Here is a 114084-nt window from a genome sequence, read left to right as displayed (position 1 = left end):
GTGCTGGTGGTGCTCTGCGCGGCGGTGTACGACGCTCTGCTGCTTCGCCTGAACACCCTCGGCAAAGTCCTCACGGGGCTGCGGGTCGTGGGCCCCGCGTCCGGCCTGAACCTCCGGCGGGCACTGACGCGCACGCTCATCACGACCGCGCTGCCCGGCGCGGGCGCGGTGCTCGTGCTCACCGGCCTGGGCTGGCGGGAGCCGGCGCTGATGGCGGGCCTCGGCTGGCAGCAGCCGTGGGTCGTCATCGGCGAGCACGTCGCCGTGGGGTCGCCGGGCTGGCTCGCGTCGTTGCTGCTGGTCGGCGGGTTCGTGCTGCTCGTGCTGTCCGCCGTGGAGTCGCTTGATCTCCGCGGCACCCGGACCTGGCACGACCGCAAGGCGGGCACGGCCGTGGTGCGTCTGAAGGTGGCACAATCCCAGCGGTGATCAACGAGGTCGGGCAGAACCACGGGAACGTGGTGCAGGCGCACACCGTGGGTTCCGTTCACCTCACCTCCCCCGAACCGGCGCCCACCGCGCTCGACGGTCTTCGACACGCCGGCGAGTCGTTCGTCGGCCGCGAGCGGGAACTCGCCGAACTGGACGTGGCCGGCCTGACCGTGGTGTCGGGCCTCGCGGGTGTCGGCAAGACCGAACTCGTGCTGCGGCACGCCGAGAGGTTCCCCGGCAGCAAGCTCTTCGTCGACCTCCAGGACTACGACGACGAACGCCGCGTGACGCCCGCACAGGCGTTGGAGGAGTTCCTGACCGCACTGGGTGTACGGGAGATCCCCCGCTCCGAGGACGCCCGCGCCACGTTGTTCCGCACCCTCGTCGCCGACCGCGAACCGATGCTGATCGTGATCGACAACGCGAGGTCCGCGCAGCACGTGCGGCCGTTGCTGCCCAACCGGCACCGCACGATCGTCACCAGCAGGCACCGGCTCGTCGGTCTCGACGACGCCCACCACCTCGAACTGGGCCTGCTGTCCGAGCAAGAGGCGACCGCGCTCGTGGGGGACGCCGAGCTCGCCGAACTGTGCGGACGGCTGCCGCTCGCGTTGCGGATCATGGCCGCGCTGCGCCGCACCGACCCAGATCACGACTGGGTCGCCGAGCTGCGCGAGGTGAAGCTGGACCTGCTCGACGACGGTGACGAACGGTCCGTGCGCGCGGCGTTCGAACTGTCCTACCGAGCACTCACCGAGGAGCAACGCCGGGTGTTCCGGCTGTCCGCTCTGCACCCCTCGCACGAGGTGACGACCGAGGGCGCCGCGCAGCTGGCCGGGTGCACGGAGGTCAAAGCGCGCAAGGTGTTGAGGGAGCTGCGGACCGCGCACCTGATCGAACCCGGCGACCGCTTCCACGACCTGGTGCGGCAGTTCGCGGCCGACTGCGTCAGCGCGGACGAGGAGAAGGAGACCCGCGAACAGGCGATGTCGCGGTTCCTCACCTACTTCGCCGAACGGGCCGCACAGATGAACGGAGCACTCCGCACCCCGAAACAGTCCGAGGCGCTGCACTGGTTCGACCGCCACCGGCCGACGCTCGTCGCGTCCGTGCTGTCCGCGCTGCTGTTGCGGCACATCCCCCACGGCGGCGCGATCGCCCAGGCGCTGCACGACTACCTCGGTCTGCGCGGCCACCTGGACGACCTGCTGATGACCGACCAGCTGGCCGTGGACGCGGCGATCAACCTGGACAACACCTGGTTCGTCGCGGTTCTGCGGGTGCGGCTCGGGCACTCCTGCCTGCGGGCGGGGGAAGACGCGCGCGCGTTGAACAACCTCTACGAGGCCTGGAAGGTCGTGCGCCACTGCAACGACGTGCCGCTGATGCACGACGCGCTGGAAGGCCTGGTGCTCGCCTTCGAGCGCAACGGCAGGCACGAGGACGCACGGTTGGCGGCGGTGGACCGGGACGCGCTGGCCCGCATGCTCACAGCCGATCCCCGATGAACCGCAACGCCTCCGGCAGCACGCGGCGCCAGTAGTCGGCGTCGTGTTCGCCGTGCTCGAACGATCCCTGCGCGCCGACCACTTCCGCCAGCTCCGCGGCGGGGTCGTGGAACGGATCTTCCCGCCCGCACCACACACCTACCGGTGACTTGATCCTCTCCCTGCGCCGCAACGGTTCGTGCGCCTCCCACACCTCGCGCGACGCGAACCCGTCGATCCGCTGGGCGTCCTCCCACGACGGGAAGAGTGCCGGGCTGATGGCCGCCACGGCCTTCAGCGGCTGACGGGACGCGATGTCCAGCACGCCGAACCCGCCCATCGAGATCCCCAGCGCCGCGTCGAACGGCACGGGCGGCGTGAGGTTCACCCAGTAGTCCTCGCCGCCGTTGACCACCGCGCACCGGAACGGGCACCCGTTGAGGAACTGTGGCAGCCCCAGGTCCTGCCACCACCCGACGCTGCCGCCGCGGCCGTGCAGCACGAGCACCGCTGGCCCGTCCGTCCCCGTCCAGGCACCCCACGGCGTGGGCTGAACGGGTACAGGTGCGACGTCGGGGATCACGCCGGGCGGGCCCGTCCAGCCGAGCAGACGGCGGCCTCGCGGGGACAGCGCCGCGTACGTTCCGACCGCTCCCACCAGGCCCGCACCACCGAGAAGGACAGCTCGCCGGGACATCCCCATGCGGTCCAGTGGAACACAATGTGCGCCGATCATGACAAGCGTGGACACTCTGACACTGCCACACCTGCGGCGGCGGACCCAGGATTCCGGGGTGGAATCCGACCGGATTGAGGTTGTTTCAGCAGCGTAACAGGGGGTTGAACGATGGCAGTCGAGTCCTCACCGCCCCAGGTCACACCTGACGGCCGAGTCGAACTGAGCGACGCAGGTCCCATCAAGGACAGCAGGTTCTTCAACCCCGAACTCGCCCCCGTGCCCGTCGAGCAGCGGACATGGACGACGTACAACTTCTTCGCGCTGTGGATGGGCATGGCGCACAACATCCCCAGTTACACGCTCGCGGCGTCGTTGATCGCGATCGGCATGGACTGGGTGCAGGCGTTCCTCACGATCACGCTGGGCAACCTGATCGTGCTCGTTCCCATGCTGCTCAACAGCCACGCCGGCACGAAGTACGGCATCCCGTTCCCCGTGTTCGCCCGCGCCTTCTACGGCATCCGCGGCGCGAACCTGGTGGCGTTGCTGCGCGCGTTCATCGCCTGCGCCTGGTTCGGCATCCAGACGTGGGTCGGCGGCAAGGCGCTGCACGTGATCATCGGGCGGCTGACCGGCGACGGGTGGACCAAGGCGTCGTCGATCGGCGGCCAGCCGTGGACGTTGTGGCTGTGCTTCTTCGGGTTCTGGGTCGTGCAGATGCTGGTGATCTGGCGCGGCATGGACGCGATCCGGCGGTTCGAGAACTGGACGGCGCCGCTGGTCAGCATCGGGTTCCTGATCCTGCTGGGCTACGTGCTGGTGAAGGCGGGCGGCTTCGGGCCGATCCTCGACACGCCCAGCAAGCTCGGCTGGGGACCGGACTTCTGGAAGCTCTTCTTCCCCGCGCTGATGGGCATGATCGCGTTCTGGTCGACGCTGTCGCTGAACATGCCGGACTTCACGCGGTTCGGCGGCAGTCAGAAGAAGCAGGCGATCGGGCAGCTCCTCGGCCTGCCGACCACGATGTCGTTCATCGCGATCGTGGCGATCCTGACGACGTCCGGCGCGCAGGCGTTGTACGGCGAGGCGATCTGGGACCCGGCGGATCTCGCGTCCCGCTTCGACAACACGCTCCTGGTGGTCATCGCGCTGGTCTCGCTGGTGCTGGCCACGATCTCGGCGAACCTCGCGGCGAACGTCGTCAGCCCGTCCTACGACTTCTCGAACGCCTTCCCGCGGAAGATCACGTTCGCGATCGGCGGCCTGATCACCGGTGTCATCGGCATCGTGATCCAGCCGTGGCGGCTGATCTCCGACCCGAACATCTACATCTTCGCGTGGCTCGGGTTCTACGGCGGCCTGCTGGCGTCCGTGGCGGGCGTGTTCGTCGCCGGGTACTGGGTGATCAAGAAGACGCACCTGGAGCTCACCGACCTCTACCTCGACGGCAGGGGCGCGTACTGGTTCAACGGCGGCTGGAACTGGCGGGCCGTGCTGGCGACGCTCGTGGGCTCGGTGCTCGCGGTCGGCGGCGCCCACGGCGGGCCGTTCCCGGTGGACGGGCTGATCCCGTTCCTCAAGCCGCTCTACGACTACAACTGGGTCGTCGGCTTCGCGGCCGGCTTCCTGGTCTTCCTCGCTCTGAAGGACAACACGGCAAAGGAGACGACCAGGTGAGCAACATCATCCGGGCGGCGCTCGTCCAGCAGAAGTGGACGGGCGACAAGGAGTCGATGATCGCGAACGCGGTCGAGCACATCCGCGCTGCCGCATCCCAAGGCGCACAGGTGTTGTGTCTCCAGGAGCTCTTCTACGGCCCGTACTTCTGCCAGGTGCAGGACGCGGACTTCTACTCCTACACCGAGTCCATTCCGGACGGACCGACGACCCGGCTGATGCAGGAGGTCGCCGCGCAGAACAACATCGTGCTGATCGTGCCGATGTACGAGGTCGAGCAGCCGGGCGTCTACTACAACACCGCCGCCGTGATCGACGCCGACGGCACGTACCTCGGCAAGTACCGCAAGAACCACATCCCGCAGGTGAAGGGCTTCTGGGAGAAGTTCTACTTCAAGCCGGGCAACCTCGGTTACCCGGTGTTCGACACCGCGGTCGGCCGGATCGGCGTCTACATCTGCTACGAGCGCCACTTCCCCGAAGGCTGGCGTGCCCTGGGGCTCGCGGGCGCGAAGATCGTGTTCAACCCGTCGGCGACCTCGCGTTCGTTGTCGGAGTACCTGTGGAAGCTGGAGCAGCCCGCCGCGGCCGTGGCGAACGAGTACTACGTCGGCGCGATCAACCGAGTCGGTGTGGAACCGCTGGGTGACAACGAGTTCTACGGCCAGACGTACTTCGTGTCGCCGCGCGGACAGTTCGTCGACGAGGTGGCTTCGGACACCGAGGAAGAGCTCGTGGTGCGCGACCTCGACCTCGACCTGATCACCGAGGTCCGCGACACGTGGGCGTTCTACCGCGACCGCCGCCCGGACACCTACGAGGGCCTGGTGAACCCGTGAGCACTCTCATCCGCAACGGCCTGGTCATCAACGCGACCGGTTCGCACGCCGCCGACGTGCTGATCAGCGGCGAGCACATCGCCGCCCTGGTCACGCCGGGGTTCGAGGTGCAGGCCGACGAGGTGATCGACGCGGCCGGGAAGTACGTCATCCCCGGCGGCATCGACGCGCACACGCACATGGAGATGCCGTTCGGCGGCACCCAGTCCGCGGACACCTTCGAGACCGGCACCACCGCGGCGGCGTGGGGCGGCACGACCACGATCGTCGACTTCGCCGTGCAGCCCAAGGGAAGCAGTCTGCTGTCCACGTTGGACAAGTGGCACAGCAAGGCGGACGGCAACTGCGCCGTCGACTACGGCTTCCACATGATCATCTCCGACGTGAACGACGAGTCGCTCAAGGAGATGGACTCGTGCATCGCGGCCGGCGTGAACAGCTTCAAGATGTTCATGGCGTATCCCGGCGTCTTCTACGCCACGGACGGCGAGATCCTGCGGGCCATGCAGAAGGCGCGCGAGACCGGCGCCACGATCATGATGCACGCGGAGAACGGCATCGCGATCGACCAGCTCGTCGCGCAGGCACTGGCTTCGGGCCTGGGCGACCCCGTGCAGCACGGCCTGACCCGGCCGCCGGAGCTGGAGGGCGAGGCCACGTCGCGCGCGATCCAGCTCGCGAAGGTGACCGGTTCCCCGCTGTACATCGTGCACCTGTCGGCGTCGCAAGCGCTTGACGCCGTCACGGCTGCCCGTGACACGGGTCAGAACGTGTTCGCCGAGACGTGCCCGCAGTACCTGTACCTGTCGCTGGAGGACCTGGCGCGGCCGGGCTTCGAGGGCGCGAAGTTCGTGGCCTCGCCGCCGTTGCGACCCAAGGAACACCAGTCGTCGTTGTGGCGCGGCCTGCGCACCAACGACCTCTCGGTGGTGAGCACCGACCACTGCCCGTTCTGCTTCAAGGACCAGAAGCAGCTGGGCGTCGGCGACTTCTCCAAGATCCCCAACGGCATGCCCGGCGTCGAACACCGCGTCGACCTGCTGCACCAGGGCGTCGTGAAGGGCGAGATCACCCGCGAACGCTGGGTCGAGATCGTCTCCACAACGCCCGCGCGCATGTTCGGCATGTACCCGCGCAAGGGCGTGATCGCACCGGGAGCCGACGCGGACGTCGTGATCTACGACCCGACGGCTTCGCAGACGATCTCCGCCGACACGCACCACATGGCCGTGGACTACTCGGCCTACGAGGGCTTCGAGGTCACCGGCCGGGTGGACACGGTGTTCTCCCGCGGCCGCAAGGTGATCGCGGACGGCGCGTACCACGGCTCGACGGGCCACGGCCGTTTCGTGTCCCGCGACCTCAACCAGTACCTCGTCTGAGAAAGGCGGTCACCCGTGGACTTCGGTGTAGTGCTGCAGACCGACCCGCCGGCGCGGGACGTGGTGGAAGGCCTCCGCGCGGCCGAGGACTGCGGCTTCCGCTACGGCTGGACGTTCGACTCCTGCGTGCTGTGGCAGGAACCGTTCGTCATCTACTCGCAGGTCCTCTCGGCCACCCGCGATCTGATCATCGGCCCGATGGTCACCAATCCGTCCACAAGGGACTGGTCGGTGACGGCATCGCTGTTCGCGACGCTGAACGACATGTTCGGCAACCGCACGGTCTGCGGCATCGGCCGGGGCGACTCGGCCCGCCGCGTGATCGGCCAGAAGCCCGCGTCCCTGGCCACCCTGGGCGACGCGATGCACGTGATCAAGGAACTGGCGGAGGGGCGAGAGGTCGAGCACCACGGCACACCGGTCCAGATCCCGTGGGTGCGCAACGGAAAGCTCGAGATGTGGATGGCCGCGTACGGTCCCAAGGCGTTGAAGATGGTCGGCGAGCAGGCCGACGGCTTCATCCTGCAGACCGCCGATCCGGACATCGCCCGCTGGACCATCGGCTCCGTCCGGGAGGCAGCGGTGGCCGCCGGACGTGACCCGTCGGCCATCACGATGTGCGTGGCAGCACCCGCGTACGTCGGCACGGATCTGGCTCATCAGCGCGACCAGCTGCGGTGGTTCGGCGGGATGGTCGGCAACCACGTCGCGGACCTCGTCGCGCGGTACGGGGACTCGGGCGTCGTGCCCAAGGCCCTGACCGACTACATCAAGGACCGCGAGGGCTACGACTACGCCCACCACGGCAAGGCGGGCAACCGGTCCACCGATTTCGTGCCGGACGCGATCGTGGACCGCTTCTGCCTCGTCGGCCCGGAATCCGCGCACATCGAGCGGCTGCAGGAACTGAAGGAGATCGGCGTCGACAACTTCGCGCTGTACCTGATGCACGACGAGAAGGACAAGACGCGCGACGCCTACGGGTCGGCGATCATCTCCGCTGTTTAGCGGCATACTGAAACGCGTGTCTGATGATCTGGACAAGGGGTCCGTGCACAACTCCGTGACCGGAGACGTGTACGGACCTCTTGTGCAGGTCGGATATGTCACCGGCGACATCAACCTGCACACCCACACGACTCTCCGCCGTCCCGCGGAACTGCCGCTGCGAATCGGTGTCGTGCCGCAGCGGGCGGCGGCGTTCCAGCAAAGAGCGCTGTCCTGGAACGCGGTCACCGTGCTGTCCGGAATGGGCGGCGTGGGCAAGACACAACTCGCCGCCGACCACGCCGCGACGGAATGGTCCGCGGGCAGGATCAGTCTGCTGATGTGGGTCACGGCAGGTTCGCGGGAAGCGGTCGTGTCCGCCTACGCCGAGGCCGCGGCGGAACTCACCGGACGCGATGAGCCCGACCTGGAACGAGGTGCGCGCAGGCTGCTCGAGTGGCTGGCGAGCACCGGTGAGTCCTGGCTCGTGGTGCTCGACGACCTCCAGGACCCGGACGACCTCGTGGACCTCTGGCCGCCGGACAACGGCCGGACCCTGGTCACGACGCGGCGGCGGGACGCGGCGCTGCGCGGTGATCGGCGTGCCGTGGTCGAGGTCGAGACCTTCAGCGAGGCCGAGGGACTGGGCTACCTGTGCGAGGTGCTGGCCGGTCAGCCGGCTCTGCTCGACGGCGCGGCCGAAGTGGTGCGCGAACTCGGATGTCTGCCGCTCGCGCTGGCCCAGGCGGGCGCGTACGTGCTCGACCTCCAGGTGTCGTGCACCGAGTACCTGGGACGGCTGACCAGGCAGCCCCTCAAGAGCGTGGCCGCCACCTGGTCGTTGTCGATCCAGCAGGCCAACAGCCTGCGGCCCAGGAAGGTCGCCGGTCACCTGCTCGACGTCCTGAGCGTGCTCGACCCCAACGGCGTCCCGCTCGGCGTGCTCCTGGGGCCGTCGACGCAGGACCACGTGCTGGGGCGCACGGGTGACGTCCTGGACGAGTCCGGCCTGCGCGACGTGCTCGCCCACCTCCACCGGCTGGGCCTGATCACCCTCGATCCGGCGTCGCCGTCGCGCGAGATCCGGGTGCACGCGCTGGTGCAACGCGCCAACCGCGACACCTGGAACACCCGGCAGGCGAAGAGGGTCACCCGTGCCGCCGCGGACGCGCTGAAGGAGGCGTGGCCGCACAACCCGCACGACGAGTCGGTGAAAGTCCTGCGCGCCAACGCGGCCACGCTCTTCGCGAACGGCGGCGAACACCTGTGGGGACGGAAGTGCCACGCCCTCCCGATCACCCTGGGGAACAGCATCGGTCTGGGCGGCCGTGCCGACGAGGCCAGGGACCACTTCGACCGCCTCTGCACGACCGCCGCGCAAGCCCTCGGTCCCCACGACCTCTACACGATCATCGCGCGCAGCAGCCGGGCCTACTGGCGGGGCCGGGCAGGCGACGCGGCCGGTGCGCTGGCCGAGTACGAGCAGGTCGCCGCCGACGCGGCACGGGTACGCCGCGCCGACCGCCAGGTCGCGCTCGAACTCGTGCGGAACGATCTGCAGGAGCGCGCCAATCTGCGCGCTCACACCGGCGACGTGGCCGGTGCCGTCGCCGAGTTCGAGCAGCTCCTCGATGACCGGCTCCGGACGCACGGGCCTGACGACCTCGACGTGCTGACCATCCGGAACGATCTGGCGAGGCTGCGCAGGAAGACCGGCTCCGGCGACCCGTTGGCCGAGATCGAGCGGCTCATCCCCGACCTGGGCCGGGTGTACGGACCCGAGCACCCGCAGACGTTGTCCGCCAGGCACAACCTCGCCGTGGCGCGGGCCGACTCCGGCGACCTGGCCGGTGCCATCGCCGACCAGGAGCGGCTCGTTCCGGACGTGCTGCGCGTGTTCGGCCCCGGCCACCCGAAGACGATCGATGTTCGCGTCAGCCTCGTCAACTGGCTGGCCGCGGCGGGAGACGAGGAAGGCGCGAAGGCGGCGGGCATGGAACTCGTCGCCGACCACTACCGGCGACTCGGTCCCGACCACCCGGACACGCTCGAATGGCGGCGCAGGACCGAGGGCTAGCGGACCGTGCGGGTCTCGCCGTCCCACTCCGCCGAAAGCGTCGGGATGAGTTCGGCCAGCTGCACCGGATACACGGTGTCCTCGGCGGCTTCCAGCTCCTGCGCGCTCCACCACCGGTACGCGGTGATGGAGGTTTCCTCGACGTCGTTGAAGCCCGAGGTGTCGACGTCCACCCCGTCGACGGAGGCGTAGAAGAACCACTCCTCCGCGTCGAAGGTCTCGCCGTCGAAGCTGAAAACCGTGCGGCGGCGCCAGATCGGGCCGACGAGTTGTTCCGGCGCGAGCTTGAGGCCCGTCTCCTCGAAGGCCTCGCGGACGGCTGTGTCGCGCAGTTCCTCGCCGTCCTCCACGCCGCCGCCGACCGTGAACCAGAACGACTCCTGGGGGCGGGCGGGGTCGAAGCCCTGGAACAGCAACACGCGGCCAGCGGAGTCCGTCAGCACCACTCGGGCGGACGGGCGGGGCTTGAGCATCACGGCTTCGGACGGGGTGGTGGGTTCGGCGATCTCGAAGTACGACGGTTGCGGGGCGGTGCCTGCCAGGCGCAGCCAGCGGACCACTCGGCGGCGGCGCAGCAGCAGGGTGTCGCGGACGGCGTCGTTGTGGACGCGGCGGGCCAGCATGACGCGTTCCTCGGCGTCGGCGAGTTCGAAGGCCAGTGCCGGGGCCAGGGTCGAGCGGTCCAGGGCGGCCAGGAGGCCGGAGAGTTCGTTCTCGGCCTGTTCGCGGTCGGCACGTGACGCGGACTCGGCGCGGGAGGCCGCGGCGGAGAGTTCCGGCACCAGCAGCGTGCGCACCAGGACGGCGCGGCGGGCGAGGGCCTTGTCGACGGCGGCCCAGGCGGCGTCGGTGCGGACGTGCAGGCGGTCCAGGCGGTTCGCGATCTTCAGGATCCAGGCGGCGAGCAGCAGAGCGACGAGCACTACGACAAGAGCTGTGGTCATGCCTCGCTCACCCTGCGCGGGTCGGCGGCGATGGCGGTCTCGTAGACGCGCAGCACCTGTGACGCGACCACGGACCAGTCGAAGGCCTGCACCCGCGCCGACGCCAGGTCGACGTACTCGGCGCGCAGCGCGGAATCCCGCAGCACCGAGCGCAACGCGTCGGCCAGCGCGTGGGCGTCGCCGACCGGGAACAGCGCGCCCGCCTTGCCGTCGTCCAGCACGCGGCGGAACGCGTCCAGGTCCGAAGCCACCACGGCGGTGCCGGCGGACATGGCCTCGGTGAGGATGATGCCGAACGACTCACCGCCGGTGTTCGGGGCGACGTAGACGTCCACGGACCGCAGCATCCTGGCCTTGTCCTCGTCGCTGACCTGGCCCAGCAGGTCCACGCGAGAAGCGAACGGGCCCTCGAACGGGTCCTCGCCGCGGCCCACGACGAGCAGGCGCAGGTCCGGGAACTCGTCGGCGATCAGGCCGAACGCCTCCCACAGCAGCGGCATGCCCTTGCGCGGCTCGTCGTAGCGGCCGACGAAGCCGATCGTGCCGCCCGCGCGCGGGTAGCCGTCCAAAGTGGACGCCGAGGAGAAGAAGTCGACGTCGACGCCGTTCGGGATCTCCACCGCGTCGCCGCCGAGGTGCTCGACCTGCACGCGCCGGGCCAGTGCGGAGACGGCGATGCGGGCGGTCACCTTCTCCAGGAACGGCTGCAGCACGGGCTGGAACGCGGACAGCATCTTGGAGCGCGGCGTCGAGGTGTGGAAGGTGGCGACGATCGGGCCGTCCGCGACCACCAGTGCCAGGAACGACAGCGAGGGCGCGGTGGGCTCGTGCAGGTGCAGGACGTCGAACTGGTGCTCGTCGATCCAGCGCCGGACCCGCGCGTACGAGACAGGGCCGAACGACAGCCGCGCCACCGAACCGTTGTACGGGATGGCGACCGCGCGGCCGGCCGACGTGACGAACGAGGGCAGCGCCTGCTCGTCGTCGGCGGGCGCGAAGACGTTCACGTCGTGCCCGAGGCCGATCAGGGCGCGGGCGAGGTCGACGACGTGGGCCTGCACTCCCCCTGGCACGTCCAAGGAGTACGGGCAGACGATCCCGACCTTCACCGCGCGAGCCTCCTGGCCAGCGCGGCGCGGCGCTTCTCCGGCAGATCGGCGAGCCAGAGCTTCTGCAGCATGTGCCAGTCGGCCGGGTGCGCGGCGATGTCGGCGGCGAACACGTCCGCGACGGCCTGCGTGGCGGCCTGGACCGTGCTGACCTTGATCGGCGGGTGGATGCGGAAGTGCCAGCCGTCCGCGGTGAACCAGCAGCCGACCGGCAGCAGCGCGGCGCCCGTCGTCGAGGCCAGGTGCGCGGGACCCGCCGGCATCAGGGTCTGCTCGCCGAAGAACGTCACGGGCACGCCGGACGACGTCAGGTCGCGGTCGCTGAGCAGGCAGACGACCTTGTTGTCGCGCAGGCGTTCGGCGAGCACCGTCGCGGGTGGACGGTCGCCGCCGTTGAGCGGCAGCACCTCGAAGCCGAGGGTCTCGCGGAACTCCACGAACTTGCGGTACAGCGACTCGGGCTTGAGCCGCTCGGCGACCGTCGTGAACGTGCCGGAGTGGCCGACGAGCCAGACGCCCGCCATGTCCCAGTTGCCGCTGTGCGGCAGGGCGACGACGGCACCGGTGCCGGCCTTGAGCGCGGCGTCGAGGTTCTCCACGCCCGACACCTGCGAGTCGCACTTCTCGTAGGCGGCACGCAGGTCCATCGACGGCAACCGGAACGCCTCGCACCAGTACCGCGCGTACGACCGCAGCGAGTCCTGAACGAGTTCGTCGAGCTCTTCCTCACCGGCCCGCGGCACGACCCGGCGCAGGTTCGTGCGCAACTGGTCGACGCTCTCGCCGCCACGCTTGGCCGCGTAGTCGGCACCGGCCTGGAACAGCCCGCGCGCCCACGACTCCGGCAACAGACGGATCAGCCGCCACCCGGCGCTGTACCCGAGGGTCGCGAGGTTCACGCGGCCTCCCGCGCCGACTTCGCGACGGCGAAGATCCGCTGCAGCACCGTCACGACCGTCATGGCCGCGAGCAGCCACAGCGAGATGGCCATCAGGTACGGCACGCCCAGCCCCTGCACCCCGGCACCGATCAGCGCGACGATGAACCGCTCGGCCCGTTCGGCTATGCCGCCGTCGGCCGAGAGCCCGGACGCGTCTGCGCGCGCCTTGACGTACGAGATGACCTGCGAGGCGACCAGGCAGATGAACCCGGCCGCGGCCGTCCACCGGTCGCCGGTGTCGAACGCGTACCAGGTGAGCGCCGCGAACAGCGCTCCGTCCGCGATGCGGTCGCAGGTGGCGTCGAGCACGGCGCCGAACCGCGTGGGGCCCTGCGCGCGGGCCATGGCGCCGTCGATCAGATCGAGCAACACGAAGAAGGTCACCAGCGCGCAGCCCAGGAACAGCTGCCCGCGGGGGATGAACCACAGCGCGCTCGCCACGGCACCGATCGTGCCGCCCACTGTCACGGCGTTGGGCGTGAGGCCACGCGCCAGCAGCCACGCCCCGATCGGATCGGTGACGCGCGAGACGGACGCGCGAGCGAAGATGTTCAGCATGGCAGGTCGCAGCCTAGCTGGACTGCTGAAACACCTGGCTCGCGGGTGACATGCCACCCGCGAGTCCCCCTCTGCGAAACCGTCTCTAACCGAGCCGGCGGTGGTCTTCGGCGATGCGCTTCAGCAGCGCCTGCAACTCCTCCCCTCGCACCGCCAGCCGCTCCAGCCGGCCGAACAGCGCGAGGTACTCGCGCACGTCCAGCGGGTCGGTGATGGTGGCGTTGCCGGTCAGCACGCTGACCGTGACGACGCGCTCGTCGTAGATGTGGAAACCGTGCAGAGCGACCACGTTCGCGTCCGCCGACCACGGCACCACGCCGAGACGGACGTTCGGGCGGCGCTGGATCGCGGCCAGGTGCTCGACCTGTTCCGCCATCAGCTCGGCCGAGCCCATCCGCCAGCGCAGCGCGCTTTCGGAGAGCACGAACACGAACTGCTTCGCCAGGTCGTCCATCCGGGCACGGCGGGTGCGCAGGGCGGCCACCGCGGCCTCCTGCTCCGAATGCGGCATCGTCCCCAGCACGATCCGCAGGTAGGACTCGGACTGCAGCAACGAGGGCACCAGGTTGACCTGGAAGAACCTCGATGTCGCGGCCCGCGCCTCCACGCGGCTGATCGTCTGCTGGTGGCGGTGCGCTCCTCGGTGCAGCACGACGCGACGGGTTTCCGCCTCCGCGTGCAGCGACCTGGCGAGTTCGACCAGTTCGATGCGCGTCTCTCTCGCGGCGGCCAGTTCCGCCACGAGACGCTCCACGTCCGTGACGGACGGAAGCAGCATGCCGTTCTCGATCTTCGACAGCTTTGACTGGCTCATCCCGGTGGCACGGGCGGTGGCCGTGCCGGTCATCTTCGCCTCGGTGCGCAACCGGCGTAGTTCACGCGAAAGCCGCTCTCTCGCTAATCGCGAACGCTCAGGTGCGGTCATGTTCGCACCGTAACCATTCGCACACGGTGAGACGATCGGCCATAGGCGGGGACTTGACTCGCAGTTGACACCTCCAGGTGGGTGATCTCACCTACCTGGAATCGCTTTGTGCTGGTGTTACGTCTCGATCGACTGGAGAAATGCACCCGAAAGATGTAACCGAAAGCCATTCCGCGTCGCGTGGAAACGACATCGATTGTCCAGTGCGGACAACGTGAGTGGTTTTTGTCACTCTTTTGTCCAACAATTGGTACGGCTTTCAATCACAGACACGCCGACTAAACGCTCCGTTTAGCCCGCAATACCGCCCGAACACCGAACACGATGGCACGCGGAATCAGCACGACGCCGATGAGACTCGGCGGGCGCGGTGGGACGAAGCGGACAAGCGCCGCAAAACGATCAGTCGACGGCCTTCCAGCCGTCGGCCAGCAGCTGCCGGGTCTCCCCCAGCAGCTGCGGCAGGACCTTGGTGTGCCCGATGACCGGCATGAAGTTCGCGTCCCCGCCCCACCGCGGCACCACGTGCTGGTGCAGGTGGGCCGCGATCCCGGCGCCGGCGACGACACCCTGGTTCATGCCGATGTTGAACCCGTGCGGCGCCGCCACGTGCCGCGCGACCTTCATGGCCTTCTGCGTGAACGCGGCGAGCTCCGCGGTCTCGGAGACGGTGAGCTCGGTGTAGTCGGCCACGTGCCGGTACGGCAGCACCATCAGGTGGCCAGGGTTGTACGGGTACAGGTTCAGCAGCGCGAAGACCTCGGCGCCGCGCGCGATGATCAGTCCCGCCTCGTCCTCCAGGGACACGACCCGGCAGAACGGGCAGCCCTCCGGCTCGTCGCCGTGGGCCTTGCCCGTGCCCTGGACGTACGACAAGCGGTGCGGGGTCCACAGACGCTGCAACGCGTCGTGGACCCCCACACCGTCCTGCTCGGAGAACTCAGGCGTCACGAGAGCAGTTCCGCCGTGGGCGAGGCGTTCTCGCGACGGCCGACCCAGTCGACGATCTGCTCGACGGCCCGCTCCACCGGCACGCCGTTGATCTGCGTGCCGTCGCGGAACCGGAACGACACCGCGTTCGCCTCCACGTCCTTGGCACCGGCCAGGAGCATGAACGGCACCTTCTGCATGGTGTGGTTGCGGATCTTCTTCTGCATGCGGTCGTCCGAGGCGTCGACGTCGACCCGGATGCCGGCCTTCTTCAGCACCTCGCGCACCGCGAACAGGTGGTCGGCGTTCTCGGACGTCACCGGAATGCCCATGACCTGCACCGGCGCGAGCCACGCCGGGAACGCGCCCGCGTAGTGCTCGGTCAGCACGCCGAAGAAGCGCTCGACCGTGCCGAACAGGGCGCGGTGGATCATGACGGGGCGCTGGCGGGAGCCGTCCGGGCCGGTGTACTCCAGTTCGAACTTCTCCGGCAGCATGAAGTCGAGCTGGATCGTCGACATCTGCCAGGTGCGCCCCAGGGCGTCGCGGGCCTGCACGGAGATCTTCGGGCCGTAGAACGCGGCGCCACCGGGATCGGGCACGAGCTCCAGGCCGGACTCCTCGGCCACGGAGGCGAGCGTCGCCGTCGCCTCCTCCCAGATGTCGTCCGGGCCGACGAACTTCTCCGGGTTCTTGGTCGACAGCTCCAGGTAGAAGTCGTCGAGGCCGTAGTCGCGCAGCAGGTCCAGCACGAACGTCAGCAGCGACTTCAGCTCGTCGCGGACCTGGTCGCGAGCGCAGAAGATGTGCGCGTCGTCCTGCGTCATGCCGCGCACCCTGGTCAGGCCGTGCACCACGCCGGACTTCTCGTAGCGGTACACCGAGCCGAACTCGAACATGCGCAGCGGAAGCTCGCGGTACGAACGGCCGCGCGACTTGAAGATCAGGTCGTGGAACGGGCAGTTCATCGGCTTGAGGTAGTAGTCCTGGCCGGGCTTGCGGACCGTGCCGTCCTCGTTGAACTCGGCGTCGAGGTGCATCGCCGGGTACATGCCGTCCTTGTACCAGTCCAGGTGACCGGAGACCTCGAACAGCTTGCCCTTGGTGATGTGCGGCGAGTAGACGAACTCGTAGCCCGCCTCGGTGTGGCGCTGGCGGGAGTAGTCCTCCATCGCCTTGCGGATGATGCCGCCCTTGGGGTGGAACACCGCGAGGCCGGAGCCGATCTCGTCCGGGAACGAGAACAGGTCGAGCTCCACGCCGAGCTTGCGGTGGTCGCGGCGCTCGGCCTCGGCCAGGCGCTCCAGGTAGAGGTCCTGCGCCTCCTGCGACTCCCACGCGGTGCCGTAGATGCGCTGCAGCTGCGGGTTGTTCTCGTTGCCACGCCAGTACGCGGCGGCCACGCGGGTCAGCTTGAACGCCGGGATGTGCTTGGTGGTCGGCACGTGCGGGCCGCGGCACAGGTCGCCCCAGACCTGCTCACCGGAGCGCGGGTCGAGGTTGTCGTAGATCGTCAGCTCGCCGCCGCCGACCTCCATGATCTCGCTGGTGTCGACGTCGCTCTTGATGTCGACGAGCTCCAGCTTGAACGGCTCGGAGGCGAGCTCGGCCTTCGCGGAGTCGATCGACTCGACGACCCGGCGCGAGAACCGCTGCGAGGACTTGATGATCTGCTTCATGCGCTTCTCGAGCGCCTGCAGGTCCTCGGGCGTGAAGGGCTTCTCGACCTGGAAGTCGTAGTAGAAGCCGTCCTTCACGGGCGGGCCGATGCCGAGCTTGGCCTCGGGGAACTGCTGCTGCACGGCCTGCGCCAGCACGTGCGCGGCGGAGTGGCGCAGGACGCTGCGGCCGTCCTCGGTGTCGGCCGCGACGGCCTCGACCTCGACGTCGACCTGCGGGGTCCACGACAGGTCGCGCAGGTGGCCCTCGGCGTCCTTCACGACGACGATCGCGTCGGAACCCTTGCCCGGCAGACCGGCTTCGCGCACGGCCGTGCCCGCCGTCGTCCCAGCCGGAACCACCACGCGCGGCGGGTTCTGGGCGACTGCTGGGCGCGACTCGGACACGATGACTCCTACGTTCGAAGATGGGGATTGCGGATCAGATGTTATCGGTGCTCAAGATGGACATGACGATCGCGTCGTGGAAGACGCCGTCCCAGAGCAGGGCGTCCCTCAGCCGGCCCTCCTCGCGGAAGCCGAGCTTCTTGTAGACGTGGATGGCCCGGTCGTTGAAGTCGTACACCTCCAGGTCCACCCGGTGGAGGTCGCGCTCGTTGAACGCGTGGTCCAGCACGTGCCTGATCGCGATCGATCCGTAGCCCTTGCCGAAACCGCCCCACAACGCGATCCGCATGCCCGCCGACCTGTTGTGCGGATTGATGGTGAGCACGACCTCGCCGAGGAACTTCCCGTCCTCGGTTATCGCACGGGTGTAGCGGTTCGGGTCGTTCAGGGTCCGCTCGATGTACGCCTCGTAATCCTCCAGCGTGAACGTCCCGTGAGTACCGGTGAGCCGGTTGACCTCGTCGTCGTTCGCTCCGGCGGCGGCCATCTCGGCGGCGAACTCAGGGCGCAGAGGTACGAGTTCCATGCTCCGATTGAAGCCGGTGGGCGCAAGCGGATTCCGTCCGCGACACCTACGTACACGCTTCTGAGTGGTTTTTCGGATGCGTCCAAGCGCCTCGGGCGAGCACCCTGTTGTCACCCGGCCCGCCGAATGGAGCATCGATCATGTCCGACCTGGTCGTCGAATGCCCGGTCCGCCTCACCGAGTCCAACCGGGACGAACTGCGCCTGCTCTACGCCGACCTGCGCGACCACTACGCACGGCGAGACGCCCGCGACGGCACGCGCACGACGTTGCACTTCCTGTGGACGGGCGTCCTGCACGACGAGCTCTTCGGCGCCACCTATGCCGACCAGCGGCACGTTTTCGCTGGTTCCAGGCCTGTCATGAACTCGCTGAGGCAACCTGAAGGACTTCAGGAAACGAACAGGTGGCTGTCAGCCACAGCTCAGCCGGACGGCGCATCGTTGAGGACATGAGCGAGCAGGGACAGACGCCTCCACCGCAGGAGCCGTCCAAGAACGATCCGCGGGCGGCGCAGCCCGCACCGGACCAGGCCACCACCCCGCTGCCGGCCGAAGCACCGGCCACGCCTGGCCAGCAGCAGACCGCCGAGCTCCCGGCCACCCCGGCGGCGCGGCAGCAGGCAGCGGACCAGCAGGCGACGACCGCGGCGGAATCCCCCGCGGCACCAGCGGCCCCGCAGCAGGCGGCGACGGCCGCAGAGGCTCCGGCGGGCCCACCGCCCCCTCCGGCAGCGACCCCTTCGGCCGCGGTACCGGCACCCCGTGGCCGGGCGAGGCGTTTCGCGGGCCACCGCGCCACCCAGCTGGTGGCCGTGGGCCTGCTGGGCTTCGTCCTCGGCGGCGGCATCGTGGGAGCCGTCGCGGCCAACCGCTTCGACGACCGAGGCGGCCCCGGCCACGTGCGGATGTACGAGCGCGGCGAGCGCGGACCCGATCGCGGCCCTGCACGCGGTGGCGACCGCGGCGACCAGCGCGGCCCGTTCGGTGAAGGCCGTCCCGGCGACCGCTTCGAGCGGTGACCCGACCGAGCGCGTGACTCACGACCCGATCCCCGACGCCGTGAGTCACGCGCTCCCCAAAACCCGGAACGCGCGCCCCGCCGGAATTAGTCCCCCTCGTTCTGCGGCGGCGTGCGTTCCGCCCATGCCTCAGTGGGGCTGCGGTCCCAGCCGGATCGCCAGCAGCTGACGCCGCATCACCTTCCCGGTCGCGTTGCGCGGCAGCTGCGGCACGACCACGACCTCGCGCGGAACCTTGTGCCGTGCCAGCCTGGTGCGCACGAACTCGCGCAGCTCCCGCACGTCGATCCGCGCGCCCGCGACCGGCACGACGAACGCGCGCAACCGTTGCCCGTACTCGGGATCCGGTACGCCGAGCACCGCCGCGTCGCGCACGCGGTAGTGCGTCATCAGCAGGTTCTCGACCTCGACCGGGTACACGTTCTCGCCGCCGGACACGATCATGTCGTCCTCGCGGCCGTCGAAGTACAGCCTGCCGCTGGGGTCGAAGTGGCCGAGGTCGCCGGTCGCGACGAGTCCGTCGATGGACTCCTTCTGCGTGCCGTCCGTGTAGAGGTCGACGGTCAGCGAGCCGCGCACGTAGATCTTGCCCGTCACGAACGAGCGCGTGATGCGGTTGCCGTCGGCGTCGTAGATGCGCACGACGCAGTTGTGCGGTGGCAGGCCGACGCTGGACGGCGCGGCCGCGAGGTCTTCCGGCGTGGCGACGGTGGCGACGGCCACTTCCGTTGAGCCGTAGAGGTTGTAGAGCACCGGGCCGAGGACGGCCTGGGTGCGTTCGACCAGGTCCGGCGAGATCGGCGCGCCCGAGGAGAACACGACGGCCAGGTGCGACAGGTCGAACGAGTCGATCACGTGGCGTTCGAGTTCCATGATCCGTTGCAGCATCGTCGGCACCAGGACGAGCGTCGTGCAGCGCTGGCCCTGCACCGACCACAGCGTCTTGCGCGGGTCGAAGCGGCGGTGCAGCACCGCGCGCGAACCCAGCGACATCGCGAGCGTCAGGTGCGAGTAGCCGACGGAGTGGAAGATCGGCGCGGCGATGAACGTCGACTCGCCGGAGTGCATCGGGATGCGGTCGAGGAAGTCCGACGCGGTCAGCACCGACTTGATCTCGCGGGCGGTGCCCTTGGGGGTGCCGGTGGTGCCGGACGTCAGCTGGATCACGACACCCGGTTCGCGCGGCGGTTCCAGCTCTCCGCGCGGCGCCTTGGCCACCAACTGGTCCAGTGTCGGCGTGCGGCGGTCCAGTCCGTCGCGCGACCACGCGAGCCAGCGCGGAATCGACGGCGGCAACTGGTGGAACAGCGGCGTGAACTCCTCATCGTGAATGACGAGCGACGCGCGTTCACGTTGCAGGAGATCCATGACGACGGGTGCGCCGAATCCCGTGTTCACCAGGAGTACGCGCACACCGAGTTTCGCGCACGCCAGCAGCGACTCGACCGTGCCGCGGTGGTTGCGGCACATCAGCGCGACGACGTGCGTGTGCTGCACCCCCAGCGCGCGCAATCCCTGTGCGATGGCATTGGAACGCCGGTCGAGTTGTCTGTACGTCACCGAACCACGTTCGTCGACGATCGCGACGCCGTCCGGATTCAGCCGGACGGAACGGCGCAGCGCCGTCACGTTCGGCCCCCAGACCTGGACCTCTCTCAAAGCCTGCACGGACATCTTGACGTTCGTGAGACTCACCATGCCCGCTTCGGACAAGACACGGAGTGAGTGCACCTTGCCCATGGCGTCGCGAAACACCTTGCGCAACCCTGGCATCAACAGCTCCTTGCGCTGCAAGTCCCCGAGGTTTCGGACGGTAACCGTCCGAAAGCCTTACGCCAAGTGTTGTTCCATGCGGAATGTGCATGACAACAGGACATTTGGACTTGTAAACGTTTTCAGGTGGTCCGGTTCATGTTCGTCAGCTTTCCACACTGCTGCGTTCGCGGGAGTCTGACCGGTCAGACCAAGAAGCCGCGCAACAACGACGCCGTTCCGTCCAGGTGTTCGGCCATGGCCTGCCGTGCCGTCGCGGGATCTCCGTCCAAAATGGAGGCGATGATGCGCTCGTGCTGGGCGTTGGAGTGCGCGAGGTTCGGTTCGAGCAGCGGGATGTGGTCCAGCAGCTCGTTGGCGCGCATCCGCGACTCGGCGACGGCGGCGGTGAGGGCCGCGGACCCGGTGGCCTCGGCGATCGCCAGGTGCAGCCGCGAGTCCTTGCGCCGATATTCCACGAGCGATGAGGTGGAGGCTTCTTCCAGCCGGGCCCGCAGTCCGCGTCGCTCGGCGGGCCCCAGCGACCGTCCCGCCGCCGTCTCCGCGGCACCCGTCTCCAGCACCTTCCGCAACGTCAGCACGTCGTGGAGGTCGCCGAACTCCTTGCCGGGAGCGGACTTCGGCAGCACCTCGTTGACGAACGTGCCGCCGTACCGTCCCCTTCGGGACTCGACGTAATGGTTCTCCTGCAACGACCTGATGGCCTCACGCACGGTCACCCGGCTCACGCCGAGCCGGGTGGCCAGTTCCCGTTCGGACGGCAGCTTCTCCCCCGGCGCGACGACGCCGAGCCGGATGGACTGCATGAGCCGTTCGACGGTCTCCTCAAAGGCGTTGCCCGCCCGCACCGGGCGGAACAACGCCTCCTGCGCGTGCTCCATCATCTAGAGCGGTGTCACGTACGCGCCGGCGATGCCGCCGTCCACGAGGAAGTTCGACGCCGTCATGAACGACGAGTCGTCGGACGCCAGAAACGCGACCGCCGCCGCGATTTCCTCAGGTTCGGCGAACCGACCGAGCGGTACGTGAACCAGGCGCCGCGCGGCCCGCTCCGGGTCCTTCGCGAACAGTTCCCGCAACAGCGGCGTGTTGACCGGGCCGGGAGACAGGGCGTTGACGCGGATGCCCTCACGGGCGAACTGCACACCGAGCTCACGCGACATCGCGAGCACGCCGCCCTTCGACGCCGTGTAGGAGATCTGCGACGTCGCCGCGCCCATCGTCGCGACGAACGACGCGGTGTTGATGATCGAGCCCTTGCCGTTGGCCTGCATGTGCGGAAGCGCGTACTTGCAACACAAATAAACCGACGTGAGGTTCACCTTCTGCACGCGCTCCCACGCCTCGAGGCCCGTCGTGAGGATCGAGTCGTCGTCGGGCGGCGAGATACCGGCGTTGTTGAACGCGATGTCCAGCTTGCCGTAAGTGTCCACAGTGGTCTGGAACAGCGCTTTGACCTGTTCCTCGTCGGTCACGTCGACCTGGACGAACAGTCCGCCGACCTCGTCCGCGGCGGCTTTGCCCGACGCGGGGTCGAGATCGGCGACGACGACCTTCGCGCCCTCGCTCGCGAACCTGCGCACGGTCGCGAGTCCGATACCGCTGCCGCCACCCGTCACGACGGCCACGCGGCCTTCGAGTCGCTGCACCATCTGTTGTTCTCCTCGGGTTCGCCTGGAATCAGGTAGCGATGAAGACGTTCTTGACTTCGGTGAACGAGTCGAGCGCGTCGGGGCCGAGTTCGCGCCCCAGGCCCGACTGCTTCACGCCACCGAACGGCGTCCAGTAGCGGACGGACGAATGCGAGTTCACCGACAGGTTCCCGGCCTCGACCGCGCGCGAGACGCGGATCGCGCGGCCGACGTCGTTCGTCCAGATCGAGCCGGACAGCCCGTACTCCGAGTCGTTCGCGATCCGGATCGCGTCGGCCTCGTCGGTGAACGGGAGCACGACGACGACCGGTCCGAAGATCTCCTCGGTGACCGTCACGTGGTCGGAGGGAGGCGTCAGAACCGTGGGCGGGAACCAGAAGCCGGGTCCGTCCGGCGACGATCCGCGGAACGCGACGTGGGTGTCGTCTGGGACGTAAGACGCGACCTTGTCCAGGTGCGCCGCGGTGATGAGCGGCCCCATCTCGGTCGCCTCGTCGCCGGGCTCGCCGACCTTGACGCCCTTGACGGCGGGCTCCAGCAGTTCCATGAACCTGTCGTAGACACTGGCCTGCACGAGGATTCGCGACCGGGCGCAGCAGTCCTGCCCGGCGTTGTCGAACACGCCGTACGGCGCCGTGGCGGCGGCCTTCTCCAGGTCGGAGTCCGCGAAGACGATGTTCGCCGACTTGCCGCCCAGCTCCAGGGTCACCCGCTTCACCTGGTCCGCGCAGCCCGCCATGATCTGCTTGCCGACCTCGGTCGAGCCGGTGAAGACGACCTTGCGCACCAACGGATGCGTGACGAACCGGTTGCCGACGACGCTGCCCTTGCCCGGCAGGACCTGGAACACGCCCTCCGGGATGCCCGCCTCCAGCGCCAGCTCGCCGAGCCGGATCGCGGTCAGCGGCGTCACCTCGGCGGGCTTCAGGACCACCGTGTTGCCGGCCGCGAGCGCGGGCGCGAAGCCCCAGCCCGCGATCGGCATCGGGAAGTTCCACGGCACGATCACGCCGACGACGCCGAGCGGTTCGTGGAACGTGACGTCGAGCCCGCCCGCGACCGGGATCTGCTTGCCGAACAGGCGTTCCGGGGCGGCCGAGTAGTACTGGAGCACGTCGCGGACGTTGCCCGCCTCCCAGCGCGCGTTGCCGATGGTGTGCCCGGAGTTCTCGACCTCCAGCCTGGCCAGTTCCTCGACGTGCGCGTCGACGATCTCCGCGAACTTCCGCAGCAGCCGGGCCCGATCGCCGGGAGCGACGTTCCGCCAGCTCTCGAACGCCTTCTGCGCCCGGCCGATCGCCGCGTCCGTGTCGCCGAGAGTGGTGTGCGGCACGGACCGCACGATCTTCTCGGTGGCGGGGTTGATGACGTCAAAGGTCACGACGCTTTGCTCCTTGCAGCGGCTACGAGAGCTTCGAAAAGCCTCAGGTCCTCGATGTCCTGCTCCGGGTGCGACTGCACGCCGACGACGAACCGCGCGCCTTCCAGCTCAACGGCTTCCGCGGTCCCGTCGGGGGCCTTCGCGGTGACGCGCAGCCCGTCAGCCACGCGGTCCAGCGACTGGTGGTGATGGCATTGAACGGTCGTTCGATCGCCCAGGACCGTGTGCAACTGGGAGTCGGCGGCGACCGTGATGTCGGTGCTCCCGAACACGCCCGGCGCCTCGTTGTGGCCCTCGATGTGCTGGTGCAGCGTGCCGCCGAGCGCGACGTTGAGCACCTGCATGCCGCGGCACACGCCGAGCACCGGCAGGTCGAGCTTCAGCGCGGCCTCGACGAGCGCGAACTCGGCGTCGTCGCGGGCGCGGCTCGGTTCGCCGGTCCGTTCGTGCTTCTCGGCACCGTAGGCGGCGGGGTCGATGTCCGCGCCGCCCGCGATCACCAGACCGTCGAGGAACCCGATGGTCTCGGCGTTCCAGGTGCCGACCGGCGGCAGCATGACGGGGTTGCCGCCCGCCTCGACGACGCAGTCGAGGTAGCCGCGGTAGAGCACCGCCGCTTCCACGTCCCAGAGCCCGAAGCGCGTGCGCTCCAGGTACGTGCTGATGCCGATGAGTGGCTTAGAGGCGCTCAAACCCGCGCACCTTCTCCCAGTCCGTGATCGCCGCCTCGAACGCGTCCAGCTCGACCTTGGCCGCGTTGAGGTAGTGGGCGATGACGTCCTCGCCGAACGCCTCGCGCGCGATCGTGCTGCCCGCCAGCAGTTCCGCCGACTCCTTGAGCGTCGTGGGCACCGTCGGCCGGTCGGACGCGTAGGCGTTGCCGACGAACTCGTCCTCCAGCTCCAGCTCCTGCTCGACGCCGTGCAGGCCGGCCGCGATCAGCGCCGCCACCGCGAGGTAGGGGTTCACGTCACCGCCGGGGACCCGGTTCTCGAACCGCAGCCCGTGGCCGTGTCCGACGACCCGCAGCGCGCACGTGCGGTTGTCGCGGCCCCACGCCACCGCGGTCGGCGCGAACGAGCCCTTCACGAAACGCTTGTAGGAGTTGATGTTCGGCGCGAGGAAGTAGGTGAGCTCCCGCAGCCCGGCCAGCTGACCCGCGAGGAAGTGCTTCATCAGCTGCGACATGCCGTGGCCCTCGGCGAAGACCGCCTCGCCTTCCTTGGAGCGCAAGGAGAGGTGAATGTGGCAGGAGTTGCCCTCGCGTTCGTTGTACTTCGCCATGAACGTGAGCGCCTTGCCCTGCTGTGACGCGATCTCCTTGGAACCGTTCTTGTAGATGGCGTGCTGGTCGCACGTGCGCAGCGCCGTCGTGTACTTGAACGCGATCTCGTGCTGGCCGGGGTTGCACTCGCCCTTGGCGGACTCGACGACCATGCCCGCGCCCGTCATCCCGTTGCGGATGGCCCGCAGCAGCGGTTCCACGCGCGCGGTGCCGAGCAACGAGTAGTCGACGTTGTACTGGTTCGACGGCGTGAGGTTGCGGTAGCCGGCGTTCCACGCCTGCTCGTAGGTGTCGTCGAAGAGGATGAACTCGAGCTCGGTGCCGACGTAGCAGTCCAGTCCGAGCGCGGCCAGCCGGTCGAGCTGCTTGCGCAGGACCTGCCGCGGCGAGGCGACGACCGGGTCGCCGTTCTCCCAGACCACGTCGCACATGACGAGCGCGGTGCCCTCCTGCCACGGCACGCGCCGCAGCGTCTCCAGGTCCGGCTTCATCACGAAGTCGCCGTACCCGCGCTCCCAGCTCGACATCTCGAAGCCGCTCACCGGGTTCATCTCGACGTCGACGGCGAGCAGGTAGTTGCAGCCCTCCGCGGAGTGCCCGAGGACCTCGTCGAGGAAGTACTGAGCGGCGCAACGCTTGCCCTGCAGGCGACCCTGCATGTCCACGATCGCGACCAGGACGGTGTCGATCTCACCGGCGTCCACGGCCTCGCGCAACTCCTCGACGGTCAGCATCTCCGCGTTCCTCCAAAGGTATGTCTGCGAGCCATTGGCGGCACCATCTTGACACCGCTGGGTGGCGAGCGCCACCCTCGACCACCGTCTAAAGGACTGGACGGAGTCCAATTGAGGAGGACGCCGATGAGTCACGATGCAGACAGTCCCCCCACCCCCTCACGGTCGGCCGACGAGCAGCGGCTGCACGAGCTCGGCTATGCGCAGGAGCTCTCCCGGACGATGTCCGGCTTCTCCAACTTCGCGGTGTCGTTCACGATCATCTCGATCCTCTCCGGCTGCCTCACCCTGTACGGCTTCGGCATGAACACAGGTGGTCCCGCGCTGATCGTGTGGGGCTGGCCGTTCGTCGGCCTGATGACGCTGATCGTCGGCCTGGCGATGGCGGAGGTCTGCTCGAGCTTCCCGACGGCGGGCGGGCTGTACTACTGGGCGGCGAAGCTCGCGCCCAGCAACGGCGCCGCCTGGTCGTGGTTCACCGGCTGGTTCAACTTCCTCGGCCAGGTCGCGGTGACCGCGGGCATCGACTTCGGCGCGGCGTTCTTCATCAACGCGTTCCTCGACCTGCAGTTCGGCTTCGCGGCCACGCCCCCGCACACGATCCTGATCTTCGGCATCGTCCTCGTGCTGCACGGGCTGCTCAACACGTTCGGCGTCAAGCTCGTCTCGCTGCTGAACGACATCAGCGTGTGGTGGCACATCGTCGGCGTGGTGGTCATCGTCGGCGCTCTGGTGATCCTGCCGTCGGAGCACCAGTCCGCGTCGTGGGTCTTCACGCACTTCGTCAACAACACCGGCTGGTCGTCCGCGTTCTACGTCGGCATGCTCGGGCTTCTGCTGGCGCAGTACACCTTCACCGGCTACGACGCCTCGGCGCACATGACCGAGGAGACGCACGACGCGGCCCGCAGCGGACCGCGCGGCATCGTGATGTCGATCGTGGTGTCGCTCATCGCGGGCTGGGTGCTGCTGGTGGGCATCACGTTCGCGATCCGCGACTACGACGGCGCCATCGCGAGCTCGACGGGCGTGCCCCCGGCGCAGATCTTCATCGACGCTCTCGGCGTGACCGGCGGCAAGCTGTTGCTGCTGATCGCGATCGGCGCGCAGCTGTTCTGCGGCATGTCGTCGGTGACCGCGAACTCGCGGATGATCTACGCGTTCTCCCGTGACGGCGCGCTGCCGGCGTCACGGTTCTGGCACAAGATCAACAAGCGCACCCGGACACCCACCAACGCGATCTGGCTGGCGGCGGGTGGCGCGTTCGTGCTCGGCCTGCCGTACCTGTGGAACGCGACGGCGTACGCGGCGGTCACGTCGATCGCGGTGATCGGCCTCTACATCGCGTACGTCCTGCCGACGCTGCTGCGGCTGCTGCAGGGCGACCGGTTCCAGCGCGGGCCGTGGCACCTCGGCAAGTGGAGCAGGCCCATCGGCGTCGTCGCGGTGGCGTGGGTCCTGTTCATCACCGTGCTGTTCATGCTGCCCCAGGCCAGTCCGGTGACGGCGAAGACGTTCAACTACACGCCGATCGCCGTGCTGGTCGTGCTCGGGTTCGCGGGCGTCTGGTGGCTCGTGTCCGCGCGGAAGTGGTTCACCGGTCCCAAGGTCCAGGGCACGCCGGAGGAACTGGCCGCGATCGAACGGGATCTCGACTCGGTGTGATCGATCCTCGGCGGCACGGGCCTCGTCGGCCGTGCCGCCGTCCGGTGCCCCTAACGTGGCGGAGCATCCCCCTAACGGGTGACCATCAGCCCCTAGGGAGCTCGGCCGCCCGAGATCTGGGGATCACACCCGATGCCGGGGGAAGTCGATCTCAATACGGTTCCTGACGACATCCCCCGAACGCCGTAGGAGCCCCACTCCCATGATCCAGGCCACCCCGCAGCAGCCCGTTCAGCCCGCCGCGCCCGCCCCGGCCACCCCGGCGGCCGTGCCGCAGGAGGCCCAGCCGGCCACGCTGCAGGAGTTCGCCCTGAACCTCCTGAACGACCCGGCGGCCCTGTCTGCGTTCGACCTCGACCCCGAAGGCGTTCTCAGCTCCTGCGGTCTGAGCGACATCACCCCCGGTGACGTCCAGGAGATCCTCCCGCTGGTGCTCGACGCCGCCTCGATCGCGGACGTCGACGGCCTCTCGTCCTACAACGCCCTCAGCGGCCTCGCGAACCTGGACTCCGTCAACGGCCTCGCCGGTGACCTGTCCGGCCACTGCGACGTGTCGAGCACCCTCGACGGCGTCACCGGCGTCGTCCCCGGCATCGGCGACGTGGCCGGTCTGGCCAACGTCACGGACCTCGGCGGCATCACCGACCTCGGCAACGTCACCGACCTGTCCGGTGTCACGGGTCTCGCCGGCACCGGCGACGTGCTCGGCACGGTCACCGGCGTGACCGGCGTGGCGGACGTCCACGGCGTCCTGGGCACCGTCACCGGCGTGACCGACGTCGTCTCCGTCGACGGCGTGCCCGGCGTGGTCGGCGCCCTCACCACCGACGTCTCGACCGTCACCGACGTGGTCCACGAGGTCGTCCCGGACGTCGCGCCGGTCAGCGGCGTGCACGACACCGTCCACGGCGTCGCCGACGGCACCGTCGGCAACGTGCTCGGCGGCGACGTGCTCGGCGGCGTCACCGACCTCGACCTGCTCGACGGCGTCGGCGGCCTGACCGAAGGCCTCGGCCTCGGTCTCTGATCTGATGCTCGAATGAGCAGACGAGCGTTGATCCTCGGCGGCACGGGCCTCATCGGCCGTGCCGCCGCTCGGCGTCTGCGGGAGGCCGGCTGGACCGTCGACGCCCCAGGCCGTGAGGTGGACCGCGGCGATCCTGAGGCGCTGGCCGCGGCGATGGGCGACGGCGCGGACCTCCTGGTCGACACCCTTTGCTACTCGGCCGCCGACGCGCGCACGCTGATGCCGTTGGCGCGCAAGGCGATCTCGACCGTGATGATCTCCGCCAAGGCCGTCTACGTGGACTCTCACGGACGCCACGCGAACTCCTCAGAGCCGCCGCGCTTCGACGCCCCGGTGACCGAGGACCAGCCGACGCTCGCGCCGCTCGACTCGGACCCGTTCACCCGCGAGGGATACGGGCCGAACAAGGTGGCGGCGGAGCGGACGTTGCTCGACAGCGGACTCCCGGTCACCGTGCTGCGACCGTCCAAAGTGCACGGTCCGGGCAACAAACGGCCGCTGGAGCAGTACTTCGTCGAACGGATCCTCGCCGGCAACAAGGTCGTCGTGCTGGCGTCGCGCGGTCAAGGCGTCGACCACCCGACCGCCGCCGCGAACCTCGCCGCGCTGATCGAGACCGCCGCCCTGCACCCCGGCGCGCGCGTGCTGAACGCCGCCGACCCGGACGCCCCGAACGGCCTGGAGATCTCCCGGATCATCGCGGGCTTGCTCGGCCACGAGTGGCACGAGATCCTGCTGGACCACGACCAGGCCGGCCGCCACCCGTGGCACCGCGGCTTCGTCCTGGACACCTCTGCCGCTCTCGCGCTCGGCTACCGGCCGGTCGGCGACTACGCGGCCACGGTCCAGGAGACGCTCCGCGACCTCGTTTCGAGCAGGTCGTGGCAGGATCGGGCAGGTGAGTGACATTCAACGTGTGGGAGTCGTCGGTTCCGGCCTCATGGGCTCCGGAATCGCCGAGGTGAGTGCCCGTGCCGGCCTCGACGTCATCGTCGCCGAGGTCAACGCGGGTGCGGCCGAGGCAGCGCAGGGGCGGATCGCCACCTCGCTCGCCAGGGGCGTCAAGTCGGGCAAGCTCAGCGAGGAGGACCGCGACGCCGCCCTGGGGCGCATCCGGTTCACCACGGACATGGGCGAGTTCGCCGACCGGCAGTTCGTGGTCGAGGCGGTCGCCGAGAACGAGCAGATCAAGACGGACGTCTTCACCACGCTCGACAAGGTCGTGAAGGACGAGGACGCCATCTTCGCGTCCAACACGTCGTCCATCCCGATCATGAAGCTGGGCATGGCCACCGGCCGCCCCGAGCAGGTCATCGGCGTGCACTTCTTCAACCCGGTGCCGGTGCTCAAGCTGGTGGAGATCGTGCCGTCGCTGCTGACCGGCGCCACCACCCAGGTCCGCGCCGAGGCGTTCGTGCGCGCCACCCTGGGCAAGGAGGTCATCCGCTCGCAGGACCGCGCCGGCTTCGTGGTCAACGCGCTGCTGATCCCCTACCTGCTCTCCTCGATCCGCATGCTGGAGTCCGGCTTCGCCTCGGCCGACGACATCGACAACGGCATGGTGCTGGGCTGCGCGCACCCGATGGGTCCGCTGCGCCTCACCGACCTGATCGGCCTCGACACCACGAAGGCCATCGCCGAGTCGATGTACGACGAGTTCAAGGAGCCGCTGTACTCGCCGCCGCCGCTGCTGCTGCGCATGGTGGACGCGGGCCTGCTGGGCAAGAAGTCCGGGCGCGGGTTCCACAACTACGCCAAGTGACGGAAACCTGGACCGTGGACGGCGCCCCTCTCGCATCGGACGAGACGGGCGCCGTTCTTCGCGCGCGGATCAGCACCGGACACCTCGAAACGTGGCTGACCAGCGAGTCCGGCCGGATGCTCGCCTTCGTGACCAACACCGAGCGGGCCATGGTGATGCTGCTCGACGGCGAAGGCGACCCCGGTGAACACGCGGCAGACCCGGAAGCCACTGGCTCCAGTGACGGGTTCGTGCTCTCCAACGGCCAGAACGACACGTACCCCGACGCGGACACCGTGCCGCTGGACCAGGCGTTCAGGATCGTCGAGCACGTCGTCCGCGAGGGTTCCTGGCCCGCGGACGCGCACCACGTGAGCGATCGCTAGACCGCGGCCAGCCGGTTCATCGAGTGCTGGATCAGCCCGACCAGCACGGCCTTCGAGGACTCCCGATCGCGTGCGTCGCACAGCAGCACCGGGATCGCCTCGTCCAGGTCCAGGGCGTGCCGGACCTCGTCCACCGTGTACATCTGCGACCCGTCGAAGCAGTTCACGGCGACGATGAACGGGATCCCGCGGTGCTCGAAGAAGTCGATCGAGGGGAACGACGAGTCGAGCCGGCGCGTGTCCACCAGCACCACGGCGCCGATGGCACCGGTGGCGAGTTCGTCCCACATGAACCAGAACCTGTTCTGGCCCGGCGTGCCGAACAGGTAGAGCACCACCTTGGTGTTGATGGTGATGCGGCCGAAGTCGAGGGCGACGGTGGTGGTGTCCTTGCCCTCGATGCCGGCGAGGTCGTCGACGTGCACACCGGCCTCGGTCAGCAGTTCCTCGGTCCGAAGAGGCGGGATCTCGGACACCGACGCGACCATGGTGGTCTTGCCGGTGCCGAACCCGCCCGCGATGACGATCTTGACCGCGGTAGGCACGATCAGGCCATCAGATCCCACGAACACCATCCAGTACGGCCTGCAGGAGATCCCTGTCGGGAATCTTGGGGGTGGAGTTCTGCACGAGCACGTCACCACGCTCGATGAGGTCCGACAGCAGGACCTTCACCACGACGAGCGGCACGTCGAGGTAAGCGGCGACCTCGGCGACCGAGAGCGGGCGTGCGCACAGTGCCATGATCTCGCGATGTTCGACCATCAGCGACGTCTGGTCGGACGCAAACGAGGACGCTCGGACCTGCGTCACGAGATGAAGGTCAGGCGCGTTCGGCCGGGTGCGGCCGCGCACCATCGCGTAGGGCCGCACCAACGGTCCCGCGGCCTCGTCGTACCACCAGTCGTCGCGCCCGGTCATCAGCGCGACTCGCGCGCCGAGGGCACGGTCGCCGTCTCCTGGCGCGGAGCCGACGACAGGTACGTACCCACCCTCTTGACCAGCATGTTCATCTCGTACGCGATCATGCCCATGTCCGCGTCCTCCTCGCCCAGCACGGCCAGGCAGGCACCGTGACCGGCCGCCGTCACAAAAAGATACGCGTGTTCCATCTCCACGATCGTCTGCCGGACGGCTCCACCTCCGAAGTGCCGGCCGGTGCCGCGGGCGAGCGACTGGAACGCCGACGCCATCGCGGACAGGTGCTCCGAGTCGTCGCGGGACAGCCCGGCCGAGCGGCCGAGCAGGAGTCCGTCCGCCGACAGCACGACCGCGTGGCGGGCGCCGACCACTCGCTGGATCAGGTCTTCCAGCAACCAGTTCAGTTCGCCGTGCTGGCTTGCGTTGTCCTTCATGACGAGGGGGCTCCTTCTGATCTCCAGTCGTCGGTCAGCCGGGCGTCACGGGTGCCGCGCTGGAACGCGGCCAGTCCGTCACGGGACCGCTCGGCCAGCCTTTCGCCGGTCACCGGCTCGGCGGGTGGCGGCTCCTCCGAGGACTGCATGAGCTGCGGCGCGAGGTTCTGCCGCTTCTTCCTGCGGGGAAGGGGTGCCTTCCCGTCCTGGGCCGGAGGTGCCGCGGGGGTCGGTTCCTCCACCGATGCTTCTGCTGCGGACACGGCCGCGGGGGCAACTGCGCTCATATCAGGTTCTACGAGCGCCTTCAGCCCCGCGTTCAGTGCCTCGTGCACTTCGGGATTCACCTTCACGGGAAAGCTCGGGTGGTCCGCGCCGTGGCCGTGGTACGTGTCGTGGAACGACTGCACCGGCATCTGCGTGGTCTCGGTGATGTCGCCGGCGGTGTTGTGCGGGGCGACGATGTTCGGCGGCAGCACGCACAACGCGACCGTGCCGCCGTAGGGCGAGTCGCGCAGCTCCACCTTGATGCCGCGCCGGGCGGCGAGCCGGGCGACGACGAACAGCCCCAGCCGGGACTCCCCGCGGAACGCCATCGTCTCGAAGTCGGGCGGGTTGGAGAGCTTCGCGTTGGCCTGCAGGCGCTCTTCCTGCGTCATGCCGAGGCCGTGATCCTCGATCTCGATCACGATCCCGTGCGGCACGGCGTTGGAGTGGACGATCACCTCGGACCGCGGCGAGGAGAACGCCGTCGCGTTGTCGACGAGTTCCGCGAGCAGGTGGATGGTGTCGGCGACGGCCACGCCGACCAGCGCGCGGTCCGGCACCGGGTTGACCCTGACGCGGACGTACTGCTCGGTCTCGGCGACCGCGGACCGCAGGACGTCGCTCAGGCGCACCGGCTTGCGCCACTGCCTGCCCGGCTGCTCCCCGGCGAGGATGATCAGGTTCTCCGCGTTGCGGCGGGCGCGGGTGGCCAGGTGGTCGAGCTGGAACAGCGAGTCGAGCCGCTCGGGGTGCTCCTCCTCGCGCTCCAGCTTGTCGAGGATCTTGATCTGCCGGTGCACCAGGCCCTGGTTGCGGTGCGCGATGTCGAGGAAGACCCGGTTCACGCCCTCGCGTGCCTGCGTCTCCTTCACCGCCGCCGCGACCGCCGTGTACTGGGCGGCGTTGAACGCGTCCGCGACCTGGCCGATTTCGTCGTTGCCGTAGTCGAGCGGCGGCATGTCGCGGTGGACGTCGACCTGCTCGCCGCCGCGCAGGCGCGCCACGATGTGCGGCAGCCGTTCCTGCGCGAGCCGCAGCGTGTCCTCCCGCAGCGACGCCAGCCGCGTGACCAGGGCCCGCGACACGAGCCGGTTCGAGATGCGCAACGCCAGCACGATGCCGACGACGACCGCGAGCAACGCGATCAGGCTGCCGATGAGCACCGCGGCGACCCGGCTGTTGGCCTTGTCGAGACCGAGGTCGGCGGCGTTGCGGGCCTGCGTGACGGCGAGCCCGACGAGGTTGTCGTGCACCGGCGCGGCCACCCCGCGCCACTGCTCGTCGGTCACCGTCGCGTCGGAGTTGATGATCCGGCCTTCGAGATCGAGCAACGACCGGTACTCGGTGCTGCCGCGCAGCGCGTCGTACAGCGAGCGCGGCTGCTCCAGCGCGAACGGGATCGTGGCGTCGAGACTCGAGTGGTACGCGCCGACCAGCCGGGCGAACTCGACCCGTTCGGCCGGGGTGAACCGGCCGTTGAGCAGCCCGCGCGAGCCGATCGTGGCACCGCGCGAGAGCCAGTCGGCGGCCTGGAAGATCGTGACGGCCTGGACGTTCGCCTGACTCGCCTCCGAGTCGGGCACGAGGCGCGCCTGCCGGGCGAGCAGCGCGACGCCCGAGTCGAGCAGGCTGTTGTAGTAGTCGTAGACGGCCTGCGGGTTCGCCGACCCCGAGTCGATGCGCGTGCGCTGCTGCGGCAGCTCGTTCAGCACCGAGTTGAGGGCGTTGATCCGGTCGAGGGTGTCCTGGGGCGCGCTGTCGGCGAGTTCGGTGAACGCGTCCTTCATCTTGCGCACGGCCTCGTCGGTGACGCCCTGCTGACGTTTCAACCCGGTCTTGTCGACGCCCCCGACGCTGCTGAGGACCTCCAGGGTCAGCTGGCGTTCCTTCTGCAGCCCGGCGAGCGCCTCGACGGACGGGATGGTCGCGCCCTTCACCCCGGCGGCGACCGACCGCATGTAGAAACCGTCAAAAAGGGTGTACGAGGAGAAAACGGCCCACATGACCAGCAGGACCACGCTGGGAACGACCACGACACCGGCCAGCCGGGACCGAATGGTCCGGTAGTTGGTCGGTGTGTAACCGCTCTTCTCGTTCACAGCGCTTCTCACGGTCTCCTGTGTCCCACGGCTAGCGCTGCGGGTAACCCAACTAACTCCTTCGGCTGCATTTAGGTTACGGGGAGAGATCATCGTTACCCAATGACAGCGATCACACGCAGTACGCGGTCGCAGGCTACCCAGTCGAGTGACTCCAGCAACACCCAGTACGGGGGTTCTTGCCTTGTGAGAACCCCCGTACGGGCTAGTTCTGTCGTTCGTTCTACGGGCGCTCCACCGCGACGACGTTGTAAGTCGTCTCGGGCGTCGGAGGCGTGCTGAACCGGGCATTCGGCAGGTAGAGGCGCTTGCCGAACGCGGCGACCGTCGTGGGAACGTCGAACCGCGCGTCCGTGCGTTCCGCCGCGAGCGTCGCGCCATCACGACTGAGCGTGTACCGCGCGACTTTGTTCAGCCGGTTTTGCACCACGTACAACTGCCGTCCCTCACGCAACAGACCGTCGCCATTGGTGAGTGTTTGACCGCTCAAATTGATCTCGGTCGATTTGCCGCTCCGGGGATCGATCCGGAAGAGCTTTCCGGTGTTGCTCTGCACGACGATCAGGCCGCCGTCGAGCCCGGTGACGATGCCGTTGAGGTTCGTCGCGCCGGGGGTGACGACGAGGTCGCCGGTCAGCGCGAGCGTCCGGTGCGGCTTGAGGTTCAGCGGCACCTCGTAGAGCACCGCCTTGCGCGAGTCGGTGAACCACGCCGACCTGTCGGTCAGCACGACGTCGTTGACGAACGTGTCCGTGGTGGCGAACTGGAACTTCGCCAGCAACGCGCCCGTGCGCGTGTCGTAGACCCGTGCGTCGCCGCCCGTGCCACCCGAGACCCACAGCCGTTTGCGGTTGTCGACCTTCAGACCGAGTGACGGCGTGCCGGGCCCCTCGGCCAGCACCTTGCCCTTGCCGGTGCGCAGGTCCGCCGCGTAGATCGACCCGGTGGCCCGCGACCCGAAGTAGGCCGTGGTGCCGCTGATCGCGATGCCTTCCGGTTGCCACCCGTTGGGCAGGGAGAACTCGGATGGGAAGTGCCGGGAACCGTCCGCGGTGGCCGGCGCCGCGGCGGTGAGCGTGACGCCCAGGACCGCCGCGAGCAGGACACCGAATCTGCGGTACATGCCGCCTCCTTGTCGGGTTGGGATGCGTCCTGATCCTTCCCCTGCTGACGGCCGAACAGGAGATTTCTCAGGAATCCGACATCTCTACAGGTCAGCGGCGGCCTCGGCGATGAGTTCCAGCGACTCACCGGTGCCGAGCGCCCTCTCCCGCAGGCTCTCGAACCGCGACGCGCACTGCTCGGTCAGCCCCGGCTCCTCGACGTACTCCCCCTTGATGAACGTCTCCAGGTACGCCACGTCGTTGTGCTGCCGGTGCGGGAACCCGAGCAACGTGAACGGCGACCCCATCGCCGGATACGCCCCCGCGCCCCGCGGCACCACCCGCAGGGTCACCGTCTCGTGCTCGCTGACCTCCATCAGGTGCAGCAGCTGCGCCTTCATCACCCGCGGCCCGCCGACCACCTGCCGCAGCACCGCCTCCGGGAACACCACCTGCACCGCCAGCGGATCCCTGTCGGTCAGCCGCGTCGCCCACGCCTCCCGCACCATCGCGAGCCGCGCCGTCCGCACCGGATCGTCGTCCTGCAGAACCGCGTTCGTGTATCCCGGAAGCTGGAACACCGACGGAACGAGATCCGTCGTGAACGCGCGCAACAACGTCGCCTCGAACACCAGATTCGCGAAGTCCGCCGCCGGATCGAAGTTCAGGCCGTCGCCGCTGGAACGCGCCCGGACCCGTTCCGCGTACTGCGCGCGCAACACCACGGCCTGCCATTCCGGAGTCGGCACTTTGTAGACGTAACCGAGCGCCATGACGTCCACGGGCGCCGACGGCTGCACCGCGTTCTCCATCATGGACAGCTTGGCACTGCTGAAACCCACGCGCTGACCGGCCTCGGTGAGGCTCAGCTCGCGCTCGTCGCGCCACCCGGCCAGCTGCCGCCCGATGGCGCGTTCGAGCGTCGTGGCCCGGAAATCCTTCGGCATGACGCAAAGGATATGACCAATTCGGATTCCCGAAAGGGACGGGTCGCTGTGGACAACCCTTTACTGCCAACGATCTTCGTTAGACGGAATGCTTTGCGTTAAACAGCCGTGCACCCTTTTTACGATTGATAGCGCTTTGCGCGCGCATGAGCACGCACGAGGTCATGGAAGCGGAACGCGTAGTCCCCGACCTCGGTCAGCAACGACTTCTCCACCAGGTCGTCCAGCGCGTCCTCGACGTCGCAGTCGGCCTCGCCCGCGATCGCCGCCGCCACCGGCACCCCGAACGCGTCCGGCTCCCACGCGCACAGCCGGTAGAGCCGAGCCTGCCGTTCCGGAAGCTCCACATAGGACCGATCGAGCAACGGCCCGAGCCGCCCGTCGTCGGCGAGCGGCTCGACGCCGATCTCCTGCGCCTGCGGGAGACCCAGCTTCGAACGGCTCGTGACGAGCACCGTGCCCGAGGCGGGCAGCAGCGGCGTCACCTGCTCGGCGGAGTCCGCGTTGTCCAGCAACAGGGTGAACTGCCGCAACGTGACCAGACTCCGGAAGACCGCCGGCTCGTCACCGGTCTCGACGTCCAACCCGAACGCCCGCAACACCTGACTCAGGTCGTGCGCGGCGAGATCGAGGTAGAGCTGGTCGCCGGATCCCCGCTCCCGCAACCACTTCAGCGCGAGCGCGGTCTTCCCCACCCCGCTCGCGCCGTGCAGCACCGTCACCCCGGCCCTGATGCCCGCCAGCTCCGCGTCCCGCCCCACGAAGTGCCGCGGCGGCGCGGGCGGCCGGAACCGCGGCGGTACGTCGTTCCTGCCCCTGATGACCCCTGTGGCTCTGACAGCCAGTACGTCACTCATCAACCCGTACCTCCCCGACACGTTGAAGCTACGGGCTTTCCTCGTCTTACATCAGACGGCCATCGAGTGATCGCACGTGAGCGCGGCCCCCGTCCTCGACGTCGACGAACGAACCTGCCGCCCGTTGACGATGATCTTGCAGGTGAGCTCGCCGTGCACGCCCTCCAGCCGGATGACGACCCTCCCCTTGCGCTTGCCCATGCGCTCGAACGGCAGGTCGGGGTTGCGCAGCGTCCGTTCCTCCTCACCGGGAAACGTGTAGGTGAGCCGGTCGGTCGTGCCCGTTCCCTCGACCACCACGCGGATGTTGGGCGCTGCCGCACAGCCGGCGCTTCCGGCCAGCAGCAGGCCCACGAGTAAGGCAGCGGTCTTCATGTCCCGAACGGTAGGAAGCGGGGAGGTGCTCCGGCATCAGCCTGAAGGCTCAAGAAGTATCAGCCATCAGAGTGACAACCCGTGGTGTCTGAGGCATTCCTCGACCCGCAACCGCTCGATCTCGCGGTCCATTCCCTCTGGCAACAAATGCAACCGGTGCTCGACGCCCAACGCGGTGCAGGCCTGGACGAGCAGCGCGTCATAGGCCTGACGAGCGCCGATCTTCTTGATCGCGGACGCCCCGGGCTCGAAGGAGGCCCGCACCCGGCGCACACGACGAAGGTCGGCCGCGATTCGTTCTATCGGCCGATGTTCGGGCACCGGTCCAAGCTACCCCGACTGCAACGCCAGGAAGAGGTCCACGCGTGCCTCGAACTCCGCCAGGTCGGCGCCGAGCAGGTCCTCCACGCGCCCCACCCGATACCGCAACGTGTTCACGTGGACGTGCAACTTGCCCGCCGCCGCGGTCCACGAACCAGAACAGTCGAGGAACACCTTCAACGTGCCCACGAGATCCGACCCGTGCTCGGCGTCGTAGTCCAGCACCGGCCCGAGGAGCCTTCGCCGCAACGACGCGCGCAGCTCCTCCGGCACGCCCGCGAGCAGCAGTTGGTGCAGAGCGATCTCCTCGCCCGCCACCACACACGTGCGACCGCCACGGCGCTCTCCCAGCCGGCGCGCGTGCGTGGCTTCCTCTGCGGCGCCGCGCAGTCCCCGGGACGTGACCGGTGAGCTGATGCCGACGAGCACGCGGGACGAGCCGAGGCCCGGTTCCATCACGCGCATCGCCTCGCGGACGTCGTCGGGCACCGAGTCGCCGGCCTTCGCCACCGCGTAGACGGTGTCGCCGACCGGGGTCACGAGGGCCTGGGGCAGTGCTTCCTCCAGCACCGCCGCCGCGAGTTCCGTCCGCTGGTCGGAGGTGACCGCGCTGATCACCCGCAGCTGGGCGCTCTCCAGTCCGGCGGCCGCCAGCCTGGACTCCAGGTCGGCCGATCCGCTCAGCACGGCGGACACGAGTGGTGCGGCGGTGCGGTTCTCGATCTGGCGGCCCTGGGCCTCGCGCAGTCGTTCCAGCCCCACCAGCGACGCGAGTTCGGCGGCTGCCTCCGGTTGCACCGAGCCGCCGACGACGAGGATCCAGCTGGTCAGGCGGTTGCCGCCGCGTTCGGAGACGGGGACCAGGGTCATGCCCCTGACCGTCTTCGGGAGGCGGTCGGCCTGCAGGAACTCCTTCACCAGCGCGACCCGCTCGCGCAGTTCGCCGCCCGCGACGACGCGGCCGGTGGTGGACAGCACCCAGCAGGAGGCGCCGAGTTCGTGGCTGCCCGCCAGGAGCAGCGCGGGCAGGCCGGAGCCCTCCGCGACGACGTTGAGCAGGCGGCGGTGGCGGGAGAGGCCGACGAGTTCCATCGAGACGCGTTCGGTGATGGTCGCGAACGAGAGGTCGACCGGCACCTCCAGCAGCGGCACGTGGTGGCGCAGGCAGGCGTCGACGAGGTCCTCCGGCAGATCGTGATGACCGGTGTCGGACGCGGCCAGGCCGGCGACGCGGGCCGAGGCGAGGGAGCGGACGAACGTCTCGGAGTCCTGCGGGCCGTGGTGCCAGAGCAGGCCGGACAGCACGAGCTCCCCGCCGGACAGGTACCGGCTGGGGTCGGGCAGCTCCGTTCCGTACACGCGGGTGACGGTGCGGTCGAGCTGGTCCTCACCGGTGTGCAGGCTCAGGCGCAGTTCCGGCATCTGCAGCAACGTCCGCAGCAACAACATGAGAGGTCACTTTCGTCCGTTCGTGTTTGTAGGAAAGCACAAATTCGTTACCTGTAGGAGCCTCCTGATTCATGTGTCCCGCCGTAGAGGTGTGTACCTCTAGGTCTGTGTACTGGCTCACAACCAGATGGGAGGGCGAGTGACGATCTCCACGCACGTGCTGGACGCGGCACGCGGCAGGCCGTTCGCGGGCATCACCGTGTCGCTGCAACGCCGCGACGGGACCGAGGTGGCGCACGCCGAGACGAACACCGATGGCCGGATCACCGGATGGGGTGAAGGTCTGGAGGCCGGGGTCTACCGGCTGGTGTTCGACACCTCGGAGGCGGCGCCGTTCTTCCCCGAGGTCGTGCTCACCTTCGACTACTCCGATCCGGCGCAGCACTACCACGTGCCGTTGCTGCTGTCGCCGTTCGCCTACTCCACCTACCGAGGTAGCTGACGATGGACTTCCTTCGACCGGAAACGCTTGCGGAGGCGTTGGAGCTCAAGGCGGAACGCCCTGACGCCGTGCCGATCGCCGGTGGCACGGACGTCATGGTGGAGCTGAACTACGACCACCGCAGGCCCTCCGCCCTCCTGGACCTGACCCGGATTCCCGAACTCCAGCAGTGGTCCGACGGGCTGCGCGTCGGCGCCGGAGTGCCGTACGTGCGGATCATCGACGAACTGGGCGCGCCACTGCCGGGTCTGGCCATGGCCGCGCGAACGGTCGGGTCGCCGCAGATCCGCAACCGCGGCACGGTCGGCGGCAACCTCGGCGCGGCCTCCCCCGCCGGGGACACGCACCCGGTGCTGCTGGCGTCCGACGCGGTCATCGAGGTGGCCTCCGTGCGCGGCACTCGGATGATCCCGGCCGCCGAGTTCTACCTGGGGGTCAAGCGGAACGCGCTGGAGCAGGACGAACTGATCGTCGCGGTTCATCTCCAGCCTGCCAAGGGGCCACAGCAGTTCTCGAAGGTCGGCACGCGCAACGCCATGGTGATCGCGGTGTGCTCGTTCGGGATCTCGTTGTTCCCCGAGGAGAACCGGGTGGGCGCGGCGGTCGGTTCCGCCGCCCCGACACCACGGCACGCGCACGACGCCGAACAGTTCCTCGCCTCGGCGCTGGACTTCCAGAACCCCAAGCCGTTGCTGGACTCGGTGAAGCGGGAGTTCGGGGAGCTGGTCTCGCAGGCGGCGTCGCCGATCGACGACGTGCGCGGCTCGGCGGCCTATCGCAAGCACGCCTTGGCAGTGATGGCCCGCAGGACGCTCGGCTGGGCCTGGCAGGAACTTCTTGATGGGGAGCGAGCATGCGCGTGAACGTGACGGTCAACGGCGAGCAGCGCCAGGCCGACGACGTGTGGGAAGGCGAGTCGCTGCTGTTCATGCTGCGCGAGCGGCTCGGACTGCCCGGCTCGAAGAACGCCTGCGAGCAGGGCGAGTGCGGTTCGTGCACGGTGTACCTGGACAAGGTGCCGGTGTGCGCGTGCCTGGTCGCGGCCGGGCAGGCGCAGGACCGCGAGGTGACGACGGTCGAGGGACTCGCGGACGGGGACGTGCTGGACCCCGTGCAGGAGGCGTTCGTCGAGGCGGGCGCGGTGCAGTGCGGCTTCTGCACGCCGGGTCTCGTGGTGCAGGCGCACGACCTGCTCGACCGCGTGCCGAACCCGTCGGATCCGGAGATCCGCGAGGCGCTGGCCGGAAACCTGTGCCGCTGCACGGGGTACGAGAAGATCCTGGACGCCGTGCGACTGGCGGCGGCGCGCCGATGATCGTCCTCGACCGCTGCGCGGTGTCCACTGTGGACGAGGCCGGGACCGAGCACCCGTCCGGGCACGTCGTCATCGACGGCGGGCGGATCCAGTCCGTCGGTTCGGGTCCGGCGCCTCGGCCCTACGAGTCGCACACTTACGTCGACGCGTCGTCGTGCCTGGTGACGCCGGGGCTGATCAACACGCACCACCACCTCTACCAGTGGGCGACGCGCGGGCTCGCGACCGACGCCACGCTGTTCGAGTGGCTGACCACGCTGTATCCGGTGTGGCGCGGGCTCGACGACACCGTGACGCACGCGGCGGCGTCGGCGGGGCTGGCGCGACTGGCGTTGACGGGCTGCACGCTCGCCGCCGACCACCACTACGTCTTCCCGTCCGGTGGCGGCGACGTCTTCGACGCGCTGGTGTCGGCGGGGCGGCGGATCGGGATCCGCCTGGAGGCGATCCGGGGCTCGATGGACCGGGGCCAGTCGCACGGCGGGTTGCCGCCGGACAACCTGGTCGAGGAGACCGAGGCCGCGCTGATCGCGACCGAGCAGGCGATCGGCGACTACCACTCCACCGCCGACGACGCTCTCGTGCGCGTGGCTGTCGGGCCATGCTCGCCGTTCTCGGTGTCGCGCGAACTCATGACCGGGGCCGCGGCTCTGGCTCGCCGCCACGACGTCCGGCTGCACACGCACCTCGCCGAGACCCTGGACGAGGAAGAGCAGTGCCTGGCGGAGAACGGCTGCACGCCGACCGAGTACGCCGAGCAGCTCGGCTGGCTGGGTCCGGACGTGTGGCTCGCGCACACCGTGCACCTCAACGGCGACGCGGTGAAGCGACTGGGGGCGACCAGGACCGGTTCCGCGCACTGCCCGACGTCCAACGGGCGGCTGGGCACCGGGATCGCGCCGGTCCGCGACCTGCTGGACGCCGGCGCGCCGGTGGGCCTCGGCGTCGACGGCGCCGCGTCCAATGAGGACGGTGGACTGGTCGTCGAACTGCGTTCGGCGCTCTACCAGGCACGTCAGAGGGGCGGTCCGGGAGCGATGGACGCCCGGAAGGCGTTGTGGATGGGCACGATGGGCGGCGCCCAGGTGCTGGGCCGCGCGGACGCGCTGGGCTCGATCGAGCCGGGCAAGGTCGCGGACCTCGCCGTGTGGGACCTGTCCGGAATGGACTACGCGGGGATCGCGGACCCGGTGGCGGCACTGGTGCTCGGCACTCCCCCGCCGTTGAAACTGTTGATCGTCGGCGGTGAGGTCGTGGTGCGGGACGGTGTCCTGCTCACGGCGTCGACCGACGAACTGGCGCGTGACCTCTCCGCGGCCAGCGCCAAGCTCCAGGAGGCAGCGCGATGACCCTCACTCCGGCCGAACTCACCTCCGCGGTCTCGGGTGGCATCGGGACGTCGCCGCAGCGCCCGGACGGCAACCTGAAGGTGCGCGGCGAGTTCGCCTACGCGTCCGACCTGTGGCACGAGGACATGATCTGGGGCGCGACGCTGCGTTCGCCGCACCCGTATGCCCGCATCACGTCGGTGGACATCACTGAAGCGTTGAAGGTGCCGGGCGTGTACGCGGTGCTGACGCACTCGGACGTGCCCGGCCGCAACCTGTACGGGCTGGAGCACAAGGACCAGCCGGTGCTGGCCGTCGACGTCGTGCGCTACCAGGGCGAGCCGATCGCACTGGTCGGCGCCGACCACCCGGAGACCGCGCTGCGGGCGATGAAGAAGATCGTCGTGACCTACGACGTGCTGGAACCCGTGGTGGACATGGAGACCGCGGCCGAGGACACCCCGTTGCACCCCGGCGGGAACCTGGTGCGGCACGTGCCGATCCGGCGCGGCTCGCAGGACGTCGAGGCCGAGGTCGTGGTGAGCGGCCGGTACGAGGTCGGGATGCAGGACCAGGCGTTCCTCGGGCCGGAGTCCGGGCTCGCGGTGCCGGCCACGGACGGTTCGGTGGATCTCTACATCGCGACGCAGTGGCTGCACGTCGACCGCGACCAGATCGCGGCCGCGCTGGGCCTGCCGCAGGAGCAGGTGCGGCTGACGCTGTCCGGCGTCGGCGGTGCGTTCGGTGGCCGTGAGGACCTGTCGATGCAGGTGCACGCGTGTCTGCTGGCCCTGTACACCGGCAAGCCGGTGAAGATGGTCTACAACCGCGAAGAGTCGTTCTACGGTCACGTGCACCGGCACCCGGCCGTGCTGTACTACGAGCACGGCGCCGACCACACCGGCAAGCTCGTCTATGTCCGCACGAAGATGTACCTGGATGGTGGCGCCTATGCCTCCTCCACCCCCGCTGTCGTGGCCAACGCGGCGACGCTGGGCGTCGGTCCGTACGAGGTCGACAACGTCACGATCGACGCCTACGGCCTCTACACGAACAACCCGCCTTGCGGTGCGATGCGCGGATTCGGTGCTGTGCAGGCAGGTTTCGCCTACGAGTCCCAGATGGACAAGCTGGCCGAGGCACTGGGCATGTCCCCGGTCGACGTCCGGATCCGCAACGCGATGACCGAGGGTTCCGTGATGCCGACCGGTCAGGTCGTCGACTCGGCCGCACCCGTCGCCCAGCTGCTGAAGCTGGTGCAGGACAGGCCGTTGCCCGCGGGGACGTCCTCCGACATCCGCGAACTGCCCGGTGGAGTCTCGAACACCACGCACGGCGAGGGCGTCATCCGCGGCGTCGGCTACGCGGTCGGCATCAAGAACATCTGCTTCTCCGAGGGCTACGACGACTACTCGACCGCGCGCGTCCGGGTGTCGATGGTCAACGGGGAACTGGCCGCCGCCGTGCACACCGCCGCCTGCGAGGTCGGCCAGGGCCTGGTGACGATCATGCAGCAGATCGTGCGGACCGAACTCGGCATCGAGCGCGTCACCGTGCTGCCGATGGACACCACGATCGGCAACGGCGGCTCGACCTCGGCCTCGCGCCAGACGTACGTCACCGGCGGCGCCGTGAAGGCCGCCTGCGCGCTCGTGCTGTCGCGTTTGGACGGTCGCACGGACATCGGCGACGAGGTGATCGACGAGACCACCGAGTGGCGTCACCGCGCGACCGAGGCCCTCGATCCTGAGACCGGACAAGGCAATGCGCACGTCCAGTACGGCTTCGCGGCTCACCGTGCCGTGGTCGACGTGGACGTCGATCTCGGCCTGGTGCGCGTCGTGTCGCTGGACTGCGCGCAGGACGTCGGCAAGGCGCTGAACCCGCAGGCCGTGGTCGGCCAGATCCAGGGCGGCTCCGCCCAGGGCCTCGGCCTCGCGGTGATGGAGGAGATCCAGACCTCCGGCGGCAAGGTGCGCAACCCGTCCTTCACCGACTACCTCATCCCCACCGTGCTCGACATGCCGCCGATGAGCATCGACGTGCTCGAGCTCGCCGACCCCCACGCCCCGTACGGGATCCGTGGCGTCGGCGAACCGCCCACCATCTCGTCGACCCCGGCGATCGTGGCGGCGATCCGCGCGGCGACCGGCCTGGCGCTCACCCGCGTCCCGGTCCGCCCGGAACACCTCACCGGTACCTGAGCTTCTGGAGTTTGTTGCTGTGAACGCACATCTGCTCGCCACCATCGACCTGGCCACCCGCAACGTGGCCTCCGGTGGGGGCCCGTTCGGCGCGATGATCGTCCGTGACGGCGAGGTGATCGCCACCGGCGTGAACCAGGTGACGCCGAACCTCGACCCGACCGCCCACGCCGAGGTCGTCGCGATCCGCGCGGCCTGCCAGGTGCTCGGCGACTTCCGCTTGACCGGCTGCACGTTGATCTCCTCGTGCGAGCCGTGCCCCCTTTGCTTGTCCGCCGCGCTCTGGGCGCGCGTGGACAAGGTCGTCTACGCCGCCGACCGCGATGACGCGGCGGCGGCCGGCTTCGACGACCGGGAGTTCTACGAACTCTTCAGCAAGTCCCGCTCTGAATGGGACCTGCCCGTGCACCAGATCTCCACAGGCGAGGACAACGCCCCGTTTACCGCGTGGACGTCGCTCGCAACCCGTATCGATTACTAGGACTGTGTTCATTCACGAGTAACCAGTCCAGAGCGGCGTGCCCCCGGAGGAGCGCTGGCCGCGCAATAGAGGGCCACAAGCCTGATCGCTGACCGGAGCTGTCTCAATCGCGTTCCGGCGTTGGAACGCGCCCACCGGCATGGGAAAGGCCGTCCATCCATGACCCAGTTACGGAGCCGACCGACGACTTCGTCGCTCGACCAGTTCTTCCGCATCACCGAACGCGGCAGCACGTTCGGACGTGAAGTGCGCGGCGGTATCACGACGTTCGTCGCGATGTCGTACATCGTGCTGCTGAACCCGTTGATCCTCGGCGCGTCCGCGGACATCACCGGCGCCAAGCTCACCATCGCCGAGATCACCACCGCGACCGCGCTGGCGGCCGGCGTGATGACCGTCCTCATGGGACTCGTCGGCAACGCGCCGCTGGCGATAGCCGCCGGTCTCGGCGTGAACGGCGTGGTCGCCTTCCAGATGGCGCCGACGATGACCTGGGCGCAGGCCTTCGGTCTCGTGGTGCTGGAAGGCGTCTGCATCGTGATCATGGCCGCCTCCGGAGTCCGCGAGCGGATCATCAACGCGATCCCGGAGCCGTTGAAGATCGCGATCACCGTGGGCATCGGGCTCTACATCGCTTTGGTGGGACTGGTCTCCGCCGGTTTCGTGACCCGCACGCCGGACGCCGCGCACTCGACGGTGCCGGTGCGGATGGGCGTCGACGGCCACCTGAGCGGCTGGCCGATCGCGATCTTCTGCCTGGGTCTGCTGCTGATGATCGTGCTGATGGCGCGCGGTGTGCCCGGTGCCGTGCTGATCAGCATCGTGGTGGCCACGGTCGTCGCGATCGGTGTGAACGCCGCATTCGACGTGCAGGGCTGGGGACTCGTGTCGCCCACGCTGCCGGACTCGGTGGTCAGCTCGCCGGACTTCGGGTTGTTCGGGCGGGTGGACCTGTTCGGCGGCTTCGTGTCCGCGGGTGTGATCGCGGCGACGATCTTCCTGTTCACGCTGGTGCTGTCCGGCTTCTTCGACGCCATGGGCACGATCACCTCGGTCTCCGACGAGGCGGGTCTCACCAAGGACGGTCGCGTCGAGGGCATGGGCAAGATCCTGATGGTCGACGGCGCCGGCGCGATCGCCGGTGGCGTCACGGGGTCCGCCCCGAACACCGTGTTCCTGGAGTCGGCCGCGGGCGTTGGCGAAGGCGCCCGAACCGGCCTGGCCTCGGTGGTGACCGGCGGACTGTTCCTGGTGGCACTGCTCTTCACGCCGCTCGCGACGGTCGTGCCCGCGCAAGCGGCGGCTCCCGCGCTGGTGGTGATCGGCGGCCTGATGATGACCCAGATCCGCCGAATCCCCTGGCAGGAAACGGACTTCACGATCCCGGTCTTCCTGACCATCGCCATCATCCCGTTCACCTACTCCATCACCAACGGCATCGGCGCGGGCCTCGTGTCCTACGTCGTGCTGCGCATCTGCAAGGGCCGCTGGCCCGGCTGGCTGATGACCGGCCTGGCGCTGATGTTCGCCGTGTACTTCGGCGTGGATCTGATCACCGGCAAGTGACCTGAGGGCTCGGCCGGGCGGCCACCCGGCCGAGCCCTTCTCCCGATTTGGAGGCTCGATGCGTGATCTGGCACCGACTTTGCTGTCGTGGGACCGGTTCGCGGTCGCCTCGGTGGTGGCCGTGCGCGGCAGCGCGCCCCGCCCGGTCGGCGCCGCGATGGCCGTCGGCCCCTCCGGCGAGGTGATCGGCAGCGTGTCCGGCGGCTGCGTGGAGGCCGAGGTCTACGACCTGGCGTGCCAGGTGCTGGAGACCTCCGAGCCGGCTTTCGCCACGTTCGGCTACTCCGACGACACGGCGTTCGCGGTCGGCCTCACCTGCGGCGGCTCGCTGGACGTGCTGGTGCAGCGCGACAGCCCGTCGTTGCGCGCGGCACTTCAGGCTTCGGTCGACGGACACCCCGTGTCGGTCCGGTTCGAGGCGGAGGGGCGGACGTTCACTGAGTCGTGGACGCCACCACCGCGCCTGCTGGTGTTCGGCGCCATCGACCACGCCGCCGCCGTGGCCGAAATCGGGCGTTTCCTCGGCTATCACGTGACCGTGTGCGACGCACGACCCGTGTTCGCCACTCCCGCACGTTTCCCCGCTGCGCACTCAGTCGTCGTCGACTGGCCGCACCGCTATCTCGCGTCCACCCACACCGACGACTCCACCGCCGTCGTGGTGCTGACCCACGACCCGAAGTTCGACATCCCGGTGCTCGTGGAGGCGCTGTCCAGGCCGCTGGCGTTCGTCGGCGCGCTGGGCTCCCGCCGCACGCACGCGGAGCGCCTCGAACGACTGCGCGAAGCGGGCGTCGGCGAGGCGTCGCTGGCGCGGCTCCGTTCCCCCATCGGCCTCGACCTCGGCGGCCGCAGCCCGTCCGAGACGGCGGTGTCGATCGCGGCCGAACTCGTGGCCGTGCGCCACGGCGGCACCGGCCTTCCGTTGTCGGCGCTGTCCACCCCCATCCACCGAACCCTGGAGAGTCATGGCACTGATCTTCCTCAACGGCGGCGGCATGCGGGGCGGTCCACTGCACTCGCAACTCCAGGGCACGCCGATGGTGTGCCAGGCGCGCAGTGCGGCCAAGTACCGCTACTTCTCGGTGCGGGGGAAGTTCCCCGCGATGCACGAGTCGGGCTCGGCCTCGGTCGTCGGTGAGCTCTACGACCTGCCGCTGAAGATCCTGCGCGACCACCTCGTCCCTGCCGAGCCGGCCGAACTGGAGATCGGTGTCATCGAACTGGAGGACGGCAGCGCGGCCCTGGCGACCGTGCTGCGCGACGCGATGGTCGATCCGTTGATCCAATCGGGTGACATCCAAGACATCTCGTATCTCGGCGACTGGCGGGAGTTCTTGCACAGCGAGGGGTGAGGGAGTGGCACGGGGGGTGCCACTGGCAAGGGGGAGTTGCCGCACGCGGCGGGACCAACCGAAGTGGTCCCGCCGCGGGACCTTCTCCTCAGCGCCCACTCCCCTTCAGCAACCCGCGTTCGTACGCCACCGCCACGGCCGCCGCCCGGTCCGAAACGCCGAGCTTGGCGTAGACGTGCAGCAGGTGGGTCTTCACCGTCGCCTCGCTGATGAACAGCGCCGCCGCCACCGCACGGTTCGTGGATCCCTTGGCCACCAACGCCAGCACGTCGACCTCTCGGGTGGACAGCGGCTCCAGCGCGGGCTCCCGCACCTGCCCGAGCAGCCTCGTCGCCACAGCGGGTGACAGGACGGCCTCGCCCGCGTGCGCGGCACGGATCGCGCGTTGCAGTTCGTCGCGCGGGGTGTCCTTCAGCAGGTAGCCGGTGGCACCCGCCTTGATGGCCGGCAGGACGTCGCGGTCCGTGTCATAGGTGGTGAGCACCAGGACTCGGCACGGGTGGGTGCGGAGGCGTTCGATCGCGGACAGGCCGTCCGAGCCCGGCATGCGCAGGTCCATCAGCACGACGTCCGGCGACATGGCCGTGACCACGGCCACCGCCTCGTCGCCCGAGGCGGCCTCGCCGACCACCTCGAAGTCCGGTGCGGCGGACAGCATGCCGCGCAGCCCGTCGCGCACGACCGGGTGGTCGTCCACGATGACCAGGCGGATCACGCCGGTACCCGTGCCGAGATCGCCGTTCCCGCGCCCGGTTCGGACTCCACGAACAGCGCACCGGACAGGCGGTGCACGCGGTGGCGCATCGCGGGCAGGCCGAAGCCGTCCGAGGGGCGCGCGAGGTCGAAGCCCACGCCGTCGTCGCGCACGTCCAACGTCACCACGTCCTCCATGTACGACAGGGTCAGGCCCACGCGGGACGCCGAGGCGTGCTTCGCCACGTTCGCCAGGGCCTCCTGGGCGGTGCGCAGCAAGGCGACCTCCACCTCCGGGTGCATTTCGCGCACGGCTCCGGTCAGCGTCACCGAGACCGGAACGCCGTTGTGCTTCGACCAGCCCGACGCCACGTCGTCCAGCGCCTCGTGCAGGGCCGCCGAGTCCAGGGCGGGTGGTTGCAGGGCGTGCACCGAACGGCGGGCCTCGGCCAGGTTCGAGCGCGCGAGTTCGGCCGCCACCGCCACGCGGCGTTCCCAGTCCTCACCGGACGCCGCGGACAGTTGCGTGATGATGCCCGCCAGGCCCTGCGCGAGGGTGTCGTGGATCTCGCCCGCCATGCGATGGCGTTCGTCCTGCACGCCCGCCTCGTGCGCCTGCACCAGCAACTGGGCGTGCAGGCCCTCGTTCTCCTCGATCAGTTCCTTGCGCAGCCGGGACTGCTCGGTCGTGACGTGGCCGATGTACGTGAAGGTGCACGCCAGCACCACGAAGACGAGCAGCAGCAACCAGAAGGCCGCCTCCTCGCCCGCCGGCGGGTAGCCGCCGAACAACGACAGTGTCGCCAGACCGGCTGTCAGCGCCACCACGACGAACATCCAACGACCGCGCAGAATCTCGCTCGCGTAGACGTACACCGCGTACGACACCGCACCGAACCAGTGCTCGCGCATGCCCAGCACGCCGTAGAACAGGACCATGCCGCCGATGAACACGGCCATGAGCTCCGGACGGCTGCGCCACGCGGGATGCAACGTGAACCACCACGCCATCCACACGAACCCGAACGCCACCACGCCGTAGGTGAACCACCGCTCGGAAACCGACTGCGTGGTGAAGATCGAGTACAGCACCGTCGTCACGGTCAGCACGAAGTACGGAATCACGTGAGCGATCCCGAGGAGCCTGCGCTCCCACCGGTCCAACGCGGCCATGTCCACGAGCTACTCCCAGCGGAAAGTTCTGGCCGCGACCGTACCCGCCACGAGGCTCACCAGCCCCATGATCGCGAGATGCCTCCAGTCCGGCGCGGTACCCAGCCACGCCTGCTGCAACGCCTCCACACCGGGAGGCGTGTACGACCCGATCGCCTGAATCACCGAGGGCAGCATGAACCGCGGCAGGTACACGCCGCCGAAGAACATCAGCAGCATGAACACCACCGTCGCCCAGCCACCGGCCGATCGCGCGTTCGGGGCCAAGGCGGCGATCACCAGGCCCAGCGCGAACGTGCCCGCGCCTCCCAGCACCACGGCACACGCCAGGCCGAGTGGGTGGTGAGGCAGGTCGACGCCGAAAACGACGTACCCCACCAGTATGAGGAGCAGCACCGACAAGATCACCGCGACGAAGTTGACCACCATCTGACCGGCCAGCAGCCGCGCCGGGTGCATCGGCGTGGTGGACAGCCGGCGCAGCACGCCCTTCTCGCGATACGTCGCCACGACCGCGGGCAACCGTTGCAAGCCGATGAACACCAACGTGAACACGACGAGCGCCGACACGTAGCTGTCGATGAACCGCTGACCGCCGAAGTTCGCGTCAGGTGTGCGCAACGCCGGAATCGCGCCCAGCACCAGCAACAGCAGGCTGGGGAACAGGATCGCGAACAACGAGTTCAGCCGGTCGCGCAGGAACAACCGCGCCTCGATCTCAATGATCTTCAACATCACGACCCCCGGTGAGTTCGACGTAGGCGTCGTCCAGCGAGACCTGGTCGACGCGGAGCTGGCGCGCCACGATCTGCCGCCGCGCCAGCAGGGACGTCACCGCGTGCAGCAGGTCCTCGGACCCGCTCACCACGAGTTGCTCCCCCACCGACGACACCGCGGTCACTTCCGGCAACGCCTCCAGCAACGACACGTCCAGCGCGGCGGACGGCACGAACCGCACCCGCGTGGCACCGTCCACACGCGACACCAGCGCGGAGGGCGTGTCCAGCGCGACGATCCGCCCGTCGCGGAACACCGCCACCCGGTCGCAGAGCCGTTCCGCCTCCTCCATGAAGTGCGTGACGAGCAGGATCGTCACGCCGGCCGCCCGCACCTCCTCGATCACCGACCACGTGTCCCGCCGCGCCTGCGGATCGAGCCCCGTCGTCAGCTCGTCGAGGATCGCCACCCGAGGCGAGCCGATCAACGCCAGCGCGATCGACAGCCGTTGCTTCAGCCCGCCCGACAGCCGCCCGAACTCCACCCCCAGGTGCTCGGTCAGCCCGAGCCGCTCGGACCAGTCGGCGGGCGCCGGGTAGAACGACGAGAACAGCTCCAGCGCCTCGCTGACCCGCATCCGCTCCGGCAGTTCCGAGTCCTGCAGCTGCACCCCGATCGACGCGCGGACGTCCGCGGGGCGCCGCCCCAGCACCGACACGGTCCCCCGGTCCGCCGTCCGCAACCCGGCCACGCACTCGACCGTCGTCGTCTTGCCCGCCCCGTTCGGGCCCAGCACGCCGAAGATCTCCCCCTCGGCCACCTCGAACGACACGGAGTCCACCGCCACGCGGGGCCCGTACCTCTTCCCGAGGTCGCTCACTTCGATGATTGCCATGCCACCAGCGTCGAAGACCAGCGCCCGAAGATCATCGAACGACGAGCGCGACCTGGATCAACCGATCGGTTGATGCCGTCAGTCAGTCTCGAGAACGGCGGCGCGCAGAGCAGCGGCCAGGCGCGCCACCGGTTCCGGCAACGGGCCGGGCAGCCGGGCGAGCAGGACCCGGCGCTGTTCGGCGGGCCCGCCCCGCACCGGCAGGATCCTCACCCCGGCGGGAACGACCTCGCTCAGCGACGTGGGAATCGTCGTGATGCCGAGCCCGGCCGCGACCAGCTGCACCTTCGCCAGCCAGTCCCGCGCGGTGTGCGCGACGACGGGCCGCTCGTCCAGCCCCGGCCACACCCCCATCACCCACGGATCGCCGGGCCCCGCGATCCAGCGCTGGCCTCGCAGGTCTTCGACGTCGATGAAGTCGTTGCGCGCCAACGGATGCGCGGAAGGAACGGCCACCCGCAGGCTGCGTTCGACGAGGGTGTCGACCTCCAGTGCGGGAATCTCGTCGTCCGGAGCGCGGAACGGCGGCGCCGCCGAGATCAAGGCGATGTCCACCGTGCCCGCACGCAGCGCGCGCACCAACGCCGGTGTGCTCCCCTCACGCGTCACCACCGTGATGGATGGATGCGTGCGCGCCAACGCCGTCAGCGCCTGAGGAAGCAGCCACGCCCCAGCCGTCGCGAACCAGCCGAGCCTCACGGTGCTCACGTCCTCAGGCAACCCCGCGAGCTCTCGCGCACCCGCGTCGACCTGATCGACGACCACGGCCGCACGCCGCAACACGAGCCGTCCAGCCGCAGTGAGCCGCACGCCGTCATGCCGCCGCTCCAGCAACGGGACACCGGCCGACCGTTCCAGAGCGGCGATCTGCCGGGACGCGGCGGACTGCGTGTAGCCCAGGGCAGCGGCCGCCGCGGTCAGCGAGCCGCGCTCGGCCACCTCGCGGAACACCCGCAGCGCCACCAGTGAGGCATCACCCAGAGCCATGACGTTTACGCATACCCCTCTTGACAAATTCTCGCTACCCGCATAGCTCGATCGAGCCTAGCGTCGAAGACGTGATCACAACAGGGTTCGGGTTCAGCAGCACCGCCGCCGAGGTCGCCGAGGGGATCGACCTGACCGGAAAGCGCGTGGTCGTGACCGGGGCGTCCTCCGGCATCGGCGTCGAGACCGCACGTGCGCTGGCCGGCAGAGGCGCCGAGGTCACCCTCGCCGTCCGCAACACGGACGCGGGCGAGAAGACCGCGCGGGACATCGGTGGCGACGTCCGCGTCGCGAAGCTGGACCTGACCGACCTCGCCTCCATCGACACGTTCACGAACAGCTGGGACGGCCCGCTGCACGTCCTGATCGCCAACGCCGGCGTGATGGCCGTCCCCGAGCGGTACACCGACCAGGGCTGGGAGTGGCAGTTCGCCACCAACCACCTGGGCCACTTCGCGCTGGCCACCGGCCTGCACCCGGCGCTCAAGGCGGCGCACGACGCGCGCATCGTCGTCGTCAGCTCCACCGGCCACATGCTCTCGCCGGTCGTCTTCGACGACGTCAACTACGGGTTCCGCACCTACGACGCGTGGACCGCCTACGGCCAGAGCAAGACCGCCAACGTCCTGTTCGCGGTCGAGGCGACCCGGCGCTGGGCAGGGGACGGCATCACCGCGAACGCCCTCATGCCCGGCGCCATCTTCACGAACCTGTCGGCCCACCTCGGCATCAAGGAGAGCGACGTCGACCTCAGCACCATCAAGACGCCGGAACAGGGCGCGGCGACGTCGGTCCTGCTCGCCACCTCACCGCTGCTGGAGGGCATCGGCGGCCGCTACTTCGACGACTGCAACGAGACCCCGGCCGTCGACCGCCGCGACGAGGCTCCGCCGCTGCACGGCGTCGCCCGCTACGCCCTCGACCCGGACAACGCCGCCCGGCTGTGGACGTACTCCGAAACCCTCCTCGCGAAGGCCTGAGACATGACGATCGCACTGGTCACCGGCGCCACCCAGGGCCTCGGCCTGGCACTGGTCGAAGGGCTCGCCCACCGCCTCAACCCCACGGACACCGTCTACCTCACCGGCCGGGACGTCGAGAAGATCACCGCCGCGGTGGAGTCCCTGCCGGGCGGGGGCGCGCAGGTCCGCGGCGAACTCCTGGACGTCGCGGATCCCGGCGCGGCCGCGAAGGTCGCCGCCCAGATCCACGACCGGCACGGCGGAATCGACGTCGTCTTCGGCAACGCCGTCATGCGCGTCGGCCCCGACGACGACCCGCGCGAGTTCATCGACGACTACACCGAGGTCAACAACTTCGGCACCACCAGGCTCCTGAAGGCCTTCGCCCCGCTGCTCAACGACAACGGCAGGCTGATCGTGGTCGCCAGCTCGCTCGGCACCCTCCACCACCTCGCACCGGTGCTGCACGGGCACTTCACCAATCCGTCCTCTTTGGACGAACTGGACGCGCAGGTCGCCCGCTGGCGCGACGCGGTGAGGGACGGCCGCACGAAAGCGGGCGCCTGGCCGGGGTTCGTGAACATCCCGTCGAAGATCGGCCAGGTCGCCGCCGTGCGCGTCCTCGCGAGCGAACGCCGCGAAAGCGACCTCGCCAAAGGCGTCCTGATCGCGTCGGCGTGCCCGGGAATGATCAACACGCCGACGTCCGCGCTGTGGTGGGACGTCAGCACCGCGCCCACCCCGGCCCAGGCCGCGACGGCGTTGCTGGACCTCGCTCTCAGCCCGCTCGAGCCGGAGCAGTACGGCGAACTGGTCCGCCACGGCGAGGTCGTGCCGTTCAGCTGATGGGCTTGTCCAGCCCGTGCACCACCTGGTCGAGCAGCGTCCGGATGACCGCCTCGTTGTGCTCGTTGCGACCCGGCGTGATCATCCGTGACGTCGCCTCGACCATCGCGTGCACGAGCATCGCCCGCAGCGCGGCGCGCTCCACCCCGGCCGTCCGGAAGACACCGACCAGCGGCGCCAGCAACCGTTCGTGCTCGGCCCTGATCTGCTCGCGCGACGAGTCCGGCAACGTGTGCGCGGACAGCGCCACCACCGCCCCGTGGCTGCCGTCGGTGATGATCGCGAGTTCGGTGCGCAGGTACGCCTCGATCTTCTCCGGCACGGACGAGGCGCTGTTGACCGCGTCCTCCAGCTTGTCCGCCCACTCCGGCAGCGCGTCCGACACGATCGCGGCGACCAGTTCCTCACGCGAGCGGAAGTACTCGTAGAGGCTCGGCCGCGACAGCCCGACGCGTCTGGCGAGCGACGCGAGCGTCAGCGCCTCCGCTCCCTCGGTCGCCACGATGTCGCGCCCGGCGTCCAGCAGGGCGCGCAACCGGTTGGCGCGATGCTCCGCGACGGTGTCTGCGCTGATCCTCGGCACATCGGGATCGTATCGCGCTTGATTTCCCGACGGGGAGTTGGAATAGTTCCCGACAGAGCGTCGGGATCAGGGAGGCCAGCATGTTCATCGCGACCAACCGGATGTTCGTGAACCCGGACATGTCCGAGGAGTTCGAGCGGTACTTCCGCGGCAACATGCGCACCCACCTGCCCGGAGTCCCCGGCCTGCTGCGCAGCACGCTGCTCAAGCCGACGCAGGACGACCAGCCGTACGTCTCGGTCAACGAGTTCGAGTCGGAGGACGCCTTCCGCGCGTGGGTCGCCTCCGAGGCGTTCCGCGAGGCGCACAAGGGCCACCGCACGATCGCACGCCTGGTCACGGGCAACGAGCCGGAGCGATTCACGCACGCGGAGGACATGGTTCTGCCGCGGCAGCGCACCGAGTAGGCAATACTCCCCCGCGTGGGGGACGTGCGATTCCGCGTGCTCGGCCCGCTGGCGGTCGAGGTCGACGGACAAGAAGTGGTCCTGCCCGGCGGGCTCTGCCGAACGTTGCTGGCCGCATTGTTGTTGCGCCCCAACGAAGTGGTGCCCGCCGACGAACTGATGGCACGCGTGTGGCGCGACGGCGGCAGCATCGGCTCCCTGCGCACACTGGTGAACAGGCTCAGGTCCGCGCTCGGTGAGGCGAACCGCGTGCGCACGGTGGGCATGGGCTACGTCGCCGAGCCGGAGAACCTGGACCTGCTGACGTTCCGCGACCTGGCCGGGCAGGGCCGGCACGCCGAAGCCCTGGACCTCTGGCGCGGTCCCGCCCTCGCCGACGTCGACTCCGAGTGGGTGCGCGCGGAGGTGTCCGCGCTGGTCGAGGAACGCCGTGCGGTGCAACGGAAACTGACGATCCCGCGGCAGATCCCCGCCCCACCGGCGCAGTTCGTCGGCCGCCGCGACGAACTCGACCTGCTCGACCACGCCGACGGTCCCCTGGTGATCTCCGCCGTCAGCGGCGCCGCCGGCGTCGGCAAGACCGCGCTGGCGATGCGCTGGGCACACCAGGCGGCACACCGGTTCCCCGCCGGGCAGCTGTACGTGAACCTGCGCGGCTTCGACCCCGCCGCCGAACCCGCGAGGCCCGCCGACGTGATCCGCCGTTTCCTGACGGCGCTCGGCGTGCAGCCCGGTCAGGTCCCGAAGGACGAGGCCGCGCAGACAGACCTCTACCGCGAGCTACTCGCGCACAAGAAGGTGTTGCTGCTGCTGGACAACGCCCGCGACGCCCGCCAGGTCAGGCCGCTGCTGCCCGGCGGCGACCGGTGCCAGGTCCTGATCACCAGCCGCGACCGCATGAGCGACCTCGCCGGAGCGCGGCCGCTGGAACTCGGCATGCTCGGCCACGCGGACGCCGTCGCGCTCGTGACCGCACGCATCGGCGCCGAGCGCGCCGCGGCGGAACCAGAAGCGCTGGCACGTCTGGTCGAGCTGTGCGGCGGACTGCCACTGGCCCTGTCGATCGTCGCCGCCCGTGCCGCGGCCGACGCGCAACTCCCGCTCGCCGCACTGGCCGACGAGATCGCCGACGAGCGGAACAGGCTCGACTTCCTCGACACGGGCGACGACCTGACCAGCGTGCGCGCCGCGTTCTCCTGGTCCTACCGGCGGCTGAGCGACCCGGCCGCCCGCCTGTTCCGGTTGCTCAGCGCGCACTGCGGCCCCGACTTCACCGCCGCGGCGGCCACCAGCCTCGGCGGTACCCAGGACGCGCTCGACGAACTGGCCGGCGCGCACCTGCTGAACCGGTCCACGTCCGGCCGCTACCACTTCCACGACCTCGTGCGCCTCTTCGCCCGCGGCCTCACGACCGAGGACGAGCATCTCGACGCGTTGCGCCGCCTGCTCGACCACTACCTGCACACCGCCTACCGCAGCCGCGACGCGCTGGCGGCGTCCCGCAACCCGTTGACGCTCGCCGCCCCGCTGCCGGGTGTGACGCCGGAGGTGCTCCCCGACGAACCCACCAGGTGGGCCTGGTACGACGCCGAGATCGACGTGCTGACCGGCATGGCGACCGCCTCCGCCCAGGCGGGGCTGGACACCCGCACGTGGCAGCTGGCGTGGTTCCTGACCACCGCCCTCGAACGGAGAGGCCGCTGGCACGAGTGGTCGGAGGCGGTCGAGATCGGGCTCGCGGCTGCCGAACGGCTCGGTGACCTCTACGCCAGGTCCCGGATGCGGTACTTCCTCGCCCGCGCCCACCGCAGAGCAGGCCGCCTGGACGACGCCATCGCCGCGGTGACCGCCGCGATCGAGGACTACCGGGAGCTCGGCGAACCGGTCGGCGAGGGAAGCGCTTTCCAGGTCCTCGCCGCCCTGCACGGCGAACAGGGACGACCGGCGGAGGCGCTGCGGGCCGCACGCGAATCCCTGCTGCTGGCCGAGAAGAGCGGCGACACGCTCGGCATCGGCGCGGCGTTGAACCAGATCGGCTGGTTCAACGGAGAACTCGGCGACCACCGGGCCGCGATCGAGCACTGCGAGCGAGCGGTCGCACTCCACCGGACAGCGGGAGACTCGGACCAGGTCGGCGAGGCCGTGGCACTGGACAGCGTCGCGAACTCCCAGCGCCACCTCGGAGACCTGGCGGCCGCGACCGCCACCTCCGAACGCGCGGTGGAGATCTTCCGCGCCGCCGGCTACCGCGTCCTCGAAGCCCAGGCACTGGTCAACCTCGGCGACACCCACCACGCGGCGGGCGAGACCGAACGCGCGCGGCAGACGTGGCAGCACGCGCTGGCGATCTACGAGCACATCGGGGACCGCGCGGTGGACCAGGTCCGCCGGCGCCTCACAGAGCAGGCAGCAGGGCCTTCATCCGGTTGATCTCGTCGGACTGCGTGGCCACCACGTCGTCCGCCATCTCCTCGACCTGGACGTTGGCGCCGGACCCGCGCACGTCCGTCGCCATCTTGATGGCACCCTCGTGGTGCTTGATCATCAGCTCCAGGAACATCCGGTCGAAGTCCTTGCCGCGCGCCGCGCCCAGCGCGTTCAGCTGGTCCTGCGTGGCCATGCCCGGCATCTGCCCGTGGTCACCGTGCGTGCCGATGGCGTTGAACGTGCGCTGCCACTGCTTCATGGCGCCGATCTCGGGCTCCTGGCTGTACCGGATGCGGTCTGCCAGGCCCTTCACCGTCTCGTTCTGCGCGCGCTCGGGGGCGAACCTGGTCATGGCGAGCGCCTGCTCGTGATGGGCGATCATCATCGACACGTACTCACGGTCAGCGTCGTTCGGCGGTGCCTGGATCACGCCGCTCACGTCCGAGGGCGCCACGGTCGGAGCCGAGCCGCCAGGCGTGTCCGGTGCGATGACCGGCGCCGCCTCCGGCTCCGACGTACAGCCTGCCAGCAGGGCGAATGCGGCAACGATGACCAGAACCCCAGAACGCATGGATCGGAGAATACCCTCCGAAAGACGCTGGCCCTTAGCAAGGCGAAAGGGTCATACTCCCCCTCACCAACCCGTACCGAGGGGGTACAGCTGTGAGTTCACGCGAAACGGCCCGGCGGCGTAGAACGCCTTTCGCGATTCTGGGGGCTCTCACGCTGACGCTGTCAACGTTGACCGCGCCCGCGTTCGCCGAGCCCGATCTTCCCGCCGACGGCAAGGGGCTGAGCGAGGCCCAGCTCGAGTCGCGGGCCGACGGGTCCACCGGCCTTCCCGGCGTCGACGAGATCAGCCGCAGCCGCAACATGGTCCTGGTCTCGCACCTGGACAAGCAGGCTCCGCTCGACTCGACCCAGACCGACATCGCGTTCCAGGACAACTACGCGTTCGTCGGCAACTACAACGGCTTCACCATCTACGACGTCCGCAACCCGCGGGCGCCGAAGATCACGAGCTCGGTCCTCTGCCCCGGTTCGCAGAACGACATCTCGGTGTACGGGAACCTGCTGTTCCTGTCGACCGACTCGTCGCGCAGCGACAACTCGTGCAACAGCGTTGCCCAGCCCGCGACGATCAAGGAGTCGTGGGAGGGCGTCAAGGTCTTCGACATCAGCGACAAGAAGGCCCCGAAGTACGTCGCGGCCGTCGAGACCGACTGCGGTTCGCACACCCACACGATGGTGCCGGCCAAGGACAAGAAGAGCGTCTACCTCTACGTCTCTTCCTACTCGCCCAACGCCACGTTCCCGGACTGCCAGCCTCCGCACGACAAGATCTCGATCGTCAAGGTCCCGGTGAAGAGCCCGGCCTCGGCCTCGCTGATCAAGGCGCCGGTCCTGTTCCCGGACGGCGCCAACCCCGGCCGGCCCGGCGACATCGACACCGGCTACACCTCGGCCACCACCGGTTGCCACGACATCACCGTCTACCCGCAGCTCGACCTCGCGGCCGGCGCGTGCATGGGTGACGGCGTCCTCTGGGACATCTCCAACAGGGAGAGCCTGGTGGAGATCAACCGCGTCCAGGACGACCAGCACTTCGCGTTCTGGCACTCGGCGACCTTCAACAACAGCGGTACCAAGGTCGTCTTCACCGACGAGCTCGGTGGCGGCGGCGCGGCGACGTGCAACGAGAAGATCGGCCCGAACCGCGGCGCCAACGGCATCTACGACATCGTGGGCAAGGGCAAGAACCGCAAGCTGGTCTTCAAGTCCTACTACAAGATCCCGCGCATGCAGGGCGACACGGAGAACTGCGTCGCGCACAACGGTTCGCTGATCCCGGTGCCCGGCAAGGACATCATGGTGCAGTCCTGGTACCAGGGCGGCGTCTCGGTGTGGGACTTCACCAACTCGAGCAAGCCGCGTGAGATCGGCTTCTTCGAGCGCGGCCCGATGGCGAACGGCGCGGGCGGCGGCACCTGGTCGACCTACTGGTACAACGGCTACATCTACTCCTCGGAGATGGGCCGCGGCTTCGACGTCATCGACATGCGCGACCCGCGCACGTTCGTGGCGAAGCTGTTCCGCACGGACGAGCTGAACGTGCAGACCCAGGGGAACTTCTACCGCGGGTAGACAGTCTCCCTCTCAGATCAGCGCGGCTGCCGGCGTTCGGCAGCCGCGCTGACTGCTGTCAGGACCAGGGTCACCGCCACACCACCGAACACGGCCCAGACCGGCGAACCGGCGTCCATCGCCCACGCGGCGACGACGGCGGTGAGCCCGTAGCCCGCACCGGTCACCGCGTACATCATCGAGAACCCCGCCGCGTGCGCGCCGACCGGAAGCCGTTCGCGCAACGCGAGACTGCGCGTCACCAGCACACCGGACTGGAACAACCCGGCCGCGAGCAACGCGCCCGTGATGCCCGGCAGGTTCGGGAACAACGCCAGCGCGCCGACGCACGTCGCGGTGAGGACGAGCAGCACCAGCCCCTGTGTGCGGAACGTTCCCGGCCACGGCCGCAACCCGTACAGCACCGCGCCGAGCGCGCTGCACGCCGCGAAACCCATGAGCAGCGGCCCGATCCAGCCGATGCCGATCCCCCGGTGCTCCAGCAACGCGGGCAGCACCAGTTCCGCGACCGCCAGCTGTGCCAACGCCGCCGCGCTCACGAGGTAGATCGGCCAGGCCGACGCCACCACACGAGGTTTCGCCGTGCCGGAACGGGACGTCACGTGCCCGCGCGGCAGGATGAACACCAGCCAGGCGGCCACGACGACCAGCGACACCGACACCACGACGGGCGCGCGGTGGTCGACGCTCAGCGCCAGCACGGTGACCAGCGCGGGCGCCACCGCCCACACCACCTGCGTGATCATGGCGTCGAAGCCCATCGCCTTGGGCACCAACGAGTCCGGCACCAGCCCGAGCAGCATCGCCCGCAGCCCGCCCGGCGTCGTCGACGGCCCGGCGCCCGCGATGAACGCCGCGATCGCCAGCACCGTCACGTTCTGCGTCAACGCCAGCGTCGTGAACGCGCCCGCCCCGACGACCAGTCCGATCGACAGCTGCCCGCGCATCCGCGACGGGTCGAGGAACAGCCCGAGCAGCGCGGCGCCGAGGATCTCGCCCAGCACGTAGACGGCGACCAGCGACGCGGCCAGCACGTACCCGCCGGGCAGTCCCCTGGTCAGGAACACCATCATCAGCGGCGTCATGGACATCGGTAACTTCGCGGCGACCGTCACCACGGCGCACGCCAGCACGTCCCGGTTCGCGAGGTCGCGGTACCCGGCAGCGGAGATCGTCATCTACTCGCCCAGCTCCTGGAACAACGTCAGCTGCAACCCGGCGGGCGCGGCCAGCCGGGCGTTGAGCGAGTTCCACGGCGTGCGCGTAGGTTCCGCGATCACCTCGGCACCGGCGGCCTCCAGCGCACGGGTCGCCGCGGCGGAGTCGTCCACCTCGAAGGCCACCCGGAAGTGCCCGGCGACGCGCCTGCCGACCTCGACCTGGTCGATGTACTCGGCGTGCGGCGGATCGGTGATCTCCAGCGTGGCCCTGCCGGCCTCCAGGATCGTGACCCGCCCGCCGTCGGACGTGAACGCCGCCCGTTGCTCGAGGCCGAGCACGTCGCGGTAGAAACGCAGGGCCTCTTCGTAGTCGTCAGCGGTGACGACCAGGCGGAGTTCACGGACACCGGTCATGGCGACGATCATCGCACCACCGGTGTCAGAAGGACGAGAAGACGCGAAAGTGCCTCACACCGCCACGCGCTGATCGGCCGACTGCACCAACCGCGTCGCGATGCAGAGGACCAGCGCGATCCCCGCCGTCACGTGGATCGGCGCCGGCCCGAACGTCGCCGCCAGCACCGCGAGCGACCCCAGCGGCAGCAGGTACTTGCGCACCCCCGCCTGGCCGGGGCAGTCCTGCACGTACCAGACGCACAGGAAGAACACGGCCAGCGGCACCGTCGTGAACGCGGCGACCGTCGTGCCCGGCGCGTGCGAGAGGTGCAGGTCGTAGTCCACCGAAGCCGCCAGGCCGGCACCGAGCGCGGCGATCGAGCCGAGGATGAACAGGTGCGCGTACCCCCACAGGAACGCCTTCTTCAGGTTGTGCAGGTGCGACGGCGCCTCGAAGTAGATCCACCACACCGAGAACACGATGACCAGTGAGGCCGCGGCGAGCGAGATGAGGTTGACGCCGGTGTCGAAGCCCTTCTGGAACGCGAGCGTGGCCGCCAGGATCGACTCGCCGAGCACGATCAGCGTGAACAGGCCGTGCCGTTCCGCGATGTGGTGCGGGTGCCACGTCGTCGCCTCGTTGCGCTCCGCCCAGACCGGCACCAGCAACTCGCCGATCATGAAGAGGATCCACAGCGGGAGCTGCAGGCTCGTCGGCGCGACGACCACCCACAACACCCACAGCACCTGCATGCCGGCGATGCCCGCGGCGTACCGGCGCGTGCAGCCCTTGTGCGACGGGTTGTCGCGCGACGCCCGCAGCCAGTGCGCGACCATCGCGAGCCGGATGACGACGTAGCCGGCGACGACGATCCGGTAATCCTGGTGCTCGAAGACCGCCGGGATGCCGGCCGCGATGACCAGCACGCCGGCGATCTGGACCATCGTGATGATCCGGTAGAGCGTGTCGTCGTTGTCGAACGCGCTGGCGAACCAGGTGAAGTTCAGCCAGGGCAGCCACAACGCGAAGAACGCCATGCAGAACGCCAGCAGGCCCGCGCCCGCGTGGTTCTCCGACACGGCGTGGTGCAACGAGGCGGCGGCCTGGGCGACCGCCACCACGAAGCTGAGGTCGAACAGCAGCTCCAACGGCGTCGCGACCCGGTGGGTCTCCGCCGTGTCGCGCGCGAGGAGCTTCTTGATCATCCAGGCACCACCATGATCCGCGATTCGCTGAGGTCGAGCGCGACCCGCGTGCCGGGCTGGTAGGCGGAGGCGGTGTTGGAGGGCTGGTCGATGCGCAGCACCTGCTCACCCACCCTGACCGAGATCCGCGTGACCGGCCCGAGGAACGACTGGGTCAGCACGTCGCCCACGATCTTGCCATTGGAGTCGCCGTCGTGCGCGGAGACGCCGATGTCCTCGGGACGCACGATGAGGCGAACGTCGCTTCCGGACGGTTGGTCGTGCGACGCGGCCACCGTGACACCGTTCACCACGACGGTCTGGCCCTCCGCCTTGGCCTCGACGCTGTTCGTGACGCCGACGAACTGCGCCACGAACGCCGTCGCCGGCTCCCGGTAGACGACGGACGGGGTGTCGAGCTGCTCCAGCCTGCCGTGCGACATCACGCCGACGCGGTCGGAGACGGCGAGCGCCTCCTCCTGGTCGTGCGTGACGAACAGCGTCGTCATGCCGAGCTCCGTCTGGATGCGACGGATCTCGTCCCGCAGGTTCACGCGGACCTTGGCGTCCAACGCGGACAGCGGCTCGTCCAGCAGCAGCACGCGCGGCTGGATCGCCAGAGCGCGCGCCAGCGCGATGCGCTGCTGCTGACCACCCGACATCTGGTGCGGGTAACGGCCACCGAGGTGCGCGAGGCCGACGAGCTCCAGCAGTTCGCCGGCCTTCTTGGCGTCGCCCTTGCGCATCTTCAGGCCGAACGCGACGTTCTGCGCCGCGGTCATGTTCGGGAAGAGGCTGTAGGCCTGGAAGACCATGCCCATGTCCCGCTTGTTGGCCGGGACCTTCGTGATGTCCTTGCCGCCCACGGTGACCGTGCCGGAGTCGGACGTCTCGAAGCCCGCGACGATGCGCAGCGCCGTCGTCTTGCCGCAGCCCGACGGGCCGAGCAACGAGACGAGCTCGCCCTCGGCCAGTTCGAGGTCGAGACCGTCCAAAGCCGCGTTCCCACCGAAGGACTTGCGCAGCCCTTTGAGTTCCAAGTGACCCATGTGCTTACTCCTCGACCACGGTCTGACGGCGCCGCTGGCCGACGTAGGAAAGTGCGAACAGGAGGACGAACGCGAAGAGCAGGCACAGCAGCGACACCGCGATGGACACGCCCGCGTTGCGCTTGCCGAGCAGGTTCACCTGCACCTGCAGCGTGTCGAAGTTGAGCAGCGACGCGATGGTGAACTCGCCGAGCACCAGAGCGACGCTCAGCAACGACGCACCGATCAGGGCGACGCGGATGTTCGGCACGACGATCTTCCACAGCACCGTGAACCACGACGCGCCGAGGCTGCGCGCGGCTTCGGCGAGCGTCTTCAGGTCGATCGCGGCGAGACCGGCGTCGACCGCGCGGTAGGCGAACGGCAGCACCAGGATCGTGTACGCGAACGTCAGCGTCAGCGGTGAGTCGCCGAGGAAGAAGTTCACCCACGCGTAGAGCGGTGCCATGCCGACCACCAGCACGATCGCGGGGATCGCCAGCGGCAGCAGGCACAGGAACTCCACGAGCCGTTGCAGCTGGGGAAGCCTGAGCCGGATCCACGCCATCGTCGGCACGAGCAGCACCAGCATCAGCACCGCACTCGTCACCGACAACAGCAGCGAGTTGACGAGAGCCTCCATCAGGCCCTCGTCGTCGACGATCGACGTCCACGACTCCAGGCTGCGGCTGCCGCCCTTGCCGCGCGTGGAGAACTCCGCCATCGCGATCAGCGGCAGGATGAAGTAGACGCCGAGGATCAGCAGGATGATCGTGCGCAGGACGCGCTGCTTCACTAGCGAACCCACTTGGCCACCCTCTTCTGCAGCAGCACGTTCACGCCCATCGCGATGCTGACCACGATCACCATGCCGAGGCCCAGCGCCTTGCCCAGGTTCTCCTGGCCGAGCACGACCTCACCGGTGAGGAACCCGCGGATCTGCAGCGGCACGATCGGGCTGCCCTGCGAGACGAGCGCGGCGGCCGTGGCGTAGGCGCTGAAGGCGTTGGCGAACAACAGGAGCAGCGCGCCGAGGAACGGCGGCGTGAGGATCGGGCCGCCGACGTGCCGCCAGTACGTCCAGCTCGTGCCGCCCAGGCTCGCGTTCGCCTCACGCCACTGCGGGCGCAGGCCGTCCAGCGCGGGCAGGAACACGATGACCATCAACGGGATCTGGAAGAACGTGTAGACGAGCGTCAGACCAGGCAGGTCGAACAGCCACGCGCTGCCGGCGAACAGGTCGATGCCAACGTTGTCACGCAGGAACTTCGTGACGAGACCTTCGAAGCCGACCGTCGCGAGGAACGCGAACGCCAGTGGCACGCCACCGAACTGGGCGAGCACACCGCTACCCGCGACGACGATCCGGCGCAGCATCCCCTCGGGGTTGCCGACCGCGATCGCCCACGTGAGCAGCGCGCCGAAGATCGCGCCGATGACCGCCGTGAGCGCGGAGAGTTCGATGCTGCGCACGAAGGCGTCGAAGACAACGCCCGTGAACAGGGTCGTGAGGTTGTCGAACGTGAACGCGCCGTTGGAGTCCTGGAAGGCACCGAACAGCACGAGCACCGTGGGGTAGACGAGGAAGGTGCCGACGAACGCCAGGAACGGCACCGCGACGAGCCAGGCGGCCACAGATGGCCGACCGGCGGCCCCACCCTTCTTCGGGGCAGGACCGCCGGGCTTTGCCGCCGCTACGGGAGCGACTGAGGTCATCCGATGGCCTGCGCCCAGGTCGCGGTGAGAACGGCCTTGGCCTTGTCGGCCTGCGCCTGCGTCTGGAACACCTGCTTGCCCTCGGTCTTCGGCAGCTTGTCCTTCGCCGCCTTGTCCGCCTTGTCACCCATCTTGTCCAGGCGCACCGGGCGGGACATGCCCTTCAGGTACAGGTTCTGGCCCTCGTCGGAGTAGAGGAACTCCTGCCACAGGCGGGCGGCCGCGGGGTGCGGCGCGTCCTTGCTGATGGCCTGGTTGTAGTAGGCGCCGATCTGCGCGTCGGCCGGGACGACGACCTTCCAGTCGAGCTTGCCCTTGAGCTTCTCGGTCTGGGCGGCGTTGGTGTAGTCCCAGTCGATGACGACAGGCGTCTGACCGGACTCGATGGTCGCGGGCGACGGGTCGACCGGCTGGAAGTTGCCGGCGGCCTTGAGCTGCTTGAAGAACTCGACACCGGGAGCGATGTCGTCGGCGGAACCGCCGTTGCCCAGCGCCGCCATCATGACGCCGGAGAACGCGGCACCGGCCTGCGTCGGGTCGCCGTTGAGCGCGACCTTGCCCTTGTACTCGGGCTTGAGCAGGTCCTTCACGCTCGTCGGCGCCGGCACCTTCGCGGCGTCGTAGCCGATCGACATGAAGCCGCCGTAGTCGCCGTAGTACGCACCGTCCGCGTCCTTGAGCTCAGCGGCGATGTCGTCCCACGTGCTGACCTTGTAGGGGGCGAACAGGTCCTTGTTGGCCAGCGCCACGTTCAGCCCGAGGTCGAACACGTCCGGCGCGCGGTCGTTGCCCTTGAGCTGCTTGGCGGCGTTGATCTCCTCCTGGCTGGACGCGTCCGGCTGGGCGGAGTCGACCTTGACGCCGTACTTGGCCTCGAAGGCCTTGATGATCTCGCCGTAGTTCGCCCAGTCCGGGGGCAGCGCGATGACGTTGAGCTTGCCCTCCTTCTTGGCGGCCTCGACCAGCTTGTCCATGCCGCCGAGCTCACTCGCCGACTTCGCGGTTCCGGCAGCACCAGCCGGCGTCTCCTTGGCGGGCGGGGCGCCACAGGCGGCCACCGCCAGCACCAACGCGCCGACGCCAATCAACTTCGTCGTGACGTTCCCTCGCTTCAGCACGAGCGGAGGATTGGCTCGGGATGCTTTCGTTGTCAAGCCAGCCGCGCCGGTTGAGACCTTCTCGACTCCTACCGTGAATTCTCGGCGTCCCCGGGGTTGCCGCCGAATGCTTTCCGCGCTTCGCTGAGGTGTTGTGCCGAGATCCCGGTACCGGGATCGACGTGGACGAGCGCGGTGGTCAGGTGCCGTCGCTTGTGGACGAACTCCTCCCGGCGCGCCGCGTGCAGCCCGAAGTCGTCGTCGAACCAGACGAGAGGTCTCTCGTAGGCGTACCTGGCGACCGCCGGGTACTTCCAGCCGGTCGCGTCGTGGAACTCGATCACCTTGAGCGGCGGAAGGCCCAGACGCGGTCCGATCTCGGTGTTCGCCCGGTGCAGCCAGGTCGTGGCCCAGGCGAGTTCGGCGCCGGTTTCGTCCGCCAGCTGTCTCAACTGGTCGCCGTGACCGGGGTCGAGCCAGATGCGGAGCCTGCGCCGCCAGCCGACCTTGAGGTCGAACGGCCGGTAGTTGCCCGGCTTGGGGTTAGCGGCCCACGGGTTGAGCGGCCCGTCGACGTCGATCAGGATCAGCGGTCTCACCCCGTCCAGCATGCCCGGACGGCCCGCCCGGTGGTCGAAAACGCCCGCCCCTGTTCGTATAGGGGGCATGTTCACCGATGAGGAGATCGCTTACCTGCGCGAACAGCCCCTGGCCCGCCTGGCCACGATCAACGAGGACGGCTGGCCGGACGTGGTGCCGCTGGCGTTCGAGTACGACGGCACGCACCTCTGGGTCGGCGGCGCGGGTGACCAGGTCAGGAACACCCGCAAGTTCCGCAACATCACCGCCGGCCGCCGCAAGGTGTCGCTCGTGGTCGACGACCTGGTCTCGTTCACCCCGTTCGTCGCGCGGGCGATCCGCGTCTACGGCACCGCCGACGACCCGGAGACCCGCACCGGCATCGTCGGCCCCGGCGTCTACTGCCGGATCACCCCGACCAGGATCTGGGCGTGGAACATGGCGGGCGATCCGGTGGGCGAGACCTGGTACGAGCCCCGCCGGTCATGAGGCCCTGCGCGCGGGGCACACCGCCGCGCTGCCCCACCGGGCGCCGTAGAGCAGGCCGGGCAGCAGGCGCCGGAACCGCAGGTGGATCTCCCCCGCCCGGTCCACGGACTGCGTCGTCCCGACCGGCTCCGCATCGGACCGCAGCACGCCGTCGAACGCCCGCACCAGCCGCTTGCGGTCGTGCTCGAACCGCACGCGCAGGTCGAACACCTCGCACGGCCGTTCGGGCACGTGCAGCACGCACGGACGCATGGCGTCACGGTGGGACAGCCGGTAACGGATCGCGAAGTCGTGGGTCTCGCCCCGCGCCAGTGGTTCGGCCGGGACGAGCCGGAAGCCGGGCCGGTCCAGGTTGCCCCGGTCCTGCAACGTGCCTCCATACAGGAGCTGCGCCTCCACGTCCCGCCGGTGCACGGGGAACGCGGCGACGAAGTCGAACGACGTCACCCCGTCCTGGTTCACGACGATCTGGTAGCGCTCCAGCACCTCCGGCCGTTCCTGGTCCAGCATCACCGCCACGGCCAGTTCCGCGGTGTGCCAGCCGCCCGCGTCCCGGCGCATGGTCGTCGCGGCGAGCTCCGCCAGCTGGTCCACTGCCTCGTCGACGCGGCGGCGCACGGTGCGGGCGTCGCGGTCGATCGTGGCCGCCAGCCAGCCGACGCGCTCCTGGTAGAGCGGGTGCCGGACGTCCGAGATGAGGCCGAACGCCACCCGTGCCGCGAGGTGCAGGTCCTCCGGGAGCTGCTCGACCAGGTCCGTCAGCCGGGTGACCAGCTTCTGCTTGGCCGCGACCGCCCCGTCGGCCTCGGTGATCCCGCACGCCGCGGCCAGCGCCGGACCGATCTTGTCCGTGATCCGTCCCGCGTGCACCCCTCGCCCCTTGCGGAGGGTCTTCAGCTCCTGGACCAGGCTCGCCGTCGTCATCCCCGGTTCTCCTCCCCTTGCGTGCTCACGTGCTGCGGAGGCAGGTTGCGTCGGCCATGTGGACGAGAAGTGGACACGCCGTGGATCGGTCAGACGTGGTCCGGGCGCAGCACCGTCCGCGCCACCGACGAGGCCAGCGCGATGCCCAGCCGCACCCCGTCACCGCCGAGGAAGACCCGCGAGCTGCCGATGCGGTCGAGCGTGGGCTGGTCGACGGCCCCGAACCCGAACGCGATCATCTCCGGGCACGAGGTCGTGGCGCTGAGCCGTTCCAGCGCGGCGGGCCAGGCGGGATCCGTGGCCCTGCCGTCCGAGACGAAGAACAACATCGGTCGCCGCACGCGCAGTCGCTGCGCCTTCAGGCTCTCCACGTCGCGCTCGATGACGGTGCGCACGAGGGTGAACGCGGATCCGAAGGCAGAACCCGATTCCTGGCGCGGTCGAATAACTTCGAGCGGATCGAGCGCGGGCGACAAAGGCCGCACGACCAGCGGCCGTTCCGCGAAAACGACCACGCAGAGCCGAATCTGGGCACCGCTGCGGCGATCCGCGTGGACCACACCGCGGAACTCCCGCATGCCGGCGTTCACCTCGTCGATGTGGCCGGCCATCGAGAAGGACACATCGCACACCACGTAACAAGGCAACACCTCACGGTCCATGCCGTGCACCGTTACCGGATCGCGTTGATCAAACGTGGACAAAAAGCTGATTCGGTGACACGCAGACGGGACCTTGCGCGACATTCCCCCCAGACGAGAGCTTCAGACCGGGAGGCGGCGTGGAATTTCGAATGCTGGGTCCACTGGAGGCGTGGCACGACCACACCGCCGTACCGTTGGGGGACCAGCAACAACGCTTCATCCTCGTCGTACTCCTGTTGCACGCGAACAAACCCGTGTCACCCGAACGGATCACCGAGATCGTGTGGCAGGGCAACCCGGACCGGCGGAGCCTGGTCCGCAGCTACATCAAGCGCCTGCGCACGGCGTTCGAACCCACCGATGCCGAGATCGAGACGACGGCGACCGGGTACGTGCTTCGCGTCGACGAGGACCAGATCGACACGGTCCGCTTCGACCGGCTGCGCGGGGAGGCTGCGCTCGCCCAGCAGGACAACGACCAGCGCCGGGCCATCGACCTGCTGCGCGAGGCGGTGGCGTTGTGGCGCGGCCGGTTCCTCGACGACATCGACATCGACAGGGTCGGCGGCGCCGAGGTGTTCGTGCCGACGGAGAGCTACCACGACGCGCTCGGCGACCTGGCCGAACTGGAACTCGTCACGGGCGACCACCGGTCGGCGAGGGACCGGATGCGCCGCGCCACCCGCACCTCCCCCGACCACCAGAAGTACGCCGAGCTCCTGATGCGGGCGTTGATCGCCGGCGGCGACGGCGCGGGTGCGCTCCGGGTCTTCGACACCGCGTCCGGTGCGCTCGCCGAGTCCGGCATCGAGCCGGGAACCGTGTTGCGCAACCTCGCGGAACGCGCCCGGCGCGGTGAACCGGCCAGTTCGCTGCCGTCCCGCCCCGGCGCGTTCACCGGCCGGTCCGACGAGCTGGACAAGATCGCCGCGGCCGCCGCCGGTTCGGACGAACGGCGCGCCGTGTGGATCAGCGGCCCACCCGGCGTCGGCAAGTCCGACCTGGCCGTCGAAGCCGCGCACCGCCTGCGCGACCGGTTCCCGGACGGCCAGCTCCTGGTGCGCCTCAACGGTTTCACGCCGAACGTGGCGCCGATGTCCGTCTCGGACGCGCTGAGCCAGCTGCTCACCGACCTGGGCGTGCCCGCGGAGCAGATCCCCGACACGGTGGGCCGCAAGGCGACGGTCTACCAGTCGCGGCTCTACGGCACGAAAACGCTGGTGGTGCTGGACAACGCGGCGTCACCCGAGCAGATCCGGCCGTTGCTGCCCGAGACGCGCGAGTGCTTCGCCGTCGTCACGAGCAGGAAGATGGGCGAGCCGGACATCAGCGATCACGTGCGGCTGGCTCCGATGCCGGCCGGCGACGCGTCCGCGCTGTTCCAGAGGCTGACGAACGGCTCGTCGCGCGTGCGCGGCAGGTCCGCGGACGTCGCCGGGCTCGTGAAGCGATGCGGGTACATGCCGGTGTCGATCACCGTCGCGGCGGCGTTGCTGCGCAAGCACGACAGGTGGTCGCTCGACTACCTGATCGGCCAGCTGGACGACACCGGGGCGTGGCGGGAGGACGGCGCCGCGATCCACGCCTCCTACCGGCAGCTCGACGCCCACCAGCAGCAGGTCTTCCGTCTCTTCGGACACCTGCCGGGACCCGACGTGGACATCGTCGGCGCCGCGGCGCTCATCGGCACCGACATCGCCGTCACTCGCAAGCTGCTCCACGACCTGCACGAGGTCTGCCTGCTGGAAGAGGTCGCGCCGGAGCGGTACCAGATGCTGGACTCCATCAAGGAGTTCGCCGCTCTCGAACCTCCCTCCGCGGGCGCGTTGGAGCGCCTGCTCGACTTCTACCTCGTGACGCTCGCGGACGCCGTGAACGTCGCGTACCCGTTCGACCGCGCCGCCCTGCCCTCCGTCGAACGGGAAAGCCCGCGGAGTCTGCGGTTCGCGCTCGAGGACGAGGCGATGGCGTGGATCATCGCCGAACGCGACAACCTGATGGCCGCGATCAAGCAGGCGGACTCGGACCGCGCGTGGCTGCTCGCCTCGTTGATCTGGCGGCACTTCAACACCGCGAACCGGATCGACGACTGGATCGACGCCGTCAGTTCCGTGCGGCCGGACGGCGACTACGGCCGAGCACACGTCCTCTACCGCCTGTCCATCGCCAACGACCGGCGTGGCCGGCACACCGAGGCGCTGGACCTGGCCGGACAGGCGCTGGCGTGCTGGACCCGGCTGGGCGACGTGGCCGGTGAGGCCGCGGCGTTGTGCGCGATCGGCATCTCGGAGATGCAACTCGGTCCGCACGACGAGGCCATGAGGCATGTCGAGGCCGCGCTGGCGAAGTACGAGCAGTGCGGGGACGTGCGCGGCCAGGGGCACGCGTTGAGCTTGCTCGGCTACCTCAACGAGCAGCACGGCAGGTACGAAGTCGCGGTGGCACAACAGGAAGCCGCCGTGCGGTTCCTGCGGGAGAGCGGCCACCGGCAAGGGCTCGCCCACGTGCTGAACAACCTGGGAGCGAACCAGCAGCACCTGGGGATGCTCGAGGAGGCGATCCTCCATCACCTGGAGGCGCACGAGATCGCGGTCGAACTCGACGACCTCTGCGTGGCGGCCTACGCGTTGACCAACATCGCCGACGCCCACCGGCTCGCGGGCAGGTTCCCCGAAGCGGTGCACCACCACGACCTCGCGGCCAGGGCCGCCGCCGGGCTGGCCGACGCGGAACTGCGGGGAAGCCTCCTGCGCGACCGGGCGGCCACGGAGAAGGACCGCGGCCGGCCGGGCGCGGCGCTGCTGCTCTACCAGGAGTTGCTGGACGTGGCCACGGGTACCGGCAACCGCACGCACGAGTCGTACGGCCAGATCGGCGCCGCACGAACGTTGCACGCTCTGGGCCGGCACGCGGAAGCCGTGGCGCACTGGGAAATGGCCGAGGCCGTGTACCGCGAGCTCGACCAGCCGGAGGCCGAGGAGGTGCGGCGGGAACGGGCCGAGCTGACGTGCGCGTGCGGTCAGCGGTGAACGAACAGTCGTTTCAGATCGGGGTAGACCTCGCGCACGGCACCGTGGTTGTGCCACCGGCCCAGGATTCTGGCGAGCTGCCTCAGCTCGGTTCGCACCGTCGCGGAGTCGACGTGCGCCGCGTGGTCCAGGGTGAAGGCGAGCGTGCGGCAGCTCTCGTCGACCTCGCCCGACAACGCGAGCGCGAGCGAACGCCGGGCGCCGAACCTCGCCAGGCTGCGGCGGGACGTGGCCGGCACCAGCGCGAGCTGCCGGTCCAGCACGACCGCGGCCTCGGCGTTGAGCCCGAGATCGGACAACGCCCAGCCCCTGGCCAGTTCCAGCGGGTCGGGAGCGCTCGACCCGAGCACCGGGTACGGGCTGTCCGGCGCGGCGATCTCCATCTGACGCGCGGCACGGTCGAACGCCCGTTCCGCGGCACCCCGGTCGCCCGCGAGCGCGTGGCCCTGCGCCTCGCGCCGGGCGGCCAGGGCGAGGACGCGTGAGCCGGCCCTGCCAATCCACTGCGCCTGCTGTGCGAGGTTGATCGTGGCGGACGCGTCCCTGCGGTAGAGCGCCAGGCCGGCCTCCCGCACGAACGCGTAGCTCGCGATGTCCGGATCTCCCGCCGCACGGGAGAGTTCGGACGCGTGCCTGGTCCACCACAGCTCGCCCTGCTCGTCACCCGCCTCCTGGCACATCCAGCCGGTGTACTCGGCGATGCGCGCGGCGAGCAGGAGCAGCCGGGTGCCCACCGGTCCGGCGTTCTCCCGCGCCATGCCGTGCATCGTGTGCTGCAAGGCGCGCAGCGGTTCGAGCACCACCTGCGGACTGGTCCGCAGTCCCAGGCCGCGCAACTGTTCGAACGAGGAGCGCATCCCGGCGATCACGTGTTCGTCCGGCACCGGCCGCCCTCCGCTGCCGGCGAACGCGCCGACGCCGAGCATCGTTCCGGCCACCAGCACCTGACGCCGATCGAGGCCCCTGGTGTCCCGCGAGGACGGCGTGTGGGCGGCGGCCTCGACCAGCCGGCCACCGACGTCCAGCACCCCGTCGCACAGCCGCGCCACCGTCGGGGTCGGCGGTTTGAGATCGTTCTCGATCTTGCTGAGATAACCCTTGCTGTAATGGATCAGCTTGGCCAGCTGTCCCATCGACAGTCCCGCCGCGATGCGGTGTGCGCGCAGCAAATCACCAAAAGTTTCGGACATGATTGCCTCCCGCTCCGGCGTCTACCGAGTACATCATCCCGACCGTTCCTCCGCAATCGCCCCGGCCGTTTCGAGAAATGGCCGGGGCGCATTTGCGTCAGGTCATCCGTGCCACGGGTTGCCGTGGCCGTCCTGGGTCTCCGTGGTGGTCGTCGTGGGAGGCGGCGGCGGGTTGCCGTCCGCGTTGGCCGCGACGCCACCGGAAAGGGAGGCGGCGACGGCGAGTGCGGTCAGCAGGGTGGCGCCACCCGCGACGAAAGTGGACACGATTTTGGACATGGCGAATCCTCCGAAGGGAGTCGGAATTGATTTCCGGATTTCGCCCGCTCTCTGCGGGCTCCCTTCGAGCATTCGTCCTGGAAAAGCCTGAAAACAGGTGTTTCCCGTTGCCCACCGAGGTGGTCAACACGTCCACTCCTCATCCACTTCTGGTCAACACCGGCCGTGGATGCTGCACGCGCCCGGCCGCCGGCCGGTCGTCATCAGGGAGGTTTGGAGTGACCGAATCCGCGACCTGCGACATCGCCGTGTCGTTCGCAGAGGAACAGCGCGCCGTGGTCGACGAGGTGGTCGAGGCGTGCCGTCAGCGCGGCCTGACCGTGCTGGAGAGCAACGACCTGCCGCAGGCAGAGGTGCGCTTCCTCGTGCCGTTCGTGTCCACCGTGGACGAGATCGTGAACGACCGCGAGCACGTGCTGCCGGTGCTGACCGGCGAGCAGCCCACGTCGTCGAACGTGACGTACCTGCGGGCGGACGAGCATCTCGTCAACACCCTCGTCGCCCGCATCGAGGCCGCCGAGACCGCGGGCCACGACCGCGTTCCCGTCGCCGACCTGGTGGCGGCGCTCAAGCAGCCGGAGCCTCCCGCGCCCAGCAGCGCCCTGCGCACCCTCGCCGAACAGTTCGCCGCCGCGTCCCCCGCACTCACCAGGCGCGGTCTCGCCGGCACCCTGCACCTGGGCGGCACGACGGTCGCGGTGCGCGTCGAACGGGCGAACGACGCCGTGTACGCACTCGAAGTGCGCGACGACGACATCGTGAACTTCGTCGTCCTGGGCGAGTCCCCGGAGCTGTTCTCCACGCTGTGGCAACGAATCGAGGACATGCTGACCGCGACCGCGTGACGCGAAAAGGGCGGTGCCCCCGTCGTGGGGACACCGCCCTTTCTCACTGCTTGGCTCGTTCGATCACTTCCTCCAGCCGCAACGGGCTGGGCGGGTGATGACTCAGGCACAGCGGAGCGAGCATTCGCCGGAACCCGAACGTGTCCCCGGTGACGTAGAACTGCCCGCGTTCGAGCCGCGAGATGTCCGTGATCGAACTTCCCTTCGCTCGCGCCATCTCCGTGGCCGCGGCGATCTGCGCAGGACTGTTCAAGCGCCCGAAGAACTGCGTGGTCGCATTGCCGGTGACCTGGTTGTGCACGCCTTTGGGCGCCTGCGTCGCCAGCAACAACCCGAGCCCGTACTTACGAGCCTGTGACGCCAGCAGAATCGTCGTCTGCGTGCTGGCCGTCGCCTGCCCGGAAGGCGCGATCGTCTGCGCCTCGTCCATCACCATCAGCCCGCCGAGCGGCCGATCCACAGCGGGATTCCGCTTGATCCAGGCGAACACCTCCAGTTGCAACTGGCTGATGAACCCCTGCCGCTGCTCGTCGGACGCGAGCCCGACGAAGCTGATCACCGAGATCCGCGCCTTCTTCCCCTGCGAGGGCTCGAACAACACCCCGGGATCCGTGGCCTCTCCAGTGCCCGCGAGCAGCGGATCGTTGACCATCGCGGCCCTGAGCGTCTCCGCCAGATCAGCCGCCGTGGCCGTCGCCGAGTACAACTTGCTGACGCCGTCCGGCAACTCGGCCAACAGGTCCACGAGCCCGTTCAGGTCCCGCCTGTCGTTGCGCGCGTAGTACTTCAACGCCTCCTTGAGCACCGCCCGCCCGCGAACGGCGAACTTCGTCTCGTTGGCAATCCGCGCATGAGGCACCAACCGAGCCACAGCGGCCTCGACAGCAGCCCCGAACTCGTCCTCATCCCCTCGCACCAAGGCGAAATCGGGCAGGGGATGAAAACTCAGCGGCCGCCCGGCAGCCCGTCCAGGCGTCCACACCACAACCTCAGTCCCGGCAAAGTACTCGGCGGCCAAAGCGTCATCGCCCGCCCGCCACTCCCCCGGAACCTCAGGCCAGGCGTCCCCGAGCCGGGCCAGGTCGTTGTTGGGATCCAGCACGATCGCCGAAACACCTTGCAGCGCACACTCTTCGACGATCCGGCGCAACAACACGGTCTTCCCGCTGCCGGACCCGGCGAACACGATGGCGTGCTTGCGCAACGACTCCAGCTCGATCCGGATCTCGCCGTCCATCCCGAGCACGATCGCTCCGTCGGCCCGCGGCTCAGACCGCGGCTGGAGCGTCTGCTGGGGCGTCGCCTGCTCCGGCCGCGGCGGAGGGCGTGTCTCCTGGTGCCCGCTCCTGGTCCCGCTCCTCGCCGGATCCGGCAGGATCTTCCGCAGGAACGTGTTGCTGCTGGCCGGTTTCCGCGCCACCAGCCATGCGAGCAGCTGGTGCGACTGCGACAACCACATCTCCTTGAGCGCGATGAACGTGCGCAGGTCGTCGTCGGACACGTCGACGCTCTTGCCGCCGCGCTGCACGAACTCCGCGACCTCACCCTTCGTCTTCGCCCCGGTCCAGCCGGTGGAGCCCTTGCGGATCAGGACGAGGTGCCTGCCGCGTCCGTCCTCGGCCGCCGCACGCGCGTTGCGGAACTTGCGCAGCACCTTGTTGCCGTGACTGCTGGCGATCAGCCGGAAGACCCAACGCTCCTCGACGTCCCGTTCCTCGTCCACGGTGTGCCGCAGGCTCGCGTGAAGACTCTTGTCCTGGGCCTGGGGCTCGGGATGCCACGCCAGATCGTCGTTGCCGATCTCGGTGACCCACGACCTCAGCCCTGCCAGCAACAGCGCCGGCATCACGTCGTCCTCGTTCTGCGACCTGACTTCGGCGGCGGCGGGCGCGGCCTTCTCCCGCAGCCGCGCGAACTTGGCGTCGAGTTCGGCGAGGTAGTCCGGTACGGGACCTGCCTTGGGCGCGGACGGGACCGCCGGCGCGGGCGTCTCCTGCTGTTCCGGCTCCTGGAACGAGCGGAGTTCCCGGACCTCGCCGTGCAGGCACGCCTCCGCGTGGGAGTGAAGGCGCTTGAGCAACGTGCGCGGGGTCTCTTCCCTCCAGTCTTCTCCGAACGCCTCCGCCGCCACCGGCCAGGTCGGGTGAGGAGGCGTGATCCCCTTGCTCTGGTAGATCACGGCGAGCCACTTCGCCACGAGTGTCCTGGCGATCGAGGGATCGGTGACGGAGCCCAGGATCGGTGTCAGCGTGAACCGGTCGCCGACGGTGTCGCTGGCCGCCTGGCGCAGCTTGATCCACGTGGTGGGCAGGCAAGCGACGATCGTCAGCGTTCGCCGGGTGATCTCGCGCAGCTGCATCAGCCCGTCCGACATGAGCGCGAGCTCCCGCGCCTCCTCCGGGCTGAGATCATCCTCGATGAGGTCGAGGGTCTTGTTGACGACGGTGTCCAACTGGTCGATCGCGACCACACAGGGACCGGTCATCGCGAGGACGCGCGAGATGTCCCGCACCACCTGCTGCGAGGACTTCGTCCTGGCGGACAGGCCCCACCCGCGGCGCTCCCCGTCCGCGTCGTCCAGCCCCTCGAGGTAGTTCCTGCCGATCGACGAATGCCTGGACGCGTACAGCACCAGCGCGCGGATCACCTCGTCGCACTCGCTAGCGATCCGGGCGTCGACCTTGCGCAGCCCGTCGATGAGAGCGGTCAGGTGATCGGGCTTCAGCGGCGCCTCGTTCACGATCGCCTTGGTGACCTGCTCGGACATGTCGGCACCCCGGCACAACTGCCGCAGCAGGAGGATGAGCTGGAGCTGGCCGCTGTCGTCGGTGCGGAGCAGCTCGCTGCGCATGGAGTCGGCTACGTCGTCCCAGAACATCGCCGCCGAGGTGACCTCGATCAGGAAGAAGTAGCCACCGGTTTCCTGCACCATGCTGCGCACGGTGCCCAGCAGGTGGGTCTTGCCGACACCCTTCCGCCCCTGCAGGACGAGCCCGATGGGGTTGGAACCGGTGCTGTCCCTGGCATCCGCGATCGCTGTCCGGATGCGGTGCTCCGCTCTCGTGTGCAGACCGTCGACGTGGGACGGCGAGGTGCGCCAGACGTCGTCCGGGGTCTCGGCGGAGTTGAACCGCAACGCGGCCAACGCTTCCCGCAACTGCGCGGTCACGACTCCTCCATCGCCACGAGGTGCAGATCCTCGCTGCCGACCCGCAGTGCGGCGGCGTGGTCTTCGGCGGTGAGCACCTTGGTGTTGGACTCGGGCGCCAGGTGGACGGTGCCGGTCTTCATCATCTTCACCAGCGTCTCGTCGACCTCGCCCTTGTCCGCGCCGTTGAGCCGGGGCCGGATGCGGGCGAGCCGGATCCAGTCCTGCGCTTCGACGGCCAGTTCCTCGTAGACGGACCGGATCAACGACTCCAGGTCCCGGGACCGGATCACCTCGATGAGCGTCCCGCGGGCATCGTGGTGCAGGACGAGCTTCCGCAGCAGCCCGAAGCCAGCGCGTGCGTACGACGGCGTCCTCGGCGGCAGCTCACCATCGACAAGATCCTTCAGGCACCAGGTGATTCCTTCGTCGGTGATCTCGTGGACCATCGGCGTGACGGTGTCGTCCGTCCGGATCAAGCCGGCCTTGTTCAACTTCTCACGACCGGGCTTGGTGAGCCTGACCTGGCTGCCCAGCTCCGTGTTGGGCATCGCCCGATTCGCCAGGACCAGCACAATCAGCACCGCACGTTCCGGGGCGCCAAACTTCTCCGGCATCACGCCGCCTTTCTCAGTCGGTGAACGCGTCGAGTCGTCGATCGATCCGGGCGAGCAGCTCTCCCACGGCGGCTCGCAGCTCCGGTGGCATCGGGGTCCTGGCGCCGTTGCCGTGCGCCTTGCTGATCAGTGCGAGATCAGCCGAGTGGTCGTGGAGCAGTTCCATCGCGCCGCTGTCGAGCGCCGCTGTCATGCCGTGGACGGCTTCCTGGACGAGCACGAACCGGCCGGCGTAGGGCATCTCGTCCGGAAGGCCTCGCAACGCGGTCGCGGCCGCCATCAGTGCCTCGTGGTTCGGTTCGTGCTCGGGGGTCCCCTGGATGAGGGCGTGCAGCTGCCGCGCGACCAGCTCCGGACGCGCGCCGAGTTCCAGATGCCGCAGATTGCGCAGGAAGCCCGGTAGCTCGTCTCGATCCGTGTTCTTCGTCAGCACGCAGAACAACTGCCGCTGATCGCCTTCGGGCCCGATGGTGTGCCGCAGGAAGCGCTCGGCCTCGGTGATCTGCCACCGGCTCGCCAGTCCGTCCACCAGGAGGCACAGGTGCTCGGCCGGATCACCGGTCTTCTCGAGGATCTCCGGGTCGCCGGACACCGAGCGATCTGCCCGCAGCCCGAGCGCGGTCAGTTCGGTGATGAGCTCCTCGGTGGCCTTCAACAGCGTCCGGGGACTGGACACCAGCAGGTCGAGGTCGAAGTCGCGGTGGTGGTTGCGCGCGGCCGCGACGTAGGCGTCGCGGTTGTCCTCCAGCACGTCGGTCCGGTCGAACCCCTGCGCGATCACCGCGGCGATGGTCTCCAGCGCGTACGAGATCTGGTCGGGGGACGGGACGAGCTCCTCCAGCACCGGCAACTGCTCGCCGAAACTCCAGTAGGAGACGTACGGGACCGTGAGATGCCGCAGCATCAGATCTTCCGGAACGCTCTTGACGAGCCAGTTCTCGAACAGCGGGGCGACCACCGCGGCGCACTTGCGCTGCCACTTGTCCGCACGTTCGTACTCGACCCGGTTGTCCAGCCGGGACAGCACGGGGAGCACGGTGTGCCGGGGCCGGTCGTAGGGCATCCGGTCTCGCGCGTCGTCGGCGCGGCGGGTGATGTCCACGACCTCGTCGAGGTTCTGGTCGTTGGCGGTGAAGACGACGACCAGGCGGTCCGGCAGGTGAGCCGTGCAGATGCCGGCTATGTCGGAGATGCCGGTCCTGCTGTCGATCAGCACGAAGTCGTGGTCGGTGGTCCAGCGGTCGCGGCACACCTCGAGGAAGGTCGCGAACCCCTTCTCGTAGAGCTTCTCCCAGTCGATCGTCTGCATCCGCTGCATGTAGGAGCGGTCCATCTTCCCCGCGGCCAGCAACTCGAGCGTGCCGTTGCCCCCTACCGCGGCCTTCACGACGTGGGTGGTGGGTTCTTTCGCGCCGGCGAGGAAATCGTGCGCGAGATCGATCACGCCCCCATTCGGTGCTGCCTGGAGCACCGGCGCGAAGTAGTGGTGCAGCCCGGGAGCTTCGAGGTCCCAGTCGATCGTGAGAACCCGATAACCCCAGCGAGCGAGCAGCACCGCGATGTTGGCCATGGTGAAACTGCGACCGACGCCGCCCTTGTACGAGTAGAAGGTGATGACGGTCCCGGCCATGGTCAGAACCTCGGTATCTGGGGTGGTGGCAGAAGAGGGGGTTCCGGTGGATCGACGTCCGGCCAGTCCGGCTGCCACGGGGGCGCCTGCTTGGCGAGCCGGACGAGATCGGCCGCGAGATCGTTCACCCGCGTGTGGAATCGAAGGTATTTCCGGCTCTGCTGATACACCGGGTCCGGGTGCGCCACGTCTTTGAAATCCACCCACGACCTTTCCTTCTCCTTGGGCGGAAAGTTCTCGGAGTCGGAGTAGAGGATCGGGTAGATCAGCCCTTGGGAGACGTCGATGCTCGCGACACCGAGCATCTCCTCTCTGGCCCGCATGCTCTTCTGCTCAGCCATGCACCAGCGCGACTCGTAGTACTGCGGCGTCAGGAGCTGGATCATGATCTTGCTGTGACGCAGGGCGTCCTGCAGGTTCGACGGCCAGTGCACGGCGCGCTCCATCGTGCGGTCGACGTACACCGTCGGAGTTGGCGCGTACTGATCTGCCAGACATTCCTTGAACTTGTTCAGGAAGTGGTTGATCAACCATCTCTGCACACTGCCGTATCGGCAGTAACTGATGAAGAAATCGTACTTGTAGGACACAGCGCACAACGGTAGGTGCGCCACCCCGGTCGATAAAAGACAAAAAAGTGGGCATTTTCAGCTGCGCCGACCGGAATTGGACAAAAACTGGATGTCTTGCGCGCTTCACCCCGGAACAGCAAGAAGCCCTCGATCATGCTGATCGAGGGCTTCTTGAGAGTGGACGATACAGGGATTGAACCTGTGACCCCTACCGTGTCAAGGTAGTGCTCTCCCGCTGAGCTAATCGTCCGAGCGGATGACGAGACTCGAACTCGCGACCCTCACCTTGGCAAGGTGATGCGCTACCAACTGCGCTACATCCGCGTGCCCCGCCGGTTTCCCGTGGTGCGAGAGGAACTTTATCCGACGGTCCCCCGAAGTTCCAAATCGGCTGATCTTGAGCTTGTAGGAGGGCGCCGGCCGACTGCGGAATAGGTGCGCGAACGACAGCGGGGCCAGGTGCGCTGTGCACCTGGCCCCGCTGATGATCCGAAGTGGACGATACAGGGATTGAACCTGTGACCCCTACCGTGTCAAGGTAGTGCTCTCCCGCTGAGCTAATCGTCCGAGGCGGAGACGGGAATCGAACCCGTGTACAGGGCTTTGCAGGCCCTTGCCTAAGCCACTCGGCCACTCCGCCAGGAGCATGACTCCACGACGGCTAGCGCCGGGGAACCACAGAGCGGATGACGAGACTCGAACTCGCGACCCTCACCTTGGCAAGGTGATGCGCTACCAACTGCGCTACATCCGCGTTCATCACTGACTTCATGATGTTGAAACAAAGCTTATACGAGCGGTTCAAGCGGGTTTCACCGGGGGGTCCCGCATCGCCATCGCGGGCCCCCTACCTCGGGTTATTCAGCTGAGGTCGTTCGAGATGAGGTGCGTGAGCGCCTCGTCGACGTTGACCCAGAGGTGCTCGTTGCCCGGCACGACGACGTCGTAGGTCCGGTCGAGGAAGTCGGCGAGTTCCTGGGCGGACGCCTCGAACATGGCGTGCCCGGAAGGCGAGCTCAGCTCGATCACGACGACCTCGGGGTCGTCGGCGGCGGGGCGGATCCGGACGTCACCGTCACCGGCGTCGGCGATGAGACCGTCGGCGAGCAAGTCGCGGGCGTAAACCCACTCGACCCAACCGGCGCGGCCGGTGCGGAACGCGGCGACGACCGCGTACGGGTCCTTTGTGTCGTATCGCAGCTCCACTTGAACCGGGACCGCGGGGGTCCTCGGTGCCAGCAGGTCGAAGACCGCTGTCGAGCGGAGCGTCACGTGATCGTTGCGCATCGTCGTTACCCTCTTCTCCCTTCCCGGTCAATGAAACGACCGAGCACCTTAGTTGTGACGTGCATGTGGCGAGGAACGCTCGCGAATCGGGCCCAGATCACCCCATCGGGTCAGCTTGACTCCGCAACGCGACCGTATGCACGCGCTCCGTGTCCTCCTCGCTCGTTAGCCGACGTTCAGCGACTCCCATCTTGCTGGGTCTAACCTGAACCCGGTACCGGCTGTTGCGCGAATGTTGGACGTGAGGACATCTCTGGTGGCTGACTCGCCCGGACCAACCGTCGCGTCGAGCGACGGCCGGCCGACTGATTTCGAGCTCGTGCAAAGACTCGCACAGGGCGATCGGCCGGCGTTCGGTGAGCTGTACGACCGTTACAGCACACCAGCGTATTCGCTGGCCAGGCGCATCTGCGTCGACCCGGACCTGGCCGAGGACGTCGTCCAGGAAGCCTTCCTCGCGCTCTGGCGGAACCCCGCCAGGTTCGACCCCGCCCGCGGAAGTTTCGGCACCTGGTTGATGACTTTGGTTCACCACCGCGCGGTGGACGCCGTACGTAAAGAGAACACTCAGCGTCGTCGGACTGTTCCCCTCACCGACGATGTCTCCCCTCCTGCCGAGGGCTCCGACCACGCAGCGTTGGTCAGCGTGGTGAGCGCCGAGGTCAGGGCGGCCCTGCACACGCTGCCGGAAGAACAGCGCCAGGTAATAGCGCTCGCCTATCTGGGTGGCTACACGCAGTGCGAAGTGGCAAAGCTGACAGGCGTACCCCTGGGCACTGTGAAATCGCGCACGTTCGCGGCGATCAGACGCCTGAGAGGCACGTTGGGGAACTTGTGGGCCGGAGAGACCGGCGAGACGACGGGAGTTCACCGGTGAACGGCGACCTGTGCGCTCAGGAGGAGCTCGCCGTCGGCTGGGCGATGCACTCCTTGGAGCCCGACGAGGAAGCACTGGTCCGCGACCACCTGCCGACCTGCACCACGTGCCAGAGCACGGTGGAGGCGACGCAGGAGGTGCTGGCGGGCATCGGCGGCGCGGTCCGCCAGGAACAACCACCACCCCGCCTGCGCGCGAGGCTGATGGAACAGATCGAGCACATCCCCCAGGAAGTGCCTGAGCAACACACCCCGCGCCACGCGGCTCCGATCCCGCTGCGCCCGCAACACCGCCGCCGCACCGGCCGCGTACTGCTGGCCGCCGCGGCAGCGTTGGCCGTACTGGCAGGCGCCGGCTACCTGGGCGTGCGCGTGAACCAACTCTCGAGCGAGGTCACGGCCGCACAGGCACGCACCGACGACCTGAACAAGGCCCTCTCCCTGGCCGCGGACCCGGCCACGAACAGGGCGGTCCTGCGCACGACCTCAGGCAACGAGGTGGCCGTGGTCCTCTCGAACCCGACCTCGGGCGCCGTGATGCCGATGAACCTCAAACCGAACGACACGGGCCACGTTTACGTAGTTTGGGGTGCAAGTACCAAAGCGCCGGTACCGTTGGCGGTGTTCGACGTGCGCGCAGGCACCACAGACCCGCAACTGCTGTCTTGGTCCGCCGACGCGCACAAGCACACGACCTTCGCGGTGTCGCTCGAACCAGGCCGCCAAGCCCCGCCGAAACCCTCGGAGGTGCTGGCAGGCGGTCAGGTTGCACCCGCCTGAATCCCAACAGGATGATCGACACATGACGAAGCCCGAAGTGAAGCCCGACGAGCACAAGGGCTGGCGCCACTGGTTCCACCGAAACCCGGCGCTCAACCTGGCCTACCGAATCGGCGTGGGCGTGATCGGCGGCCTGGTGCTGATCGCGGGCATCATCATGATCCCGTACCCGGGACCAGGCTGGCTCGTGGTCTTCGCGGGCCTGGCCATCCTCGCCACGGAGTTCGAGTGGGCAGGCCGAGTCCTGAAGTTCGCGAAGCGCTACTACGACCGCTGGGTCGCCTGGCTCAAGCGCCAGCCGGGCTGGGTCCGCGGCCTGGTGATGGCGGGCGTCTGCGCCATCGTCCTCGTCACCTGCTACTTCCTCAACGTGTTCGCACTGGTGGGAGGCTGGTTCGGCGTGGAGTGGACCTGGTTGCAGAGCCCGATTTTTGGTTCTCGTTGATGATGTTGTAGGCTATGGCCACACCGCGAGAGCGGGACAGCACCACAACAGAACACGGGCGTTTAGCTCAGCGGGAGAGCGCTTCGTTCACACCGAAGAGGTCACTGGTTCGATCCCAGTATCGCCCACAGCGTGTTTTACCTAGTCAGACGGCCTGTCGATGGATTCCATCGGCGGGCCGTTTGCGTTGCGTGGGAGCAATTTGGGAGCACGGCCTCCTGAACACATTTGCGATACCTAAACGTTCACACCGCCTCGTCCAGTCCTTCCATGATCCAGGACCACCCGCCGTCCTCTTCCCAACGGCGCTGCAGATGCGCCAGCATCCTGCTGATCATGACATCGGTCACATGCGAATAGTCATCGTCGACGTCCTTGCGCTTGTGCCCCAGCCGTTCGAGCCGCAGCACACGCGGCACACCGTCTTCCACAAGCCACGTCTCGTGCGTGTGGCGCAGATCGTGGAAGTGCATCTCCTCGTTGAGCGGAGCCCACCCGAGCGCCTCGTTGCCGGCCAGAGCGGGCAACCAGACGCGCTGCCGGAAGTTCGACCGCCGACGCAACGCACCCCTGATCCCAGGGAACACGAACCTCGAGTCAGGGTTGCGCTTGCGGTGCGCGAGCAACTCCTCGACGAGGAACGGCGGCAGGTGCACATCGCGGGCGCTGGCTGGAGTCTTAGGCGGACCGAGCACCAGCTTCTGCCCACGAACTTCGTGTAGCGCACCGAACTTCGGGTCGACCACGAGCCTCGGGTTCTCGTCGAGGTAGGTCCTGATCCACTGCAGTCCGGCCAGCTCGCCCCACCGCATACCGGTGTAGGCCGCAGTGATCGTCAGCAGCCCGTCGTCGGGCCGCATCCTGCCCGCCAACGCATCCACCTCGTCGGTGCTGGCATGTGGGCGTTCGGGCGCGTCCTCGAAGTTGATCCGCAACTTCCGGCAGGGGTTCGAGCCGATCAGCTGCTCGTCGACGGCTTCAGCGAGGATCTGAGAGAAGAGCACGAGGATGTCCTTCGCGCTCTTGTCCGCGAGGCTCTCGCGGAGTGTGTTGTTCACCCAGCCCTTCACCTTGATCCGCGCGATGTCGCCGATCGCTGTGCCGGACCAGCGGGGCAGGATGTGGTTGCGGATGTGCGAGCTGTAGGTCGACCACGTCATCGCGGTGACCCCGTGAGCGTCCGACCACTCTCGGATCCACTCGTCGATCGTCGTCTTCGCCAATCGAGGGTCAGCGAACTGCTGCCGCCGCTGGTCGGACTCCACATCCGCAGCACGGTCGTTCGCCGCAACTTCTGTTTCGAAACCTTTTTCCGAGAAGACCGTTCCGTCGTCGAGCCGGTAGCGGACACGCCAATCGCATCCATGCTTTTCAACCCAGGCCATTCTTCTTCCCTTCCGGGGGCTTGACCGAATGCGCCGAATCGGCACGATCAGATGAACGCTCGGTTCAAGGAAAAGAACAACCTAAATGTGTTCATCAGCCTGCGGACGCCTTGGCTTGCCTGTCGAACGACGACGAGCAGGTTGCCGTCCAGCCGCTCGGCTGCGGGTAGACGAGTTGCGGCAAGAGCAGACCACGACGCTCGCAGGCTGCGCAGCGGCCGCAGCGACACCTTCAAGGTCTTGCCGTGAGAAGCGCAGATGCTTACCCAGAAACGTGCAGGGCACGGACCTTCGGGCAGCCCGCCGCCGTAGCCAGGACTCCCGCACCTGCAACAGATCGGCCGCTTGCGTCGGGGTGTACAAAATCTGCGCTGCATCGCCCGCTGCCTGGCCCGCTGGCGAATGAGATCCGGTTCCTGCACCATCGCCGTCGCCGGCCGGGTGACCAACTGGCGACGGCGGTTCTGAAGGCTGGTCTCGAACGCCCGCGGTTGAATCACGCATAGACAAATAGCCGGCGCGAAGCGGCTCCGATGGTGGTTGACAGCCAGTCTGGCGGCGTTGGCGGTGTCGAATCATGGGTGTCCCCTTCAAGCCGGGCGCGCCCCGCTGACGCGAAGGCGCGGATGACACCCCTGAACTCCGATTTGCAGAGCTCTTGGGGACAACTTCGAAGGCTCTTTGCTGCGCTGCCCGCGTGCAGCCGCTCGCGAGCGCTCGGCTCTACGGAACACCAGAGGCTGAAGAGCCGGGCACGATGTTCAGTGCACTCTGCGCTGCCGGGTTTTGTCGGTGGCGGTTGTTACCGTCTTCTGATGGCACCGTGGCCGCCCATCAGTCGGGAAGACCTCCTGGTCGCTGCGAACGCACCAGGCTTCGACACCGATCTGCCTGTACTCGTGCGTCGTCTCATCGCGGAAACCGGACGCGAGATCACCAGGCTCCACCTGCCTGGCGGTTCGGGTACTTCTGCGGGTGGGTTCGACGGGGTCGTCGTCGCCGGCAACCAGACCACCTTCGTACCCGCGGGGATGTCTGTGTGGGAGCTGTCGGTTGAACGAGCTGCCCAGACGAAGGCAGACAGCGACTACAGCAAGCGCCTCGCCGGGCCGGACGGAGAAGATCCCAGCGACATCACCTACGTTCAGGTCGGACTAAGGCCATGGACGAAGGCTTCACGTTGGGCGAAAGACCGCCGTGCCGAGGGACGCTGGCGGGATGTCCTGGCTTACAACGTTGATGATCTTCACACCTGGCTGGAGGCGGCGCCCACAACGGCCGCTTGGCTTGCAGAACGCCTCGGCAAGTCCGTCCCAGGTGTCCAGGACGCGCAGCTCTGGTGGGACAGCGTCTGGTTGCCGTCGACGACGGTGCCGCTCGATGCGCCAGTCGTTCTGGCAGGACGAGAAGCCGCTGCGACGGAGCTTCTGAGTGCTATGGAGTCCGAGCAGACGATCATCACTGTCGGGGGCGGCGTTCGAGGCGATGAGCTTCGAGCGTTCGTCGCCGCCGCGCTGCGGATCGCGCCAACGTCAGATCAGGTCGCCGCCAGGACTCTGTTCGTCTTTTCACGAGACGCCCTACTCCAGCTACTCGACCGACCCGAACCTCTCGTGCTCGTCATCGGCGACTCAGAGCTTGTGTCGAACATCCCCCTTGCACACAAGCATCGACTGATTGTGCCAGCCGCGATGGGCGTGAAGGCCAAGGTCGAGGTTCCCCGCATCGACGGTGAGATGGTCGCTCAACTGTTGCTCGACAACGGTTTCGACCACGGCCGTGCTTATGCGCTCGGGACGCTCGCACGCCGTAGCGTCCCCGCGTTGCGGCGCACTCTGGCCAGATATCCCGACGCCTTGGTGCCGGGTTGGGCGCGATCGCCCTCGTTGATCCTGCGTCGTCAGCTGTTGCTCGGCAGTTGGGACGGCCAACACCCGGCCGACCGCAGTGCGGTCGAGGAATTCACCGGCTTGACCTATGCCGAGCTCCAGGATGCGAACCGGCCGACTGCCGGCGGCACCGACGATCCGTTCCTCGGCGCCCTGCACGAGCAGTGGCACGTAGTCGCGCCTGACGACTCCTGGGACCTGATCGCTCCCCATCTCACCTCCATGGACCTCGACCAGTTCGAGAACATCGCGCTGCAGGTCCTCAGCGAAGTCCAGCCACAACGCGATCAGTTCGGCTTCGTGCACGCGAACGACCTCTTGGGCCGGTACTCAGCAGCGCTTCGCCGTGGCGTTGCTCGAACGCTCGCGATGCTCGGTGCGAGCGAGGGGCTTGTCACCCTCGCTGGCGGTGCGACCGGATCCGACATCGCACGTCGAGTGGTCAGCAAGTTGCTTGCCCTGGCCAACGAGGACGGCACGTACGGGCTGTGGGGATCGCTCAGCGACCTGCTGCCGAATCTCGCAGAGGCTGCGCCTGTGGAATTCGTCCAGGCGGTGCGCTTTGGACTACGAGGAGAGGAGCCTCTCCACAGCGCGATGTTCGCCGACCAGCCACCTACGAGGATCGGCTTCCCCTCCCAGTCCCCTCACCTAGGGTTCATCCGTGCGCTGGATGTACTTGCCTGGTCGTCCGATCACTTCGATGACGCTGTCGACATTCTGGCCAAGCTCGCAGGAATCGATCCGGGCGGCTCCTGGTCGAACCGGCCTGCCCGCAGTCTCGAGGAGATCTTCAGCTGCTGGCACCCCGAGACCAGCGCCGACCCAGCTCACCGGCTCAAGGCCCTGAAACGACTACTACGAACCACACCTCAGCAGACCCGGGCACTCCTCGTCTCGCTGATTCCGAACTCGCACGGCTTCCAGTCGCCACACAACACACCCAGGTACCGAGACTGGAAGCGCGAGCAGCAGATCACCGATCAACAATTTCGCGAGAACGTCGCGGGAGTTGTCGATCTGCTTCTGGAGGACGGTGGTGACGACCCCGCGCGACTTTTGCTGCTCGTCGAGAAGCTTGACCGGATCTCATCTGCACACAGGAGCGCCGTCGCGACCAAGCTGGCCGTCGTCGGCGATACCGCAGATGACGAGGTTCGGGCTCGACTGGCGGACGCCTTGCGACTCAAGATCGCTCAATACCGCGGGTTCGCCGACTCCGACTGGGCCCTACCAGAGGCGGAGCTGCAGACGCTCGACCAAGTCCTAACCAGACTCGAGCCGCAGACACCTGTTCTGCGCTTCGCGTGGCTGTTCAAGAGCGGCCACGTCATGATGCATGACCGGAAACGGCCGAGCGACTTGGTCGCGTTCGCAGAGGAAACGCGGAGGCGGCGCGCCGCTGCTATGGGCGAGATCCTCGAAGCTGGCGGACTGCCAGCCGTTGACGCTCTTACCGCTACGACCGACTACCCGTACTTGATCGGCAGAGCTCTCGCCGACCAGGCGAATGGCTTCGACTCCGAGATGCTCATCCGACTCACGGAACCAGACTCTCCAAATCGTCAGGTCGCAGTTGCGTATCTGCAAGCTCGGTTGTTCGCCGGTGGCGTCCCCCTGCGCGACGAACTCCTTGCTCGGACCGAGGAACCTTCAGTACAGGCGATCATCCTCAATGCCGCATCTGACCCTCCCTCAGCATGGAAGGCACTGGAAAACCTGCCGGCAGTTGCTGAGCACTACTGGGCGAACTTCAACCACTACGAGGTTGGCAACTCGCCCGAACACATCATCACCGCGCTCCTCGGCTTACTGACCGCCCGTCGGCTTGTCGCTGCGCTACAGCTGGTGTCTCACCACGCTGAAGAAATCGACGCCGCGGAGATCGCCGAACTCACCGTGCGAGTCCTGGTCAGCCTGCTCGAGCAATCCGCGCTCCCGCCCGAGTTCCAACAGCTGTCGAGCTACGACTTTCAGCGGATCTTCGCGTTCTTGGCCAGGCATCGAGAGTCCATCGGGATCCAGCAACTGGCGAACCTCGAGTGGCAGCTCTTCCCCCTGCTCGACTCCGGGGGCGGTGCCCCCACCCTGCACGCAACGCTGAGCGAGGAGCCTTCGTTCTTCGCAGAACTCATCTGCCGCGTCTACAGGAGGGAGGACGAGGAGCCGGACGGTTCACAGGCCGTGCCCGAGGAACGGCGGCTTATCGCATCTCGCGCATACCAGGTGCTCTACGCGTGGCGCCGTTGCCCAGGCATCGGGTCTACAGGGACCGTCGAAAGCGAGCTGCTTCGAACCTGGGTGAACGGAGTCCGTGACCGGTTGAGCGAGGCGGCCCGATTGGAGTCAGGGGACAGCCACATCGGTCAGATATTGGCCTACGCGCCGCCTGACCAGGACGGACTGTTCCCTCCGCGCGTGGTTCGCGACCTGCTTGAGGAGCTTCAGAGCGACGCGATCGATAGCGGCCTCGAAATGGGCATCTTCAACAAACGCGGCTTCACCTCCAGGGGAGCCACGGAAGGCGGGACGCAGGAGCGAGATCTGGCGCAGCGGTACCGAGATCTAGCTTCTGAGTCTTTCGACTGGCCACGAACGCGCGGCGTCCTCCGAGGCCTTGCAGAGTCGTACGAGCACTACGCCCGCCAGGTGGACGAGAGAGCAGAGCAGCTTCGGCGTGGCCTCCCCGACTGATCTTCGTCATGTACGCGCCGACCTGACGTTCGGAGCTGTCGGCAGACGGCCGCTAGTTGACCACTGCATCCGACGCCGCGCGTCTGATCGAACATACGTGCGAATACAATGATAGGTTCTCGCGCCATGGATCGGCAGCTTCTCGAACCGTCCCAAATGGACGACAATCTCACGTACAGGTACGACTCAACCGGCCGCCCGGTCGCCCTCTTGCCGGCAAGATGCAAGCTCGGCCGGCACACTCTCGGCCACTCCGAGTTCCGTGCAGTCGTGCAGGACGGTGAGGCCAGCATCAGCTGCCTGGCTTGCGCCACCGACAGCGCTGATCACTCCTGGCGGCTCACGGCCACAGCACCCGCTCCCGAGCGAGCCGAGCTGTCCGAGGAGTTCTACTTCGTGCTCGTCCTGCGCCGGTCGCAGGCGGCACTAGCTTCGGACGATGGCCGACGTGCTTAGCAGTCCGTTCACAGTCTGGGAGGGCGATGACATCCACGGCCGGAGAGCTGTGCTCACCGGCGTCACGGTCAGCCTGGACCGCCTGTTCGCCCGCAGGCCTGGCTCCGAGAGGCACGTCATCCCCACCGGCCCCGACCTGACCGGCTCAGTGCGAGGGCAGCTTCACGGACGCTTTCCCAGCGTCGAGGCGACTGGCTCGGCGTCGTCAACTACGAGATCGGGTACACCGACGGTCGCCTCGACAAGCTGTATGTGGCCGACCAGTTAGTGCCGTTTCACGTGCTTCGGAAGCTCTAGAAGGACCGGCGATCCCGATCGGTGCTGCCGCGCGAAGTTAGGCCGATCGGGTTACCTTCAGATTCCCTGTGACTGAACAACGTCCTGGGAGTGGAGGTCGCCATGCGTATGGCACACGACTCCGTTCCCGCCTGGATCGACCCGATGCTCGCCAAGCCCGACGGTGGCCGCCTACGCGAGGGGCCGCAGTGGGCGTACGAGTACAAGCTGGACGGCTACCGCGTGGCGATGCGCATCGCCTCAGACGGTATGACGGCGCTTACCAGCCGCAATGGACTCGACCTCACCGCCGAGTTCGCCGAGTTGACCGGTGTGCTCACCGCGGCACTGCGAGGGCGCGCCGCGGTGCTCGATGGTGAGGTCGTGGTCTACAACGAGGCCGGGCAGATCGACTTCGGTCTGCTGCAGCAACGGCGTGGCCGCTTCCAGAAGCACCGCACAGCCCGGCGGGACGAGCCGTTCGATGACGTCCCGGTCCGCTTCCTGGTGTTCGATCTCCTGCTGCTCGATGACCAGCTTCTGTTGAACGAGCCGTACGAACAGAGGCGGCGCCGGCTCACCGAGCTCCCGATGCCCGACCCGTTCCGGATCACCGTGGTGCCCTCCTTCACCGCCCAGGAGCTGGCCGCTGATCGCCTTACCCCGCAACGACTCCTCGAGCGGGTGGCCTCGGAAGGCCATGAAGGGCTCGTCGCCAAGCGCCTCGACTCTCCTTATCTCCCAGGCAAAAGGCCCGACTTCTGGTGCAAGCACCCGCTCGTGCAAACCCGCGAAGTCATCGTGTGCGGCTGGCGGTCTGGCCAGAGCGGCTTCACCGGTACCGTCGGCGGCCTCCTACTCGGTGCTCATGACCCGGACAGCGGCGGCCTCGTGTACATCGGGGACGTCGGCACCGGCTTCACCCGGCAAGACCGCGATCAGCTGCGCGACCGGCTACAACCCTTGGAACGTCCCAGCCATCCCTTCGCGACCCCGCCTCCACGCGAAGACGTCGTGCGGGCCCGGTGGGTGGATCCGGTTCTGGTCGGCGAGGTCCGGTTTCGGCAGTTCACCCGCGGCGCCGACGGGCGGCTGCGGCACACCGCGTGGCGGGGTCTGCGCGCTGACCGCGATCCCGCTGAGGTGATCGCACCGCAGCCCGGCAGACCCGGTCCGCAGACTGCCTCCGAGCCGCCCGAGATCGCGAGCCGCGTGGCAGTCAACGCGGGCGGTCGCACGCTGACGCTGTCCAACTTGGACAAAGCCCTGTATCCCGATGGCACGAACAAGAGCGAGTTCATCGCCTACTACAGCCGGATCGCGCCCGTTCTGCTGCCGCACCTGCAAGGCAGACCCGTCACGTTCGTGCGGTTCCCCAACGGGGTTCACGGACAAAGTTCTTCCAGAAGAACACCGACGCGAGTGCACCGGACTGGTTGCCGACAGTCCCGTTGCGCGGCGGCGGTTCACGGCGGAGCGCCGACGCCGACGAGATCGTCCGGTATCCAATGCTCCACGAACTCGCCGCGCTGGTGTGGGCGGCCAACCTCGCGGCACTCGAACTGCACGTTCCTCAGTGGACTGTTTCCGACGGCGTGCGGAACCCGCCGAGCCGTTTGGTGTTCGACCTCGATCCCGGCCCTGGAACCACGATCGTCGACTGCTGCAGGGTTGCTGAGCGGTTGTATGACGTTCTCGTCAGCGACAAGCTCGTTCCCGTAGCGACAACCTCGGGTTCCAAGGGACTGCAGATCTACGCGGGCATCGAGGCAACGAGCACGCCAACGCCCTCGGCCTACGCGAAGGCCGTCGCGGTCGCCTTCGAGCGGGAAACGCCCCTCCAGGTCACCGCCACGATGGCCAAAGCACGTCGCGAGGGCAAGGTCTTCATCGACTGGAGCCAGAACAACCCCGCCAAGACCACCATCGCGCCCTACTCGCTGCGAGGTCGCGACGAGCCCACCGTGGCGACGCCGGTCACCTGGGACGAGGTCCGCAGCTGTCGCAGGTCAGAGCAGTTGATGTTCACAGCTGATGAGGTGCTGGAGCGAGTGTCGGAAGTCGGCGACCTCTTCGCTCCAGTCGCACAGGACAGGGCGCCGCTTCCTGGCTGAGGTCGCGAAGGACAGACTCAGCAAAAGCGCTGGTGACGAAGCTCCGAGATCCTGATCCGCCATGCTGCTGTTACGGACGTAACATGGCGGTGTGACGAGTGATGCCGAACAGTGGGACTGGTTGGTGGTCAGTGTGTCGACCGCCGGAGCAGCGGGGACGCTGCGAGTGCAGGTGTGGCGCAAACTGCGTTCACTGGGGGCGCTGTACCTGCAGCAGTCGGTATGTCTGCTGCCCGCCGAGCCCGAGGTGACCCGGCAGGTGCGGCGGCTGGCCGACAAGGTGCGTCACCAGGGCGGGCAGGCCCGCGTGCTGACCATGACCTTCACCGACCCCGACGAGGAGCGGTCGGTGATCGCCGAGCTCAATGCCGCTCGCGACGCCGAGTACGCCGAGGTGCTGGAGAGGCTGCCCGAGCTGCGGGAGGAGCTGGCCGCCGAACGCGAGCAGGGACGGCTGACCTACGCAGAGGTGGAGGAGTCCGAGGCAGACCTGGAGCGATTCCGGTCCTGGCTGGGCAAGATCGCCGGTCGGGACTACTTCGCCGCCCCTGGCGGGTCCGAAGCCCGCGCCGCGGTCGAGCAGGCCGCGGCCGAACTGGCCGCGTTCGAGGACGCGGCCATGCGCGCCGAGGGCGCCGAACCGGCCGCCACCAAGGCCGTTGGCCGGCTGCGGGCGGTGGAGTCGTGACCGGCTACTGGTGGCTGGACGCGCTGATCGGCCTCGTCGCGGCGTTGCTGGTGACGTGGTTGGCATTGATCATCGTGCTGGCGATCGTCCGGCCGCGCGGGGGCCTGTTGCGTGAGGCGATGCGGTTGTTGCCGGACGTGTTGCGTCTGGTGCGCAGGCTGGCCGCGGACCGCGCACTGCCCCGCGGGGTAAGGGTGCGGCTGGGCTTGCTGCTGGTGTACCTGGCGTTTCCCCTCGATCTCGTGCCGGACTTCATCCCTGTGCTCGGGTACGCAGACGACGCGATCATCGTCACCGCGGTGCTGCGCTCGGTGGTGCGCCGCGCGGGGATCGACGCGGTCCGCAAGCACTGGCCGGGCACCGACGACGGCTTTGCCGCCCTGGCTCGGATCACCGGTTTGAACCGCACCCCGCCGCCCTCCGGCCCGTGATGGGTGCGCCTGTGGAAGTGCTGCCGAGCCGGTCTTCGCCGCGGTAGGCGCCGCGTCCGGTCTCGGGTCGGCGCTGCTGGGCTCGGTCGGGCCGCTGACCGCGCCGTTCTTCCTCGCCGCGGGCCTGACCCGCGCCGCCTACATCGGCACCGAGACCGCCAGCGCGCTCACCATGCACCTCACCAAGATCGCCACCTACGGTGTCGGCGACCTGCTCACCAGCCGCGTGATGCTCTACGGCCTCGCGCTCACCCCCGCCACCCTGGCCGACGCGTAAGCGGCGAGAATCCGACCGAAGTTCGCGTCCGGCTGGAACGTCGCAACGAACCCATAGGCACCGAGGGCCAGCACACCTCCGGCGATCCACAACAGACCGCGGTGTTCGCGCACTCCTTGCCACACAAGCCAGGCGCCACCGGTCTCCGCCAACGCAGCCAGTACGAACAACACGACGGAACGAACGATCGTCACGATCCAGACGGTATCGAGCCGCAGGCGCACCCGCCCCCGGCACATCGAGGACGACGACGGCGCACCATCACCCACGTCAGCACAGCGGCAACCACGAGACCGAGGAGAACGTGCTCCAAGCTGATCGCCGCAAGCGCACCCGCCAGGCCGGCCACGCCGAGCACCGGTACGAGACAGCAGGCCAGGCAAGCGAGGCCGGCGAGCCAGGCGAACCTGCGGGTCCGGTCAGCAGCAGGAGCCGACATCGGCGTTGTTCCCTTCGACGAGGTCGGCGAACGGCAGCGGGCAGGACGGGATGTGCGAGCAGGCAACGAGGTCATCGCAGCCCGCGGCGAGCGCGGCGCGCAGAGCGTCGCGGATGATCCCGAGGTCGGCGATCTTCGCCTCGATCTCCGCCAGTTTGGTGGTCGCGCGGGCCTGCAGACCAGATGGGCTGCTGTCGTGCCGGTGTTTACCGAGGTCGAGCAGGTCGGCGACTTCATCGAGAGTGAAGCCGAGGTGTTGTGCGGCCTTGATCACCCGGATGATCGTGACCGTCTCCGGCGGGTACAGGCGGTGCCCGCCCAGCGTCCGGTCAGGACTTGCCAGCAGGCCGACACGCTCGTAGTAGCGCAGCGTTTCCCGGTTCACCCCGGCGCTTTCGGCGACCTCGCCGGTGCGGAGGCCGGTCACGACGCCAACCGGGATGCGCGGGACGCGAGCGCTTCGAGTACTTCGGTGTGTTCTTCCGGGACACAGATGTCCAGGCGAAGTTCGCCACCGGTGGCAACCAGGCTGAAGGTGAAGAACGAGCAGCAACCCGTCTCACGCACCGTCAGGTTGGCCGCTTGTGCTGCCACGTCCGCTGACGGTTCCAGGTCGAGCCGCAACGCGGTCGCGTGATGACGGTGCACGGCCCCGACGGAGGTGCTGAAGAGGTCGTCGAACTCGGCCACGCGTAGCGGCCGTTCCGCGATGGGCAACGTGCAAGCGGCCGACGCCCACGGATCCGTCTCTGCTGTCATGACTCGACGGTAAGCCTGTACCTGGGTGCCGGATGCAAGTGCGGCTTGTCGGAGCGACGTCGCGCAGCGGGCGGTTCGTGCCCGCGTTGCACTAAGTGCCGACGGTGAGCTAGAAGCGGCGAAAGGCGAAATGCTGCACCGGGAAGCGATACAGGTCGGCCAGCGTCATGAAGTCCTGGAGGAACGGGTCCCAGCGCGTCGGATAGTGCATGCCGCGCTCCAGGCCGCACTCGCGGTCAAGGCGCCAGTGCAGCGCGGCGATCGTGTGGTCGCAGAGCACGTCCATTCCTCGGCGGGGCAGGAACGTGCCGCCCAGCCATGACCACAGGTAGTTCGCCACGTCGAACGGCCTGGTTCCCGCGTTGAGCAGCCGGGCGAAGCTACGGCTCGCCCCGCGCGGCAGCCGGCTCAAGCCTCGCGCCAGGGCGAGCAGCGCCCGCATGATCAAGAATCCGAGCAGCATGTGGAAGAGCAGCTGCCGGTTGTTCCCAGCGAGTGCCGGCGGATCTGCGCCGCAGCTCGGGCGCCGTGGCCTGCGCGAGCAACTCGTGGAACGTTGTTCGCGCTCGCTCCAGTTCCTCGTGCATCGGCCCAGTGTCCGCGCTGTCGATTGTGCGCCTCAGCAGGCGTCGCAGCAGCCCTTGTCGTCTCCGTTCCTCGCGCGCATCGTCCGTCCTCCGTGGTCGGTGCATCGTGGTCAGCGAGGCCTCGACGAGCCTGATGTCAAGCCCAGACGTTCCGGTCGAAGCGCATGCTGCGATGGACGATGCTGACGTCGCGTGATCTGGAAGAGCCGGGAAGTCGCTACTTCCAGACCTTCCATTCCTCGGCAAACGAAGGCCAAGGGCGATATCCCGGGTCACCGCGTTCCAGCAACTGCGCCACGCCCGCCGCCCACGTTGGCATATCAGCCATCTCAAGCAGGAGCCCCCGCTGCACCTCAGCCCACTGCAGCCCGACGCGCCGGGCTCCGTTGTCTACGTGCAGCACGACCTGAGTTGGCTGAACAGTCGTCTGGTCGCGGTCGAGCATCCACTCGGTCGAGAGGCCGACATTGCCGAGCGCTGCCTGCACTGATTCGCTCGACATCGTCACGAAGTACATCGCGTAGTCAGCAATCAGCCTTGCGCACCAGGTCGGCGACAGCGGATAGATCGCCCACGGAGGCATGGTGGGCGAGCGTGCCACTAGATCGTCGCTTCGCGCGTAGACGAGGTGGCCGACTCCCAGGATTTGAGCGCGTCTGAGGGCCCGGTGGTGCTCCTCAGCGGTCTGGTCGATGAACTCTTGTTCTGACCACCGCTCGTAGCCGCGGATGAGGTCGCTGGCGACGATCGCCCTACCTCCGGGAACCTTGATGCCTTGGACACCCCGGTCGTGTGCCAGGTCGAGTGCATCAGCGAGCACCTTGACGTGAGTCTTGTACGGCAGGTCCAGCGGCACGATGTGTCCATCGAGGTCACCGGGCAGCGGGCCGCCTGAGCGGATCGCCTCCTCGGCGGCCTTCAGCCGGCGGAGCTGCTTGGACTCCCTGCGGTTCGGGTCCGACTTGATCTCGTGCAGGTACGCCTCGTACTCGTTCCCGACCTCTCGGAAGGAGGTGGCATCACCGATGCTCAAGCACGTGGTCAGGTCATGGAGCAACACGAACCGGCGGTCGCTCCGCCACGAGCCAGTGACAAAGGCACGTTCAGCAATCAGGCCCGGCTTGCCCACCATCGGACCTGGGTGCTGATTTCGAGACAATGCGATGATGAGTCGTCGGTCGAAGTTGAAGACGCGCCAGGCAAGTGCATCAGCGATGGAACGCAGCTGACGGTCCACCCGCTCGCAGACGTCAACCTCAAGCTCCCAGGTCTCAGGGTCCGTCGCTTCCTCTCCGGACCTGAGCTCGGGAGCATCAAGCGGCAGCCTCTTGCCCTGCCCCAGCAACTTCACGACCCTGCGACATCCTGCCCTGTGCGTCTGGACCGCGAGTACCTTGGCGAGCAGATCTTGCTGGAAATGGTAGTAGTCCTCGGAACTCCCGCACTGTCGCAGAGCAGCTATCAACTGCTCCAAGGTTCCGATTCCTTCCTGGTGCAAGGGGTGCTGAAGGACTCGGTTGGCTCGTTCGAGCGGCATTTCGTTAAGCAGCGGAGACACAGCCAAGTGTCACACCTGCCCTTTCGACTGAACAATCAGCGTCCGTGGAGGCAACACCGCCCGAGCGGGGTCACCCGGAAACACCGGCTGTTCAGGAGATCTGGCGGGCGACGCTGAAACCGCGGCACGCGGCTGTCCGTTGTGGACGTTCTCAACGCACCTCGGGTCCGGCGGATAACAGTGCTCGGCTGTTGCCGCTGTCCTGCCAGCACGACGGCGGGGCGACCTTCACCCAGGGGCGCGGCAGCTCACATACGAGCACGACTCAACCAACCACCGGGTCGGTCGGCCTCAGGCGGCAACACCGTCCGAACTGACGCGGTGTCCTAGCCGATGTGCCTTCACCACCCTAGAGTTGATGATCTCGGGCAGCGGCCTCGGCGATGAGCTCCAGCGACTCTCCGGCCTCCAGCGCCATCTCCTCCAGCCGCGCGAACCGCTGCCCGCACAACTCCGTCAGCCCCGGCTCCTCCACGTACTCCCCCTTCAGGAACGTCTCCAGGTACGCCACGTCGTTGTGCTGCCGATGCGCGAACCCAAGCAACGTGAACGGCGACCCCATCGCCGGATACGCCCCCACGCCGCGCGGCACCACCCGCACGCTCACCGTCTCCTGCTCGCTGACCTCCATCAGGTGCAGCAACTGCGCCTTCATCACCCGCGGCCCGCCGATCACCTGCCGCAGCACCGCCTCCGGGAACACCGCCCGCACCGCCAGCGGATCCCGATCGCCCAGCCGCGTCGCCCACGCCTCCCGCACCATCGCCAGCCGTGCCGTGCGCACCGGATCGTCGGTCTGCATAGCCGCGTACGTGTAATCGGGAAGCTGAAAGGGCGCCGGAACCAGATCCGTCGTGAACACGCGCAACAACGTCGCCTCGAACACCAGATTCGCGAAGTCCGCCGCCGGATCGAAGTTCAGCCCGTCGCCACCGGAACGCGCCCGGACCCGTTCCGCGTACTGCGCGCGCAACACCACGGCCTGCCATTCCGGAGTAGGCACCTTGTAGACGTACCCGAGCGCCATGACATCCACCGGCGCCGACGGCTGCACCGCGTTCTCCATCATGGACAGCTTGGCACTGCTGAAACCCACGCGCTGACCGGCCTCCGTGAGGCTCAGCTCGCGCTCGTCGCGCCACCCGGCCAGCTGCCGCCCGATGGCGCGTTCGAGCGTCGTGGCCCGGAAATCCTTCGGCATGTGCAGTCACTCAGCCATCGGCCGACATGGACCTGGCGGACAGTCGTTCGCCGAGCTTGACGATCATTGCCTTCGACTCCTCGCAGTCCAAACTGGACCTGCCGAGTGCTTGGACGACCTTTCCGTAGCCTTCAACCGCGGCCTTGTCCTCCAGGAACAGCGTGGAGTTCTCGTTCTCTACGCACACCAGGGGCTCGTGGTCGTTGAACGTCAAGCGGGTGAATGGCCCTCTCATACCCGCGTGAGCACCGAAGGCTGTCGGGATGATTCGGATGCTGATCCTGGGCCGCACCGCCAACTGCAACAGGTGGTGCAACTGCTCGGCGTGAACGTCGTCCCCACCGACAGGAAGAGCAAGAGCAAGCTCGTGCAGATAGAACATGCAGGTCAAGTTGTACCGTTGGAGCCACTGCTCTTGCAGCTTCAAGCGGGCGGCGATCCGATCGTCCAGTTCCTGACGAGGGATGGTGGACGAGGAAGCGATCTCCGCACGCACGTGGCCCGAAACTTGAAGCAGGGCAGGAAAACCGTGCGGATGCCACGTGATGGCCGTGTCGGCCATAGCGAGGCTCTCCGCCAGGGTTCGGGGGTAAGCGGGTGGGCAGGCCCCGTGCTGCTGCAGCCAGTTCCTCTCACCCGTGGCCAGATAGAGACGCTGCAGGTGCCTTCGTTCAACTGCGTCGAGCCTGCAGATGCCGAGCAGCACCGCGAAATCGACCTCAGCGACTCCCCCTTTGCCGTTCGCCACGTTCGACAGCTTGGACTCGTCCCAATCAAGAACTTCGGCGAGCTCACGCGAGGTGTAGCCCGTGTTCTTGATGGCCTCACGGAGGCTGGCGCCGAACTCGCGTCCCTTGGCCGTGGAGAATCGTTTCGGCATCTCGTTTCCTTGCAGCGACTGGCAACCCGCCCGATCCGGCGGAGCCCTAGCCAACCCGATCGGTCCCGCCACACACCAGCTCACCAATCTCACACGGATCTAGCAGCAAACTCACATCCACCTGGCTTGAGCTGCAAGAACGAACGAAGTGGCGGGATCGACACGATCGTGTGATTGCCCCTGGCCTGAGTTCAGCGACTGGCGTGGTGAGCTTCCCCGACGAAATGTCGTTCCCCAGGATTGACTATGGTGCCGAAATGACCACATCGGACTAGCCCGAACACCACCGCCATCTTTCCCGTCCGTCCCGAGTGGCTGGCCCTATCTGCCGCGTTCGCCGATGAGGTCCCCGTGATCGCTGACCGGGACGACCTCATTGTTCGGGTCGCGCCCGGTGCGGGCGGTGGTGCGCCAGCGTGTTTCTACCCCGCCCGTGCGCTGATCGAAGTCGATGGCAGTCACCTCGGTGTGGACCCCGCCACCGTGGACCCCGCGAACCTGTCCGACCGCCCCCGCTACGCCCCTTCCTGGGGTGCGCTGACCCACGAGTGCGGACACGCGAAACACACCGCGTGGGAGCCCCCGGACGACGCGCCACCGGGTGTGGTCGCCGCCGCCATGTTGCTGGAGGAGTGCCGCATGGAAGGTGCGCAGATTCGGCGCCGTCCCGATGACAGGCACTGGCTCCGCGCGTGCGTGAAGGACATCGTCGCCGCCGACCTGCACCTGTACGCCGATCCCGCGACCGCACCGCAAATGACTCCCGCGCACGCCGCACACACGGCTGCGCTGCTGTTGGGACGTGCGGACGCGGGCGTGCTCACCCGCGCCGAGGTCGCCCCCGTGGCGCGGGTCATCGAAGACGTGCTCGGCGCGGACACGTTGAACAAGCTGCGGGCGTTGTGGCGCAAGGCATTGCGCACCGCCGATGACGACGGCGAGACTATGCTCGACCTCGGGCGGCAGTGGTGCGAGGTCCTCGGTACCGACCCCGCCGACCCGGACCCCGGTGGCGCACCGGACCCGTCCGGGACCGCCGACCCGTCCGGCACGGCCCCCGCACCGTCGCCGTTGGCGGGTGCGATCGCCGCCGTGCTCAACGGTGTCGCGGAGCGGGTGTCGCGTGAGAAGGCTCCTGAAGACCCTGCTGCCATCGCCGCTGCCGCGAACGGGCGCGAAGCCGCCGCAGGCAAAGCCGCAGAGGAAGCGGCGCACCTGGTGTTCAACGTCGGTGGTCCCCGCACGGGGATCACCGAAACGGCGGGCACGCGCTCGGCCACGGCGCAGGAACGCACCGCCGCGCGAGTGCTGGCACGTGCGTTGGACACCGCTGGCATCCGGGAACGCGTTGCCGTGCGTTCGACGTCCGAAGTTCCGCCGGGGCGAGTGCGCATGCGGGGCGTGCGTGCGGCGGAGGCGCAGCTGGCCGCAGGGGCGATCGTGACCGCCGAACCGTTCGTCCGCATCTCCCGCACACCGGTGGCGGTTCCTCCGTTGCGCGTCGGCATCGCGTGCGACGTGTCCGGTTCGATGCGTTGGGCCAGCGAACCCGTTGCCTCTGCGGCATGGATCTTGGCCAGCGCCGCGCGGCACACCACGGTGCCGACCGAAACCGCCACGGTGATCTTCGGACACCAGGTTCGCGCACTGACCCGCCCCGGTAGGCCCCCGGCACAGGTCACGGAGTTCGTCGCCAACGACAACTGGGAGGACATCCCTGCCGCACTCGACGCCCTGGACGGTGCTCTCGGATTGTCCCGTCCCGGTGCCGCGCGGCTAGTTGTGATCATCTCGGACGGAAAGTTCCGTCAGGAACCACTCCGCGAAGGGCAGAAGAAGCTTGATCGACTGCGCGCCAGCGGTTGTGCGGTCCTGTGGCTCGCCGCCCACGACTCCAACATCCCGCTCGCCGGAGCCACGTTCCACGTGCTGGCCGACCCCGCCACCACCGCCCGCGCCATCGGTCAAGCAGCCACTGCCGCACTGCGCCGCACCCGCTAGATCCACACACAAACCTGGAGACGTTCACCATGAACCAGCCCGTCGCAACCCAACCGGGACTCGCCGAGCGCGCGGTGCGTGCCGCCCGCACCCAGCGCTCCTCTCACAGCTTCCAGCGCCGCCACGACAGCCCGGAACAGTGGAACCGATGGACCCGCCGCGCCCGCGTCGCCCGTACCGCAGCGGCCGCCCTGGAGGTGCCGCTGGACGCGGTAACCGTGCTCGATGACCCGTTTCGGACCTACCGCACCCGCGACGCCGGACCGGTACCCGGAGACCTGATCGTCGTCACCGACCCGGACACGCAGGACAGGTGGGCGTTCATTCCCGACCTCACCACTCCCGGCGAGGGGTGGCTGCTGCTGGACCGCTGTCCCGGTTGCCACGCCGAGGTTCCTCTCGCCCGCATCGCCACCCTCGCCGATCTCGGCGACTACCTCGACCCAGGTGGCTACGTCTGGCCCATCGGCGACGCACGCCACGATCCAGCACACCAGCACGACTGCACCTTCACCACGCGAGACCACGACTGACGAAGTCAACACATAGCCGAAGGAGGAGATTGTTGTGGCACAACGAGATGTGGTCGACTACGTAGTCCGTCGATTCACCGACAACGGCTGCCAGGTGACGTCGGTCGTCGCCGACCCAGCCGACGCGCAGCAAGTCCTGTACGGAACCGTCACCCGTGACGGGAAGCTCGTCGGCAGCTACTACTGCGCCGACGGCGCCCGCCAGTTCACCTGGCGCGTGGTCACCGCTGACGGACACCACCTGTGCACCGACGGCGTGCCGCTGGACATCGACTTCGAAGGCCACGCCGTCTACGCACTCACGACTCTCGTCGAGGAAGGCCGGCGCGAGGCCGCACGGCCGCCGGACGACAACGCGACCTCTCCGCGGCAGTGAGGCCCCTGCGATGACCACGACCGCGGACTTCTACGACGGAGTTGGACCTCGCGCTGTCTGGCTTGGCTCGCTGCAGGGCGACGCCACACCGGAAGCCATCCGCCTCATCGCGTGCGGACGGCTGCTTCTGAACGCGACCGACCCGTTTACCTACGTCGACGCCGTCAGCGACCTGCTCGACGTGTGGGCCGACGAGGACTACGGCCACGGCTACCACCCACGCGACGGCTGGCCGTGGTTGTGGCCGGATAGCCAGGGCACCGATTGGGTGTTCAGCTTCGCCAACGGCCGCGTGTCCCTCATGACCGGGGAGCGTGGCGCCCATACGACAAGGCTCGTCGCCAGGAGGACGGCAGCCGACGATGAGCAGTGACAACCACTCGCAGCACCAATACCTCCGTCTCCTCTACTTCACGGAACGCTGCCCGGACTGCACGGTCGAGATCGGCGACGAACACGACTACAACGACGAGGACGGCGGGTGCGACGTCGCGCAGTGTCTCGTGACCGGGTTGCAGCGGCTGATGTGCGGCCTCGACCACGACTGCGGACGTGATGTGTGGACTGGCTGGCCGCCAGGGCACCTCGACTGCGAACGGCTCGGCTGGATGTTCGGTCCGGGGCTCCCCGACCTCGCCCGCCTCTTCACCACGGCGACCTGGGATGCCGAACAACAACTCTGGATGCCGCCCGCCTAGTCCCATCCCACCATCCGTCAGTCCAAACAAGACAGTTGTCTTTGTTGCGTGACAGCTTGACTTCCTCCGGGTGACGAAGCGTCCATAGAGACATAGACCCGCTCACCACAGATCGAATCGAGGATTTGCCATGCCTAGCAAGACTGTCCGCACGAGCAGCAACACCAATGCCAAGCGCAACAAGACATCCGTCAACCACGACGCAAGCGCGAACAACGCCGCACTGGACGTCGCGCCGAAGGCGGAGGACAAGCTGTGGTCGGTGCTGCGTGACAATCCCGGCAGCACGACGACCGAACTCGCCAGCAAAGCCGAAATTGGCAAGTCCACCGCAGCACGGTTCCTCGCCAAATGGGCCACCGATGGCAGCGCCGTCCGGGCTCCGGGCACGGGACCACACGCTGCCGACACCTGGACGGTTCCCGTAGACATTCCACCAGTCGAGGCCACAGCCAAGGAAGACACGACCGGCACCGGGCCCTCCGACCTGCCCGCGCCCGACGAGACCGACACCCCAGCACCTCTAGGTGCGCCGGAACCCGTCGTGGAGCCCGACGAGGCGGCGACGGAGCCGGTATCGCGGCGACTTCCGCCTGGAGGGTTGCACGGGATGGTCGAGGATTTCCTGCGCGCCCACCCCAACGAGGATTTCGGGCCTGGTGCGATCGCCAAGAGCCTTGGCCGGTCCTCCGGTGCCGTGAGCAACGCGTTGGACAAGATGGCCGCGTCCGGCGTCGTTGTACGGACTTGCCCCAAGCCTAAGCGTTTCCGACTCTCCGGAGCGGAGCGCGAAGCCGCCGCAGAACCGGAAAGCTAGACCCGCGGACCCCTGACGTAGTGGCGCCTGAGCAACCCATCTGGACTCCTCACATGGCGACCACCCACCAGCGAACCTCAATCGATGCCTCGATCTCCGACTCGGTTGGAATACCGCGCCGGGGACCGAGGCGGTGGCGGATTAACCAAGGTCAACGCCTTGTAGGGATCAGCGTGTAACGCGAGATCTCCGACAGTCGACACACCGGCAGTTGTCGCGTGCAGGTGGAAGAGGTTCGCCATGGATCCGTGGCTCATAGTCGTTCTGGTGATCGCCGGTGTGGTGTTGATCGGATTCGCGATCAAGGCCTTCCAACGCTTGGTCCTGAGGTCTGACGGGCAGAATGCAGAGCTCGCGGTGGAAGGCCCGAAGCGCAAGAAGGGCCGGTTCACGGCAAGGAGCACCAAGAGCAGGCGATCCAAGTTCAAGGTGCGCGGCGCCGACGTCGAACTGGACGACAGCGACTTCACGGATTCCTCGACCGACGTACGATGAGACCGAGCGACGTATACAACTTCGTCCGCCTGCTTGAAGCCTTGCGGGACCACGACTGGTCCGCAGAGCCGTACGTCCTGTTGACGGGCAGCGAGCTCGCTGGCAAAACCACAATCCACTGGAAGCTGGTGCGTCTGCTCCGGGAAACCGGACTGCTGATCAGCCTCGACGGACTGGATGTCCGCGGCGAGGACCGCCTGGTCCAACGAGCTCTGGTCGGCGCGAACGAAGACGAGCTGCGTGCAAGCCGGATCACACTCCAGTCAACGAGCACCAAGACAGTGATAGCCGGGTCGTCCTTCAACAACACCGACGTGCGGATCAACAGAGGTTGGCGGTGGTGGCCGCGTCGCTCCATCGCTGTCGATGCGAGGCCGGATGAAGGCGCCACCGCGATGGTGTCAACGCTTATCTCCGACATCCTCGCGGTGCGTCGAGACGTGTACATCGTGGTCGACCACTTCGACAAGGCCGATCCGTTCCTACGCCACTTCGTCGCCGATACAGCGCTGCGGATGGACGGAATGGGAACCTTGCGGATCTTGCTGGTGGGCAACAAGACAACCATCTCACCGGGTCCGCTTGCCGGCATCCCGCCGAGGATCTACGAGGTCCCTCGCCTGGACGTCGCTGCCATCGAGGATTGGGCCAAGCAGCTCGGACTTCACGTGAGCGAAGAGAACGCCAGACTGTTGCACACACTCACTGATAAAGGGCTCGCCGGCGCGATCCGCACCGAGCTGATGAAGCTGCTCTTCTCTGAAGATGATTGGCGTGCTCCAGCTGGATCAACGAGGACGGCATGACTTACAAGCCAAGCTTTCCCGCGGACAAGCTCCTCGATCGACTTGGCCCGGAAGTGGCGCGGCTCGTGCTGCTGCGTCGCTTCTCGTACAGCAATGCCGTCAAGTACTCCGAAGGGCACTTCACCGACGAGCGGTTGACTCCGTACATCGATATCGTCTTCGCCGAGGACCCCGTCTCTACGGAGTTCGTCGTCCGTCCCGAGCTGGACGAGATCATCTTGCACGCCATGGAAGAGACCCGATCCAGGGCACCTCACGAACTCGCGCGCCTGCTGATCGCATCCGAGGTCGGCGAGGAAGTCTTAGAACCCGACGAGCTGCTCCGGTGGATGCTACGGCGCCGGCTCGACCCGCTGACACAGGCAACAGTGAGCGGCATGGCCGCCTACGCCGCGCAAGAGATCGCACCGACCGTCGAAACTCTTTTGCACACAGCAGATTTGGGGCCGGGGACGGCCTCCGCTCTGCTGGCCTATGCGCAACCGGCCCGACGATGGCAACTCGTTGCACCTGATCGCGATCACCCGCAGTCGACATCCACCACTCGCCCGCTCGACGTCTTCGCCCATCTCGGTGAGTTCTTGGACCGCCGACCTCGGCGCGTTCGATCCATTATCTTCATGAGGGACGGACTGCTACCGCAGCGCTTCGACTTGGCGCGGCCTGTACGTGCTCGAGACACCCTTCAGCTGGAGATGAAGCCAGCACCTGTAATCAACATCATCCCTTCGTTGCAGACACCACAGCTCACAAGCGGCGGGAACAGTCGGGACAGAACCCTGACGAGCGACGTGCAGTTGAGTCAAAGCACCATCGAGCTGCTGGAGCTCGTCATCAGCGATCGGGGGCACGCTCAAGTCACAGATCGTATCCGCATCAGAATTGCCGATCAGATGGTTGAGCGGACAGCTTCCGTGAGCATCTCAGGCACCAAGACTGTCGACGACACCGCGTACGTCCATCTTGGAACCTTGCCTCGGTCCGCCGGCAGTGCGTTGCGGCGCGAGGTCACGGTGGACGGAGAGACCATGACTTGGGGCGGAGGGGCAGTTGTGAGCCTCTACGTACAAGAGATGACCAGACTGCTCGCCGATCTAGCTGGACGTGCACCCGAAACACCTGGCATCCCCGCAAGCGACTGGTACCGCGTAGAGCGATCCGTTCGCGAACCCTGGCGTTTCATCAGCACCCGGCGCACGTATGCCCACTTCGGCGTAGCAGAGGTGAGTTGGACCTCCCAACTTTCCTCGGCCGGGCTACAGGAAGCTCGTGACCTCTGGCCCTTCAGCGGTGCATCGATGAGCAGGGTAGTTGTCGAGGGATTCCGGTTCGGCAACGACGACGGCTACAACGTCGATGTTGAGTGCGAGGACACCAACGCGATCGCATCGGCGTCGATCGACTCGGTGACACGTCCGTCGAACATGGTCGCTCTGGAGCGTCCGTCGCGGGTGCGCGTCTACCTCACTTGGCCTGCAAGGGCTTTTCGCGTCATGGTTGCGGTGTCTCTAGCTTGCGCGGTACTGCTGATCGCGACCGGCGCCCAAGGAAGATACGGTGGCGTGAGCTACGCCGACATCAACGTCACGCTGTCTCTGGCCTCCTTGGTGACCGGACCAGCTGTCGCTTACCTGACGGCTGCCCAGTTCGGCCGATCCGCCCGCCGAATTGCCTATCTCAAGCAGATTTGGCGAGGTGCGGCCGTGGTGATCATTACTGCTGTCCTGGTCCTGGCAACCTCGCTCAGTGCCAGCTCTTCAGAAATGCGACCCGTGTTCGCCCTCGTGGACGTAGGTCTCGGCATCTACCTTGCAGTTGTCACCCTGGCTTCGAGCGCTACGCGGGTGGTTCGACGATCCTCGATGCGTGCTCACATGGCAAACGCTGCTTCCATCGCGCGCGGAGAGCCGTAACGCGACGCTGCCTGCCAGCCCCGAGCTGCTGTCGAGGCCAGTCACTCTCGCCACAACTGCGCCTCGTCTCGCAACGAACTTTGTAGCAAGCACCAGGGGCGAAGGCCTAGAAGCCTGAAGGAACCACCGATGGACAAGATAAAGGTCCTGCCCGCGTGGGCAGTCCTGCTGGTTGCCACAGGCGTAGCCGTGGTCGGAGCAGTCGCGGTCGCGGTAGTTCTGATGTGGCTTGATCTTGCTGTTCTGCCGAGCAAGGACCGCGCGACGGTACAGCTTGACGCGCTAAGAATCGGCTTGAGCATCGGGGTCGGCAGCGGTGGAGTGTTCGCGCTGTATCTCGCAGCACGCAGGCAGCGCGCGACAGAACTCGACCTCGCACACAAGGCTGCTGCGCAGATGTCGACTGACGCAGATGCTACCGAGCGGCGGATCACAGAGCTGTACACGAAGGCCGCAGAACAGCTAGGTGGGGAGAAGGCGGTGGTCCGCCTGGCCGGCTTGTACGCGATGGAACGCCTCGCGCAAGCCAACCCAGAGCATAGACAGACCATCGTCGAGGTGCTGTGTGGCTATCTGCGCATGCCACTCGCCGTGCGCGAACCTTCATCCGAGGACGAGCAGGTGAGCGACGATGTTGAAGAACTTCAAGTCCGCATGGCCGCCCAGCTAATCCTGCATCGGCATCTCACGCCGGTCACGGGGATCACTCAAGAACCGAACCCGAACTACTGGGGCGAGTTGGACCTCAACCTGACCGGTGCCACCCTCGTCAGGTTCTGGCTCGGTAACACAAGTGTCGGCTATGCAGATTTTCGAGGGGCCAGGTTCATCGGAACAGCCCAGTTTCAGGGCGCACGCCTCGGTAGCGCGATGTTCCGCGGCTGTCAGTTCGATGGTGCCGCATGGTTCGAGTCCACCTCGTTCGGGGAGGCCGCGATCTTCGATGACGCCGTCTTCATGGGTGACGTGACCTTCGAGAACGCAGTGTTCGGCAATGCGTTGTTCGATCGCGCGCGATTCGGCAGGGAGGCTACGTTCGACAGCGCGCGCTTCGTGCACAACATCCAGTTCGAGGAGGCCGTCTTCGACGGACCCGTCTCCTGCTCTGGAGCACGAGTACGTATTGATGACCGACGAAGTCGTGTACTGCCAACGGGTTGGGCTGTTACGCCGGTCGCAGAAGGATGTCCCGATCGTATTGAAACCTTGATGCCGCAACGGTGGAAACCCCGTGCGGCTGTCAGCGTGGAAGAACGCGGCATGAGTTTGACCGAGCAAGTATGGGGCCACCTCGTTGGTGGCTGAGCGCCGCCGAGGAACCCGTCGGGCAAGGCTTCTGATCAAGCGTTCAGCTTGAACTCAACGACATGCGAGGGGCAAGTGAGCGCGGAATCTACACAGACGTTCTATGCCACGGACGGGTTGCTCCCGCGTAGTCGTCACCGTGATACCGGTAGTTGTCGATCTGAACCGGGATACCGAAGGTCGGCGCGTTGATCATCTTGCCGTTGCCCAGGTAGAGGCCGACGTGGTGGATGTTCCGCAGGGTGCCGTAGAAGACGAGGTCGCCCGGCAGCAACGGCTGGCCGACGGGTACGCGCGGTCCCATGTCGAACTGCTCCTGTGCGGTGCGAAGCAGCTTCACGCCCGCTGCCTCGTATGAGGTCATGGTCAGACCTGAGCAGTCGAAGCCTGGGTGCTTGTAGTCCGGGCCGTTGCCGCCCCAGACGTAGGGCCAGCCGAGGTGCTTGCACGCGTAGTTGATCGCCTTGAGGACAACGACGTTCAGCGCGGCGATGTTGTTGCAGTCGCCGCTTCCTGTGCTGGCGGCGGCTTCGGCGTACTTCGCCGCTTGGTCCAGGACTTTGTCTACGTACCAGTCGGCGTGGTTATAGGCGAAGATCGCGGCTCGCAGGTCACCGCGGCGGACTCCTTCGTCGCACAGCAGAAAGGCAGCGGCGTGGACGGCGTCGTGCGGGTTGTAGCGCGACGGTGGGTCCGCCCCACCTGGCGGGATCGAGTGGGCCGCCACTACGTTGTTGAAGGTCGAGGCGAGAAACTGCATCGGCCCGCCAGCCCCGGCGAAGTTCTCGCCGTGGTGGACGCCGGGCAGGTTGGAGCGACCGTGATCAGTCTCGACCTTGCCGATGGCGGCCAAGACCGACCAGTCCAGACCAGGGCAGCTCGGCGCCGCCGCAAGGTAAAGCACGCAGTAGTCGGGTGGAATGTCCGCGATCTGTGCCGCACAGTTCGCGGTCGACGAGCCTCCGAACAGCGACTCGACCACGGCCTTCGCGCTGTAGCCGACCAGTACCGCGAGGACGAGCAACGACGCCGCGATGCCGGCGGCGATCTTCGTGTACATCCGGTTCAACTCCCCGCTGGCGGGCCGGGACTCCCAACTGACGGCGGCATCGGCGCCGGCGGCGAGGACGTCTGCCGTGAAGACTCCGGTGCACGGACCTCGTCGTCATCGCTGCTGCTGGGCGGCAGCAGGTGATGCCACACCTCGGACAGCTCCACGAGCAGGCGCCGTCGGCTGCTGCCGAGCTTGGCGTCCAGCGGGAGCCACACCGCGTCGGCAGGGCTCGGACGTGGCGAGGCTGGATCGAGCAGCGTGGCCGCAGCGGTGGCGACCGGCACGGCGTGTGGATCGTCGAGCTCGCGCCACACCTGTGCCAGCAGTCGGCGTGCGGCGGCTTCGCGACGTGAGGTGGGCAGCCAGATCAGCAGGGGTGTGGTGATCCCGCTGGCCTGTGCGAGTGCGGCGTAGCCGGCCAACTTCCCGGCGAGCTTGGAGAGGACCTCGGTGCCGAAGTCGAACTCGAGGAACCATTCGATCTGCTGGTGGCCGTCGCGCCAGCGGCCGTAGCCGTCGGGTTTCACCAGGTCGCCGAAGTGTTTGGCGCAGCGGTTTTCCGACCACCACGCCGTCAGCGCCTCGACTTGCTGTGGATGACGGGCTCGGGCGACCAGCGCGGCGAACCATTCGTTGACGCCGACCGTGTGTGCGAGCCGGAGGCTGTGGGCGATGCCGAAGACCCGGTCGTGCCGGTAGCCCATCTCCTTGACGTCCAGGCCGTCCTCCGCGGCGAGCACGGCCGCGCCCGCGGGTGCGAGGACGTAGTGCATGGGCGCGGTACCGACGGTTACGAAGGGCTGGAAGCGGTCGACGACGCCCCACGTGTAGAGCTCGCGCAGGCGCATGCGGCCGGACCGGAAGCTGGGGAATGCCATCTCGGTGATCTGGTGCGAGGTGAGAACCCGGTGTTCCCAGAGCATCCGGGCGATCCACTTGTCGCGCGGCGTCAGCCGTCCTGCGAGCATTGCTTGGTGCTGCACGCTGTTCGAGACACGCGACCTCGGCCGCGTGGGCTGGTGTCCACGCAGCGTGCGCTGCTTGGTCGGATTGGTGATCATGATCTGCGCCTTCCTAAGGTGAAATCAGACCCGATGCAAAACCGAGGAGATCGGCATGAATACCGATTGCTATGGTCAAACGGTTCGAATAAATGATCGCAAGAGCGAGTCAGTCTGCCGCTGTTATGACTGGCGCCACCTGCACCGGATTTGCCCGTGCCCTGTTTGACACGGAGGTGACTGGACGGACAACGTCGTCAAATTCAATCCCGTATTTTGGTGACCACTAAGAAGACCGAAGGACAGATGACTGACAGCAGTCAACTGGCAGCGGACATCGGCCGGAGAGGGCGGTTTCATCGCAAACACATGCAGGGAAACGGACTGCTAGTCTCTTCTGCGGCATCATCGAGCTTCATTTGGCTCGTATCGAGGCGAGACCGCTGCTAGTTGAAATATCGCCATAACTCGACGTTATTCGACGTTGGCGGCCGGAACTGCCGGGTGAAATCGAAGCCCTGGATAGAGGCAGCAGTCGTTTCAGTTACCGGGCACAGTCCGGTTAATCATCACAGACAGCCGAGTATTGGCGTCGACGGCAAACCCTGCATGCTCGCCGCGTGACGGCAGTTCTCGAGAAGGCGGACTGATGGCGGCCGTGGGTGGGCACGAGAGCGCCCACCCACGATCAGCATTGTCGCGACGGGTCCGCATTTACTGTTGATCGGCGACAACCTCAGCAGCGGCGCGAGTGATTCGTCAATCCGGTCGAACACGGGTGTGGAGATGCCCACAGCAGTGCCCGATCATGCAGTGGCAGGATCAATCGTTGACCGCGTCGTGCCACCGATGCGGGCGGCGACTACGACAGGGTGATTATCTACGATGTCAAGTACGAGCGCCGTCACCGAGTCGGAAAAGTACTCCGTCCCACGTATGGGTTTCTCGCCCGCCATGCGCAAAGAGCTCTTCACCAAGGTCTCGAGCTCAGGCGCCGTGTTCCCAGGCAGTTGCGTCAGCAACCGCGTAACTTTCGTGTATCCATCGGCAGCGTGGTTGCGCAACCTCGGTCGCGCCGAGCCCGAGGTGATCCCGAATTTGACCGTTGCTGCGTCATGGACGACATAGAAGACGTCCCACTCCTTTCCCTTGCACTTGCGGCAAAGACCCTGGCCTTGCTGTGTTCCACTGGGCCGTACCTTCGTCTCGTGCCCTTGAGAACATCGCACCAGGTGCGGGGTATGGTTGCCCTGCCACGTAAGTTCAAGTAGTTCTCCGCCAAGCTCTGCGACTCGGACCCGAAACGCTGCGGCGGCAGCCTTTGGATCACATCCAGCGCACGCGCGACACAGACCACTCCCGTCCCGTAAAGCCTTGGGCCTGGGCTTTACCTCGTGTCCTTGGATGCAGCGCACGCGATGAGGAGTATTGGCGCCTAGCCACTTCGCTTCCAAGATAGTGCCGCCGAGTTCGCCGACACGGGCGCGGAACACTGCTTCCGCCGCAGCAGAGTCCCGTCCGGAACAGGCTAGACAAATACCGGTACCGCGCTTCACATTCATTGGCGATGGCGTGTTCAAGTGTCCCTCCGTGCAGCGCACCCGGTGAGGAATTCTCGCACCTAGCCACTCCGTCTCCAGGACGGTGCCCCCCAATTCCTTTACCTTGGCACGGAAGTTGTTCCACGCTGCTACAGAGTCTCGCCCAGAACAGGTCCGGCAAATGTTTCCACCGACCCGAACGCTCTCTGGCCTCGTAGTGACCTCGTGGCCTATGGCGCAGCGCACCCGATGAGGGGCGTTGAACCCGAGCCATACTGGTTCGAGGACGGTGCCGCCAAGTTCTACAACCCGTTTCCGGAAGGCGGCTTCCACCACTGCGGAGTCCTGTCCGGCACACGTTCGACAGATTCCGCCGCCGCCCCGCACGTAGCTCGGGGTTGGCGTGTTCTCGTGGCCTTCGGCACAGCGCACCCGGTGCGGTGTGCCGTTTCCCAGCCACGTCGTCTCTAAAACAACACCGCCCAACGCCACGACCCTGGCCCGAAAGTCCGCCTCTACACTGGCAGAGTCGTTGCCGGAGCAGACACCACAGATACCTCGGCCCTGTCGCACATTGCTCGGCGTTGGTGTTCTCTCATGGCCTTCGGCACAGCGCACCCGATGAGGGGCGTTGGCCCCGAGCCATACCGGTTCGAGGACGGTGCCGCCAAGTTCTACAACCCGTTTCCGGAAGGCGGCTTCCACCACTGCGGAGTCCTGTCCGGCACACGTTCGACAGATTCCGCCGCCGCCCCGCACACAGCTCGGGGTTGGCGTGTTCTCGTGGCCTTCGGCACAGCGCACCCGATGCGGTGTGCGGTTCCCCAGCCACGTCGTCTCCAAAACAACACCGCCCAACGCCACAACCCTGGCCAGGAACTCCTCTTCCATCGTCAGATCCTTCGTGGTAGGGCAAGCCCCACACAGCCGTCTGCCTTCCTTAAACTTGGTCGGGATGGCGGTGGTCTCGTGGCCGCGCACGCAGCGCACGCGGTGAGATACCTCGCTGCCGAGCCACTTTGTCTCCAGGATCGTCGCTCCCAGCTTGACGATTCGTGCTCGGAACTCCGCCTCCGACTTGATCGATGTCGGCAGTACGCAAGAGGGGCACAAGCGCCTGCCGCTCATCACCCTGCTTGGTATCGGAGTGGCCTCATGGCCGTCCGGGCAACGCACGCGGTGTGGGGTCGTGCTGCCCAACCATGCCGTCTCCAGAACGCTCCCGCCGAGCTCGCCGACTCGCTTTCTGAACGCCTGCCAGGCTTGATCTGATCTGCTCACCAAAGGATCTTCCGTGTCACAAGCACGCGGCTGTCCGCATGCAACAAGAGGTTCTATCAGGAAAGGGCTCCTGGGCTACCGCAAACCCCGCAACGACAACGAGTTTCCGACCTAGTAGGTCAAGTTCAACACCACGCACAAGAGTGTCCGTCCACGCGTAGACATCGCTACGGTCGTACTGAGTGCCGACTGGTACTGGCAAGTAGGTCCAGTCCGTCTTCAACCAAGCCGCTCAAGGGGTACGAGAGCGAGCCTCGGTGGCTCCTCGTCCAGGGGGAGCAGATCACGCTGCGGTACCGCACAGATGGAACATCACTACGTCACCAGCAGAGATCAGGTAGTTCGGCGCGGGTCCGCGCTTCGAAAGCGTTCTGTGGGCTGCCTCCGATTCGCTGGACGCGGCTTTCGTGCGGCCGAAGCGCCTGAGCCAGCAGGACGCGTGCTAGCCGCGCGACGCGCGATCGCGCGATTTTCCCTTGCACGGCCAGGGACAGCGGGCGGAAGCGGAGTCGTGCGCATCGTGAACGCGGGAGTCTCTCCGCCGTTGACCACGAGCCGGACGGCCGCGTGATACGGGCCCAGGTTGGCAAGGTCGTGCTCGGACAGCCGCGGCGCGGTGTGCCGCGACAGGTCACGCGCGTCCTCTGGTGACGTGCTGAAGAAGATCTTGCTGCGGGCGTTGGTCGACAAGCCCTCGCGCAGTTCGCGGGTCAGCTGGTGGCCGTGCTGGTGCGCGAGAACCTTCCTGAGGTGGAAGCCGCGGGCTTCGGCGAGCATGTCTTCGATCGGGTACGGGAGGTTGAGAAAGTTGTGGCACTCGTCGATCACCAGACTCGCGTCGCGGCGTAGCCGCTGAGGAATGCGGGCCCGAGCGGTCGCCGCTTGCCAGGTGCGCGCGACGACCACGGATCCGACCAGCCGGGTGGTCTCCTCACCGAGCGAGCCCTTGGGGATGCGGACGAGGCAGATCCCGCCGTCGAGCACCTCGCCCATGTCCACGGTGGACTGGCCGCCCGCGATGGCGTCTCGGACGAACGGCCGCAGCAGGAAGGCACGCAGCTTGTTCATCAGCGGGCTGATCACCTGGCTGCGCTGCGAATCGGTGAGTTCCTCGTACCAGGACCAGAAACCTCGCAGCACGGGATCGGTGACGCCTGCCGTTACTCGGCTGCGGAACGCTTCGTCTGCGAG

General features: G+C 67.8%; 107 protein-coding genes, 6 tRNA genes and 3 pseudogenes (2 of these 116 running past the window's edge). 50 read left to right on the top strand and 66 right to left on the bottom strand.

The window, feature by feature from the left end:
• Together ACIQF0_RS27110 and ACIQF0_RS27105 are read left to right on the top strand one after the other, a co-directional pair.
• On the top strand, positions 1 to 429 hold the 3' portion of the coding sequence (locus ACIQF0_RS27110) for a hypothetical protein (protein WP_401033624.1). It extends 81 nt beyond the left edge of the window; only the last 429 of its 510 coding nucleotides appear in the window; its start codon lies beyond the left edge, outside the window; the stop codon is at positions 427 to 429.
• Positions 426 to 1940 carry an AAA family ATPase gene (locus tag ACIQF0_RS27105; protein ID WP_401033622.1) on the top strand — a complete coding sequence of 505 codons (1515 nt, stop codon included), beginning with the start codon at positions 426 to 428 and terminating at the stop codon, positions 1938 to 1940. The genes ACIQF0_RS27110 and ACIQF0_RS27105 overlap by 4 nt, the downstream gene beginning before the upstream one ends.
• Here ACIQF0_RS27105 and ACIQF0_RS27100 read toward each other — a convergent pair.
• Entirely contained in the window at positions 1921 to 2577 is a 657-nt protein-coding gene (locus tag ACIQF0_RS27100) for a hypothetical protein (protein ID WP_401033620.1), read from the bottom strand. The genes ACIQF0_RS27105 and ACIQF0_RS27100 overlap by 20 nt on opposite strands.
• Before the next feature lie 189 nt (positions 2578 to 2766).
• On the opposite strand from ACIQF0_RS27100, the gene ACIQF0_RS27095 reads away from it, so the two are divergent.
• The 5 genes from ACIQF0_RS27095 to ACIQF0_RS27075 are packed head-to-tail and all read left to right on the top strand — an operon-like array spanning position 2767 to position 9560.
• The gene (locus ACIQF0_RS27095) at positions 2767 to 4275 is read left to right on the top strand and encodes an NCS1 family nucleobase:cation symporter-1 (protein ID WP_401033618.1); all 1509 of its coding nucleotides are present in this window, start codon (positions 2767 to 2769) and stop codon (positions 4273 to 4275) included.
• Complete coding sequence (locus ACIQF0_RS27090) at positions 4272 to 5114, top strand: nitrilase-related carbon-nitrogen hydrolase (RefSeq protein ID WP_401033615.1); 843 nt, start codon at positions 4272 to 4274, stop codon at positions 5112 to 5114. The genes ACIQF0_RS27095 and ACIQF0_RS27090 overlap by 4 nt, the downstream gene beginning before the upstream one ends.
• Entirely contained in the window at positions 5111 to 6496 is a 1386-nt protein-coding gene (gene hydA / locus ACIQF0_RS27085; RefSeq protein WP_401033612.1) for a dihydropyrimidinase, read from the top strand. Before ACIQF0_RS27090 ends, hydA begins: the two co-directional genes overlap by 4 nt.
• 15 nt (positions 6497 to 6511) lie before the next feature.
• Positions 6512 to 7504, top strand: a complete 993-nt coding sequence (locus tag ACIQF0_RS27080) for a TIGR03842 family LLM class F420-dependent oxidoreductase (RefSeq protein WP_401033610.1) — start codon at positions 6512 to 6514, stop codon at positions 7502 to 7504.
• A gap of 16 nt (positions 7505 to 7520) precedes the next feature.
• Positions 7521 to 9560: a tetratricopeptide repeat protein gene (locus ACIQF0_RS27075; RefSeq protein WP_401033607.1), complete on the top strand. Its 2040-nt coding sequence runs from the start codon at positions 7521 to 7523 to the stop codon at positions 9558 to 9560.
• Here ACIQF0_RS27075 and ACIQF0_RS27070 read toward each other — a convergent pair.
• From ACIQF0_RS27070 to ACIQF0_RS27035, 8 genes are all read right to left on the bottom strand, one after another.
• The gene (locus tag ACIQF0_RS27070; RefSeq protein WP_401033604.1) at positions 9557 to 10504 is read right to left on the bottom strand and encodes an NUDIX domain-containing protein; all 948 of its coding nucleotides are present in this window, start codon (positions 10502 to 10504) and stop codon (positions 9557 to 9559) included. The genes ACIQF0_RS27075 and ACIQF0_RS27070 overlap by 4 nt on opposite strands.
• Positions 10501 to 11613, bottom strand: coding sequence for a glycosyltransferase family 4 protein (locus ACIQF0_RS27065; RefSeq protein WP_360031540.1), 1113 nt, complete (start codon positions 11611 to 11613; stop codon positions 10501 to 10503). The genes ACIQF0_RS27070 and ACIQF0_RS27065 overlap by 4 nt, the downstream gene beginning before the upstream one ends.
• Positions 11610 to 12512, bottom strand: coding sequence for a phosphatidylinositol mannoside acyltransferase (locus ACIQF0_RS27060; RefSeq protein ID WP_360031542.1), 903 nt, complete (start codon positions 12510 to 12512; stop codon positions 11610 to 11612). The genes ACIQF0_RS27065 and ACIQF0_RS27060 overlap by 4 nt, the downstream gene beginning before the upstream one ends.
• Positions 12509 to 13111, bottom strand: coding sequence for a phosphatidylinositol phosphate synthase (gene pgsA / locus ACIQF0_RS27055; protein WP_360031544.1), 603 nt, complete (start codon positions 13109 to 13111; stop codon positions 12509 to 12511). Before pgsA ends, ACIQF0_RS27060 begins: the two co-directional genes overlap by 4 nt.
• Before the next feature lie 85 nt (positions 13112 to 13196).
• A complete protein-coding gene (locus ACIQF0_RS27050; RefSeq protein WP_360031546.1) occupies positions 13197 to 14036 on the bottom strand; it encodes a helix-turn-helix transcriptional regulator in 840 nt (279 codons plus the stop codon).
• A 402-nt stretch (positions 14037 to 14438) separates the two neighbouring features.
• Positions 14439 to 14987: an HIT family protein gene (locus ACIQF0_RS27045; RefSeq protein WP_401033600.1), complete on the bottom strand. Its 549-nt coding sequence runs from the start codon at positions 14985 to 14987 to the stop codon at positions 14439 to 14441.
• A complete protein-coding gene (thrS, locus tag ACIQF0_RS27040) occupies positions 14984 to 16990 on the bottom strand; it encodes a threonine--tRNA ligase (protein WP_396425307.1) in 2007 nt (668 codons plus the stop codon). Before thrS ends, ACIQF0_RS27045 begins: the two co-directional genes overlap by 4 nt.
• Before the next feature lie 76 nt (positions 16991 to 17066).
• Positions 17067 to 17558: a GNAT family N-acetyltransferase gene (locus ACIQF0_RS27035; protein WP_401033598.1), complete on the bottom strand. Its 492-nt coding sequence runs from the start codon at positions 17556 to 17558 to the stop codon at positions 17067 to 17069.
• Positions 17559 to 17698: 140 nt separating this feature from the next.
• Between ACIQF0_RS27035 and ACIQF0_RS27030 the strand changes: the two genes are divergently transcribed.
• Positions 17699 to 18013, top strand: coding sequence for a hypothetical protein (locus ACIQF0_RS27030; protein ID WP_401033595.1), 315 nt, complete (start codon positions 17699 to 17701; stop codon positions 18011 to 18013).
• Entirely contained in the window at positions 18010 to 18579 is a 570-nt protein-coding gene (locus ACIQF0_RS27025; protein WP_401033592.1) for a hypothetical protein, read from the top strand. The genes ACIQF0_RS27030 and ACIQF0_RS27025 overlap by 4 nt, the downstream gene beginning before the upstream one ends.
• A gap of 129 nt (positions 18580 to 18708) precedes the next feature.
• On the opposite strand, the gene ACIQF0_RS27020 is transcribed toward ACIQF0_RS27025, so the two are convergent.
• The 6 genes from ACIQF0_RS27020 to ACIQF0_RS26995 all read right to left on the bottom strand — a co-directional run bounded on the left by ACIQF0_RS27020 (position 18709) and on the right by ACIQF0_RS26995 (position 25404).
• Entirely contained in the window at positions 18709 to 20352 is a 1644-nt protein-coding gene (locus ACIQF0_RS27020; RefSeq protein WP_401033590.1) for an AMP-binding protein, read from the bottom strand.
• A 185-nt stretch (positions 20353 to 20537) separates the two neighbouring features.
• Positions 20538 to 21236 carry a FadR/GntR family transcriptional regulator gene (locus tag ACIQF0_RS27015; RefSeq protein ID WP_401033587.1) on the bottom strand — a complete coding sequence of 233 codons (699 nt, stop codon included), beginning with the start codon at positions 21234 to 21236 and terminating at the stop codon, positions 20538 to 20540.
• Positions 21237 to 22004, bottom strand: a complete 768-nt coding sequence (locus tag ACIQF0_RS27010; RefSeq protein WP_401033585.1) for a 3-oxoacyl-ACP reductase — start codon at positions 22002 to 22004, stop codon at positions 21237 to 21239. It abuts the gene before it with no gap.
• A gap of 28 nt (positions 22005 to 22032) precedes the next feature.
• Positions 22033 to 23385: an aldehyde dehydrogenase family protein gene (locus ACIQF0_RS27005; RefSeq protein WP_401033584.1), complete on the bottom strand. Its 1353-nt coding sequence runs from the start codon at positions 23383 to 23385 to the stop codon at positions 22033 to 22035.
• Positions 23382 to 24077, bottom strand: coding sequence for a gamma-glutamyl-gamma-aminobutyrate hydrolase family protein (locus ACIQF0_RS27000; protein WP_401033582.1), 696 nt, complete (start codon positions 24075 to 24077; stop codon positions 23382 to 23384). Before ACIQF0_RS27000 ends, ACIQF0_RS27005 begins: the two co-directional genes overlap by 4 nt.
• On the bottom strand, positions 24064 to 25404 hold the full coding sequence (locus ACIQF0_RS26995; protein ID WP_401033580.1) for a glutamine synthetase family protein: 1341 nt from the start codon (positions 25402 to 25404) through the stop codon (positions 24064 to 24066). Before ACIQF0_RS26995 ends, ACIQF0_RS27000 begins: the two co-directional genes overlap by 14 nt.
• 126 nt (positions 25405 to 25530) lie before the next feature.
• On the opposite strand from ACIQF0_RS26995, the gene ACIQF0_RS26990 reads away from it, so the two are divergent.
• The 5 genes from ACIQF0_RS26990 to ACIQF0_RS26970 all read left to right on the top strand — a co-directional run bounded on the left by ACIQF0_RS26990 (position 25531) and on the right by ACIQF0_RS26970 (position 30223).
• A complete protein-coding gene (locus tag ACIQF0_RS26990; protein ID WP_360031569.1) occupies positions 25531 to 27069 on the top strand; it encodes an amino acid permease in 1539 nt (512 codons plus the stop codon).
• Between the two features lie 202 nt (positions 27070 to 27271).
• On the top strand, positions 27272 to 28096 hold the full coding sequence (locus ACIQF0_RS26985) for an IniB N-terminal domain-containing protein (RefSeq protein ID WP_401033577.1): 825 nt from the start codon (positions 27272 to 27274) through the stop codon (positions 28094 to 28096).
• Between the two features lie 12 nt (positions 28097 to 28108).
• Complete coding sequence (locus ACIQF0_RS26980) at positions 28109 to 29002, top strand: NAD-dependent epimerase/dehydratase family protein (RefSeq protein ID WP_401033574.1); 894 nt, start codon at positions 28109 to 28111, stop codon at positions 29000 to 29002.
• Positions 28995 to 29858 (top strand): 3-hydroxybutyryl-CoA dehydrogenase, encoded by an 864-nt coding sequence (locus ACIQF0_RS26975; RefSeq protein WP_319979098.1) that lies wholly within the window; start codon positions 28995 to 28997, stop codon positions 29856 to 29858. Before ACIQF0_RS26980 ends, ACIQF0_RS26975 begins: the two co-directional genes overlap by 8 nt.
• Entirely contained in the window at positions 29855 to 30223 is a 369-nt protein-coding gene (locus tag ACIQF0_RS26970; RefSeq protein ID WP_401033571.1) for a hypothetical protein, read from the top strand. The genes ACIQF0_RS26975 and ACIQF0_RS26970 overlap by 4 nt, the downstream gene beginning before the upstream one ends.
• Here ACIQF0_RS26970 and ACIQF0_RS26965 read toward each other — a convergent pair.
• From ACIQF0_RS26965 to ACIQF0_RS26920, 10 genes are all read right to left on the bottom strand, one after another.
• On the bottom strand, positions 30220 to 30798 hold the full coding sequence (locus tag ACIQF0_RS26965; protein WP_360031575.1) for an ATP/GTP-binding protein: 579 nt from the start codon (positions 30796 to 30798) through the stop codon (positions 30220 to 30222). The two genes, ACIQF0_RS26970 and ACIQF0_RS26965, sit on opposite strands and share 4 nt — an antisense overlap.
• Positions 30779 to 31144: a DUF742 domain-containing protein gene (locus ACIQF0_RS26960; RefSeq protein WP_360031577.1), complete on the bottom strand. Its 366-nt coding sequence runs from the start codon at positions 31142 to 31144 to the stop codon at positions 30779 to 30781. The genes ACIQF0_RS26965 and ACIQF0_RS26960 overlap by 20 nt, the downstream gene beginning before the upstream one ends.
• The gene (locus tag ACIQF0_RS26955) at positions 31144 to 31578 is read right to left on the bottom strand and encodes a roadblock/LC7 domain-containing protein (RefSeq protein ID WP_093601109.1); all 435 of its coding nucleotides are present in this window, start codon (positions 31576 to 31578) and stop codon (positions 31144 to 31146) included. The genes ACIQF0_RS26960 and ACIQF0_RS26955 overlap by 1 nt, the downstream gene beginning before the upstream one ends.
• On the bottom strand, positions 31575 to 33956 hold the full coding sequence (locus tag ACIQF0_RS26950; protein ID WP_401033566.1) for a nitrate- and nitrite sensing domain-containing protein: 2382 nt from the start codon (positions 33954 to 33956) through the stop codon (positions 31575 to 31577). Before ACIQF0_RS26950 ends, ACIQF0_RS26955 begins: the two co-directional genes overlap by 4 nt.
• 211 nt (positions 33957 to 34167) lie before the next feature.
• Positions 34168 to 35067 carry a superoxide dismutase gene (locus ACIQF0_RS26945; RefSeq protein ID WP_401033564.1) on the bottom strand — a complete coding sequence of 300 codons (900 nt, stop codon included), beginning with the start codon at positions 35065 to 35067 and terminating at the stop codon, positions 34168 to 34170.
• A gap of 84 nt (positions 35068 to 35151) precedes the next feature.
• Positions 35152 to 35994, bottom strand: a complete 843-nt coding sequence (locus tag ACIQF0_RS26940; RefSeq protein ID WP_401033563.1) for a helix-turn-helix domain-containing protein — start codon at positions 35992 to 35994, stop codon at positions 35152 to 35154.
• 119 nt (positions 35995 to 36113) lie between these two features.
• Positions 36114 to 36851 carry a hypothetical protein gene (locus tag ACIQF0_RS26935; RefSeq protein WP_401033561.1) on the bottom strand — a complete coding sequence of 246 codons (738 nt, stop codon included), beginning with the start codon at positions 36849 to 36851 and terminating at the stop codon, positions 36114 to 36116.
• 51 nt (positions 36852 to 36902) lie between these two features.
• On the bottom strand, positions 36903 to 37226 hold the full coding sequence (locus ACIQF0_RS26930; protein ID WP_401033560.1) for a hypothetical protein: 324 nt from the start codon (positions 37224 to 37226) through the stop codon (positions 36903 to 36905).
• 66 nt (positions 37227 to 37292) lie between these two features.
• The gene (locus tag ACIQF0_RS26925) at positions 37293 to 37547 is read right to left on the bottom strand and encodes a hypothetical protein (protein ID WP_401033558.1); all 255 of its coding nucleotides are present in this window, start codon (positions 37545 to 37547) and stop codon (positions 37293 to 37295) included.
• A gap of 9 nt (positions 37548 to 37556) precedes the next feature.
• Positions 37557 to 38996, bottom strand: coding sequence for a PucR family transcriptional regulator (locus ACIQF0_RS26920; RefSeq protein ID WP_401033556.1), 1440 nt, complete (start codon positions 38994 to 38996; stop codon positions 37557 to 37559).
• A gap of 127 nt (positions 38997 to 39123) precedes the next feature.
• On the opposite strand from ACIQF0_RS26920, the gene uraH reads away from it, so the two are divergent.
• The 9 genes and pseudogenes from uraH to ACIQF0_RS26875 form a co-directional block, all read left to right on the top strand.
• Positions 39124 to 39438, top strand: coding sequence for a hydroxyisourate hydrolase (gene uraH, locus ACIQF0_RS26915; protein WP_360031592.1), 315 nt, complete (start codon positions 39124 to 39126; stop codon positions 39436 to 39438).
• A gap of 2 nt (positions 39439 to 39440) precedes the next feature.
• Positions 39441 to 40301 carry an FAD binding domain-containing protein gene (locus tag ACIQF0_RS26910; RefSeq protein WP_401033554.1) on the top strand — a complete coding sequence of 287 codons (861 nt, stop codon included), beginning with the start codon at positions 39441 to 39443 and terminating at the stop codon, positions 40299 to 40301.
• Positions 40292 to 40753 carry a (2Fe-2S)-binding protein gene (locus tag ACIQF0_RS26905; protein WP_360031595.1) on the top strand — a complete coding sequence of 154 codons (462 nt, stop codon included), beginning with the start codon at positions 40292 to 40294 and terminating at the stop codon, positions 40751 to 40753. Before ACIQF0_RS26910 ends, ACIQF0_RS26905 begins: the two co-directional genes overlap by 10 nt.
• A complete protein-coding gene (locus ACIQF0_RS26900) occupies positions 40750 to 42102 on the top strand; it encodes an 8-oxoguanine deaminase (RefSeq protein ID WP_401033552.1) in 1353 nt (450 codons plus the stop codon). Before ACIQF0_RS26905 ends, ACIQF0_RS26900 begins: the two co-directional genes overlap by 4 nt.
• The gene (locus tag ACIQF0_RS26895; protein ID WP_401033550.1) at positions 42099 to 44285 is read left to right on the top strand and encodes a molybdopterin cofactor-binding domain-containing protein; all 2187 of its coding nucleotides are present in this window, start codon (positions 42099 to 42101) and stop codon (positions 44283 to 44285) included. The genes ACIQF0_RS26900 and ACIQF0_RS26895 overlap by 4 nt, the downstream gene beginning before the upstream one ends.
• A gap of 19 nt (positions 44286 to 44304) precedes the next feature.
• Positions 44305 to 44766, top strand: coding sequence for a nucleoside deaminase (locus ACIQF0_RS26890; RefSeq protein ID WP_319979082.1), 462 nt, complete (start codon positions 44305 to 44307; stop codon positions 44764 to 44766).
• Between the two features lie 159 nt (positions 44767 to 44925).
• Complete coding sequence (locus ACIQF0_RS26885; protein WP_401033548.1) at positions 44926 to 46332, top strand: NCS2 family permease; 1407 nt, start codon at positions 44926 to 44928, stop codon at positions 46330 to 46332.
• 58 nt (positions 46333 to 46390) lie between these two features.
• Positions 46391 to 47473, top strand: coding sequence for an XdhC family protein (locus tag ACIQF0_RS26880; protein WP_401033546.1), 1083 nt, complete (start codon positions 46391 to 46393; stop codon positions 47471 to 47473).
• A pseudogene (locus tag ACIQF0_RS26875) lies at positions 47370 to 47687 on the top strand (gamma-glutamylcyclotransferase); the annotation flags it as partial. The gene ACIQF0_RS26880 and the pseudogene ACIQF0_RS26875, both read left to right, overlap by 104 nt.
• A gap of 88 nt (positions 47688 to 47775) precedes the next feature.
• Here ACIQF0_RS26875 and ACIQF0_RS26870 read toward each other — a convergent pair.
• The 5 genes from ACIQF0_RS26870 to ACIQF0_RS26850 form a co-directional block, all read right to left on the bottom strand.
• Positions 47776 to 48402, bottom strand: coding sequence for a response regulator transcription factor (locus ACIQF0_RS26870; RefSeq protein ID WP_360031607.1), 627 nt, complete (start codon positions 48400 to 48402; stop codon positions 47776 to 47778).
• Positions 48399 to 49553, bottom strand: a complete 1155-nt coding sequence (locus tag ACIQF0_RS26865) for a sensor histidine kinase (protein WP_401033911.1) — start codon at positions 49551 to 49553, stop codon at positions 48399 to 48401. Before ACIQF0_RS26865 ends, ACIQF0_RS26870 begins: the two co-directional genes overlap by 4 nt.
• Positions 49554 to 49562: 9 nt before the next feature.
• Positions 49563 to 50288 (bottom strand): ABC transporter permease, encoded by a 726-nt coding sequence (locus tag ACIQF0_RS26860; protein ID WP_360031608.1) that lies wholly within the window; start codon positions 50286 to 50288, stop codon positions 49563 to 49565.
• The gene (locus ACIQF0_RS26855) at positions 50272 to 51165 is read right to left on the bottom strand and encodes an ABC transporter ATP-binding protein (protein WP_401033544.1); all 894 of its coding nucleotides are present in this window, start codon (positions 51163 to 51165) and stop codon (positions 50272 to 50274) included. Before ACIQF0_RS26855 ends, ACIQF0_RS26860 begins: the two co-directional genes overlap by 17 nt.
• 78 nt (positions 51166 to 51243) lie before the next feature.
• Entirely contained in the window at positions 51244 to 52152 is a 909-nt protein-coding gene (locus tag ACIQF0_RS26850; protein ID WP_401033542.1) for a LysR family transcriptional regulator, read from the bottom strand.
• Between the two features lie 71 nt (positions 52153 to 52223).
• Here ACIQF0_RS26850 and ACIQF0_RS26845 point away from each other — a divergent pair, with 71 nt between their 5' ends.
• Complete coding sequence (locus ACIQF0_RS26845; protein WP_401033540.1) at positions 52224 to 53132, top strand: SDR family NAD(P)-dependent oxidoreductase; 909 nt, start codon at positions 52224 to 52226, stop codon at positions 53130 to 53132.
• Positions 53133 to 53135: 3 nt separating this feature from the next.
• Positions 53136 to 53960 carry an SDR family NAD(P)-dependent oxidoreductase gene (locus ACIQF0_RS26840; RefSeq protein WP_401033538.1) on the top strand — a complete coding sequence of 275 codons (825 nt, stop codon included), beginning with the start codon at positions 53136 to 53138 and terminating at the stop codon, positions 53958 to 53960.
• Here the strand turns inward: ACIQF0_RS26840 and ACIQF0_RS26835 are convergent.
• Positions 53953 to 54543, bottom strand: a complete 591-nt coding sequence (locus ACIQF0_RS26835; RefSeq protein WP_401033536.1) for a TetR/AcrR family transcriptional regulator — start codon at positions 54541 to 54543, stop codon at positions 53953 to 53955. The two genes, ACIQF0_RS26840 and ACIQF0_RS26835, sit on opposite strands and share 8 nt — an antisense overlap.
• A gap of 80 nt (positions 54544 to 54623) precedes the next feature.
• On the opposite strand from ACIQF0_RS26835, the gene ACIQF0_RS26830 reads away from it, so the two are divergent.
• Both ACIQF0_RS26830 and ACIQF0_RS26825 read left to right on the top strand, forming a co-directional pair.
• Positions 54624 to 54950, top strand: a complete 327-nt coding sequence (locus tag ACIQF0_RS26830) for an antibiotic biosynthesis monooxygenase (RefSeq protein ID WP_360031619.1) — start codon at positions 54624 to 54626, stop codon at positions 54948 to 54950.
• Positions 54951 to 54965: 15 nt separating this feature from the next.
• Positions 54966 to 57380 (top strand): ATP-binding protein, encoded by a 2415-nt coding sequence (locus ACIQF0_RS26825; protein WP_401033535.1) that lies wholly within the window; start codon positions 54966 to 54968, stop codon positions 57378 to 57380.
• Here the strand turns inward: ACIQF0_RS26825 and ACIQF0_RS26820 are convergent.
• On the bottom strand, positions 57346 to 57948 hold the full coding sequence (locus ACIQF0_RS26820) for a DUF305 domain-containing protein (RefSeq protein ID WP_401033533.1): 603 nt from the start codon (positions 57946 to 57948) through the stop codon (positions 57346 to 57348). The two genes, ACIQF0_RS26825 and ACIQF0_RS26820, sit on opposite strands and share 35 nt — an antisense overlap.
• Positions 57949 to 58118: 170 nt before the next feature.
• Here ACIQF0_RS26820 and ACIQF0_RS26815 point away from each other — a divergent pair, with 170 nt between their 5' ends.
• Complete coding sequence (locus ACIQF0_RS26815; RefSeq protein WP_401033531.1) at positions 58119 to 59522, top strand: LVIVD repeat-containing protein; 1404 nt, start codon at positions 58119 to 58121, stop codon at positions 59520 to 59522.
• Between the two features lie 17 nt (positions 59523 to 59539).
• Here ACIQF0_RS26815 and ACIQF0_RS26810 read toward each other — a convergent pair whose 3' ends face one another.
• From ACIQF0_RS26810 to ACIQF0_RS26775, 8 genes are all read right to left on the bottom strand, one after another.
• Entirely contained in the window at positions 59540 to 60700 is a 1161-nt protein-coding gene (locus tag ACIQF0_RS26810) for an MFS transporter (RefSeq protein WP_401033530.1), read from the bottom strand.
• A complete protein-coding gene (locus tag ACIQF0_RS26805; protein WP_401033529.1) occupies positions 60701 to 61096 on the bottom strand; it encodes a VOC family protein in 396 nt (131 codons plus the stop codon). It abuts the gene before it with no gap.
• A 54-nt stretch (positions 61097 to 61150) separates the two neighbouring features.
• Complete coding sequence (locus tag ACIQF0_RS26800) at positions 61151 to 62284, bottom strand: low temperature requirement protein A (RefSeq protein WP_401033527.1); 1134 nt, start codon at positions 62282 to 62284, stop codon at positions 61151 to 61153.
• The gene (locus ACIQF0_RS26795; RefSeq protein WP_401033525.1) at positions 62281 to 63312 is read right to left on the bottom strand and encodes an ABC transporter ATP-binding protein; all 1032 of its coding nucleotides are present in this window, start codon (positions 63310 to 63312) and stop codon (positions 62281 to 62283) included. The genes ACIQF0_RS26800 and ACIQF0_RS26795 overlap by 4 nt, the downstream gene beginning before the upstream one ends.
• A 4-nt stretch (positions 63313 to 63316) precedes the next feature.
• The gene (locus tag ACIQF0_RS26790) at positions 63317 to 64099 is read right to left on the bottom strand and encodes an ABC transporter permease (protein ID WP_245822219.1); all 783 of its coding nucleotides are present in this window, start codon (positions 64097 to 64099) and stop codon (positions 63317 to 63319) included.
• Positions 64087 to 65007, bottom strand: a complete 921-nt coding sequence (locus tag ACIQF0_RS26785) for an ABC transporter permease (RefSeq protein ID WP_401033524.1) — start codon at positions 65005 to 65007, stop codon at positions 64087 to 64089. The genes ACIQF0_RS26790 and ACIQF0_RS26785 overlap by 13 nt, the downstream gene beginning before the upstream one ends.
• Positions 65004 to 66125: an extracellular solute-binding protein gene (locus tag ACIQF0_RS26780; RefSeq protein ID WP_360031632.1), complete on the bottom strand. Its 1122-nt coding sequence runs from the start codon at positions 66123 to 66125 to the stop codon at positions 65004 to 65006. Before ACIQF0_RS26780 ends, ACIQF0_RS26785 begins: the two co-directional genes overlap by 4 nt.
• A gap of 68 nt (positions 66126 to 66193) precedes the next feature.
• Positions 66194 to 66703 (bottom strand): HAD domain-containing protein, encoded by a 510-nt coding sequence (locus ACIQF0_RS26775; protein ID WP_401033521.1) that lies wholly within the window; start codon positions 66701 to 66703, stop codon positions 66194 to 66196.
• 67 nt (positions 66704 to 66770) lie between these two features.
• Here ACIQF0_RS26775 and ACIQF0_RS26770 point away from each other — a divergent pair, with 67 nt between their 5' ends.
• Positions 66771 to 67172, top strand: coding sequence for a PPOX class F420-dependent oxidoreductase (locus ACIQF0_RS26770; protein ID WP_401033520.1), 402 nt, complete (start codon positions 66771 to 66773; stop codon positions 67170 to 67172).
• Here the strand turns inward: ACIQF0_RS26770 and ACIQF0_RS26765 are convergent.
• Together ACIQF0_RS26765 and ACIQF0_RS26760 are read right to left on the bottom strand one after the other, a co-directional pair.
• Positions 67167 to 68096 carry a hypothetical protein gene (locus ACIQF0_RS26765; protein ID WP_401033518.1) on the bottom strand — a complete coding sequence of 310 codons (930 nt, stop codon included), beginning with the start codon at positions 68094 to 68096 and terminating at the stop codon, positions 67167 to 67169. The genes ACIQF0_RS26770 and ACIQF0_RS26765 overlap by 6 nt on opposite strands.
• A gap of 89 nt (positions 68097 to 68185) precedes the next feature.
• On the bottom strand, positions 68186 to 68758 hold the full coding sequence (locus ACIQF0_RS26760; RefSeq protein ID WP_401033516.1) for a hypothetical protein: 573 nt from the start codon (positions 68756 to 68758) through the stop codon (positions 68186 to 68188).
• Between the two features lie 131 nt (positions 68759 to 68889).
• On the opposite strand from ACIQF0_RS26760, the gene ACIQF0_RS26755 reads away from it, so the two are divergent.
• A complete protein-coding gene (locus ACIQF0_RS26755; protein ID WP_401033514.1) occupies positions 68890 to 71769 on the top strand; it encodes a BTAD domain-containing putative transcriptional regulator in 2880 nt (959 codons plus the stop codon).
• Here ACIQF0_RS26755 and ACIQF0_RS26750 read toward each other — a convergent pair.
• Both ACIQF0_RS26750 and ACIQF0_RS26745 read right to left on the bottom strand, forming a co-directional pair.
• The gene (locus ACIQF0_RS26750) at positions 71760 to 72959 is read right to left on the bottom strand and encodes a multiprotein-bridging factor 1 family protein (protein ID WP_401033512.1); all 1200 of its coding nucleotides are present in this window, start codon (positions 72957 to 72959) and stop codon (positions 71760 to 71762) included. The genes ACIQF0_RS26755 and ACIQF0_RS26750 overlap by 10 nt on opposite strands.
• A 102-nt stretch (positions 72960 to 73061) precedes the next feature.
• Positions 73062 to 73238 (bottom strand): hypothetical protein, encoded by a 177-nt coding sequence (locus ACIQF0_RS26745; protein ID WP_360031645.1) that lies wholly within the window; start codon positions 73236 to 73238, stop codon positions 73062 to 73064.
• Positions 73239 to 73456: 218 nt separating this feature from the next.
• On the opposite strand from ACIQF0_RS26745, the gene ACIQF0_RS26740 reads away from it, so the two are divergent.
• Positions 73457 to 74083: a hypothetical protein gene (locus ACIQF0_RS26740; RefSeq protein ID WP_401033509.1), complete on the top strand. Its 627-nt coding sequence runs from the start codon at positions 73457 to 73459 to the stop codon at positions 74081 to 74083.
• A 43-nt stretch (positions 74084 to 74126) separates the two neighbouring features.
• Here ACIQF0_RS26740 and ACIQF0_RS26735 read toward each other — a convergent pair whose 3' ends face one another.
• From ACIQF0_RS26735 to ACIQF0_RS26690, 10 genes are all read right to left on the bottom strand, one after another.
• A complete protein-coding gene (locus ACIQF0_RS26735; protein ID WP_401033507.1) occupies positions 74127 to 77252 on the bottom strand; it encodes an ATP-binding protein in 3126 nt (1041 codons plus the stop codon).
• On the bottom strand, positions 77249 to 77848 hold the full coding sequence (locus tag ACIQF0_RS26730) for a hypothetical protein (RefSeq protein WP_401033505.1): 600 nt from the start codon (positions 77846 to 77848) through the stop codon (positions 77249 to 77251). The genes ACIQF0_RS26735 and ACIQF0_RS26730 overlap by 4 nt, the downstream gene beginning before the upstream one ends.
• A 13-nt stretch (positions 77849 to 77861) precedes the next feature.
• The gene (locus ACIQF0_RS26725) at positions 77862 to 79478 is read right to left on the bottom strand and encodes a tyrosine-protein kinase family protein (RefSeq protein WP_401033503.1); all 1617 of its coding nucleotides are present in this window, start codon (positions 79476 to 79478) and stop codon (positions 77862 to 77864) included.
• A gap of 2 nt (positions 79479 to 79480) precedes the next feature.
• Complete coding sequence (locus tag ACIQF0_RS26720; RefSeq protein ID WP_401033501.1) at positions 79481 to 80068, bottom strand: TIR domain-containing protein; 588 nt, start codon at positions 80066 to 80068, stop codon at positions 79481 to 79483.
• 160 nt (positions 80069 to 80228) lie between these two features.
• Positions 80229 to 80300 (bottom strand) — tRNA-Val (locus tag ACIQF0_RS26715).
• Position 80301: 1 nt separating this feature from the next.
• Positions 80302 to 80374: transfer RNA gene (locus tag ACIQF0_RS26710), tRNA-Gly, on the bottom strand.
• 171 nt (positions 80375 to 80545) lie between these two features.
• Positions 80546 to 80617, bottom strand: a tRNA-Val gene (locus tag ACIQF0_RS26705).
• Position 80618: 1 nt separating this feature from the next.
• A tRNA-Cys gene (locus ACIQF0_RS26700) sits at positions 80619 to 80690 on the bottom strand.
• 41 nt (positions 80691 to 80731) lie between these two features.
• Positions 80732 to 80804: transfer RNA gene (locus ACIQF0_RS26695), tRNA-Gly, on the bottom strand.
• Positions 80805 to 80911: 107 nt separating this feature from the next.
• A complete protein-coding gene (locus ACIQF0_RS26690; protein WP_030477975.1) occupies positions 80912 to 81337 on the bottom strand; it encodes an SsgA family sporulation/cell division regulator in 426 nt (141 codons plus the stop codon).
• 256 nt (positions 81338 to 81593) lie between these two features.
• On the opposite strand from ACIQF0_RS26690, the gene ACIQF0_RS26685 reads away from it, so the two are divergent.
• The 4 genes from ACIQF0_RS26685 to ACIQF0_RS26670 all read left to right on the top strand — a co-directional run bounded on the left by ACIQF0_RS26685 (position 81594) and on the right by ACIQF0_RS26670 (position 83566).
• Complete coding sequence (locus ACIQF0_RS26685) at positions 81594 to 82214, top strand: sigma-70 family RNA polymerase sigma factor (protein WP_360031657.1); 621 nt, start codon at positions 81594 to 81596, stop codon at positions 82212 to 82214.
• Entirely contained in the window at positions 82211 to 82993 is a 783-nt protein-coding gene (locus tag ACIQF0_RS26680) for an anti-sigma factor domain-containing protein (RefSeq protein ID WP_401033498.1), read from the top strand. Before ACIQF0_RS26685 ends, ACIQF0_RS26680 begins: the two co-directional genes overlap by 4 nt.
• Positions 82994 to 83015: 22 nt before the next feature.
• Positions 83016 to 83438, top strand: a complete 423-nt coding sequence (locus tag ACIQF0_RS26675) for a TIGR02611 family protein (RefSeq protein WP_401033496.1) — start codon at positions 83016 to 83018, stop codon at positions 83436 to 83438.
• 56 nt (positions 83439 to 83494) lie between these two features.
• Positions 83495 to 83566 (top strand) — tRNA-Val (locus ACIQF0_RS26670).
• Between the two features lie 117 nt (positions 83567 to 83683).
• Here the strand turns inward: ACIQF0_RS26670 and ACIQF0_RS26665 are convergent.
• Positions 83684 to 84823, bottom strand: coding sequence for a tyrosine-type recombinase/integrase (locus ACIQF0_RS26665; protein WP_401033494.1), 1140 nt, complete (start codon positions 84821 to 84823; stop codon positions 83684 to 83686).
• Between the two features lie 81 nt (positions 84824 to 84904).
• Positions 84905 to 85327, bottom strand: a complete 423-nt coding sequence (locus tag ACIQF0_RS26660) for a helix-turn-helix domain-containing protein (protein WP_401033909.1) — start codon at positions 85325 to 85327, stop codon at positions 84905 to 84907.
• Between the two features lie 311 nt (positions 85328 to 85638).
• Here ACIQF0_RS26660 and ACIQF0_RS26655 point away from each other — a divergent pair, with 311 nt between their 5' ends.
• The 5 genes and pseudogenes from ACIQF0_RS26655 (at position 85639) to ACIQF0_RS26635 (ending at position 93371) form a co-directional block, all read left to right on the top strand.
• Positions 85639 to 89406, top strand: coding sequence for a hypothetical protein (locus ACIQF0_RS26655; RefSeq protein ID WP_401033493.1), 3768 nt, complete (start codon positions 85639 to 85641; stop codon positions 89404 to 89406).
• Between the two features lie 270 nt (positions 89407 to 89676).
• Entirely contained in the window at positions 89677 to 89862 is a 186-nt protein-coding gene (locus tag ACIQF0_RS26650) for a hypothetical protein (RefSeq protein ID WP_401033491.1), read from the top strand.
• A gap of 399 nt (positions 89863 to 90261) precedes the next feature.
• Positions 90262 to 92252, top strand: a pseudogene (ligD, locus tag ACIQF0_RS26645) (DNA ligase D).
• Between the two features lie 91 nt (positions 92253 to 92343).
• Positions 92344 to 92940, top strand: coding sequence for a Chromate resistance protein ChrB (locus ACIQF0_RS26640; protein WP_401033489.1), 597 nt, complete (start codon positions 92344 to 92346; stop codon positions 92938 to 92940).
• Entirely contained in the window at positions 92937 to 93371 is a 435-nt protein-coding gene (locus tag ACIQF0_RS26635; RefSeq protein WP_401033487.1) for a YkvA family protein, read from the top strand. Before ACIQF0_RS26640 ends, ACIQF0_RS26635 begins: the two co-directional genes overlap by 4 nt.
• Before the next feature lie 252 nt (positions 93372 to 93623).
• Here the strand turns inward: ACIQF0_RS26635 and ACIQF0_RS26630 are convergent.
• The 7 genes and pseudogenes from ACIQF0_RS26630 to ACIQF0_RS26600 all read right to left on the bottom strand — a co-directional run.
• Positions 93624 to 93845 (bottom strand): annotated as a pseudogene (locus tag ACIQF0_RS26630) (YnfA family protein); the annotation flags it as partial.
• A 222-nt stretch (positions 93846 to 94067) separates the two neighbouring features.
• Positions 94068 to 94514, bottom strand: coding sequence for a MerR family transcriptional regulator (locus tag ACIQF0_RS26625; protein ID WP_401033485.1), 447 nt, complete (start codon positions 94512 to 94514; stop codon positions 94068 to 94070).
• Positions 94511 to 94846, bottom strand: coding sequence for a hypothetical protein (locus ACIQF0_RS26620; protein ID WP_401033483.1), 336 nt, complete (start codon positions 94844 to 94846; stop codon positions 94511 to 94513). Before ACIQF0_RS26620 ends, ACIQF0_RS26625 begins: the two co-directional genes overlap by 4 nt.
• A gap of 109 nt (positions 94847 to 94955) precedes the next feature.
• Positions 94956 to 95309: a DinB family protein gene (locus tag ACIQF0_RS26615; RefSeq protein ID WP_401033481.1), complete on the bottom strand. Its 354-nt coding sequence runs from the start codon at positions 95307 to 95309 to the stop codon at positions 94956 to 94958.
• Between the two features lie 341 nt (positions 95310 to 95650).
• Positions 95651 to 96907, bottom strand: coding sequence for a hypothetical protein (locus tag ACIQF0_RS26610; protein WP_401033479.1), 1257 nt, complete (start codon positions 96905 to 96907; stop codon positions 95651 to 95653).
• Between the two features lie 433 nt (positions 96908 to 97340).
• A complete protein-coding gene (locus ACIQF0_RS26605; protein ID WP_401033477.1) occupies positions 97341 to 98192 on the bottom strand; it encodes a helix-turn-helix domain-containing protein in 852 nt (283 codons plus the stop codon).
• 10 nt (positions 98193 to 98202) lie between these two features.
• Positions 98203 to 99072 carry a helix-turn-helix domain-containing protein gene (locus ACIQF0_RS26600; protein ID WP_401033475.1) on the bottom strand — a complete coding sequence of 290 codons (870 nt, stop codon included), beginning with the start codon at positions 99070 to 99072 and terminating at the stop codon, positions 98203 to 98205.
• A 291-nt stretch (positions 99073 to 99363) separates the two neighbouring features.
• Between ACIQF0_RS26600 and ACIQF0_RS26595 the strand changes: the two genes are divergently transcribed.
• From ACIQF0_RS26595 to ACIQF0_RS26550, 10 genes are all read left to right on the top strand, one after another.
• Positions 99364 to 101073, top strand: a complete 1710-nt coding sequence (locus ACIQF0_RS26595) for a VWA domain-containing protein (RefSeq protein WP_401033907.1) — start codon at positions 99364 to 99366, stop codon at positions 101071 to 101073.
• A gap of 29 nt (positions 101074 to 101102) precedes the next feature.
• The gene (locus ACIQF0_RS26590; RefSeq protein ID WP_401033473.1) at positions 101103 to 101606 is read left to right on the top strand and encodes a hypothetical protein; all 504 of its coding nucleotides are present in this window, start codon (positions 101103 to 101105) and stop codon (positions 101604 to 101606) included.
• Between the two features lie 34 nt (positions 101607 to 101640).
• Complete coding sequence (locus ACIQF0_RS26585; protein ID WP_401033471.1) at positions 101641 to 101982, top strand: hypothetical protein; 342 nt, start codon at positions 101641 to 101643, stop codon at positions 101980 to 101982.
• Between the two features lie 10 nt (positions 101983 to 101992).
• Positions 101993 to 102355, top strand: coding sequence for a hypothetical protein (locus tag ACIQF0_RS26580; protein WP_401033469.1), 363 nt, complete (start codon positions 101993 to 101995; stop codon positions 102353 to 102355).
• On the top strand, positions 102345 to 102680 hold the full coding sequence (locus tag ACIQF0_RS26575; RefSeq protein WP_401033467.1) for a hypothetical protein: 336 nt from the start codon (positions 102345 to 102347) through the stop codon (positions 102678 to 102680). The genes ACIQF0_RS26580 and ACIQF0_RS26575 overlap by 11 nt, the downstream gene beginning before the upstream one ends.
• A gap of 130 nt (positions 102681 to 102810) precedes the next feature.
• Entirely contained in the window at positions 102811 to 103497 is a 687-nt protein-coding gene (locus tag ACIQF0_RS26570; RefSeq protein ID WP_401033465.1) for a hypothetical protein, read from the top strand.
• Positions 103498 to 103737: 240 nt separating this feature from the next.
• Entirely contained in the window at positions 103738 to 103992 is a 255-nt protein-coding gene (locus tag ACIQF0_RS26565) for a hypothetical protein (protein WP_401033463.1), read from the top strand.
• Positions 103989 to 104798, top strand: a complete 810-nt coding sequence (locus ACIQF0_RS26560; protein ID WP_401033461.1) for a hypothetical protein — start codon at positions 103989 to 103991, stop codon at positions 104796 to 104798. The genes ACIQF0_RS26565 and ACIQF0_RS26560 overlap by 4 nt, the downstream gene beginning before the upstream one ends.
• On the top strand, positions 104795 to 106711 hold the full coding sequence (locus tag ACIQF0_RS26555; RefSeq protein ID WP_401033459.1) for a hypothetical protein: 1917 nt from the start codon (positions 104795 to 104797) through the stop codon (positions 106709 to 106711). Before ACIQF0_RS26560 ends, ACIQF0_RS26555 begins: the two co-directional genes overlap by 4 nt.
• Positions 106712 to 106840: 129 nt before the next feature.
• Positions 106841 to 108016, top strand: a complete 1176-nt coding sequence (locus ACIQF0_RS26550; RefSeq protein WP_401033457.1) for a pentapeptide repeat-containing protein — start codon at positions 106841 to 106843, stop codon at positions 108014 to 108016.
• Positions 108017 to 108104: 88 nt separating this feature from the next.
• Here ACIQF0_RS26550 and ACIQF0_RS26545 read toward each other — a convergent pair whose 3' ends face one another.
• From ACIQF0_RS26545 to ACIQF0_RS26535, 3 genes are all read right to left on the bottom strand, one after another.
• On the bottom strand, positions 108105 to 109076 hold the full coding sequence (locus tag ACIQF0_RS26545; RefSeq protein ID WP_401033455.1) for an NlpC/P60 family protein: 972 nt from the start codon (positions 109074 to 109076) through the stop codon (positions 108105 to 108107).
• A gap of 5 nt (positions 109077 to 109081) precedes the next feature.
• Complete coding sequence (locus tag ACIQF0_RS26540) at positions 109082 to 110131, bottom strand: replication-relaxation family protein (RefSeq protein ID WP_401033453.1); 1050 nt, start codon at positions 110129 to 110131, stop codon at positions 109082 to 109084.
• Between the two features lie 3095 nt (positions 110132 to 113226).
• Positions 113227 to 114084 carry the final stretch of a type IV secretory system conjugative DNA transfer family protein gene (locus ACIQF0_RS26535; RefSeq protein WP_401033451.1) on the bottom strand. Its footprint extends 1644 nt past the window's final position, so the window shows 858 of its 2502 coding nt (coding positions 1645–2502); its start codon lies off the right edge, out of view; its stop codon occupies positions 113227 to 113229.

Origin of the sequence: Lentzea sp. NPDC092896, assembly GCF_044754905.1 — a bacterium.
GTDB lineage: Bacteria > Actinomycetota > Actinomycetes > Mycobacteriales > Pseudonocardiaceae > Lentzea.
This window is presented reverse-complemented; position numbering and strand designations above follow the sequence as displayed.

Coding starts and splice junctions, on each gene's coding strand:
- ACIQF0_RS26805 (WP_401033529.1), bottom strand. CDS start 61,096: ATGACCGGTGTCCGTGAACTCCGCCTGGTCGTCACCGCTGACGACTAC.
- ACIQF0_RS26945 (WP_401033564.1), bottom strand. CDS start 35,067: ATGTACCGCAGATTCGGTGTCCTGCTCGCGGCGGTCCTGGGCGTCACG.
- ACIQF0_RS26795 (WP_401033525.1), bottom strand. CDS start 63,312: ATGGGTCACTTGGAACTCAAAGGGCTGCGCAAGTCCTTCGGTGGGAAC.
- ACIQF0_RS26725 (WP_401033503.1), bottom strand. CDS start 79,478: ATGGCCGGGACCGTCATCACCTTCTACTCGTACAAGGGCGGCGTCGGT.
- ACIQF0_RS26820 (WP_401033533.1), bottom strand. CDS start 57,948: ATGCGTTCTGGGGTTCTGGTCATCGTTGCCGCATTCGCCCTGCTGGCA.
- ACIQF0_RS26810 (WP_401033530.1), bottom strand. CDS start 60,700: ATGACGATCTCCGCTGCCGGGTACCGCGACCTCGCGAACCGGGACGTG.
- ACIQF0_RS26750 (WP_401033512.1), bottom strand. CDS start 72,959: ATGTCCGAAACTTTTGGTGATTTGCTGCGCGCACACCGCATCGCGGCG.
- ACIQF0_RS26940 (WP_401033563.1), bottom strand. CDS start 35,994: ATGCCGAAGGATTTCCGGGCCACGACGCTCGAACGCGCCATCGGGCGG.
- ACIQF0_RS27025 (WP_401033592.1), top strand. CDS start 18,010: ATGAGCGAGCAGGGACAGACGCCTCCACCGCAGGAGCCGTCCAAGAAC.
- ACIQF0_RS26920 (WP_401033556.1), bottom strand. CDS start 38,996: ATGTTGTTGCTGCGGACGTTGCTGCAGATGCCGGAACTGCGCCTGAGC.
- ACIQF0_RS26675 (WP_401033496.1), top strand. CDS start 83,016: ATGACGAAGCCCGAAGTGAAGCCCGACGAGCACAAGGGCTGGCGCCAC.
- ACIQF0_RS27070 (WP_401033604.1), bottom strand. CDS start 10,504: ATGACCACAGCTCTTGTCGTAGTGCTCGTCGCTCTGCTGCTCGCCGCC.
- ACIQF0_RS26665 (WP_401033494.1), bottom strand. CDS start 84,823: ATGGCCTGGGTTGAAAAGCATGGATGCGATTGGCGTGTCCGCTACCGG.
- ACIQF0_RS26800 (WP_401033527.1), bottom strand. CDS start 62,284: ATGATCAAGAAGCTCCTCGCGCGCGACACGGCGGAGACCCACCGGGTC.
- ACIQF0_RS26900 (WP_401033552.1), top strand. CDS start 40,750: ATGATCGTCCTCGACCGCTGCGCGGTGTCCACTGTGGACGAGGCCGGG.
- ACIQF0_RS27010 (WP_401033585.1), bottom strand. CDS start 22,004: ATGGTGCAGCGACTCGAAGGCCGCGTGGCCGTCGTGACGGGTGGCGGC.
- ACIQF0_RS26615 (WP_401033481.1), bottom strand. CDS start 95,309: ATGCTGCTCGGATTCTTGATCATGCGGGCGCTGCTCGCCCTGGCGCGA.
- ACIQF0_RS26755 (WP_401033514.1), top strand. CDS start 68,890: ATGCTGGGTCCACTGGAGGCGTGGCACGACCACACCGCCGTACCGTTG.
- ACIQF0_RS26760 (WP_401033516.1), bottom strand. CDS start 68,758: ATGGACCGTGAGGTGTTGCCTTGTTACGTGGTGTGCGATGTGTCCTTC.
- ACIQF0_RS26860 (WP_360031608.1), bottom strand. CDS start 50,288: ATGTTGAAGATCATTGAGATCGAGGCGCGGTTGTTCCTGCGCGACCGG.
- ACIQF0_RS26785 (WP_401033524.1), bottom strand. CDS start 65,007: ATGACCTCAGTCGCTCCCGTAGCGGCGGCAAAGCCCGGCGGTCCTGCC.
- ACIQF0_RS26550 (WP_401033457.1), top strand. CDS start 106,841: ATGGACAAGATAAAGGTCCTGCCCGCGTGGGCAGTCCTGCTGGTTGCC.
- ACIQF0_RS26655 (WP_401033493.1), top strand. CDS start 85,639: ATGGCACCGTGGCCGCCCATCAGTCGGGAAGACCTCCTGGTCGCTGCG.
- ACIQF0_RS26880 (WP_401033546.1), top strand. CDS start 46,391: ATGCGTGATCTGGCACCGACTTTGCTGTCGTGGGACCGGTTCGCGGTC.
- ACIQF0_RS26980 (WP_401033574.1), top strand. CDS start 28,109: ATGAGCAGACGAGCGTTGATCCTCGGCGGCACGGGCCTCATCGGCCGT.
- ACIQF0_RS27050 (WP_360031546.1), bottom strand. CDS start 14,036: ATGACCGCACCTGAGCGTTCGCGATTAGCGAGAGAGCGGCTTTCGCGT.
- ACIQF0_RS26995 (WP_401033580.1), bottom strand. CDS start 25,404: ATGCTGACCGTCGAGGAGTTGCGCGAGGCCGTGGACGCCGGTGAGATC.
- ACIQF0_RS26555 (WP_401033459.1), top strand. CDS start 104,795: ATGACTTACAAGCCAAGCTTTCCCGCGGACAAGCTCCTCGATCGACTT.
- ACIQF0_RS26830 (WP_360031619.1), top strand. CDS start 54,624: ATGTTCATCGCGACCAACCGGATGTTCGTGAACCCGGACATGTCCGAG.
- ACIQF0_RS26745 (WP_360031645.1), bottom strand. CDS start 73,238: ATGTCCAAAATCGTGTCCACTTTCGTCGCGGGTGGCGCCACCCTGCTG.
- ACIQF0_RS26540 (WP_401033453.1), bottom strand. CDS start 110,131: ATGATCACCAATCCGACCAAGCAGCGCACGCTGCGTGGACACCAGCCC.
- ACIQF0_RS26960 (WP_360031577.1), bottom strand. CDS start 31,144: ATGACCGGGCGCGACGACTGGTGGTACGACGAGGCCGCGGGACCGTTG.
- ACIQF0_RS26565 (WP_401033463.1), top strand. CDS start 103,738: ATGGATCCGTGGCTCATAGTCGTTCTGGTGATCGCCGGTGTGGTGTTG.
- ACIQF0_RS27095 (WP_401033618.1), top strand. CDS start 2,767: ATGGCAGTCGAGTCCTCACCGCCCCAGGTCACACCTGACGGCCGAGTC.
- uraH (WP_360031592.1), top strand. CDS start 39,124: ATGGGAGGGCGAGTGACGATCTCCACGCACGTGCTGGACGCGGCACGC.
- ACIQF0_RS26955 (WP_093601109.1), bottom strand. CDS start 31,578: ATGAAGGACAACGCAAGCCAGCACGGCGAACTGAACTGGTTGCTGGAA.
- ACIQF0_RS26580 (WP_401033469.1), top strand. CDS start 101,993: ATGACCACGACCGCGGACTTCTACGACGGAGTTGGACCTCGCGCTGTC.
- ACIQF0_RS26730 (WP_401033505.1), bottom strand. CDS start 77,848: ATGCCGGAGAAGTTTGGCGCCCCGGAACGTGCGGTGCTGATTGTGCTG.
- ACIQF0_RS26985 (WP_401033577.1), top strand. CDS start 27,272: ATGATCCAGGCCACCCCGCAGCAGCCCGTTCAGCCCGCCGCGCCCGCC.
- ACIQF0_RS26895 (WP_401033550.1), top strand. CDS start 42,099: ATGACCCTCACTCCGGCCGAACTCACCTCCGCGGTCTCGGGTGGCATC.
- ACIQF0_RS27020 (WP_401033590.1), bottom strand. CDS start 20,352: ATGCCAGGGTTGCGCAAGGTGTTTCGCGACGCCATGGGCAAGGTGCAC.
- ACIQF0_RS27035 (WP_401033598.1), bottom strand. CDS start 17,558: ATGGAACTCGTACCTCTGCGCCCTGAGTTCGCCGCCGAGATGGCCGCC.
- ACIQF0_RS26885 (WP_401033548.1), top strand. CDS start 44,926: ATGACCCAGTTACGGAGCCGACCGACGACTTCGTCGCTCGACCAGTTC.
- ACIQF0_RS26560 (WP_401033461.1), top strand. CDS start 103,989: ATGAGACCGAGCGACGTATACAACTTCGTCCGCCTGCTTGAAGCCTTG.
- ACIQF0_RS26690 (WP_030477975.1), bottom strand. CDS start 81,337: ATGCGCAACGATCACGTGACGCTCCGCTCGACAGCGGTCTTCGACCTG.
- ACIQF0_RS26575 (WP_401033467.1), top strand. CDS start 102,345: ATGAGCAGTGACAACCACTCGCAGCACCAATACCTCCGTCTCCTCTAC.
- ACIQF0_RS26855 (WP_401033544.1), bottom strand. CDS start 51,165: ATGGCAATCATCGAAGTGAGCGACCTCGGGAAGAGGTACGGGCCCCGC.
- ACIQF0_RS26600 (WP_401033475.1), bottom strand. CDS start 99,072: ATGCCGAAACGATTCTCCACGGCCAAGGGACGCGAGTTCGGCGCCAGC.
- ACIQF0_RS26965 (WP_360031575.1), bottom strand. CDS start 30,798: ATGGTGTTCGTGGGATCTGATGGCCTGATCGTGCCTACCGCGGTCAAG.
- ACIQF0_RS26620 (WP_401033483.1), bottom strand. CDS start 94,846: ATGACAGCAGAGACGGATCCGTGGGCGTCGGCCGCTTGCACGTTGCCC.
- ACIQF0_RS26865 (WP_401033911.1), bottom strand. CDS start 49,553: ATGGCCGCGTTGGACCGGTGGGAGCGCAGGCTCCTCGGGATCGCTCAC.
- ACIQF0_RS26935 (WP_401033561.1), bottom strand. CDS start 36,851: ATGAGTGACGTACTGGCTGTCAGAGCCACAGGGGTCATCAGGGGCAGG.
- ACIQF0_RS26930 (WP_401033560.1), bottom strand. CDS start 37,226: ATGAAGACCGCTGCCTTACTCGTGGGCCTGCTGCTGGCCGGAAGCGCC.
- ACIQF0_RS26765 (WP_401033518.1), bottom strand. CDS start 68,096: ATGACGACGGCGAGCCTGGTCCAGGAGCTGAAGACCCTCCGCAAGGGG.
- ACIQF0_RS27030 (WP_401033595.1), top strand. CDS start 17,699: ATGTCCGACCTGGTCGTCGAATGCCCGGTCCGCCTCACCGAGTCCAAC.
- pgsA (WP_360031544.1), bottom strand. CDS start 13,111: ATGCTGAACATCTTCGCTCGCGCGTCCGTCTCGCGCGTCACCGATCCG.
- ACIQF0_RS27015 (WP_401033587.1), bottom strand. CDS start 21,236: ATGATGGAGCACGCGCAGGAGGCGTTGTTCCGCCCGGTGCGGGCGGGC.
- ACIQF0_RS26570 (WP_401033465.1), top strand. CDS start 102,811: ATGCCTAGCAAGACTGTCCGCACGAGCAGCAACACCAATGCCAAGCGC.
- ACIQF0_RS26545 (WP_401033455.1), bottom strand. CDS start 109,076: ATGTACACGAAGATCGCCGCCGGCATCGCGGCGTCGTTGCTCGTCCTC.
- ACIQF0_RS26770 (WP_401033520.1), top strand. CDS start 66,771: ATGTTCACCGATGAGGAGATCGCTTACCTGCGCGAACAGCCCCTGGCC.
- ACIQF0_RS26905 (WP_360031595.1), top strand. CDS start 40,292: ATGCGCGTGAACGTGACGGTCAACGGCGAGCAGCGCCAGGCCGACGAC.
- ACIQF0_RS26660 (WP_401033909.1), bottom strand. CDS start 85,327: ATGCGTGATTCAACCGCGGGCGTTCGAGACCAGCCTTCAGAACCGCCG.
- ACIQF0_RS26840 (WP_401033538.1), top strand. CDS start 53,136: ATGACGATCGCACTGGTCACCGGCGCCACCCAGGGCCTCGGCCTGGCA.
- ACIQF0_RS26605 (WP_401033477.1), bottom strand. CDS start 98,192: ATGCCGAAGGATTTCCGGGCCACGACGCTCGAACGCGCCATCGGGCGG.
- ACIQF0_RS26990 (WP_360031569.1), top strand. CDS start 25,531: ATGAGTCACGATGCAGACAGTCCCCCCACCCCCTCACGGTCGGCCGAC.
- ACIQF0_RS26850 (WP_401033542.1), bottom strand. CDS start 52,152: ATGGCTCTGGGTGATGCCTCACTGGTGGCGCTGCGGGTGTTCCGCGAG.
- ACIQF0_RS26590 (WP_401033473.1), top strand. CDS start 101,103: ATGAACCAGCCCGTCGCAACCCAACCGGGACTCGCCGAGCGCGCGGTG.
- ACIQF0_RS26910 (WP_401033554.1), top strand. CDS start 39,441: ATGGACTTCCTTCGACCGGAAACGCTTGCGGAGGCGTTGGAGCTCAAG.